This window comes from Pseudoclavibacter sp. RFBI5, assembly GCF_002931395.1.
In the GTDB taxonomy this organism is placed as follows: domain Bacteria; phylum Actinomycetota; class Actinomycetes; order Actinomycetales; family Microbacteriaceae; genus Pseudoclavibacter.
This window is the reverse complement of record NZ_PSYA01000002.1, coordinates 111629-222340: the sequence shown is the minus strand read 5'-3', so window position 1 is coordinate 222340 and position 110712 is coordinate 111629. Positions and strand designations below refer to the sequence as shown.

The window sequence follows — 110712 nt, the reverse complement described above, 5'->3', positions numbered from 1 at the left end:
CGCAGATGCGCGAACTTGATCCTGCCGTTGTCGACGAGCGGGATGACGGTCTCCGCCCCGTTCGCGGCCGCCTGCTCGAGCTTCGCCTCGATGTCGTCGACCTCCACGTAGAACACCGCCCAGCTGCCGCCGCCGACCGTGTTGGAATCCCAGAGCCCGCCTCCGTTGCCTGCGCCGTCGACCATCCCGTAGCCGCCGGGCTCGAGCGAGCCGAACGTCCACCCGAAGGTGTCCCCGTAGAAGGCCTTCGCGGCCTCCGGGTCGGTGGTGCCGATCTCGAAGTAGTTCACGTTGTCCGGCATGGTTGCTGTCCTCTCATTCGGATGCACCGCAGCGATTCTGGCTGCGACGCCGGCCTGTTCGGCCGTTGGATCCGATCGTGGGGCCTCACACAGTGTGAGAGTCAAGCCGCGATGGGGACGTTGACCTCGGTGACCCAGTTGTCCGGGTTCGGCTCGCGGCCTGGGCCGTGCACGTAGACGTTGAAGATCGGGCCGACGCGGGTGCGACCCTGCTGGGCGACCCAGCTGCCCGCCGTCGCCGTGGCCTCGTTGATGGTCTCGAAGCCGCCGCGGTGGGTGACCGTCGCGACGCGCTGCTCGGGGAGTTCCTCGACCTCGTACCCCTCCGGCACGGATGTACCGCGGTACTCGCGCCAGATCGCCATCTCGACGTCAGCGTCTCGATACTCGTCGTCGAAGTAGGTGGCACCACCGACGTCGCCGAAGGCAGCGGGGTCTCGCGAGGTGAGCTCGGCCACCGGCCCACGGAAGTCGACCCAGAGCGGACCCTCTGAGGGGTAGTCGGCGACCGTGCGGCGCAGGTACAGCACGCGCAGCGCCGGGAAGGTGCGCTCGGTGACGTCCAGAAGGGTCGAGCGCGCCGCGAGCCCATCGAGGAGCGTCGCGGCGAGCGCCTGCTGATCGGCGACCCGCTGCGCCTCGGCCTTGAGCTCGTCGAGGTGCAGCTGCAGGCGCGGTCGGAGCACGTCAGGGGCCGCGAAGAGCGGCAGGAGCTCTGCGATGGCGGGGATTCCGCACCCGGCGTCGCGCAGCATCCGCACGCGCCCCGCATCCCGCAGCTGGGCTGCGGCGTAGCGTCGGTACCCGCTGAACTCGTCGACCTCGGCGGGCGCGAGCACGCCCCGTTCGGCGTAATGCCGCAGCATGCGCACGCTCAGACCCGAGTATCGCGAGAACTCGCCGATGCTCATCAGGCTTCCGGGATGCTCACCGTTCATGCGCCAAGTCTGGCACCGGGTCGCGTGTGCCGGCGATCACTGACCAACATCAGTGCGATTTCCGGCCTTCGACCCGCTTCCGGCACCGGATGCAGGGATTCTGCACTGATGTTGGACACGGCCCGCGGCGACGGCAGCTGCGACGGCAGCTGCAGCTGCGGCCCCAGCGGCAGACGCAGCGCCAGTGGCAACCGACCCGCTACTTCCTGGCTGCCTGCTGCGCTCGCGCGGCCTCGCGCCTGCGGTCACGCTCGGCATCTGCCGCAGCCGCAGCCTCGGGCGTGGGGGCGGTGCCACCGAGCACGCGGGGCTGCCACCACTTGCCCGCGCCGTCTTCCGGGTAGTTCGACTGCAGCTCGCTGAGGAGCGCCTCCATGACCGTCTTGAGCTTGGCCGTGGTGTCGGCGGGGTCGTCGTCCGGTGCGACATGGATGGGGGCCCCGAAAGAGAAGTGCACGGGGATGTTGAGGCGCTCTCGCAGCGTGATCTTGCGGTTCTTGGTGAGGAGGCGGTGCCCGCCCCAGACGGCGACGGGGATGATGGGCACGCCGGCCTGCGCGGCGAGGCGTGCGGCTCCGGTCTTGAAGTCGCGAATCGTGAACGACGCGCTGACGCCGGCCTCGGGGAAGACGCCGACGAGCTCGCCGTCACGCAGGGCGGTCGCGGCGGCGGCGAACGCGTCCGCACCGGCCTTCATGTTCACCGGGATGTGCCGCATGCTGAGCATGAGTCGGCCGACGACGGGCTTCTCGAACACGCTCTGCTTGGCCATGAAGCGGATGCGCCGCCGGTTGTGCATCCAGGTCGCGCACTCGACGAGGGCGAACTCGAGGTAGCCGAAGTGGGTCATCGCGATCACGGCGCCGCCGGTGTCGGGAAGGTGCTGCGCGCCGCGGACCGTCTGGCGAACGCGGAGCGCGCCGAAGACAGTGCGGCCGACCCCGATCGCAAATGAGTAGACGGGTTCGCGAGTCATGTGGCTCCCTGGTCCAAGTGTGAGGTGCCACCTTATTCGGGGCACCTGGGACGACTCCGGGGCGCACGCGGACGTGGGCGGGGCCTGCGCATCCGTGCTCTTGCCAGGTGCTCTCCACAGATGCGATACTTGCCACACTGCACGTTCGTACCTTCTTTAGTGCAACTTTGTGCATTTATCCGCTAGGAGCAACTGACAATGGCTGTCCCCATCCCTGTACGGAGCCCGTTTCTGATCGTCAACCCGAAGGCGTACCTGACGGGCAGCGAGCTCATGAAGCTGGCACACCTCACCGACGAACTCGCTGGAGCGTTCGACATCGACGTCGTGTTCACCGCGCAGCACATCGACCTCCGGTCGGTCGTCGCCGAGACGACGAACCTCTGCGTCACCGCCCAGCACGTCGACCCGATCGTGCCTGGCCGCGGCATGGGGCACATCCTCGCCGAGGGCCTCGCCGAAGCCGGGGTCAAGGCCGTCGTGCTCAACCACGCCGAGCACCCCCTCACCTTGGCCGACCTCGACGCGACGATGCGCCGTTGCGAAGAGGTCGGTCTTGCAACCATCGTCTGCGCCGACTCGGACCTGCAGTGCCGCGCGGTTGCCGACCTCGACCCCTCCGGCATGATCTGCGAGCCGACCGCCAACATCGGCACGGGGCAGATGGACGCGGGCGACTACATCGAGCGCACGACCCAGATCGTGAAGAACGTCGACCCGGCGATCCTCGTCGTGCAGGCAGCAGGCGTGAGCCGCGGCGCCGACATCACGCGCGTCCTGCAGCAGGGCGCCGACTGCTCCGGCGGCACGAGCGGCATCATCAAGCACCCCGACTGGCGCGAGATCCTCACCGAGATGTTCCAGGCGCTCGCCGACCACCGCGACGCGCAGGCGAGCGCCGCCCCCGCCAACTGACCCGCTCCCCCACAGGGCCACCAGAGAGAAGACCAACACATGCTCATCGGACTCGACGAAGCGCTCCGCTACGCACAGAAGAACAACATCGCCATCGCGGCGGTCAACACCCCCTACTTCGAGGGGCTGCTCGGCACGATCTCCGCTGCCGAGAAGGCCGGCGTTCCCGTCATCCTGCAGCACGCGCAGGTGCACGAGAGCACCCTGTCGATCGACGACATCGGGCCGGCGATGCTCGCCCTCGCGACGCGCAGCGAAGCGCCGTTCGTGCTGCACGTCGACCACGGCGAGGACATCGAGTACATCGCTCGCGGCCTCGACATCGGCTTCAACTCCGTCATGATCGACGGCTCGACGCTGCCGTACGAGGAGAACGTCGCCCGTACGACCGAGGTCGTGAAGCTCGCGAAGGAACGCGGCGTGGGGGTCGAAGGCGAGCTCGGCGTGATGACGGGCAATGAGAACGGCGACCCGAGCCAGGGCATCGCCGACGAAACCCTGTACACGGAGCCAGCGCAGGCGAAGGAGTTCGTCGAGCGCACCGGCGTGACCGCGCTCGCTGCCTCCTTCGGCACGGTGCATGGCATGTACCACCAGGAGCCGAAGCTCAACTACGAGCTCATCGAGCAGCTGCGGGATGCGACGGGCGTGCCCATCGTCATGCACGGCGGCTCCGGGCTCAGCCTCGACGAGTACCACCGTTCCATCACGCGCGGCGTCCGCAAGATCAACTACTACACGTACGCGGCGAAGGCGGCACTGGATGCGGCGCTCCGGGCCGCGGAGCAGCCCAACACCATCCTGTTCCCGAAGGTCGCGAAGGCGGTCTCCGCGCAGGTCGAGGCCGACGTGGCCGAGTTCATCCAGGCCCTGCGCCCGGGCGCCTGAGCCGAGCCAGCCACACCAACCGACATCTGCGCGCGCGCCGAAGCACGCGCATCCACGACTCCGAAGGAACACCGATGACCGTCTACCAGACCACCCTCCAGCTGCAGTCGCACGGCGGCACGCCCAGCTACATCGACGTCACGGCGGAGGTGAAGGAGGCGATCGCGGCGAGCGGCATCACGGCGGGCACGGTCACGGTCATCTCTCCTCACACGACGTGCGCCGTGTTCTTCGAGGAGTTCGTGCACGACCGCCTCGAGGACGGCACCGAGTTCCTGCAGGCCGACCTCGACGACGTGCTGAACCGCGTCGCCCCGAACCAGACGGCCGTGCCGCCCGAGGGCGAGTACCGCTACCCGGGCCCGGAGCACTACGCCGACGTCGAGTCGTGGCCGGACGCCGAGGTGTACCTGCCCGGCGGCGACAAGACGGCGCTGCTGAACGCGGAGGCGCACATCAAGTCGACGATCATCGGCTCGAGCGAGGTGTTCGCGGTCATCGACGGCAAGCTCGGCGTCGGCGTCACCGGGTACATCTACTTCGTCGACTTCGACCGCACGCGCGCCCGTTCGCGCAAGTGCCAGGTCGTCGTCATGGGCGAGTAGGCGCGCGCTCCCCCTCCGAGCATCCGCCTCCGCTGACGCCGCCAACGACGTCGGCGCACCGACGCCGCCGTTCGATCGCACCCTGACTCCCCGTCAGCGGCACGATCGACCGGCGGCGTTCTGCGTCTCTGAGCCGTGGCGACGGTTTGGACGTGGCCGCGGTTTGGGACGTGGCTGCGGATGCGGAGGCATCATCGCGTGTCGATCCAAGAGTCCCCTGCCCTGGCAGCTGCGCTCCGCACAGCCCGCGCCTCCCGGCGAACCCTTGAGCGCGGCAAGAGTCAGCCAGAGGCATGGAGATCCGCCGCGGAACCTGACTCTTCTGGCCCGGGCAGCGCCCTACACGAGCTCCACGAGAGCGCGCGCGAGGTCCTCGTCGAGGATCACGCCGTCGAGCGCCCCCGTGCGGAGCGCGCCGGCGACCCCAGGGGCCTTCTCGGCGCCAGCGGCGAAGCCCACCACTTCCGGGATCTTCGCCAGCTGGCCGAGGGTGATGCCGATGACCCGCTCGGAGACCGGTGCGCCAAGGGCGCGCCCGTGGGCGTCGAAGAAGCGACCGCAGATATCGCCGACGGGCTGCTGCGCGTCCAGCTCGGCGCGTTCGGCATCGCTGAGCCGCATCGCGGAGACGATGTGCCTCGACGCGTGGAGCCCATACGAACCGATGCCCACGAACGCGAGCTGCACATCCGTCGCCCGCTTGATGGCCATGGAGATCGACGATTCCCCGGTAAGCGCAGCCCAGGTCTGGGGCGACTCGACGACGGCGGGCGACTCGAACCGGAACGCCATCGCCCCCGACTTCTGCGAGAGACGCTCCAGGGCCGTGTTCCCGGCCGGCCCCGAGTCGAACGGCATGCCGCCGACGAGCGGGCACAGCGTCAGCGCGCGCCCCGTGGACTCGACGTGGATCTGCTCGACGAACGCGTCGATCGACTTGCCCCAGCTCAGGCCGACCGAACCGACCGAGGGCACACGCTCCGCGAAGTAGTCGGCGGCCGCTCCGGCCACGATGTCGAGGGGGTTCCTGCCCGGCAGCGCCGAGACGACGACGGCGGCACCGACAGCGAACGCATCCGTGATCTGCCGTTCGAGCTCGTCGACACGACCGACGACGTGAGGGTCGTGGATGCGGATCTCGACGATCCCCTGCTCGCGTGCCGCCGACAGGATGCGTGAGACGCTCGCCCGCGAGACGCCGAGTGCTGTCGCGACGTCGCTCTGGGAGAGGCCGTCGAGGTAGTAGAGGCGCGCTGCTCGGACGAGGGTCTCGGCGTTGCGGGGTGCTGGCATCCCGAGCCTTCCTTCCTGTGGGTGGTGCAGAGCGACGCGCAGGCTGTGCTGGGCAGGAGGCGCAGCGCTGCTCACTCCTGCGTGGCCCTGCGGTGCGGGACGTCTTTCCCAGATGGCGACGGCTCCCTCACCGCGCTCACGCGCCGTTCGGGAGCCGCCCCGACGCCGCACGCTTGGCGCGGCATCGGTGATCCGGTTCACATGATCCTATCGACCGCCGATCAGGCGCCCGGTTCAGCCGGGCGCCCGAAGGGGGTCGGACGGGTCAGGCGCCGATGACACCAGCCGCGACCAGCGAGTCCTGCAGGCGGCGCATCGCGATGAGCGGACGCGTCTCGTCGAGCTCGACGTCGTCGTAGGAGACGATCTCACCCGCCTTGATGTCGCGCTTCAGGATGCCGCCGGAGATGAGCCCGATCGGGATCGAGTTGTCGGCGCGTGCCTCGTCCGCATCGACGGCCCAGCCGTGCACGTGGTGCCCACCCATGCCCTCGAGCTTCGTGCCGGCGGCGAGGTCGAACTTCGCCTTCGAGGCGACCTCGGTGCGCCACGTGGTGGTCTGGAAGTCGGCGCGACGCTCGAGCACGGCCTCGCTGATCGAGAGGATCGCCTCGACCGAGGCGAGGTGGTACGGGCGGTAGAGGGCGTAGTACGGACCCTTGCCGAGCTTCAGGTAGTCGAGCTCGTGCGTGACGACATCGTCTTCCGACTTCACGACGACGAACACGCCTGGCGCGACGTCGCCCTCGACCGTGTACTCGACGGCCGGGGTCGAAGTGAGGACTCCGCCGTCCTCGACGGGGATGAGCGTGGTCGCGAGCGTCGCGATGTCGGCGGCCGGGCCGTGCATGCCCGGCTTGTTGACGGGGAACCCGGTCGCGTTCGAGAGGGAGGCCATCTCGATCTGCGTCTTCGTTCCGTCGGTGAACTCGCACAGGATGCGCGGGTTCATGTTCTTGGCCTTCGCCTCCTCCATGACATCCTCCGGCACGTCCGTCGGGCGGTTGGGGTTGTTCTTGCCCTTGCCGGCCGCGACGACGGTGAGGCCGAGGTCGGTGGCGTGCTCGACGAGCTTGAGCGCCTCGACGGGCTCGTCACCGCGGCAGATCGTGTAGATCTGCTGTCCGGCGTTGGCGATGCTGGCCAGGAAGAGCCCCACCGTCACGTCGGCCTCGACGGTCATGAGAGCGACGTCCTTCTTTCCGAGGAGCGACGCGTAGGCGACCTGCGCTGCGATCTCGGTGACACCGGAGACCTCCAGCACGACGTCGACGGGGAGCTTTGGGATGAGGAGGCCGTCGTTGATGACCACCGGGCGGCGAGCCTCGATGTGCTCGGCGACCACGGCGAGGTCAGTCTCGACCTGGACGTCGCTGCGGCCGGCGCGAGTGTATGCATCCACACCGCGCTCGACGGCGATGTCGGCGACGACGGCGACCTCCATGCCCTTGGCTCGCTCGATCTGGGCGATGAGGCCTGAGCCCATCTGACCGGCCCCCACGACGCCGACGCGGATGGGTCGGCCGAGTTCTGCTTCACGCTGGATGAGGCGCTGGGTGTAGTTCATGTGCGTTCCTTGCTGAGTTCGTGGGGTGGGGTGCTGATCAGGGGCTAGTTGCTGACGCGGGAGAGGCCGGTGAACTGCTTCGGGGCCGCGCCCTTGACAGCGTTGGGCTGCGCACGCTTCGTCTTGCCCTTGACCGGTGGCAGCGTGACCTGGGCGCGCACCGTGTGCGGCAGCATGCTGATCGCCTGGCGGACGGCGGTTCCGAGGTGCTTGTGGCGGGCCTCCGCGCGGTCGTAGACCGTCGTGAGCGGGCCCTCGAGGTCGGGTGCGGGCTTCAGGCGTCCGAAGACGCTGAACCCGAGGAGCGCACGCGCCTCGACGACCTCGAGCGTGGTCGGGTCGACGAGCAGCACGGCGATCGCGCCGCGGAAGGCGCCCTTGCCTCGACCGCTGACGAGGTTGAGGTTCTTGCCGGCGTTCGCCTTCGCGATCTCGTTGACCTGGCTCATGTAGGCGCGCATCTGCACGACCGTCATGAACATGCTCAGGACAAGCGCGAGGACCAGAACGGCGGGGAATCTCCAGTCCATGATCTACACCTCGTTCCGGCGCACGCTGATGAGTGCGCCCTCGGCGGGAGTCGTGAGGGTGCCGGATGCCTGGATGGCGCCCGGGAGGAGCGCGGTGTCCTCCGCGTTCAGGTAGAGCACCACGTGACCCAGTTCCTGCAGGTTCGGGTTGGCGAGATCCCCGACCGCGGTGACCGTGACGGCCTCGTCGCCGATCACGAACTCGTCGCCGGCCTGCACGGGGACGAACTCACCCGAGTGGCCCTTGTGCACGAGGCTGACCTCGGCGAGCGCATCCGGAACGGGTTCGCCGAAGAGGATGTAGACGCCGCCCTCGAACATGTCGTTCGCGTCGGGTCCGATGCGTGCGATTTCTGACTGCCAGATGGTCGTGGACACGTGGTGGTCCTTTCTTGAGGCGAGAGGTTGAAGCGAAGTTCAGGGGTGGATGCGCGGGCGGGCCGGTGCGGCCCGCCCGGCGTCCACTAGATGAGGAGGAAGGAGGCGAAGTAGGCGAGCACAACCGCGAGGGGCGACGTGATCTGCCTGGAGAACAGCACGGCTGGGACACCGACCGCGACCGTCTCCGGCTCAGCCTCACCGAGGGAGAGACCGACGGGGATGAAGTCACAGCCGACCTGGCCGTTCACCGCGAAGAGCGTCGGCAGTGCGTACTGCACCGGCAGCGCGCCTGCCGCGATCTGCGTTCCCATGAGCACGCCGACGACCTGGGCGATCGCGGCACCTGGGCCGAGGATCGGCGACAGGAACGGGAGCCCCGTGATGACGCCGAGCAGGATCAGGCCGATCGGGTTCGAGGCCAGCGGCGACACCGCGTTGGCGATGAAGTCCGAAGCGCCCGTGTACGTGACGACTCCGATGAGGAGCGAGACGTACGCCATGAACGGCAGGATCGTGTTGAGGGTCAGCTTGATCGCCTGGCGGCCCGAGGAGAGCAGCGTGTTGATGAAGTAGCCGATGGCGTTTCCGAACTTCACGACGAAGCCCGTGAATCCGCTTCCCTGCGCTGCGACCCTGGCGCGTGCATCCGCCTTGGCCTTCGCCGCGACCTCTTCCGGGCTCAGGCTGGGCGCCTCGGCTGCGGCCGGGGCACCAGCTGCTGCCGTTGCCGCCGCGTCGAGCGCGACGACGTCGCGAGGGGCGACGTCGGAGACGAAGATGTCCTCGGTGATGAACTGGGCGAGCGGGCCGCCCGGTTCGCCGGGGTACACATCCACCGTCGGGATGCGCTTCTTCGGGTACACGCCGATGCGCGCCGTGCCACCGCAGTTGATGACCGCGCAGAGCACGTTCGCGTCCGGCACGTTGTTCTTGAAGCCGTCGACGGCCTCAGCGCCCGTGAGCTCTGCGATCTTCTGGGCGACCGGGTGGATGCCACCACCCGTGACCGACAGGACGATGTTCTTCTCGGCGTTGGGGACGAGCGTCAGCCCGTCGCCCCATCCGCCGCGACCGCGGTTGACCTTGACGCCCTTGTAGTCCGCGGTGCTCGCGCCGCCGTCGGCCGAGTTGGCGTTCGTGTTCTCAGCGTCTGTGCTCACAGGACACCACCTTCGCTCTTGGAGCCCTGGAGGTGGCCCTCTGCATACATCTCGTCGAAACGAGCGAACGTCGCCTCGTGTCCGCCGCGCTTGATGAGGATCTTCGTGATCCACTGCGTCGTTATGCCGCGGATGAAGATGACGACGATGCCGACCATGAAGTACAGGGCCGCGAGGGTCGCGTACTTGTCCGGTGCGATGGAGAGGACACCGGCGGAGATGCCCGTCCAGACGAACAGCTCACCCGCGTTGGCGTGAGGCAGGAACGCCGTGACCGGGTGCACGAACGACACTGCGGAGTCGTAGAAGGCCGGCTTGTAGCGCTCGGGGAGGAAGCGGCCGAACGTGTAGGCCATGGGGTTCGTCAGCATGATGACCGCGATGATCGGCATGACCGTGTAGCGCGTGATCGCGTACTTGCCCGCCCAGCGGACGGCGCGCGTGACGCGCTCCTCGCCGATCCACGTGGTGACGGCGTACATTGCCGTGAGCAGCACGAGAAGCAGGGGGAGGATGCCCGTGATGAGGCCCATGAGGCTCTCGGCGGAGGCGTTGAAGAGGCCGATGAAGTTCTCGGCGATCCAGGTGATTACTTCCATGCCGGCTGCCCTCCCGACGTGGTCGTCGAGCTGTGCTCGACTGTGCTGGCCGCGGGGGCGGCGAGCGGCGACGTAAACCGCATGTTCTGACTCCTTTGTCGGGGTGTGCACGAAGTTGCAAATAGATATGATCGTTTGTGCACCTGCCGAAAGTGTAGGCATGCGGGACCCCGTGCGCAAGTGCGGGTTTTCACCCATCCGAAACGGCTTCGGTTCGACTGGCAGGTTCTGTCAGAACCTGTCACCCCTCAGCCGCCAGACGTAGCGTTTTCAGCATGAGCACCACGAACCTCACCCTGAACAACGGCGTCGAACTGCCCAGCATCGGCTTCGGCGTCTACCAGTCCGCACCAGAGGAGACCGCAGCCGCCGTCGCCGAAGCCCTGCGCGTCGGCTACCGCCACATCGACACCGCCGCCGCCTACGGCAACGAGCGGGAAGTCGGCCAGGCGATCGCCGCATCCGGAGTACCCCGCGACGAGATCTTCGTCGAGACCAAGGTCTGGATCAGCGACTACGGCTTCGACGAGACCCTCCACGCCTTCGACAAGTCGGCCCGCAAGCTCGGCCTCGAGCAGCTGGACCTGCTCATCCTCCACCAGCCGCTCCCCACAGACTGGGAGAAGACGATCGGCGCCTACCGTGCCCTCGAACGGCTCTCCGCCGACGGCAAGGTGCGCGCCATCGGCGTCAGCAACTTCATGCCAGACCACCTCGACCGGCTGCTCGACGCGACCGACATCGTGCCGGCCCTCAACCAGATCGAGCTGCACCCCTACTTCCAGCAGAAGGACGTGCAGGAAGCGGATGCGCGCAACGGCATCCTCGACCAGGCCTGGTCACCCATCGGCGGCATCACGTTCTACCGCGAGGGCGACGGCGGAAGCACGCTGGAAGACGCGACGATCCGCGCCATCGCGGACGCCCACGGCAAGAGCCCTGCGCAGGTCATGCTGCGCTGGCACGTGCAGGAGGGCCGCTCGGTGATCCCCAAGTCGGTCAAGCCGCATCGCATCGCCGAGAACTTCGACATCTTCGGCTTCGAGCTCACGCCCGACGAGGTCGCCCAGATCGACGCCCTCGACAAGGGCGTGCGCCGCGGGCCCGAGCCCGAGTCGCTGACGCTGGAGGCCTACGGCATGCCCATCCCCGAGGCCTGATCCGCGCGGCCGCCCGCGGCCTGACCGGTGCGGCCTGATCCGCGCGGCCTGATCCGTGCGGCCTGATCCGTGCGGCCGCGCGCCTCTCAGCGCTGACCCCACCTCGCGGCGGTTCTCCCCCTCGCGGGTGTCCAACTTCCGGGACGAGAACGCCCGCGCAGGCCCAAACCGCGCGCCTGAGCCGATCTGGTCCCGGAAGTTGGCCAGCCACCCGTCGTCAGCCGAGTCGGGGCCGGGCAGGCTCCCGGGCCGACGCCGACGCCGACGCCCGGGCCGAGGCCCAGGCTGGCTTGGCTCCGCCCCTGTCCAACTTCAGTGCAGAATCAGCTCCGACGGAAGCTCTACTCGCGTTCCCGCCGGAATCTGCACTGAAGTTGGACAGCGGCGCGTCTGCATCCGCCAGCAGGTACTCGCGGGGCCTCCCTCGCTCGAGCCCGCGGGCGTAGCTTGGACACATGAACGATGTGCGCGAGCAGGTGAAGGAGTTCCTCAGCTCCCGCCGGGCGAAGATCACCCCCGAGCAGGCTGGGCTGCCGGCCTACGGAGGGAACCGCCGCGTCGCGGGACTGCGGCGCGAAGAGGTCGCGATGCTCGCCGGCGTCTCCGTTGACTACTACGTGCGGCTCGAGCGCGGCAACCTGTCGGGCGCATCGGAGAGCGTGCTCGATGCCATCGCGTCGACGCTGCAGCTCGACGAGGCCGAGCGCGAGCACCTGTTCAACCTCGCGCGGGCGAGCGCTCCGCCCAGGCGAGTGTCGAGGAAGCGGGGCGGCGGCGAGCTGCGCGCCTCGGTCCGGCAGATGCTCGACGCGTTCTCCGAGGCTCCCGCGTGGGTGCGCAACGACCGACACGACGTCCTCGCGGCCAACCGCCTCGGCCGGGCGCTCTACTCCCCCGTCTTCGACGACCCTCGCCGGCCCGTCAACACGACGAGGTACATCTACCTGAATCCGGCGGCCCGCGACTTCTGGCCGGACTTCGACCGCATCGCCGCCGACGCGGCATCCATGCTGCGGATGGAAGCGGGCCGGAACCCCCACGACCCTCAGCTGCACCAGCTCATCGGAGAGCTGTCGACGCAGAGCGAGCTGTTCCGCGAGATGTGGGCGGCGAAGGACGTGAAGTTCCACCGCAGCGGTGTGAAGCGCCTGAACCACCCGGTCGTCGGCTTGCTCGAGCTGAACTTCGAGTCCCTGCCGCTGCCGAGCGAGCCCGGTCTCACGATGAACGTCTACACGGCCGCCGAGGGTAGCCCCAGCGCCGACGGCTTGCGGATGCTCGCATCCTGGGCGGCGACGGAGTTCCCCGTCGAAGCGCAGGCAGCCTTCCAGCAGCAGTAGGCGCGAGCCGGCTGCCGGCTGCCTGTTGCCTGTTGCCGCCCTGCTGCACGCCCCTCGTACGCACGCGAAATTGAGCCAGACGCATCCGCCCACAAGGGTTCTGGATGCGTCTGGCTCACACTTCAAAGGCGTGAGGCGTGCAGGGTCAGCTGGTGGCCGAGCGGCGCGTGAGGCCCTGCCAGCCGTCTCGCGTGTGCCCGCTCACCACCCGCTCTGCGGGTATTCCTCCGGCGTGAGCAGCTCACCCCAGACCGTCTCGGGCTCGTCGGAGTCAGCGCCTGGAGCTTCCCAGAGCGCGAGGTGGCACATGAAGTTGTCGGCGGATGCGCCGTGCCAGTGCCACTCGCCGGCCGGGGTGTGGACGGTGTCGCCCGGGCGCAGCTCGATGAGCTCCTCACCACGCGACTGCACGTAGCCGTACCCCTCGGTGACATGCAGGGTCTGACCGACCGCGTGGCGGTGCCAGGCGGTGTGCGCGCCCGGGGTGAAGCGCACCAGGTTGAGGCGGGTGCGCGACGGCTCAGTACCCGCGTAGTAGGCGTTGAAGTAGACGTCACCGGTGAACCACTCGGCTGGACCTTTGCTGGTCGCGCTCTTCGGCTGGAGTTCTGTGCTCATGAGGGTGTTCCTCTCGACAATCGATCACGCATTTTCGGTTCGCGCGCGGCCGCGCACGCGGTGAGCGTGCGCGGTGAGCGTGCGCGGCCGCGGGCGCCTACATCTGGACGAGCACCTTGAGGGCTTCGCGCGCATCCATGGCGGCGTAGCCGGCCGGCACCTCGTCGATGCCGATCGTGCGGTCGAAGACGCGGCCGGGGTTGATGTCGCCGTTCAGGACCTGCTGGATGGCCGGTTCCATGTAGGCACGGACAGGGGCGGGCCCACCGGTGAGGGTGACGTTCTTGCCGAAGAGCGAGCCGAAGCCGATGGGCGCATCCTCGTACTGGGGCACGCCGACCCGGGAGATGACGCCGCCGGGGCGCACGATGCCGTAGGCCTGCTCGTAGGCGGGCATGTGGCCGACTGCTTCGAGGACGACGTGGCTGCCTTCGCCGTTCGTGAGGTCCATGACCTGCGCGATGCCGTCGTCACCGCGCTCGGCGACGACGTCGGTTGCGCCGAACTCGATGCCGAGGTCGGTGCGCGAGGTGTGCCGACCCATGAGGATGATGCGCTCGGCGCCGAGCTGCCTGGCGGCGAGCACAGCCGAGAGCCCGACGGCGCCGTCACCGATCACCGTGACGATCTTGCCCGCCTCGACGCGGCCCATGTGGGCTGCGTGGTAGCCGGTCAGATACACGTCGGACAGCGTCAGCAGGCTGGCGGTGAGCTCAGCGCTCTCCCCACGGCCGAGCGCTGCGGCGTCGACGCCGGGCACGACGACCAGGCTGCCGTCGGCCTGTGGGATGCGGGCGAACTCCGCCTGCAGGCCGCCGACCTCGCGGCTGCCGTAGAAGCCGCCGTGGAGGCACGACGTCTGCACACCCTCGCGGCAGAACACGCACGTGTTGTCCTGGAACGCGAACGGCGCGATGACGAAGTCGCCGACCTTCAGGGTCGTGACGGCGGCGCCGAGCTCCTCGACGATGCCGATGAGCTCGTGTCCCATCGGGGACCCCTCTTCGCTCGCCTGCATCGAGTGATACGGATGCAGGTCCGAGCCGCAGATGCACGCCTGCGTGACGCGCACGATCGCGTCCGTGGGCTGCTGGATGGTCGGGTCGGCGACGCTCTCGACTCGGACGTCGCCTGCCGCGTACATGAATGTGGCCTTCATGGGTGCCTCTCGTTGCGCTTCCGGGAACGGCAGCGCGCCCGCCGCCCTCGTCGAGAGCACCGGCCGCCGCCGTTCCTCCATTGGATCGCTATCAGCCTGCGCCCGGGAGGGGCAGGTGTGCCAGGTACTGGCATGCCCTGCCACGGCGCGCGGCGGGCCTGCGGCGTGCAGCGCGGCCAACTTGCGTGACGAAAACGGCGCACCGGGGGCCCGAAGGGCACATTCCGGGCCCATCCATCCCGCGAGTTGGACAGGGGATTCCGACGGCGGGGCAGGGACTCGAGGACGGGACAGGGGCCCCTGGACGGGAGAGGGGATTCCTGGGGCTGGACAGCAGGGCAGCCCCTCTCGGCGGCGGCCAACTTGCGTGACGAGAACCGCTGCCGGGCCCCCTGAGAGCGCATCCCCGGCCGCCTCATCACGAAAGTTGGCCAGGTGGGGCAAACGGGCGGCGCGGGCGCGCGCCAACACAGGCGAACGGCTGATGCCGGCGCGCAGGGCGAGGGCCTCCGCCCAGCGAGACCGGGCGACCGAATGCGCGAAGGAAGAGGGGTGCACCGCCGCTCCGCGAAGGCTGAGGGGCGTGCCCTGCCGCTACGCGTCGGCGGTGAGCCCCTCGTGGATGCGGCGGAGGTCTTCGATGAGGGAGCCGATGAGCACCCAGCTGCCGCCCTTTGGCGCCGAGACGACCAGCGGGGCGGTGAGGGCGGGCGGTTCGAGGATGAACCCGCGGGGCTCTCCGGGCTCGCTCGGGATGAGGATGCGCGTGTCGTGGGCTGCCCGTCGGAGCTGCTCGGCGATCGCGATGGCCTGCGGCTCGTCCGCGAGGGTCGGCTCCCAGTGCTCTGCGACAGCGCGGGTCATGCCGGTGAGCTGTGTGACGATCGGGCGGAAGCGGTCGAGGAGCTGGCGGCACTCGACGAGCTCCTCGTGGTGGCTCGACTTGCGCGGGTTGAAGGCGAGGGACTCCAGGCCGTCGGCGATGGAGTTCTCTGCGGCGCCCGCCATGGGGCGCAGCAGGCGCGCTTTGAGGAGCATCTCGGTGAGGCTCGCGGCGGTCTGCGGCTGCTCGATGGCGTCGGCGAGTCGCTCCAGCGACGCGGCGATCTCGTTGCCGAGCATCGCGGTGTCGCGCTGCGCAGGCCCGACGAGCACTGGCGGCAGGATGATGGCGTTGACGAGCAGCCCGAAGGCCGCGCCGATGAGGGTCTCGAGGATGCGATCGAGCGCGTACTCGGGCGTGGATGCGCCGAGCGCGAGCACGAGCATGGCGCTGATGGCGACCTGGTTGCTGGTCGTTGCGGTCATGCGCAGCAGCCAGGCGACGATCATGGCGACGACGATCGCGAGGAGGATCACCCACGACTGGGGGCCGAGCACGAGCGAGATGGCGCTCGCGACGGCGACGCCGATGACGACGCCGGCGCTTCGCTCGAGCGCCTTCGCGAACGACTGGTTGACGCTCGGCTGCACGACGAGCAGCGCGGCGACGGCGGCGAACACCGGCAGCGGGCCAGGGATGAGCCACCCTGCGAGCAGCCAGGCACCCACGGCCGCGATGGCGGTCTTCGCGACCTGCAGTGCGGGCACGCGCTTGCTCGCCTGAATCCGGTCGAGGCCGGTGAGACGGGAGAGGGAGCGCACTGACTCAGCGTAGGCCGCGGGCCGGGGACGAAGCTCAGCGAGGGCCAGGAGCCTCGGTCAGGACGTGGTCGCCGTGAAGATGACGAGGGCCAGGACGACGAGCAGCAGGATGACGAAGATGAAGACGCCGCCGGCGATGAGCAGGGCGAGGGCGACCGGGTGCGCCTGCCACCACGGCACGAGGCGAGGGTCCCGCTGGCGCAGCTGCGGCGGCGTGACGAGCTCGGGGACGGACATCCACGGCACGCCCCGGCTCGCGAGGTCCTGCATGATCGCCGTGAGCTGCTGCGTGCTCCACATCTGTCCGACGAGGATCAGCAGGCGGCGGTCGTGGCCCGTCACGATGAGGTGATGGGTGGGAGGTCCGGAGAAGCCGCCGAATGACATCCGGTCGACGGTGACGACGCTGGTGGCCTCGGCTGCCGCGAACCGGCGGGTGCGGAACATCCACCTGTGCTCGATCCAGCCGTCGCCGAAGCGGATGTAGGTCTCGCGCATCGACTTGCGCGCGAGCCAGATGGAGAGCGGCACGGAGCCCCCGAGGAGGACGACGATCAGTGCGCCGTAGCCGAAGCCGAGCCAGAAATCCTGCAGCGAGAAGATGACGGTGAGGATCAGCAGGAGCGGGGCGAGCATCCCGAGGCTGATCCAGGACTGCCGCATGTTCAGCGCGACGGCACGGCGCTGGGTTTCCGGGGAGAGGCGTAGCTCGTGCATTCGAAGAGCCTAGAGCGTGTGCCCGTATGGTGGGCGGATGCCGAGACGCTCGCCGACTGCACCGCACGGGGTGGATGCGACGGGTTCCGCCGTCGCTGGCCCGAACGGCCCGGTGGCGGTCCGGTCCTACGCGCCCGCCGCGAGCGCTGCCCGGCTCTCGAGTTCGCCAGTGATCTGGCTGCACGGCGGCGGCTTCTACTCGGGCGGCCTCGACCAGCCGGAGACGCACGAGGTCGCGCTCGCGCTCGCGCGCGCGGGGTTCGAGGTGACGACCGTCGACTACCGGCTCGTGACGCTCGGCGGGCGCGACCGGGCCCAACGCGAGGCGTCCGGGTCCGCGCAGCGGCCGGAGCGGTCTGGACGCGCACCACAGTCGGGACGCTCAGCTCGGTGGGAACGCGACCGTCGCCCCGACGTGCGGTTCCCGGTGCCGCTCGACGACGTGCTCGCGGTCGTCGAGGCGGTCGCCTCCCGGTCGGGTCGTGATGTGGTGCTCGGCGGGGCGAGTGCCGGTGCCTGCCTCGCTGCGGCGGCGGCGTACCGGCTCGCCCGAGCTGAGCGCTCTCCCGTGCGGGGCCTGTTCCTGACCTACGGGACGTTCCACGCGCAGCTGCCGACCCGGTCCTCCGAGCTGCTGAGCCGACTGCGCGGAAGCCGCCGCTACGTCCACACTCCCTGGCTCATCGGAGCCATGAACCTCAACTACGCGGGGAGCGAGGACGTGCTCTCACGTCCGGACGCGTTCCCCGGCGGACACGACCTGACGGGCCTCCCGCCCTCGCTGGTGGTGGACGCGGACCGCGACGCGATGCGCGCATCCGGTTCGTCGTTCGCGCGCGAACTCGCCGCAGCCAGCGTCGACACCGAGTACCGCGTGATTCCCGGAAGTGCGCATGCCTTCCTCAATCGGCCGCGCGACCCGGCCTTCACTCGCGGCATCGACCTGATCAGCGAGTGGATGCGGCGCCTCGACTGAGCGGACCCGCGCGGACCCGCGCGGACGACGCGTTCCGCGCAGCGCGGCGCTGTTCAGCGTCGCGGTGCCCGGGGCGGGTGTGCGTCTCGCGGAACTCCGACGCGCGTGACGAACAGCGGCACGTCGCGGCGGGAGAGGCCGAGCCGGTAGCGTAGCTCGCCCTGCGCGAGCGAGGAGTCAATCACCTCTGAGGCGGGCGCGAACGCCGCCCCGCGCGCGGTCGCACGCAGCCAGAGGCGCATGAGCGCCTGGCCGGCCTCGAGCACTCGCGCGGGTGGCAGCCCGAGCGGGGAGTTGAGCACCCGCGTGATCTCTGCCCCGGAGCCGAGGTCGAGCAGCTTGGTGTCGGCGACGAGCACGAAGGCCGTCGCCTCGGCTGGGGCGTCTTCGTCGGCGGCCGACACTGGCACCTCGAGCAGCACCCGACGCCACAGCTCGCCGAGCGGTGCGGCGACGCCGACTGCCGCGTCTCGGAGGCGCCGCTTCCTGGTGAACGCGGAAGCGAACCGGGTGGCGAACGCGGGGATGCCGAGCGCCTTGTCGTTCAGCCCGTCGACCGTGTAGCGCGGATGCGAGGGGTGGAGCCGCAGCCAGTGCGCGAGCTCGCGCGCCACAGCCGGCTCTCGCAGGGTGTCGGCCGTGCCGAGGGACGAGAAGTGCCGCAGATCGTCGGCGTCGACGGGAACGAGCCGCAGCCACTCGGGGAGCGAGCCGGAGAGCTCGAGCACCAGACCACGCGCGGGCTCGAGCCCGCTGCGCACGGTCTGGCGTGCGGCGAGCATCCGTCGCTCGGAGTCGGGGTCGAACGCGGACTCGGCGTGCTGTTTCGTGTCGCCGCCGGGCGAAGACACGGTGTCGTGGTGCAGCTGGATGCGGAGCACCGGTTCGTCGCTTCTGGCCTGCACGATCGCTTCCGGGTCGGCAAGCGCGGGGAGGAGCTCGACGTCGAAGGCCACGCCGTGCGATGCCGCGCTGACGCTGAAGGCCTCGAGCCACGCGCCGAGGCCGAGCAGCGTGTCGCGTCCGGTCGGGTCTGCGGCTGGGAGCGTTCGTCTTCGCGAGACCCTCAGCTCCACGGCCACCCCGTCGCCGATCATGCGCGGCGACCACGGCTGGGTGTTGTGCGCTGACGGTGCCGACGCTGCGTCGGCGATGATCTGATTCAGCGTGTGGATGCCGGTCATGGCTGCTCCCCCTGGTTCGTCGCCTGCTGCTGCCCCGCGATCGCTGTGTCTGTGCCCTGACTGCCCCGATTGCCCACGGGCCGCCGGTAGAACACCGTGCCGTGCAGCTCCGATCCGCCCATCCTGCTGAGCTGCCTCGCCGAGGCGGGGTTGTCGAGGCCGATGTAGGTCGAGCGCAGTGCCGTGTAACCGCCCTCGATGAGTGCCTCGCCGACGGTGCGCCCCAGCAGCGTGCTGATCCCGCGACCGCGAGCGTCGGGCGCCGTGCCCTGGATGGTGAGCACCGCTTCCCGCGGCTCGCGCCGTTGGCGCCAGATCTCGAGCAGCTGCCTCGCCCCGATGCGACCGGAGGAACGCTGCACGATGCGAGTCACGTCGGGCACGCAGAGCAGGAAGCCGAGTGGCGCACGCGTCTTCGCGTCGAGCGCGAACACCCAGATGGCGGGGTCGATGATGGCGACGAGCCCGCTGGTCGCCTCGCGCATCTGCGCCGGTGAGATCTGCGTGTAGTAGGGCAGCTCGGCGAAGGCGGCGTTGACGAGCTCCCGCTGGCGAGCGACATCACGTGCGAACCGAAACCGCGACGCCCGTTCGATGACGATGCCGGCGGCCTCGAGTTCGGCCTCGGTCGGCGCCGTGAAGGCGTCGCTCTCGATCTGTCCAAGGCGACCCTGCTCGAGTCGGGCGATCCATGTCGCCGACTCGTTCCACGTCGTGAAGCCCAGCCCCTCGTAGGCGCCTGGCACCCAATCCGGGTTCCAGGCCCCCTCGACGAATCCCCGCTCGCCGAAGCCCGAGGTGACGACGCCGCCCACTTGGTTGGGGAGCAGGGTGACGGGTCCGAGGAGCTCGTGCCGACCTGCCTTCGCGGCACGTTCCTCGATGGCTCCGACGATCGCTCCGAGCGCCTCCGCGTCGGCCGCGGCGACGGCGCCGAACAGCTGCAGGCTCGATCCGAGCTTCGCGTCGAGGGCGCTGCTCGTGTGCGTGACGGCGCGGGCGACCGGTGCTTCGTCGCGGTAGGCGAGCAGCAGCTCCACCTTCGACTCGTGCGCGTGCTTGTCCTTCCACCACGAGCGGAGTGTCGACTCGAGCACCAGCACCTCACGGCTCGGGTCTGAGACGCGCCCCGGCAGCTCGACGAACTCCAGGAACTCGAGCTCAGAGCTGACGCGTCGCACCTCGAGCGCAGGCCGCGACGCGTCACCCGCTTCCGTCTCTCGACGCGTTGCGCCTTCCTCGAGACCCGCCAGCTCCTCCTCGCTCGCGAAGAGTCGGATGAACCCGGCGTCGGCGTTCTTGGTGTCCTTCACGATCCACTGCATGAGGTGCCGGTGCTCGGGCATCCTCGCGAAGCGGATGAGGGCGTCGCGCGTCGAGAAGTTCGCCAGCGTGCCGAGCGTCCACGGCGCCTCCCAGTAGATGCCGTGCCAGCAGTAGTCGGGCATGCGCCGCATCTTGCCGGTCATCCGACCCCAGATTCGACTCGTCACTGCCCAGGCGAGCGGGGTCGTGTAGCGGGTCGCACCCACGAACATCGATGCGGTGTCGAAGATCGTGTGCGACGGCGGCGGGATGGGCGTCGCGAGCCGCTTCGGCTTGCGCGTGGGCTCGGCGACGAGCGGTGGCGTGCGCCCTTCGGCCCGTTCCTTGGCGACGGGGGCGAAGTGGGGGTTGTGCGCCATCTCGCCGGGTGGCGGCTCGGGGTCTGCCCGCCAGATGCCGTTCGAGTAGCCGCGGGTCTCGGCGAGCAGGAGCTTCGTGCGCCCGTCGTGTCGAGCGGCGACCTGGCGGGCGCGCTCGACGCTCGCGAAGAGCAGCAGCTCCGCCGAGACACGGCGGTCGCGGAGGCGCCGCCGCCAGATCACGCCCTCCCGCTCGGCGCTGCGCCCCTCGACGATGACAAGGGCCTCCGCCCTTCCCTGGATGGGCGCCTTCGAGAAGTCGGTGGTGTACACGGCCTACTCGGCGTTCTTCACGACGTAGACGTTCTTGATCTTCGCGTTGCCCCCGGTGAACGGCCCCGTGCCGAAGGAGTGCACCTCGATGCGGAGGTCACCCGTCGTCGGGTCCTCGTCGAGCGACTGGGCGAAGTCGCGTGAGACGGAGGCGAGGTGGTCGACGATGCCCGCCCTCGTCGTCTCGCTGAGCGTCGCGAGCTCCTCGCTCGAGAGCGCCGCGCCCTCGCGCAGCTGGAGATGCACGACGGGCCGCTGCTCGTGGCCATCGAGCTCGAGCAGCCCGAGCTTGAACGACTCGATGTCGCCAGCGTGCGGGTTGTCGCGGTAGAGCCCGTTCTCGATGTCGATCGGGTAGAGGTTCGCGCCCATGTACGAGATGGTCGAGTCCTTCCTGCCGAAGAGCAGGAGGAACGGCAGCTTCATCCGCTGGACCGCGAATGCGCGGTGGAACGCCCTGGACAACGCCGGGTCGAGCTCGGCGATCTTCTCCCGCACCTCGGGGAATGAGAGGATCTTCGCCTCGTCGCCGATGTTGTAGCGCAGCTTCGGGCTGAGCACGGCAGACGAGTTGAGGGTCACGACGAGCTCGTTGCTCGCGTTCGTCTCGAGGTAGGTCTCGAGCGGGTTGTACTGGAAGACCATCGGAATGCGAGACTCGTCGTCACCGAGGAGCGCCCGCCTCAGTCGCTCATCGGCGAACATCGCCCGGCGCAGCCACACGCACGCGTCGGACTCGCCCGCCATGCCGATCGTGAGGTCGGATGCCCCGTACCCCGAGTACACGCGGCCGAAGCGCTCCTCCAGGTAGTCACGCAGCCCCTCGGTCATCGCCTCGCCGCCGACGAACCCGTTGAGTCGATGCTTCGACCAGTCGAACCACTCCTCGCCGTCGAGCCGGTCGCGCAGGTGCTTCAGGAACGGCGGGTAGGCGCTCACCAGGTACTGGTACTTCGGGCCGAAGTGACGGATGGTGTCGACGATCTTGTCGATGTCCGGGCCGGTGTTCTTGACCATCGAGATCTTCGACAGCGCGTGGCCCGTGTTGGTGCCGGTCGCCCAGGCCCCCATCGAGAAGGCGTTGATGCCGAAGAGCTTCTTCGTGCCGAACAGCAGAGTGATGTAGCCGGCGACGTTGTTGTGGATCGTCTTCAGCTCGTGCCGCCCGCGGATCCAGTTGAAGGGAGAACCGCTCGACCCGCTCGACTCATCGACCACGGTGCCGACCGTGTCGATCTCCCCGCCCCAGCAGCGCTCATCTTCCGTGTAGCGCTTGACGTAGTCGTCCTTGCTCGTCTCGGGGTAGCTCGAGAGCTGCCACCACCGGAACGTGAAGTCGTTCTCGTGCAGCCACCGCTGGTACGCGGGCACGTCGAGGTTGGCGCGCTGGCAGATCATCCAGGCGTTGAACTTCGCGAAGTCGCCCATGGCCGGCACGTAGTGGCGGGCGGTCCACCGCCAGACGGCGGGGTGCAGGTGGTAGAGGTCGTAGGTCTTCGTGAGCGCACCGGAACCGAGGCGCAGCAGCGTCTGCCGCAGCTTGGATGCACGCTGCAAGCCGGCTGGCCCTGGGCTCGCCGCTCTGCCTGTCCCCGACTCCCGAACACCGATCTGCTGCGTCACGTCGCTCCCCCGCCTCTCGCCACCGCCGAAGTGTGGGCATAGCTAAGCACGAGCCACGGACATTCAGCCTGAGACGCCAGAAATAATACATTCCATGGAATATAGTTCTCTGGAATGTGGTTGCATGCCTGTATGACCGATTCGAAGACCCCGTCCTCCGACTTTCTGCGGGCACTCGTGAGCACGCAGATCCGGCTCTGGAATGACGCGGACGCCGCTCTGCGCCCCATCGGAATCCCGCTCTCGCATCTCTACGCCCTCAACGCGATTGCCGAGGCCGGCACCGTGCGGGCGAGCGACCTCGCCGCGACGATCGGCATCACGGTGGGCGCCGCGAGCAAGCTCATCGACCGACTCGAGCGCGACGGGCACTGCAGCAGGCGCGCGAACCCTGATGACCGCCGCTCGGCCCTCGTCGAGCTGACGGCCAGCGGCTCGCGGGCGCAGGTCCAGGGGTCTTCCGCCCTCGAGGCGTACCTGACGTCCCGCCTCGACCTCACGGGCACTCGCGCCGAACGAGATGAGCTCTCGGCCCGGCTGCACTCGCTGACCACCGCGCCCACAGACGCTGCAGAAGGATCGGCAAGCGAGTGAGCGAGCGCATGCGTGCGGTTGTGCTGCGCGAGTTCGGCGGCCCGGAGAAGCTGCAGCTCGAAACCATCAAGAGGCCGAAGGCGCACCCTGGCGAGGTGCTCATCCGCGTGCAGGCGTTCGGCCTCAACCGCTCCGAGTACCACTTCCGCTCAGGCGTCGCCGAGGCCGGCGAGCTCCCCCGCGTGCCGGGAATCGAGGCGACCGGCATCGTCGTGGATGCGCCAGGCAGCGACTTCAGACCAGGCCAGCAGGTCGCGACCATGATGGGCGGCATGGGCCGGTCGTTCGACGGCGGCTACGCGGAGTGCGTGACGGTCCCGGCAGCACAGGTAATCCCTTTCCGCAGCAATCTCGACTGGTCGATGCTCGGCGCGCTCCCCGAGATGCTGCAGACCGCCTGGGGGTCCCTGTCGACCGGCCTCCAGGCGAAAGAGGGCGACAGCATCCTCATCCGCGGCGGAACATCGTCGGTCGGGCTCGCGATCGCAGCGCTCGCCGTCATGCGCGGGATACGCGTCTTCTCGACGACCCGTAACCCCGACCGCTTCCATCACCTGCGCGACCTCGGCATCGAGCATCCGCTGCTCGAGAACGGTGCGGTCGCAGCTCAGATCCGCGAGATCGCTCCGGACGGGGTCGATGGGGCAGTCGAGCTCGTCGGCGCGACGACGCTGCGCGACACGCTTCGAGCCGTGCGCACGGGAGGGACAGCCTGTTTCACCGGCATGCTCGCGGACGACTGGATCATCCCCGAGTTCTACCCCATCGCATGGCTGCCCAACGGGGTTCGCCTCACTGCCTATTCTGGGGAGGCGAACGACCTGCCCCCGCACGTGCTGCAGGACTTCATCGATGCGGTCGAACGGGGCGACGCACGCGTCCCCATCGGCCACGTGTACCGGATGGACGAGATCGCCCAGGCGCACACCGACATGGAGTCTGGTCGCTACGTTGGCAAGCTCGTGGCAGTGCCGTGGACTGGCTCAGAGCTCTGATCCGCGGGCTGACCCGCGCGGCGTCCGGGCTGCACGCGGCGCACGGCTGGATGCTCCCTCCGTTGCCTGACGCCACCTCGGGCGACCACCCCACAGCTCCATAGGCGACTCGTAGCATCGCCATAGCCCCCTCCTGGGCAGGCGACTCATGCTGACGTTCATCCCCGATGAAGAGCAGGAGCACCGCCATGATCAAGATTCCCGAACCCGACCTCACGCCTGACGGACCCGCCTACGAGGGCAGGCTCCTCGACCGAGCGGACGAGGAGGTCGTCGACCAGGGCGTCGCCTTCGACATCGGCACGCTCCTGTCGCGGCGCGGACTGCTCAGCATCTTCGGAGTGGGCGTCGGAACGGTCGCCCTCGCCGCGTGCACCCCTGCCGGGTCGGGTGCTGCGGGCACCGCCGCGGCGACGGCAGCTGCCACGGCTAGCCCTACCTCGAGCGCTTCGGCAGCGGCCGGCGCCCTCCCAGCGAGCGAGATCCCCGACGAGACAGCCGGCCCCTATCCGGGCGACGGCTCGAACGGCGCGGATGTGCTCGAACAGTCCGGGGTCGTGCGCAGCGACATCCGCACGAGCATCGGCAGCAGCACCGCAGCTGCCGGCGTGCCCATGACGCTCACGCTCACGATCCTCGACATGGCGAACGGCGACCGGCCGTTCGAGAACGTCGCCGTCTACGTCTGGCACTGCGACGCCACAGGTGGCTACTCCATGTACTCCGAGGGCATCGAGAACGAGACCTTCCTCCGCGGGGTCCAGGTCGCCGACAGCTCCGGCAGCGTCACCTTCACGTCGATCTTCCCTGCCTGCTACACGGGCCGCTGGCCGCACATCCACTTCGAGGTGTACCCGACGGTCGACGACATCACCGAGTCCACCAACGCGATCTCGACCTCGCAGGTCGCGCTGCCCGAGTACGCCTCGGACGCGGTCTACGCGCTCGCGGGCTATGAGGGCTCCGCCTCGAACCTTGCCCAGGTCAGCCTCGACTCCGACAATGTGTTCGGCGACGACGGCGGAGCCCTGCAGCTCGCAACCGTCACGGGCGATGCGACGAGCGGCTACAACGTCGCCCTCACCGTGCGCGTCGACACCACGACCGCCCCGACCGCAGGCGCGGCCCCCTCCGGTGGTGGCGGTGCCGGAGGGCCAGGCGGCTCCGGCGGACCCGGGAGCTGATCGACCACCGACCACCGACAACCGAAGGATCCCGACATGCTCGCGAATCTCACCGGCTGGCACGGCCTCGCCGTGCTCGCCATCATCGTGCTCATCTTCGGCGCGTCCAAGCTGCCCGCCCTCGCGAAGAGCGTCGGACAGTCGATGCGCATCCTCAAGACGGAGGTGCGAGCCCTGGACACCGAGGCGACCGAGGCACCCCCGGTGACCGCTCCGGAGGTCAGCACCGACGGTCACCTCAAGGGAGGAACGCCGAGCCAGCCGCGAGGAGCGGTCCCGGATCAGCGCTTCCCGGATACCACCAGCCGCTCCACGGCGAGCTTCAAGTAGGGGGCGGTCGCGCTGCCGTCGGCAGCCGCCACCTCCTGCGGCGTGCCCTGCGCGACGACCTCGCCGCCCTCGTCCCCCGCACCCGGCCCCATGTCGATCACCCAGTCCGCGCCGGCGACGACGCGCATGTCGTGCTCGACGAGGATGACGGTGTTCCCCAGATCGACGAGGTCGTGGAGATGCCCGAGGAGGCGATCGGAATCAGCGGGGTGCAGCCCTGAGGTCGGCTCGTCGAGCAGATAGAGGGTGTCGCCCTGCTGAGCCCGACGCAGCTCGGCAGCGAGCTTCACGCGCTGCGCCTCGCCGCCCGAGAGCTCCGGCGCGGGCTGGCCGAGCGACACGTAGCCGAGCCCGACATCGGTGAGCGCATCCAGATGCTGGAGCACCTCCGCCCGACCGGCGAACTTCTCCCGCGCCTCGGTGACGCTCATCGCGAGCACGTCCGCGATCGACGACCCCTCGTACTCGATCTCCAGCGTCTCCGCGTTGTAGCGCTTCCCGCCACAGGTCGAGCACGGTGCCTGCACCGTTGGCAGGAAGAGCAGCTCGACCTCCATCGTCCCCTCGCCCTTGCACGTCGGGCAACGGCCGCTGGGGAGGTTGAACGAGAATCGGCTCGCCGAGTACCGCCTGCGCTTCGCCTCATCCGTCGCGGCGAACAGCGAGCGGATGCGGTCGAACAGCCCCGTGTAGGTCGCGACGTTCGAGCGTGACGTGCGCCCGATCGGCGCCTGGCTGACCTGCACGATGCGCGTGAGCCGCTCGGCCGGGCCGATGGCTCGACCGCGCGTGGTCTCCGCCGCGACGGCGACCATGGGGTCTGCCCCGTCCGGCTCCTCATCGGCGACGGCCTCGCCCAGCTCACTCGCAAGACTCGCGCGGAGCAAGTCGGGCAGCGCCTGGTTCACCAGCGTCGTCTTCCCCGAGCCCGAGACCCCCGTGACCGCGGTCAGGCAGCCGAGCGGGAACGCCACGGACAGTCCGCGGATGTTGTTGCGCACCACACCCTCGAGCGCCACCTGCTGCTCCCTGGGCCGAGCCTCACGCAGCTTCGGCTTGGGCGAGTCCTCGCAGTCGAACAGGTAGCGCCGCGTCACCGATTCCTCGGCGGACCGCACCCCCTCGAGAGCGCCCGAGTAGACGATGCGGCCGCCGGAAGCTCCTGCCCCCGGGCCGATGTCGACGATCCAGTCCGCCTCGCGGATCACGTCGAGCGAATGCTCGACGTAGAAGACCGTGTTGCCCCGATCGCGGAGCCCGCGCAGGATCCGGAGGAGCGCCTCCGTGTCGGCAGGATGCAGACCCGCCGACGGCTCATCGAGCACGAACACGACACCGAAGAGCCCCGCGAGCAGCTGGTTGGCGAGCCGAAGCCGCTGCAGCTCACCGCCGGAGAGCGTCCCCGTCTGCCGGTCGAGCGAGAGGTAGCCCAGACCGAGGTCCGAGAGCGGCGCGAGTCGCGCGCACAGCTCACCAGCCAGCCGTCGCGCGGCGAGGTCCTGCTCCGGGGCAAGCGCCTCCCCCTCCCGCACCCAGCCGGGCTCGAGCACACGCTCCATCAGCACGGCCAGCTCGCGCAGCGGCATCGCCGCGAGCTGCGTGATGTCGAGCCCCTCGAACGTCACGGCAAGAGCATCCGGCTTCAACCGCGTGCCCCGACACGACGGGCACTGCACGCTCTCCATGAACGCGGCCGCCTTCTCGCGCATCCGCTCGCTCTTCGAATTGGCGAAGGTATCGAGCACGTACCGCTTCACGCCGACGAACGTGCTCATGTACGAGGGCTCGTCGCCCGCCGCCACCGCGGCGCGAACCTGCGCGGGCGACCTGCCCGTGAACACCGGCACCTGCGGCTTCTCCGTCGTGTTCAGCAGCCACGACCGGCGCTCGCTGGGAACCTCGCGCCACGGGATGTCGATGTCGTAGCCGAGCGAGACGAGACTGTCCCGGAGCTGCTTGCCGTGCCACGCCGTCGGCCACGCGGCGATCGCCCCGTCGCGGATGCTCAGCGACGCATCCGGGATCATGAGCGACTCGGGCACCTCGTAGACACGGCCGAGCCCATGGCAGTTCGGGCAGGCACCCTGCACGGTGTTCGCCGAGAAGTCCTCCGCGAGCAGCATCGGCGCACCCTCCGGATACACGCCGACCCTCGAGAACAGCATGCGCACGACATTCGCGATCGTCGACGTGCTCCCGACCGTCGAACGAGCGCTCCCGCCTCCGCGTTGCTGCGGGAGCGCGACCGCAGGCGGCAGGCCCTCGACTGAATCCACGTCGGGCGGCGAGACCTGGTTCATGAGGCGGCGTGCGTAGGGTGCGACCGACTCGAAGTACCGCCGCTGCGCCTCGGCGTACAGCGTCCCGAACGCGAGCGAGCTCTTCCCCGAGCCCGAGACCCCCGTGAACGCGACGAGGGCATCCCGCGGGATATCGACATCGACGTCCCGCAGATTGTGCTCGCGGGCGCCTCGGACCACCACCCGGTCCGGCGCTGCAACTGATGTGTGTCCTTCGACGAAACCCATCGGAACAGCATGACTCGCGCTCTCGACCCGAAACTGAACGCTTCAGGTAACGCAAGGTTACGCAGAGCTACGACACGACCACACCGGGTAGAAATGTCTCGTTGTCCGAACATATGACAGCTCCAAGCTGGACAAAGGAGTTCCCATGACCGACCAGACCACCACCACGCCCCGCACCATCGGCGTCGGCCTCATCAGCGTCGGCTGGATGGGTCGCCTCCACTCGCGCGCCTACCGAGCCGTCCCCGACCACTTCCCCGAGCTTGGCATCAAGACGCGGCTCGTCGTCGCCGCCGACCCCGTGCCGGAAGCCCGCTCACAGGCAGAAGAACGACTCGGCTTCGAGCGCACCGTCGCCGACTACCACGAAGTGCTCGCCGACCCGGAGGTCGACGTCGTCTCGATCTGCTCCCCCAACTTCCTGCACGCCGAGATGGCCATCGCGGCAGCCGAAGCCGGGAAGCCGTTCTGGATCGAGAAGCCCATGGGACGCTATGCGTCCGACTCGCGGCGCATCGCATCCGCAGTGGATGCCGCCGGCATCGTCACGGCTGTCGGGTTCAACTACCGCAACGCACCCGCGATCGCCCACATGAAGCAGCTCATCGAGGAGGGCGCCATCGGCCGCGTCACGAACGTGCGCGGCGCGCTCCTCGCCGACTACTCGTCCGACGCCCTCGCACCGCTCACGTGGCGCTTCGAGCGCGAGCGCGCCGGATCCGGCGTGCTCGGCGACCTGCTCTCGCACGGCCTCGACCTCGCCCAGCACGTCGTCGGCCGCATCGGCAGCGTCTCCGCGACCGCCGAGACCTTCATCACCGAGCGCCCAGCCCCGGGCACGGGCATCGTCGACCGCTCCGCCCCCGGAACCGGCGAGCTGAAGCCCGTGGAGAACGAGGATTACGCCGCCCTGCTCATGCGCTTCGACAACGGCGCGATCGGCATCATGGACTCCAGCCGCATCATGCGCGGCCCCCGCGCCGAGTACGCCCTCGAGGTGTACGGCACGAAGGGCTCGCTGCGGTGGGACTTCCAGCGCCTCAACGAGCTCGAGGTCTGCCTCGACTCGTCGAACCCGTACGGCTACACGACCGTCTACATGTCCCCCGGCCACGGCGAGTTCCACCGCTTCCAGCCGGGCGGCGGAACCGGCATGGGCTTCGACGACCTCAAGACCATCGAGGCGGCGCGGTTCCTGGAGAGCGTCGTCACGGGCAGGCAGGTCGCTCCGTCGGTCGCCGACGGGCTCGTCGCCGCGCAGATCGTCGAGGCCGCGGAGGCGTCCATCGAGGACGGCCGCTGGCACGACGTGCCCGCCCGCGCGTAGCCACCGGCACGGCTTGCGCAACGCGCGGCACAGCGCCCGCCGCGCAACGAGTTTCGGGATGGGTTCCACGCCTCCGGATGACTTACAACCCACCCGCATGCGCGAAAGCCATCCCGAAACTCAGCGCCGCATCCCGGCCGGACGCCCTGCGGAACGCCCACCGCACGACGAGCTTCGGGATGGGGTTCCACGCCCCCGGATGACTTACAACCCACCCGCATGCGCGAAAGCCATCCCGAAACTCAGCGCCGAGGCCGCGCAGGCGTCCATCGAAGACGGCCGCTGGCACGACATGCCCGACGCGCGCGTAGCCGCCGGCGGCGCCCGGCAGAACGCGCGGCACGACGCCCGCCGCGCAACGAGTTTCGGGATGGGTTTCACGCCTCGGGATGGGTTGCAACCCATCCCGAGGCGTGAAAGCCATCCCGAAACTCAAGATGCGCGCCAGGCGCCGGCGCCAGAACGCCGCGCCGGCGGGAGAGCCGCCGCGCCGGCGGGAGAGCTGCCGCGGCGCCGCTCTAGAACGTGGCGGCGTCGATCACGAAGCGGTAGCGCACGTCCGACTTGAGGACGCGCTCGTAGGCCTCGTTGATCTGCGCGGCGTCGATGAGCTCGATCTCCGGCGCGATGTCGTGCTCGGCGCAGAAGTCGAGCATCTCCTGCGTCTCGCGGATGCTCCCGATCGTCGATCCTGCGAAGGAGCGGCGGTTGTTGAAGAGCGTGAACGCGCGCACGGGGATCGGCTCGGCCGGCGCACCGACGTAGACCATGGTGCCGTCGAGCGTCAGCAGGTTGAGGTACTGGTCGATCTCGAGGTTCGCGCTCACCGTGTTGATGATGAGGTCGAACGTGTTCCGCAGCTCTGAGAACGTGGCCTTGTCGCTCGTCGCGTAGTAGTGCTTCGCTCCGAAGCGCAGTCCGTCTTCCTGCTTGCTGAGGGTCTGCGAGAGCACGGTGACTTCGGCGCCCATGGCGACGGCGATCTTCACGGCCATGTGGCCGAGGCCGCCCATGCCGACGACGGCGACCTTCTTGCCGGGTCCTGCATTCCAGTGGGCAAGCGGCGAGTACGTCGTGACACCGGCGCAGAGCAGCGGGGCGGCCTTCTCGTACGGGATGCTCTCCGGCACGCTGAGCACGAAGTCGGCATCGACGACGACGTTCGTCGCGTATCCGCCCTGCGTGATGCTGCCGTCGCGGTCCTTGCCGCCGTACGTCATGACGTTGCCGTTGGTGCAGTACTGCTCGGAGCCGGCCTTGCAGTTGTCGCACTCGCGGCACGAGTTGACCATGCAGCCAACGCCGACGCGGTCGCCGACCTTGTGCTTGGTGACGTCGGAGCCGACCTCGGCGACGGTGCCCACGATCTCGTGGCCGGGGGCGAGCGGGTAGGGGACCTGGCCCCACTCGCCGCGCACCGTGTGGATGTCGGAGTGGCAGATGCCGGAGTAGGCGATGTCGATGAGCACGTCGTTCGCTCCGACGTCGCGGCGCTCGATGGTGATGGACTCGAGCGGTTCGGTTGCTGAGGGGGCGGCGTAGGCCTTCGCGGTCGTCATTCGTGCTCCTTCGGGATGTGCGTGGAGGTCGTTCGCTCGCCTGCTCCGGTTCTCGGAGCACGGCGGGACCGAGGAGACTCTATGCCTCGCCCCCGACCGTCACTCTCCGCGAGCGTTCAGGTCGCCGCGCTTGAGCGCGACGTTGGGATGCGTCGGCCGCGCCGTCGCGTCCGGCTGAGCTGGCGCATCTGGACCCTTCGCGGCGGCGCCGGTCACCGCATCCACGACCTCGTCGACCGAGACGATGCGCAGCATTCCTGTCTCGAGGCCGACGGCGACCTCGTCGGGGATGACGTACATGGCGCGTGTCTCAGGGCCGGCGGTCGCGGTTCCTCGGAACTGTCGCTTCGACATGACCCTCGCCTCGCGCGGCGCGCCACGACGACGACGCCGGAACTGCCGGGCGAGGAACCGCCCCAGGGTGACGCCGCCGGCGATGCCGATGCCGATGGAGCCCGCCTGCACGAGTCGCAGCACGCCGTCGTCCGAGGAGGAGCTCGACGTGATGTCGAGCATCCCCTGGTAGATGGCCAATCCTGGGAGCAGGGGCACGGTGCCGCAGACGGTGGTGATGGTGGCGGGGATGTGCAGCTTGCGTGAGAGGCCTTCGCCGAGGACGCCGATGATGAGGGCGGGCACGGCGGTCGCGACGAGCGGCTCTGTTCCGGCTGTCACGAGGATGTCGTAGCCGAGGTACGCGATTCCGCCGAACACCATGGCGACCAGGGCGGTGCGCACGGTCGCGTAGGACGCGAGCGCCCACGCCGCGGCTGCGATGGCGGCGCCGACCACCTGCACGGCCGACGGCCACGGCTGCACGGATCGCTCGACGAGGCGCAGGTCGATGCCGAGGCCCCGCGCGACGTCGAGCACGATGGCGATGCCGACGATCAGGCCGAGCGTGAGCAGCACCACTTCGAGCAGCCGCCCCATCGCCGTGATGGGGAAGCCGTTGATAGCGTCGTCCGCTGCACCCACGAACGACATCCCGGCGAGCAGCACGACAAGCCCGGATGCGACGACAAGCGCCGGCGGGAGCGCGGCGAAGTCGACGGGCAGCACCGGACGCAACGCGAGCAGGCCAACGGCCACCCCCGTCGCGATAGCGGCGCCAGCGATCTGCAGGAAGAAGGCGGGAAGCCCCCAACGGCCAAGCGCTTGGAGGACGAGGTCGACGATCACGGTCGTCGCCGCCGAGAGCAGGCAGACGAGCGGTCCGCCGCCGAGTAGGAAGCCGACGCCGCCGGCCATGAGCGCGAGCCACACGGTGACCATCGACCGGCGGAAGCGCTGCGGGGCGACGAGGATCTCGTCGAGGCGCTGGTGGAACGACTCGAGCTGCTGCAGGGCCTCTTCCAGCTTCGCCGGGTCGTCGATCGTCTCAGCGACGTCGATGTCGTTGGGGTCGGCCGCGATCTCGCGCGACAGCTCCATGACCCGGGTGAGGCGGTCGTAGTCGGGGAGGCGGCTGTTGACGACGCGCAGCAGGCTGATGCCCGCGCCGTCGTTCGCCCCGTCGTGCACGACGAGGATCGACGTGAAGGTGAGGTCGATCTGGCAGTCGACGCCGAACGCCTTCGTGGTGCGGCGGATCGCGTCCGTCACGTCCGTCGCGGAGGCACCGAGCGCGAGCATCGTCTCGCCTACCCGCACGGCCAGCTCGAGCACCTCGCGGATGCTGCGTTCGGCGAGCAGGGCACGCTGCGCGCGGCGCCCGATGGTCGTCGACGGGGTTTTCCCGCCGACCTTCCTGGCCAGGTTGTCGAAGAAGTTCTTACCGCGCACGGCCGGAGTCTAATTGCGCGGGAGGGGCCGCGTCAGCGTCCGGAGACGATGTGCACGAGGCCTCTCAGCGCCGCTCCGAGCGGCTCGACTTCGTCGGCGGTGTTGTGCGCGTGGAAGGACAGCCGCAAGTTACCGGCGCGGTTGGCGGCCATCACGTCGAGGCGCTCGAGCGTGTCCTTGATCTGCAGGGCTGCGCCCTCGACGGGGGCGAGCGCGAGGATCGCGGAGCGCGCATCCGGGAGTCCCGCCGCCGACGCGAATGCGGCGCTCACCTCGAGCGCGTGGGCTTGCAGTTCCGGCGCCCCCACTCCGAGGAGGAACTCGAGCGAGGCCTCGGTGCCGACCCATGCCTGCCAGGCGGGCGAGACGTCGAAGCGTCGCGCATCCGCTGCGAGCCGGAGCGGCAGCCCGTAGATGCTCGACCACGGGTCCTCACCTGCGTACCAGTTCGCGGCGAGCGGGCGGATGCTGTCGTGCAGTTCCGGATCGAGCGTCAGGAAGGCGGTGCCTCGCGGGCACAGCAGCCACTTGTAGGCGGCACACACGGTCGCGTCGAAGCGGCTCGCGTCGACGTCGTTCCACCCGGCGGACTGCGTGAGGTCGATGAGGGTGCGCGCCCCGTGCTTCTTCGCCGCAGCTTCGATGGCGTCGAGGTCGGCGAGGGTGCCCGTCGAGGACTGCACCGCCGAGACGACGACCCAGGCCGTGTCCGAGCCGATCTCCTCGGCGAGAGTGTGCACGGGCACCTCGCGCAGCCTCAGGCCACGGTCGGCGTGGGCCGCGAACGGGAAGCTGACGCTCGTGAAGTCGTTCTCCGCGAAGAGCACCTCGGCGCCGTCCGGGACCGAGGCTGCGATGAGTCCGACGAGGGGCGAGACCTGGTTGCCGATCGCCACCCAGGCGGCGGGCACGTGTACGAGCTCCGCGTAGAGCTGCCGCGATCGAGTGACCGTGGCGTCGTAGTCGTTCGCCTGTCGGCGCCCCGCGCTCCAGCCTGTGATCTCCCGCGTGAGCGCATCCGTTGTCGCCTTCGGCGGCAGGCCCATCGACGCGGTGTTCAAGTAGAGGGGCTCCGCCGTGAAGGAGGCTGCGTGGATCCAGGACATGAGGCCAGGCTAGCGACCGGTGGTGGGGCGATCATCTCCGAGCGCGAGGCCACGTCGAACTGCATGGCGGTGGGCGTCTCCGTCGTCGACGAGTTCGGTCTTCCGCTCGAGGTGGCCGCGGCCCCCATCACCGTGGAGCTCATCGACGAGGTGCGACAGCTCCACATCCTGTCGTGACCGACCAGTTCCCCAGCCTGAGTCTGCCGTTCCGCGGTCGCGCGATCACGTCTTCCCGACGGCCGCACCGCTCGGTACCCTTCGAGCATGACCGAGACGACAGCGCTGCGCCGTTCGAAGACGCCCCTCTGCGCGGCGGTCCTCGCCCTCGCCGTCGCAGGGCTCGTGGGATGCGCGCCCGCCGATCCGCAGACCGGAGACCGGTCCCCGGGTGACGAGCCGTACCTCGTCGAGTTCGAACCAGAACCCGCCCGGTCTGCCACGCCCACGGAGGGCGAGCTGTTGAGCTCGCCGGATCGTGTCAACGGGGCGGCGGTCCTCAGCGAGGACGGCACCCGCTTCACGGTGATCCGCACAGACAGTCCGGATGACTCCTGCAGCGAAGCCCCCATCCGCCTGATGGTCGTCGACCCGACGACCATCCTCGTGACCTACCGCTTCCTCGGCGAACCTGGCCAATTGTGCAGCGCCGTGGGGACGACCCGCGTCGACGAGTTCGAGGTCCCGCCTGGAATCGAACCGCGCGGCGTCGAGGTGCGCACCGCGAACGAGGCGACGCTACCCGCGCCACTCGCGTTCGATGCGGCACCGGCCACGGACGGCGGTGGGGGTGCGAACGTCGAGTTCCCGAGCCTGAACGCGTTCGAGCTGCTGAGCTCGGCGATTTCTACGCCCGAGGAATCGGCCACGGTCGTCAGCACCGACCCCTACGGCCCAGTGCCTGCCGTCATCTCGCACCCGGACGGCTCGTTCTCCGTTGTCCGCACGGACTCCGCCGATCCGTGCGGCCGGATGCCAGCAGAGCTCGTCGCACTGAGCGCCTCCGAGGTCGCCGTGCACTACCGCTTCCTCGGCGAACCCGGTCAGGACTGCGGCCTCGAGCAGATCGATCGCACCGACACCTTCTCTGCCCCGGCGGGCGTCACCGGTGCGGTCGCCGTCTCGATCGCCTTCGAGTACCCGAAGTACCGCCCCATCGTCATCGAGCAGCTCCCGACGTGAGACGGGAGAAGGCAGCTGCGTGATTCCAGGACAGGCGCCTCGACTCCTCATCGCGAGTTGAACTCGCCCTCCCGCAGCCCACCCGGCAGCGCCGTGTCGCACAGCCGGAGCCTTCCCCGGGACCGCCCCGCTCTGTAGCCTTCGAGCATGACCGAGACGACAGCGCTGCGCCGTTCGAAGACGCCCCTCGCCGCGGCTCTTGCCGCGCTGGCTCTCGCGACGCTCGTCGGATGCGCGCCCACGGACCCGCGAGTCGGGAACCCGAGCGAGACGCCCGGGGCTGACGGAGGCGTCTACGTCGAGGAGTTCGATCTCGCGGTGGCCAGAGCTGCGACCCAGGAGGAAGAAGAGCTGCTCCGCCAGGAGGACAACTTCCGGGTCGAAGCCGCCGTGCTGAGCGAGGACCGGGAGACGTTCCGCGTCGTTCGCAGCGACAACGGGGTTGACACCTGCAGTGAGGCGCCGTCGCGGCTCATGGTGCTCGACAGCACGACGATCCTCATCACGTACGCCTACCTGGGCGATCCTGAACAGGCCTGCACACTGACCGGGATGACGAGGGTCGACGAGTTCCAGGTCCCGCCCGGGATCGACCCGGAGGGTGTCGAGGTGCGCATGACGAGTGAGTACGTGCAGACCGACGACCCGACCGTGGAGATCCCGTCCGGGGCGACGACGGAGGCGGTCGCCCCAGCTTTCACCACGCTGGACGGCGCTGTGGCACCCGTCGCGACAGCCGAGCAGTCGGCCCTCATCCCCGGAACGGACATCACGCGGCGTCGGCCCGTGGTCGTCGCCAATGACGACGGGACCTTCACAGTCATCCGCCCAGACGGCGCTGAGCCGTGCAGCCACGTGCCGAGCGAACTCATCACATTGAGCGCATCCGAGGTCTCGATCAATTACCGGTACCTCGCGAAAGACGGTGACGGTGCCAGCTGCAGCGTCGAATCGATCGACCGCGCCGACGTGTTCGGCATCCCTGCGGGCGTCGCCGGGAATGTCTCCGTCTCGATCACGCACGAGAGTTCCCCGCTCGGCCCCATCATCATCGAGCCAGCAACGACGTGAGATCGTGAGCACATGAAACTCGCCGAAGCGCTCCTGGAGCGCGCTGATCTGCAGAAGCGCGTCGAGTCGTTGCAGGCTCGCATCGTCGCGAACGCCTCCTATCAGGAGGGTGAGCAGCCGACCGAAGACGCGAGTGAGCTGCTCGAGGAGTGCGCGACTCGCCTCCTGCAGCTGGAGCGTCTCGTGACGTCGATCAACATCACCAACGCGACCGCGCCCACGGAAGATGGGCGCACCATCACGGCGCTGCTCGCGGCGCGGGAGACGCTGCGCACGCAGCACAGCATCCTGGTGCGGGCAGCGGATGCGGCGGCCGGGTCGTGGGGGCAGCGGCAGATGCGCAGCGAGCTGCGGCAGATGTCCGCCCTGCCGGTGCGCGACGTGCGTGCCAAGGCCGACGGGGTCGCGCAGGCGCTCCGCGAATTGGACGTCGTCATCCAGCGCACGAACTGGGAGGTGGAGCTCCTCGAGGCGTAGCCGTCGACGGAGCGAACACGGGGAAGACTGTCGCGGTGAGTCGGTAGGCGAACGGCGCGAGCACACACCGAGGGCTGGCGGTTTCCAGTCCACCTGTCGACGCGGTGGGCAGCGTCTCGGCTTCGGCCGTCACACCTCAGCCCAGCATCCCTCACCGGGAACCGCGCACGTAGGACACCTCATCACCATGTGCTGGCCGGACGCCGAGGGCGGGATCGGGGACCTCACCGCACCGAGAACGACGGGCAGCGCCTTCTGCGTGCCCGCGGGGTTCGGTGGCGCCTCGTTCGCGTTACACCTGCTCGCTCGGCAACACCGATACGGCGAACCACTGCCCGTAGCCGTCCTGCGCGAAGGTGAGCGTCGATCCGCGGTCGATGGTCGCCTCGTTGTGGGTTCCGCACATCGACACGTGCTGCGTGTCGTAGGAAACGCCGGGGCGCACCTTGCCGTCGATGACGGGCAGCAGTGCAACCGGGCCGTCGGTCGTCAGGCCCGGCAGGTCGCGGTCGCCGACGCGGAACAGCTCGCGGTCGATGCCGGAGCTCGCAGCGAGCGCATCGACATCGCTGTACGGGCAGCCGAGCACAAACGCGCTCGCGTCCTCGGGGAGCAGCTCATCGATCTCCATCGTCGCCGAGAGCTCGTTGACCTTGAGGTGATCGACCAGGCGCACCGGATCGGGCGTCGCGCAGGCCGACAGCGAGGTCACGGAGAGCACACTGAGGGCGACGAAGGTCACTGCTCGACGGGGGTGCACAGGAGTGACCCTACTTGTTGGACCGGGTCTATCGCGTCATCCGAAGTGGTGAACTTCGTCATCCGAGAGATGGATGTGACGCATCCGTGGCCGTGCATGCGGACTTCCGGCCTTCCGCGCCTGCGGGCCTGCGGGCGGAACCAGCCCCCGCGGCACCTCTCCCGAACCTAGGAGCGATCTGCGGAGCGCACGCCGACCGCGTGAGAGATGGGTGTGGGAAAGCAGTCGCGCGGCTCGAGGAGCTCCGCCCGGTGCGTGCCACAGCTCGCACAGGCGCTGTAGATGATCGTGCCGAGCGACGTCGCGTGTCGGGATGCGGTGACCCATCCGTGCTCGACGCACGTCGGCCCGGCGTCGGCGACTGCTGGAACGGGCGCGTGCGCGGCGGCGGGGAGCGCGATAGGGTGCGTGGCGAAGTCATCTGCTGGCGTGAGTTTCTTCATGCCATCGAGCCTGGTGTAATAGCCTTATGCATCTCAACCCTTACGGTGAGTACGCCGTCATCCTGGCCGCTTCGCTGGCCAACGACTGGCCAGCGGACCGCCCCGCGCTCCTCGCTCGCACCCGCGAGCACGGGATGACCATGCCATTTCCGCCGGAGGCCGAGGACCACGCGCGCACCCGAGCCGTGATCGACGAGTGGCTCCGCGTCGTGGATGCCCCGAGTGACGAACAGCGCGCCGAGGTCCTCAACACCCTCATGGCCTCGGCGACGGCATATCCGCGCCTCACCAACCACGACAACGAAGGCTGGCACCTCCACTACCGCGACTGGAACATGTCACTGCCGGACATCTTGCTCGCCGTCATCACCGTCGGCACCGCCCTGCACCTCACGACGCGAGGCATGCACCGCCTCGGCCGGTGCGCGGCCGGCCTCGACGAGGGCGACGAGTGCCGCAACGTGGTCGTCGACGTCACCCGCAACGGGCGCCAGCGCTACTGCTCGTTGCGTTGCGCGAACCGGGCCGCCGTTCGCCGACACCGGGCTCGCGCGACGAGGTGAGCGCATCCGCACCCAGCACGCTCCTCGCCGAGGGCGCCTGCGAGGTGCCCGGGATGCGCGTGATGGGTTCCCGCGACCGTGATGGGAAGAAACCCATGACCAGTCACCGAAACCCATCACGCCCAGCATCGAAACCCATCAGGGATGCAGAAACCCCGCAAGCTCACCCGGCGCGAGTCGCACGCACGCGACGCCGACCACCCGGAGCTTTGCCAGGCAGGGCCGCGCCAGGCAGGGGCCGCGCCTGCTAGGACCGCGTCGCCTCGAGGCCGCGCTCGAGGTCGGCGAGGATGTCCTCGATCCCCTCGATGCCGATCGACAGGCGGATGAGTCCTGGCGTCACACCGGCCTCGTCGCGCTGCTCCTGCGAGGAGCGCTTGAAGATCGTCGACTCCATGTGCAGCGCGAGCGATCGCACGTCGCCGATGTGCGTCATGTGACTGACCAGGTCGAGGGCCTCCACGAACTTGCGCGCCGCATCCGGGCCGCCGGGAAGGTCGAACGAGACGACGGAACCAGCACCGTCCGGCAGGTACTTCTGGGCCAGGGCGTGGTACTCGTTCGACGGCAGTCCCGAGTAGTCGACCGAGGCGACCTCGGGTCGGGCCTCGAGCCATTCGGCGACGCGCTGCGCGTTCGCGACATGGCGCTCCATGCGCAGCGACAGCGTCTCGATGCCGTGCAGCAACAGGAACGTACTGGTCGGCGGCACCGTGGGTCCGTAGTCGAGGACCGTGACCGACTTCACGTAGCTCATGAACGTGTCGGCGCCGTACCGCTCGATGAAGGAAGGGGCCCCCTCGAACGACCCCTTCGTGAAGTGCGGGAACCGCTCGGAGTTGGCGGCCCAGTCGAACTTCCCAGCATCGACGATGACACCGCCGATGACCGAGCCATGACCCGAGAGCCACTTCGAGGTGGAATGGATGACGATGTCGGCGCCCCACTCGATGGGGCGACAGAGGTAGGGGGTCGCGACCGTGTTGTCGACGATGAGCGGCACCCCGGCCTTGGCGGCTACGCGCCCGAGCAGCTCGAGGTCGACGACGTCGTTCTTCGGGTTGGGGATCGACTCCGTGTACACGGCCCGAGTCTCGGGGCGGATGCGCGCGAGCCACTCCTCCTCGCTCGCATCCGCGCGGAGGAACTCGAAGTTCAGGCCCTGCCGGGTGAGGCTGCCGTCGAACAGCTGCCGGGTGCCCCCGTAGAGGCTCGCCGTCGAGAGGATGTGGTCACCGGAGGCGGCCAGCGAGAACAGGGTCATGGCGATGGCCGCCTGCCCGCTCGACACGACGAGCCCGTTCCGCCCGCCTTCCAGGTTCGCGATGCGCTTCCCCGCGACGACGTTCGTCGGGTTGTCGCCGCGCGAATAGGCGCGCCCGACGCTCTCGCCGGAGAATCGGGCCTCGGCCTCGTCGTAGGACGGGAAGACGTACCCGGCGCTCTGGTAGATCGGGGTCACGCGTGCGCCGACGTCGCTGTCGACGACCGCGCCGGCGTGGATCTGCCTGGTCGCAAAGGTCTGTTCGTTTCGCTCTTCAATGGCCACAGGGTCAACGTACGGAACTCGCGTCAGCTTGTGGAGCCGCGGCGAAACCTTTGGAAATACGCGAGGGGCCTCGAGCGTTTGCGTGGTTACGTTTCCCACATGCCCTCGCCGACAAGCAGCACCGAGACCACGAGGCGCTTCGACGCCGTCACCCGCGCGGAGCTGGCCCGCCCCGACAGCCGAAAGTGGAGCCTCAACGAGGGCACCATCGGCGCGTGGGTCGCGGAGATGGACTTCGGGACGGCGTCGAACGTGCGGCAGGCGATCCTCGGAGCAGTCGAGAAGGACGAGCTCGGCTATCTCGCCCCGCCCACCTGGGCGCGCACGGCGACGGCCGCGTCCGCGTTCTTCGAGCGACGCTACGGCTGGGCGGTGGAGCCCGAGCGCATCCACCACATCGCCGATGTCATGGGCGCCTTCGACGTGTTCGTGCGTCACTTCACGGCTCCGGGCTCTCCGATCATCGTGCCGACGCCCGCGTACATGCCGTTCCTCGTGACCGACGCGTTGCAGGGGCGCGAGACGATCGAGGTGGCGGGAGTGATCGAAGACGAGCGCTGGACGCTCGACTTCGAGGGCATCGAGCGTGCCTTCGCGAACGGGCCGGCCAACGTGGTGCTCGTCAACCCGCACAACCCGACGGGCGCCGTCTACACGAGGGACGAGCTCCTCCGCCTCGCCGACATCGTCGAGCGCGGCGGAGGCCGCGTCTTCGCGGACGAGATCTGGGCGCCGCTCACCCTTGATGGGCCGCAGCACATCCCGTACGCGTCCGTCTCGGCCGAAGCGGCCCGCCACTCGGTGACCTCGACGGCGGCCTCGAAGGCGTGGAACGTCGCTGGCCTGAAGTCCGCGCAGATCATCTTCACGAACGACGCCGATCTCGAGCACTACCGCACGTTCGGCTTCGGAGTCGTGTGGGGCTCGTCGATCCTGGGTGCGTTCGCCGCCGAGGCCGCGTACAGCGACAGCGACGGCTGGCTCGACGAGGTGAACGCGGCGCTCGTCGAGAACCGCGACCTCCTCTTCCGGCTGGTTGCCGAGCTCCTGCCCGGCGTGCGTGCCATCGTGCCCGAATCGACCTACGTGGCCTGGCTCGACGTGTCAGCCCTCGGCATCGATGGCTCACCCGCGAAGTTCTTCCTCGACAACGCCGGCGTCACCCTGACCGCAGGTGCGTCCTGCGGTGCCGATTTCGAGCAGTACGTGCGCATCGTGTTCGCCACCCCGAAGCCGGTGATCGAGGAGATCATCCAGCGCATGGCCGACGCTCTCGCGGCCCGCTAGGGCACCGCACCCTCCCAACGGAGCGGCAGGCGGGCGGGCCTAGGCCCGCTCGCCGAGACCTGATCGCCTAGTTCTGCTCGGCGATGCGCTCGTGGTGGCGGATCACCTCGGCGATGACGAAGTTGATGAACGTCTCCGCGAACTCGGGGTCGAGGTGCGCCTCCTCCGCGAGCTGGCGGAGGCGGAGGATCTGGCGTCGCTCACGGTCGGGGTCTGCGGGCGGAAGGCCGTGCTCCGCCTTCAGCTCACCGACGAGGGTCGTGAACTTGAAGCGCTCGGCGAGCATGTGCACCAGCGCGGCATCGATGTTGTCGATGCTGCCGCGGATCGAGGTGAGCCGGCGCAGCGCTGCATCGTCCGACGTGTGCTGGACCTGCGCGTCGCGAGCGGATGCGGGGGCCTCGACGCCATCGACGTGCTCGTTCCTGACTGCGGGGGCTTCGCTCGATGAGGACATGCCAGGAGCCTAGCGCTGGCTCCGTGTCGCGAGAAATACGCGCCAGGCGCGGCACGGGACCGATACTCCCCGCAACCGTCCCAGGATTGGAGATTGTCAACAATAGACAGCAGGGCTAGCCTGGACGCATGTCGAACCCCACCGAGCCTGCCGACGGCCACCGCCACGACGGCGATCAGCCGGCGCACGACCACGACGGCGGCGAGGCCTTCAGCCCGACGCATCCGTGCGTCGAACGCTCCTCCGAGCTCCACGAGGACCACGGGCACAGCCACGGGCTCGGCGACCACACGACGGCCACGGGCAAGCACCGCAAGAAGCTCATCATCGTCCTCGCCATCACGGCGAGCGTCTTCCTCGTGCAGATCGTCGGAGCCTTCGCCTCGAACTCGCTCTCCCTGCTCGCCGACGCCGGCCACATGCTCACGGATGCGGCCGGCGTCACCGTCGCGCTCCTCGCCAGCTACGTGGCGACGCTCCCCGCATCCTCCCGCCGCACCTTCGGCTTCCAGCGAGCGGAGGTGCTGGCGGCACTCATCAACGGACTCATCCTCGGCGTCATCGCCGTCACGATCTTCATCGAGGCGATCCGCCGATTCGGGCAGGAGGTGGAGGTCGAGTCCGGCATCATGCTCGCCGCGGCGGTCATCGGAGCCGTCGCGAACCTCGTCTCGCTCCTCGTGCTGCGATCGGGCCAGAAGGAGAGCCTCAACGTGCGCGGCGCGTACCTTGAGGTCCTCGGCGATCTGCTTGGCTCCGTGGCCGTCATCATCGCGGCCATCGTCATCTGGGTGACGGGGTGGATGGTCGCCGACCAGATCGCGTCGATCCTCATCGCCGTCCTCATCTTCCCAAGGGCCATCAGCCTGCTCCGCGAGGTCGTGGACGTGCTCATGGAAGCCACCCCGAAGAACGTCGACCTCGACGCCACTCGCAGGCACCTGCGGTCCGTGCCCGGGGTCGTGGATGTGCACGACGTGCATGCGTGGACCATCACCTCCGGCGTGCCCATGTTCTCCGCCCACGTCGTCGTCGCCCCGGAGACGCTCGACGAGCGGGGCCTCGACGCGGTGCTGTGCGAGCTCGATGCGTGCCTCAAGGAGCATTTCGAGACGAGCCACAGCACCTTCCAGGTCGAGCCCGCCACCCATGTCGACCACGCGGCCCACTCGGGCCAGCTCCACAGCTGAGGACGCACCCCATGAGCGCAGCAGCCACGCTTGGTCTCCAGAGCCAGCAGACCTCGGCGATCATCGCCGACCATCTCCGCGAGCAGGTCATCGACGGCTCGTTCGCACCAGGTGCACAGCTGAACGAAGCGCGCATCGCCGCTGACTACGAGGTCTCGCGCGGGCCGGTTCGTGAGGCGCTGCAGCGGCTCGTCCAGGAGGGCCTGCTCGAGAGCCGCCGCAATCGTGGCGTCTTCGTCCGAGAACTCACCGACGAGGACGCCGCGGAGATCTTCGCGGCCAGGGAAGCACTCGAGTGCGCGGCCGCCGCCGTCATCGCGGCCAAGCCCCCCGCCGAGCGGGCGAGCATCGCCTCGACCCTGTCCGCCGTCGTGGCGGAGCTGCACGAAGCCGCCCATGCCGGCGACGAGATCCGGGCACTCCGCCTCGACCACGCCTTCCACCGGAGATTCGTCGAGAGTGCAGGCAACTCGCGCCTCTCCCGGGCGTACTCGACCATCGCGACCGAGTCGCTCATCTGCACCTCGCACGCAATCGGCGCGCACCCCGCGCTCGGCGACTTCAGCACCCATCACGAGGAACTCGTCCGCCTCACCGAGAAGGGCGACATCGAGGGCATCCACGAGGCCGTGCACCGGCACCTCACACCGCGCACCGCCTGAACGGGCACCGCGACCGGCGCGCGAGCTCGAGGCACAACGACGAAGAGCGCATGCCCCTGAGGGCATGCGCTCTTCGCACGTTCAGCGTTCCGGGCCGCCGAATGGGAACCCGGAAGGCGGGACTCCTAGCCGCCGAGGCCGTCCAGCACAGCTGCCGTTCCGGAGAGGCCGAGGCGTGAGGCGCCGGCTTCGACCATGGCAAGCGCATCCGCCGTCGAGCGGATACCGCCGGACGCCTTCACGCCGAGCCGTTCGCCGACCGTGGCACGCATGAGCGCCACGGCATGGGTGGATGCTCCGCCAGCGGCCGAGAAGCCCGTCGACGTCTTCACGTAGTCGGCCCCCGCGGCTTCGGAAGCCTGGCAGGCGGCGACGATCTCGTCGTCCGTCAGCGCGGCAGACTCGATGATGACCTTGAGGAGTGCGGAAGGGGCGGCCTCGCGGACCGCGGCGACGTCCGCCTGCACGAGGTCGGCCCGGCCAGCCTTCAGCATGCCGATGTCGATGACCATGTCGAGCTCGTCGGCGCCGTCGGCGACGGCCCGCGCCGCCTCTGCAGCCTTGATCGCGGAGTGGTGCTTCCCGGAGGGGAAGCCGACCACGGTCGCGATCTTCACCTCGCCCGGGTCTCCCTGCACGGGGAGCATGTTGGGCGAGACGCAGATGGAGAACGCCTTCAGGGCCTTGGCCTCCTCGAGGAGGGCAGCCACCTGCCCAGGGGTCGCGTCGGTCTTCAGCAGCGTGTGGTCAACGATGCCCGCGAGCTCGGCTCGCGTGACCCGGTCATCCGGATGCGACTGTTCGTTCACCTCCGCCATCAGCTGACGACGTTGATCTGCACGTCGACGTTGCCGCGGGTGGCGTGCGAGTAGGGGCAGATATCTTCGTGCGCGATGCGAGCGACCTCTTGGGTCTCCTCGCTCGACAGGTTCGGCGCGTAGACGTCGTGGACCACCGAGAGCTCGAAGCCAGTGGGCTCGCGCTTGCCGATTCCCACCGAGGTGGAGACGGCGGCGTCCTTCGTGTCCTTGCCGAGCTGCTTTCCTGCCGCGTGGAATGCGCCGAGGAAGCAGGCCGAGTATCCAGCGGCGAAGAGCTCTTCAGGGTTGGTGCCCTCTCCGCTGCCACCCATCTCCTTCGGGGGACGCGTGTCGAGATCGATGCGGTCGTCTTCCGAACGCACGTGGCCGTCGCGGCCACCACCGGAAGCGTGGGCAATTGCGGTGTACACAGGAGTCGTCATGGGTCCATGGAACCACGTCTGCTGACGGACACGCTGAGCCGAGCTCCGCGTTCTCCTTCAGCGGGCTGATCTTCCGTCGACGAAACCCGCCTCGCCCACCAGCGCCTGCCCGGCCTCGACACGTGCACGCAGCCGCTCGCGGACGGTCGACCACTCTGGCTCGATGACGGAGAAGCGGACCGTGTCTCGCCAGGTGCCGTCCGCACGGAGCTGATGACGCCGCAGCACCCCCTCCCGGGCAGCGCCGAGCTTGGCGAGCGCCGCCTGCGAGCGTTCGTTGCGGTTGTCGACGCTGAACTCGACCCTCCCGAAGCCCACCCGGAAGAGGTGGTCGAGGAGCACCAGCTTCGTGGCCGGGTTCACGACGGTCCCCCACACCGCTGGCGCGTAGGCGGTCCACCCGATCTCCGCCGACTCCCTGGCCAGGTCGACGCGACCGATCGAGGTCGTGCCGACAGCCCGCCCGTGCTGCGGTCCGCCGTTGACTCTGACGACGTAGGTGCATCCGTGTCGGGGCCCAGGCGTGTAGTTCTCCACCCAGTCGCCCCAGTCTCGACGGTCGGGCATCCCAGCGGGACCCCCACCCCATCCGGAGGCGAACACCTCTGGCACGCAGAGGACATCGCCCAGCTCCGCCCAGCCTGCCGCGCTCGCCGGATGCAGCGAGACGTGCCGGCCTTCGAGTACCTGCGAGGGTTCGAGATGCATACCCTCATGAAACACGATCCGAGCGCGCCGATCGACACCGACGCGTCCAGCGCCGGGAGGCGCGCTGCGGGTTCGGGCACAGCGGCACGGAATGCCGATTCCGCTTTCGCAGCCTGGACCGGCCCGACGCAGACCCCGCGAATCGCCAGATCAGGCATGGATTCGCGAGCACACCGACCAAAAGACATGTGGACGATCCGAATGGACTAAACGGTTCATTAGCGACACCAGACGCGTGCGTCGGCCCGCCACCACCGTGTTAGCTTCCTTCATGTGGTGAGCGAAACGGCACCGCCCGGGCAACCCCACGAAAGTGAAGCAGCCTTCGGCGGCACAGCCACCACATCCGTGAGATCTCGAGCTGCGGCTCGAGGCGGCGAACGGAACAGAGAGCAACCAAATACTCCCCTCGCCGGCGCGTAACGCCGGGTTCGAGAAACTGCAGCCCGCATCAACACGGGGTGGGCGTCATCGGGGGACGACGCCCGACTGCACTCCTCACCTGGCGACCGCGGCAGGGGACGATGGGCACCAACCTCGGGGGAGGTTGGTGCCCATCACTGCATGCGCGGGCGGTGACGGGCGCCTGAGGTCAGGAGGCTCGATACCTGCCCGGCCGATGATTGAGCATGATGATGAGACTCAGCACGCCGGCACCGAACGCCGAGATGAGCACCTGCGACGGGTCGAGGACGGTGAAGGAGGCAAGCACCACCAGCAAGTCGAGCGCGAGCAGCACGTAGCCGGCCCGCACGCCGAACTTCTCCTGCGCCACGAGTGCGACGACGGTGAATCCGCCGAGACTCGAGTTGTGTCGGAACAGGATGAGCAGCCCGACGCCGCACAGGACGTTGCCGAGCACCGCCGCGTAGACGGGAGGCAGCTCGAGAGGCCCAACCCCCGCGACGGATGCATGCAGCGAGGTCAGCACGGAGACGAGCGCGATCGAGACGAGGCTCCTCACGACGAACCGCCAGCCCTTGCCTCGAGCGGCCAGCGCGAAGAACGGCAGGTTCACGACGACGAAGATGACCCCGAATGGAACGGGCAGCACGTACCCGAGCAGCAGCGCCAGGCCGGCGGTCCCTCCGGTGACGAGGCCGCCCGACTTGAGGAGGAAGAGCCCGAACGAGATGACCAGAACTCCGACGGCGAGGCCGGCGATGTCGTCGAGAGCGCGGTGGCGTGGAGGCGCGACGAGTTCAGGCATGCGCCGAGCATGTCGCCCGGGGGTAGTCTGCGCAAGACAAGCTGCGCAGACTGAGCAGTTTGCACGCTCTCCGCACCTGAGGAGGAGATTTGCCCAATCATCGCGGCTTCGACGCCCTTGACGCCCGCATCATCCGGACGCTCGACCGACTCCCCGGCGCGTCCGTGCTCGCCCTCTCGAGAGAGCTCGGCGTCGCCCGGAACACTGTGCACGCTCGCCTGTCGCGGCTCGCCGACGAGGGGATGCTCTCGCCGGAGAGCACCCGCCTCAATGCCGCCGCCCTCGGCTATCCGCTGACCGCCTTCGTTGCGCTCTCCCTCAGCCAGAACGCCGCCGACGAGGCCTACGAGCGACTCGGCGAGATGGCCCAGGTCGTGGAGGTGCACTCGACGACCGGCGATGCCGACCTGCTGGCGCGTGTCGTCGCCAAGGACACCAGCGACCTGCATCGAGTGACGCGCGCAATGCTCGAGCTGCCCGGCGTCACCCGGACGAGCACCACCGTCTCGCTCTCCGAGGTCGTGCCGTACCGGCTGGCACTCATCCTCGACGACCTCGCAGAGGGCTGATCCGCGCCGGCTCGTCCTGCTTCGTGGGCTCGTCCTGCTTCGGGGCTAGTCCTGCTTCGTGGAGAACGCCGAGTCGAACGCCGCCTCCGACGGACGATACGTGGACAGCTTGCGCACGAACCCCAACGCCTCAGGAGCACCCACGAGACGGTCCATACCCGCGTCCTCCCACTCCACCGACAACGGCCCCTCGTAGCCGATCGCGTTCAGCATGCGGAAGCAGTCCTCCCACGGCACGTCCCCGTGCCCGGTCGAGATGAAGTCCCACCCACGCCGCGGATCCGCCCACGGCAGGTGCGAGGACAACCGCCCATTGCGGCCGTTGCTGAGGCGCTTCTTCGTGTCCTTGCAGTGCACGTGATAGATGCGGTCCTGGAAGTCCCACAAGAACCCCACCGGGTCGATGTCCTGCCACACCATGTGCGACGGATCCCAGTTCAACCCGAACGACTCCCGATGCCCGATCGCCTCCAACGCACGCTTCGTGGTCCAGTAGTCATACGCGATCTCGGACGGATGCACCTCGTGCGCGAACCGGACCCCGACCTCCTCGAACACATCCAGGATCGGGTTCCACCGGTCGGCGAAGTCCTGGTAGCCGGCATCCACCATCGCCTCCGTGGCAGGAGGGAACATCGCCACGTACTTCCAAATCGACGAGCCCGTGAAGCCGGTCACCGTCTTCACGCCCAGCGCCGCTGCGAGGCGGGCGGTGTTCTTCAGTTCCTCCGCGGCACGCTGCCGCACCCCTTCCGGCTCCCCGTCCCCCCACACGCGGTCGGACACGATGTCGCGGTGGCGCTGATCGATCGGGTCGTCGCACACCACCTGCCCCTTGAGATGGTTCGAGATCGTCCACACCTTGAGGCCATTGCGCTCGAGCACCTCCAGCTTGGAGGCCACGTACTCGGCGTCATCCCACCGCCACGGGTCGAGATGATCACCCCAGCAGGCGATCTCGAGGCCGTCGTAGCCCCACTCCCCCGCCAGGCGAGCAACCTCCTCGAACGGCAGATCGGCCCACTGACCGGTGAACAACGTGACAGGACGAGACATGTACTAGCTCCTCTGGAGTTCTGGTTCGACTGAGGTGTGCGGGGCATCGCTCGGAACGGGAATCGAGACCCACGAGCTGCCGCGTGCCGAGCTCTCCTCGACGGCGGCGAGCACCCGCTGAACGGCGAGGCCGTCGGCGAACGAGGGCGCCGGAGCGCGGTGAGCCGCGATGTCCTCGACCAGCTCGACCGCCTGGTGCGTGAAGGCGTGCTCGTAGCCGAGCCCGTGGCCGGCCGGCCACCACGCCTTGATGAATGGATGGTGCTCTGGCTCGGTCACGATGATGCGCGTGTACCCGGCCGTGGTGGGATCGCCGCTCGCGTCGAAGTACTCGAGCACGTTCATGTCCTCGAAGTCGAAGGCGATCGATCCCGTCGTTCCGTTGATCTCGAGCCTGATCGCGTTCTTCCGGCCGTACGCGAAGCGCGTCGCCTCGAAGACGGCGATGGCGCCGCCCTGCAGGCGACCGAAGAAGACTGCGGCGTCGTCGACCGTGACGGGACCGCGCTCGGTGCCGCCGGTTCCGGAGAGCCCCGCGAAGTCCTCGGCGACGGGTCGCTCCTTCACGAATGTCTCCACGAGACCCGAGACTCCGCTCAGCTGCTGGCCGGTGATGAAGTGGGTGAGGTCGACGATGTGCGCCCCGATGTCGCCGAGCGCACCCGAGCCGGCCTTCTCCTTGTCGAGACGCCAGGAGAGCGGCGCGTTCTCGTCAGCGAGCCAGTCCTGCAGGTATTGGGCTCGCACCTGACGGATGTCGCCGATGCGACCCTCCGCGACGAGCTGCTGCGCAAGGCGGATCGCCGGCACTCGCCGATACGTGAAGCCGACCATGGCGCGCACGCCGTGGGCCTCGGCGGCGATCGCCACAGCGTTCATCCGCTCGGCCTCCTCGACCGTGTTGGCGAGCGGCTTCTCGCAGAGCACGTGCTTGCCCGCCTCGAGCGCCGCGATGGCGATCTCGGCGTGCGTGTCGCCCGGCGAGCAGATGTCGATGAGCTGCACGTCGTCGCGAGTCAGCAGCTCCCGCCAATCGGAGGTGCTCGACGCCCAGCCGAGCTTGTCAGCGGCCTGCGCCGCCTTCGCGGCGTTCCGGCCAGCCACGACGCGCATCTTGGGCGCGAGCGGCAGGTCGAAGAAGCGGGGAGCGTTCCGCCACGCCTGCGAGTGCGCGGCCCCCATGAAGGCGTAGCCGACCATGCCGATGCCCAGGTCCGGCTGTGCGTCTTGACTCATTGTTCACTCTTTCGTTCAGGAGGCCAACGCGGGGCGGAGTCAGAGAGGAGGAGAGCCCCGCCCCGCGCGGACAGTGTGAGCAGCTGGTTACGACTCGAACGCCGCGTCGATGTAGTCGCCGACGTTCTCGCTCGTCACGACGGGAGCGTAGAGCTGCACCAGACGCGGGACGCTCTGCGACGTGAGGTCGCCGAGCGAGCGGTCGTGCGCGATGAGGCGGGCCAGCTTGATGCCGTCGGCCGCCTGCGTCGACGGGTAGACGACGGTCGCCTTGACGACGCTGTCGCCCTCCTGGATCTCGCGCATCACGTTCGCCGAGCCCGCACCGCCGACGAGGAAGAACTCGTCGCGGTTGGCGTTCTCGATGGCAGAGAGGACACCGACACCCTGGTCGTCGTCGTGGTTCCACATCGCGTCGATCTGCGGAGCGGCCTGCAGGAGGTTCGTGGCCGCCTGCTCACCGCCCTGCACCGTGAAGTCGGCAGCGACACGGTTCGAGACCTCGAGACCGCAGTCACCGAGCGCATCCGCGAAGCCCTGGCTGCGCTCCTGGGTGAGCGGCAGGGAGTCGATGCCGGCGATCTCGGCGACCACGGCGTCTGGCTTGTCCGCGAGCTGCTCGCACATGTACGTGCCGGCGCTGACGCCCATGCCGTAGTTGTCGCCGAGCACCGTCGTGCGGGCGGCGAAGGGGCTCGTGAACTCGCGGTCGACGTTGATGACCGGGATGCCCGCCTCCATGGCCTTGGTCGCGACCTCGGTGAGGGCGGCGCCGTCGAAGGGCAGCAGCACGATGGCGTCGACGCCGTCGTTGATGAAGCCCTCGATCTGGCTGATCTGGAGGTTCACGTCATTCGTGCCCTCTGCGACGCGAAGCTCGACGTCCTCGTACTTCGCGGCCTCCGCCTCGGCGGCGGACGTGATTGCGCCCATCCAGCCGTGGTCGGCCGCCGGGGCCGAGAAGCCGATGACCAGCGGCTCGCCGGCCGCGTCGTTGTCGGACGCCGTGGCGTTGCCGCCTGCTGGCGCCTCGCCCTCCGCCGCCGGCGGGGTGTTCGAGAGGCAGCCGGTGAGCAGCAGCAGCGCCGAAGCGGCCGTTGCGCCTGCTGCGAGGATCCGGCGCTTTCGGGAAGCTGTCTTCCTGAAGGAACTCGTGGACATGGGGATCTCCTTTGATGCTGCCATGGTGATGGGGTTTGGGTCTGGTGAGGTTCGGTGGGTCTGGAGAGGATGGGTCTGGAGAGGATCGGGCTGGAGGGCCTGGCTCGCGCCCCGTCCCGCGGCTAGGACGTCTTGGCCCGCGACGAGAAGCGCTGCTGCAGGAGGACGGCGATCACGATGATCGCGCCCTTCGCGATGGCCTGCACGGAGCTGTCGAGGTTCGCCTGGATGAAGATGTTCGTGAGGGTGGCGAAGATGAGGACGCCGAGGACGGTGCCGACGATCGTGCCGCGACCGCCGACGAGCAGGGTGCCGCCGACGACGACCGCCGCGATCGCATCCAGCTCGTAGAGCATGCCGTTGGTGGACGAGCCCGCCGTCGTGCGGGCGAGCATCATGATGGACGCGATGCCGGCGGTCAGACCGACCAGCGCGTAGAGGTACATCGTGTGGCGCTTCACCTTGATGCCGGCGAGGCGCGCGGCCTCCGGGTTGCCGCCGACGGCGACCGTACGGCGCCCGAAGGTGGTGCGGTTCAGGAGGAACCAGCCGCCGATCGCGACGAGCACGAAGATCCACACGATGACCGGGATGCCGAGGAGGTCGCCGCGGAAGGTCTCGAGGAACGAGTCGACGTTGACGATCTGCGTGCGACGACCGGCGATGAGCTCCGCGAACCCACGGGCGGCGACCATCATGGCGAGCGTCGCGATGAACGCCACCACCTTGCCGTAGGCGATGAGGACACCGTTGACGACACCGGCGCCGAGCCCGACGAGCAGCGATGTGAGCACGATGACCCACCATCCCCAGGCTTCCGCGTAGGCCTGCGTGGAGAGCGTCGTCGCCCAGACCGAGGCGAGCCCGAGCACGGAGCCGACGGACAGGTCGATGCCGCCCGCCGTGATGACGAACGTCATGCCGATCGAGAGGACGCCGATGATGGACGCCTGGCTCAGCACCACCATGAGGTTGTCGACGCTCGCGAAGCGCTCACCCGCCGAGACCGTGCCCGCGATGCAGAGCACGACGAGCGCAAGGATGAGGCCGAAGTTGCGGGCAGAGCTGCCACGGAAGAAGCCGCCGCGCTTGGCGTTGTCGCTGGCGACCTCGTGCTCCACGCGGGAGCTCTCGTCGGCGGCGGGGGCGATGATCGTGCCGTCCTGGGATGGCGAGCCGCCGTTCGGGGCGGAGGACTGGGGAGTCTGAGTGCTCATGCTGCGCTGCTTTCCATAACCATGTCGAGTACGGCGTGCTCATCGAGAGCGGATGCTGGGCCTTGGTGGACGACTCGCCCCTCGGAGACGACGAGCACCCGGTCGGCGAGGCCGAGGACCTCCGGGATCTCGCTGGAGACGACGACAACCGCAGCGCCTTCGTCGGCGAGCTTGCGGATGAGCGCGTAGATCTCGGCCCGCGCGCCGACGTCGACGCCTCGGGTCGGCTCGTCGAGCAGCAGCACGCGGCAGCCGTGCACGAGCCAGCGGGCGAGCATCGCCTTCTGCTGGTTGCCGCCCGAGAGCGTGCGGATGTCGCGGTCGACGCCAGCCGGCCGCAGGTCGAGGTACTCCGCCTGCTCCTGCGCAGCGCGGCGCTCGTCGCCTTCCTTCAGCCAGGAGAACGAGGCGAAGCGCTGGAACGTGGAGAGCGTGATGTTCCGGTAGACGGGCTCGTCGAGCAGGAGCCCCTGGCTCTTGCGCTCTTCCGGCGCGAGGCCGATGCCCGCGTTCACGGCGGCCGTGACCGAACCGCGCGCGAGCGTCTTGCCCTCGACCGTGACCGTGCCGCCCGTCGCCTTGCGCGCACCGTAGATGGTCTCCATGATCTCGCTCCGGCCGGCACCGACGAGCCCCGCGAATCCGACGATCTCGCCGGCTGAGACGGTGAAGGAGACGTCGGAGAACGTGTCCGCGAGCGCAAGGTCCTGCACGTCGAGCAGCACGGGGGCATCCGATGGGAGCTCAGGGGATTCGGGGAACAGGTACTCGACCTTGCGGCCGGTCATGAGGGTGATGAGCTCCGAGGTCGGAGTCTCGCTGACCGGCAGGTTCTGGGCGACCGTGCGGCCGTCCTTGAGCACCGTGATGCGATCGCCGATCGTGCGGATCTCCTCGAGCCGGTGCGAGATGTAGATGATCGCGACGCCCGCCTTCGTGAGCTCCTCGACCACGCGGAAGAGGTTCGCGACCTCCTCGGAGTCGAGCACCGCGGAGGGCTCGTCCATGACGATGATGCGGGCCTCGTGCGAGAGCGCCCGTGCCATCGACACGATCTGCTTGCCAGCGGCGGAGAGCTCGCCGACCTCGGTCGTCGGTGAGATCTCGGAGTGCCCGAGCCGCGCCAGGATCTCCTTCGTCCGCTGTTTCGCCTCGGCACGCCTGGAGACGCCCGCGGTGTCGAGTTCGTGCCCGAGGTACACGTTCTCCGCGACGGTCAGGCCGTCGACGACGTCGAGCTCCTGGTACATGGTGGCGATGCCGAGCCCGAGGGCAGCGACTGGGTTGGGGATGGTGATGGGCTCGCCGCCCAGGAGCAGCTGGCCCTCGGTGGGCTGGTGTGCGCCTGCGAGCACCTTGATGAGCGTCGACTTGCCAGCGCCGTTCTGGCCGAGCAGGCAGTGGACTTCGCCGGGGAGGACGTCGAGGTCGACGCCGTCGAGCGCCCGAGCACCTGGGAACTGCTTGACGATGCCGCGCATCTGCAGGAGGGGGGAGGGACCCGATGTGGGGTCTTCGTTGACCATGTGTCGAAAGCTACCGTCACTTTTGTCGACGGTCAAGCAAAAGTGTCTTGCCTGTTGCACAATTGAGATACGCCGCCACACAGAAGCGCTGCAGTCACCGAAGACGGTCAGGGCGGTAACGTGGCGAAGTCGGCTCTCGCCGACCACCGATCCGAGAGAGAAGACGCGCATGGTCATCGAGCAGCTGCCGAAGCCGGCGTCGCGCCAGCCTGGCCCCGGAGAGCTCTTCCAGCTGCTCCGCGACGGCGCCCCCCGCACGCGCGCTGAGCTCGCATCCGTCACCGGCCAGGCTCGCTCCACGGTCGCGACCCGCATCGACATGCTCATGGCGGCGGGCCTCATCGTGACCGTCGGCGAGGCCCACTCGACGGGCGGCAGGCCCCCCGCCGTCTTCGCCTTCTCCCCCGAGAGCAGAGTTGTCCTCGCCGTCGACCTCGGCGCGACCCACGCGAGAATGGCCCTCACCGACCTCGCCTCGAACATCATCGCCGACTCGGAGGACAAGCTGCCCATCGACCTCGGGCCGGACGCGGTGCTGGCCTGGGTGTGCACGAAGGGCGACGAGATGCTCGCCGCGTCGAACCGCGGGCGCCGGGAGCTCGTGAGTGTCGGCGTCGGCCTCCCCGGGCCCGTCGAGTTCAGCTCCGGCCGCCCCATCAACCCGCCAATCATGCCCGGCTGGGACGACGCAGACGTCGCCGGCAGGCTCGGCGCCCACTTCGACGCTCCTGTGCTGGTCGACAACGACGTCAACATCATGGCCCTCGGCGAGCACCGGAGCGAGTGGCCCGAGGTCTCCGACCTGCTCTTCGTCAAGGTCGCGACCGGCATCGGCTCCGGCATCATCGCGGACGGCTCGCTGCGACGCGGCGCCAGGGGCGCCGCAGGCGACATCGGGCACATCGCCGTGCCTGGCGCCGAGAGCATCCCCTGCAGGTGCGGCAACCTCGGCTGCCTCGAAGCCGTCGCCGGGAGCGACGCCATCGCCAGAAGGCTCCGCGAAGGGGGCATCGAGGTGGCGGGCAGCGGGCAGATCGTGGCGCTCGTGCGCTCTGGAGACCTCAGCGCAGCCCGCGCCCTCCGTCAGGCCGGCCGCGACGTCGGCACCGTGCTCGCCGCCTGCGTCAGCATGCTCAACCCGTCGATGATCGTCATCGGCGGGAGCATCGCGGAGGCCGGCGAGCAGCTCATGGCCGGCATCCGCGAAGTCGTCTACTCGCGCTCACTTCCGCTCGCGACGCAGCACCTTCGGGTCGTGGCGTCGCGAGCCCGAGGCGACGCCGCGATCCTCGGCGCCAGCGCCCTCGCCATCGACCACGTGCTCTCGGCCGACGCCATCGACGCCGCCCTCGCCTAGCCGCTCCCACCGGCGTGCCCAGGCGACGCCATCGAGCGACACAGATCGTCGACTCTCGGACAGACGGACGCGGTGCAGCAGCCAGCAGCGCACCGCGGACTACGCTGGACCGGTGCCAGAATCGCCGCGGGAGAGTCCTTTCCTGGAGCAGACAGCACCGCATCTCTCCCGAGCGGTGAGCCAGAACAGCAAGGGGAGTGCATGAACGACCGGCAGCCAAGGGCAGCGCACGCAATCGCCTGCGATCCGAGCACACCGTTGCAGGTCCTCGTCGATCTCGCCGCCCAGCGCTGGGACCTCCATGCGCTCATCGCCGCGAACCCAGCCGCTTCCCCTGAGCTCATCCGCTGGATCCGAGGCGTCAACCCGACGCTGTCGACCGGACGAGCGCCAGGTCGCCAATTAGCGGCGTCACCAGCCGGTCCAGCATTCGCACCGGCGGCGGCGCCTCACGTGCCTCGCCGAAGCCGCGGAGTCGGCGGCTGGCTCGCCGGGTGCGGATGCCTGGCCGTCGTGGCCATCGTGGCCGTCGTCGTCTTCGCCGGTTTCGGCGCGCTGCTCTTTTCCGGGGGTGATGAGACGGGCGGCTCCTCCAGCGTGGCGACACCCGACGCCGCCCCCACGGCAGACTCCGAGATCGACACCCAGCGCGCGCTCTATGCGGACGAACGCGCGAAGATCGACGAGCTGTCCCTCGAGTTCGAAGAGTCTCCCGTCGCCTGGCTGGTCGCTGAATTCGAGTGGTTGTTCCGGCAGGACGAGAAGATGGCTGATCCGAACCTGCTCGAGTACACCGCGCAGACGATCGCAGCGCAGGCGAAGACCTTCCGAGAGGGACTCGAGGTCAGCGTCGCTGAGGCTCAAGCCCGGCGCGTGAACACCAGCGGCTTGGTCACGGAGAGCATCGTGGACACGGCAGGCAAAGGGTTTATCGACGTGCAGTGGGATGCGGCAACCGCGTGCACGGCCGACGATCGGGAGGACTGGCGCACGACAGGGTGCATCACGAAGGAGGACTCGCTCACCGTGCACCTGCTCCCGGAGAGCGAGCTCGGCGAGTGGTCGAGCAAGTTCACCGTCGTGCACGAGCTGGCCCACGTCTACCAGCGTGCCGACAACGCCAGCGTCTTCGACTATCGCGGCGAGTACAACGACCTGCTCGCGCAGGGCCTGTTCCAGGGCAGTGCCGAAGCCATGGCCGACTGCTACGCCTTGACCTACTACGGTGAGTGGTCGCTCACGAACGGCGACACGACCATCGGCTACGGCTACGTGTGCGACGAGAACGAGCGTTCAGCGATTCGAACCTGGGCGTCGAACCTGAACGCGCCCATGCAGTAGCGCGCCTAGGGAACCAGCCGATCGCATGCCCAGGAGTCGACTCCTCGTGTATGGCGGCAGCGGATGTGCTCAGCGCCGGAGAGGTCGACCGCGTCGATCGCATCGACCGTGACGCGGACCCACGCGAAGCGCTCGAACGCAGCCTCATCGCCCGTCCCCCGAGCGTCGGAGGCCCCATCGGCCAGCCGAGTCCCGGGCACCTCCGGCTTGTCGTAGAGCCGCTTCGACCCCGACCCGAGCCCCTCCCAGACCTCACGCCGGACCGCACTGTCGGTGACGATCTCCGCGCGGCCGTCCAGGCGCAGCTGCACGTCGAGCTCCGGATCGTAGAACGTGAGGGCCGCTCGAGCGTTCTCTGCCAACTCGCCGACCTTCGCCGTCCGACTGTCCGTCGCGAACGCCACGATGCCGCGCCGCTCATCCACGGCTCGCAGGATCACGGCCCGGACGCGGGGCTCTCCGCCCGACGCCACGGTGCCGAGGTAGCCGAGCGTGAACGGCGTGCGCCCTGTCGTGGCTGCGACGAGCGACGCCCACACCTCACTGATGTCGCCAACATCGATACTGCGCTCGACGCTCACGGCAGGATCGAATCGACGTAGCCGCCGTCGACGCGCAGGGCGCCTCCGGTCGTCGCCGAGGCCAGCGGCGATGCCAGGTAGGTGACCAGGTGCGCGATCTCCTCCGGCTCGATGAGACGCTCGATGAGCGACTGCGGCCGGTGCCGTCGCATGAACTCCCGCTGCGCGTCGTCCCAGGCGAGGTCGTCGCCCACGAGCTCGGCCATGAACGCCTCGACCCCGCCGGTGTGCGTCGGCCCCGCGATGACGGCGTTGACGGTCACCCCGGTGCCCTTGACCGCCTTCGCGTAGCCGCGCGAGACCGCGAGCAGCGCCGTCTTGGTCATGCCGTAGTGGATCATCTCCTCGGGAATCACGACGGCTGAGTCGCTCGCGATGGAGATCACCCGCCCCCAGCCGCGCGACGTCATGCCCGGAAGGTACTCGCGCATGAGACGCGCGGCCGACAGCACGTTCACCTCGAAGTAGCGCAGCCACTCCTCGTCGCTGATCTCGAGAGCGGGCGTGCTGCCGTAGATGCCGAGGTTGTTGACGAGGATGTCGAGGTCAGGGAACGCAGAGCGGACGACGGCCGCGCCCTCCGCCGTAGCGAGGTCGGCGGGCACCCCCTCGATCGTCGCGTCTGGCACGTGCCCGCGCAGCTCGGCGACAGCCGACTCCACGCTGGCGGCTCCGCGCCCGTTCACGATGACGTGCGCGCCAGCGGCGGCGAGATCCGCGGCGATCGCAAGGCCGATGCCCTGCGTGGAACCCGTGACGAGGGCCGTGCGGCCCGAGAGATCGATGTGCATGCGCCGATCCTGGCACCACCGCCTGACCGGTCCGTGCAGATCTCGCCGTCCGGTCAGGCCAGGTCGTCGAGGGCGTCGCGGGCGACTCGCAGCGCGTCGTTCTGGCGGGCGCGGATGCGGGTCCGGAGCTCCGAGAGCACGGCGACGGCGTCGCGGTGCTCTGCACCCGCCTCTCCGCGCTCTTCCTCCTGCGCGGACTGACCGAGCTGCTCGCTCAGCACGCCGAGCTCCTCGTCGAGCATCGACGAGTCCTGCAGCTCGCCGAAGGCCTGCGCGAGGCGCTTCCACTCCTTGCGCTGCTTCTTCGCCGTCGCGTCCGGCAGCTCGTCGATGGCCTCGTAGCCGTAGCGGACCGACTTCGCGGCCTTGCGCACGTCGTGCCAGCGTTCGAGCTTCTTCGGCTTCTTGCGGGCGCGTTCCGTCCGCTTCTCGACCGTGGCGATGGCGGTGCGGGTCAGGCGCCGCATGGTGCCGAGGGCACGCCGATCGGCGAGCCCTGCGAACGGGGGCGCGGTTACGAAGGAGACGAGGCTGTCGTGCAGCGCGTCCCAGCGCTCCCCATCGAGTTCCGTCCGGAAGGATGCGAGGGCGGCTGCGTGCCGGTCGCCGATGAGCGCCTCGATCCGCGCTCTGGCGACGTCGACGGCCCCCGCGCCCGCCTCGAGGTGTCCCGCCGAGTCGAGTTCGCCGAGCACGAGCTCGCGGAGGACCTCCGCATCACGGGGTGCCCCGAGCACGCCCCCAGCCCACTTGAGCTCCCCGGCGAGGGACTCGACCGCATCCGCCTCGAACAGGGCGCCGAAGACCTTGAGGAGGCTCCGCAGCCTGCGCAGGGCGACCCTCGCCTGGTGCACCGCGTCCGGAGCATCGATGCGGGCCGCGGCCTCCTGCTCCTGGAACTCGCCGAACCGCGACGCGATGGCGAAGACGACCGCGTCGCCGGCCGTCCCCTGCCCCGTCGGCGCCTGCGCGGGCTGGACCCCGTCGAGGCTGCGAACGAGCTTGGAACGGTGGATGGACGGGGTGAGGCCGGCATCGAAGAGCACCGCCTCGATCTCGTCGAAGACCCGGGTCGATGCGCCGTCCGCCAGCTCGACCTCGAACTCCCGCCACTCGAGCGTGCGCTCCTCGCCGATGCGGACGACCCTGGCGTGCACGACGTCGTCGCAGATGAGCGCAGCGAGCGCGTCGTCGTCATCCCGCGCCCCGCCGGCCGACCACGCGCCGCCGCCACGCACCTCAGTGGTCGTGCGCGTCGTCGTGAGCTCCACGAGCGGAAGCACGGGGCGCTCGCCGATGATGTCCGCGAACTCGGCGCGCAGCTCCGGCGGGATCCGCCGCGGGGCGCCCACGGGCGCGTGGACCTCGATGCGCTCGTCGCCGCTGCGCGGACGCTTGAGGTGCCACCCCTCGTCGTCGCCACCCGTGCGGCGACGCAGCACGCAGCGGGCGTCGAGGATCGCCAGCTCGGGAGTGTCGACATACTCGGCGACGAGGGTCTCCGTGACCGGCTCCCCTGCTCGGAGCCCCGCGCCGAGCTTCGAGAGCTCGGGCTCCCCCGCCCCCTCGGGAATGTCGTACTTCCGCTCGATCTCGCGCTGCTCGGAGGTCGTCCGAACCTGATCGTTCTTCGACTCGATGCTCATTCGGAAAGGCTAGCTCCCGGAGCCCAACGCGGCCCTCATGAGCGGGAGCTGCATCGGCAGGCGAGCAACGGAGACGACAAACGCGACGACCGACGAGGCGGTGCGCTTCCGCCACGCCCGGCGGCCCAGGTCGACGCTCATCTGGGCGTTGGCGGGCCAGACCGCGAGCAGCACGGCCGCGCTCGCGAGCCCCGCGATCGACCGTGTCGACGGGCGCACGAGCCCCGCCGCGCACGCCAGCTCGGCGACGCCGGACGCGACCACCAGCTCGCGGCTGTGCCCCCGCAGCGGTTTGGGGATGATCGGTTCGAAGACGGCGGGCTTCACGAGGTGGATGACGCCGGAGACGGCGAAGGGAAGGACGACGATCCACGGGATGGCCCCGCCGTGTCCGCGGGAGCGGCGTTCGAGTGTTCTGGACGACATGGAAGCATCTTGCCCGGCGCTCCCGAACGTCACCCAGTCGCCACCCTCCGGGGTCCGCTAGCCCTCTTGGACTTCCTCGGCGAGGAAGGCGAGGGCTGCGGCACGGAAGTCACGCGAGCCTGGAGCGTTGAAATGGTGGCGGTCCGGGATCTCGAAGAAGCGGGCCTTGGGCGTCGCCGCGGAGAGTGCCTTGGACCCCTCGATGATCCCGTCGCGGGACCCGGTCGCGAAGAGCACCGGCTGCTGCGGCACACGGCCGAGGTCGGGGTCGGCCTTGCCGGACGCGCGCATCCCCTCGGCGATCGCGAGCAGCGCCCGCAGGTCGTTGCCTCCGACGCGCTCCGTGAGGGCGAGGTAGTTCTGCGTCACCGGGTCCTGCACCGGGGTGCCGTGGTCGATGAGCTCGCGCACCTGATCGATATCGAGGCGCCCGAGCGGCACGCCATCCGGGACTCCCCCGAGCACGACCCGCGGGATGCGGTCGGCGAAGTCCTGTGCGACCTCCCAGCCGACGCGCGCGCCGAGCGAGTAGCCGACGTACAGCGCGGTGTCGACGAGGTACGCGTCGAGCACGGCCTCGACGTCGGAGGCCAGCGTGCGGATGTCGTAGTCGCGCCCCTCGTAGGGCTTGTCGCTCTGCCCGTGCCCGCGCTGGTCGAGGCCGAGCACGCGGTAGCCGGCGCGCAGCAGGTCGCGCACCCAGCCCGTCGCCACCCAGTTGTCCTTCGTGCTCGACGCGAAGCCGTGCACGACGATCACCGTCGGCGCGTCCACATCTCCCCACGTGTACGTGGCGATGCGGTGACCGTCGCCGACCATCACGAACTGGGGGTCTGGGAGGACGGTCAGGGCTGCGGGGGCGCTATTCACGTCGTCGATTGTCTCAGGCGTTGAGCGCTTGCCCGCACACGGGCGCTGACGGCGATGCCCGCGGTCAGTCGATGAGGTCGTGGATCTGAATGATCTCGTCGCGCTTCGGGCCGACGCCGATCGCGGAGATGCGGGCACCGGAGAGGCGCTCGAGTGCCTGCACGTAGAGCTGCGCGTTCTCGGGCAGCTCCTCGAAGGTGCGGCATCCGGAGAGGTCCTCGGTCCAGCCGTCGAAGTACTCGTAGATGGGCTTCGCGTGGTGGATGTCCGACTGCGAGACGGGCATCTCGTCGAAGCGGACGCCGTCGACGTCGTAGGCGACGCAGACGGGGATGCGCTCGATGCCGCTGAGCACGTCGAGCTTCGTCATGACGAAGTCGGTGACCCCGTTGATCCGTGCCGTGTAGCGGGCGACGGGAACGTCGTACCAGCCGGTGCGGCGCGGGCGTCCGGTCGTGGTGCCGAACTCGCCGCCTCTCGTGCGGAGCAGCTCACCCCACTCGTCGAACAGCTCGGTCGGGAAGGGGCCGGCGCCGACCCGCGTGATGTAGGCCTTGACGATGCCGATGATGCGGTTGATCTGGGTCGGGCCGACACCGGCGCCCGTGGATGCGCCTCCCGCGGTCGAGGACGAGGACGTCACGTACGGGTAGGTGCCGTGGTCGACGTCGAGCATGGTCGCCTGGCCGCCCTCGAAGACGACGTTGCGGCCCGCGTTGAGGGCGTCGTAGAGCTCGAGCGAGGTGTCGCCGACCATGGGACGGAGGCGCTCGGCGTGGAGGAGGAGCGCGTCGACGATCTCGTTGACCGTGATCGCGCGACGGTTGTAGACCTTCACGAGGAGGTGGTTCTTGCCGAAGAGCGCTGCTTCGACCTTCTGGCGGAGGATGTTCTCGTCGAAGAGGTCCTGCACGCGGATGCCGATGCGGTTGATCTTGTCGGCGTAGGCGGGGCCGATGCCGCGCCCCGTGGTGCCGATCTGGCGCTTGCCGAGGAACCGCTCGGTGACCTTGTCGAGCGTGGTGTGGTACCCGGTGATGAGATGCGCGTTCGCGGAGACGCGCAGCTTGGAGGTGTCGACACCGCGCGCCTCGAGGTGGTCGATCTCGTGGAAGAGCACGTCGAGGTCGATGACGACACCGTTGCCGATGACGGGGGTCACGCCTGGGGTGAGGATTCCGGAGGGCAGCAGGTGCAGCGCGTACTTCTCGTTGCCGATCACGACCGTGTGGCCGGCGTTGTTGCCGCCGTTGAACTTCACGACGTAGTCGATGCGGTCGCCGAGGAGGTCGGTTGCCTTGCCCTTGCCTTCGTCGCCCCACTGGCCGCCGATGATTGCTACGCCTGGCATGTGTCGCCCCTGTTCTGTCGGATCGGCGCAGCTCGCGCCTGTCGTGTGCGTGGCGTGAGCCGCGCGGTCGGCGGACCGACTCGGCGGCCCTGCCTTGTTTCCTGCTTGTCTGCTTGCGCGGGTGCGCCGCTAGCTCGCCGCGTGCATCCGCTCGATCTCGGTGATCGCCTGCGGGTCTGCGTCGTGGAGCAGGCTGGCGAGGCGCTCGGGCTCGCCCTCCTCGCCGATCTCGGCTGCGCTTCGTCGGAGAGCGTAGAACGCGCGCAGGACTCCCTTGTTGGGGTCGTGCGACCACGGCACGGGGCCCTGGCCTCGCCACCCGGCCTTGCGAAGGGCGTCGAGCCCCCGGTGGTAGCCGACGCGTGCGTAGGCGTACGCGCCGATCGTGTTGCCGTCGGCGTGCGCGGCGTCTGCGAGGGTCGCCCACGCCAGCGATGAGGCCGGGTGCTTCTCGACGATGGCTGCAAGCGCGGCCTGGTCGTGGGGCAGGTTGGACAGGTCGTCGACGACCTCTGGCTCAGCCGCAAGGCGCGTCTCGGGGATGCCGAGGAGATTCGTTCCGGTCACGGGAGCCGATTCTATCCTGTGCTCGTTTCGGGGCGCGCTCGAGAAGTGAAGCTGTGGAGAAGCGCGACTCAGAAGACCGGGTCAGCGCGCTGGGAAGATCGCGCACGTGCTGGTCGCCGTAGCGAGGAGCACGTCGGCGGAGTCCCTGAGCTCGGCTTCGACGAACGCCGCCCTCGCCCCTGACTTCACGACGCGACCGCGCACCCGGACGGGGCCCGTCTCCACGGTCATGGGGCGCAGGAAGCTGACCTTGATCTCGAGGGATGTGTAGGCCTGCCCCGGGCGGAGCGTCGTGTGGACTGCCGTGCCGCACGCCGAGTCGAGGAGCGTCGCCGCGAATCCGCCGTGCACGGTTCCGATGGGGTTGTAGTGCGACCGGTCGGGAACACCCTCGAAGATCACCTCGCCCTCGGCGAAGCTCACGACGGTCATGCCGAAGTGCTGCGCGATCGGAGCGATCTCTGCACCGTTCGCGAGGTGAGCCCTCAGCTGCTCGAGGCCGGTCATCGAAGTCGGGTCGGTCATGTCGCTCCTTTGCGCCATGGCATCCGGAGATGGATGCGCACCGAAGAGCCTCGCACCCATCGGCTGGCACTTCGAGAGCCTTGTGGCGACCATCCAAGTGGCCGCTCGCGCTACCAGGGGAGGAAGGCGAAGAACGAGACCGCGATTCCGATCGAGATGGTGGCACCCACGAAGCAGAGCGCAAGAAGCTCCCCGGGCATGATGGTGCGCTGGTAGACGTCCCAGTAGCGCTCTTCTGCCCGTCGTCGAGCGGCGGCTACTGCACTGCGGTTGAGCCTGCGTCGTTGTTTGAGCACATAGGTAGCTTATTTAACTAAACAAAGCCGAAGACGGGGGTTGACTCTCGAGGAGGCACCCACTAGTGCTGCGGAGCGCCCTGCGGCTCGGCCGCCTCGACCGAGCCGACCATGCCGGAGAGGAACTTCGCCACCCCGTCGAGCTCCTCGGTCGTGAGCGAGTCGACGACCGCGATCATGCGCTGGTGCATGAGGCCGAGCGTCTCCCGCACCTCACGGTCGGACTCCGCGGTCGACGCGATGATCGAGGCCCGCCGATCGGTGGGGTGCGGCCGCCGCTCGACGTGACCGCTCTTCACGAGGCGATCAACGAGGCCCGTGACGGAGGCGGAGGAGATCTTGAGCCGCTCCCCCAGGTCCTTCTGCACGACGACCTTGCCCTGGCGCTGCTGCTGGAGCAGGAAGCGAAGCGCGAGCAGGTCGTTCTCGTTCATCCGCATCGACGAGCGCGTCCGCGCTCGCATCTTCGCCTCCGCTTCGCGGTAGTCGCGCAGCAGGTTGAGCACGTCGACCGAGGTCGCATGCTCTCCGCCGGTCGGGTACCAGTACCCGGACGAGCGCTCAGCGGGCGTGTGCGCCATGGTCCTCCTCGTGGTGGCGCCGTCGACGCCATGAAACTAGTTCAACAAACTAGCAAAAATGGGTGCGCCCCGGTGCGGAAACCACAGACAGAGCCCCCGCTGGCAGGTTTTGCCCGAGATTTCCGCTCGTGACGCCCGCGGAAGTTCCGCGACCGCGGAGAGCACGCGGATGTTGGTGGCTGGTGAGACTGTTCCTGAACGGAAACGAAATGGGGCTGAACGTGACCACACTCACCGCCGACGACCGCTGGGGCATCCAGCAGACCCTCGCGCTCTACGGGCACTTCGTCGACAACGGCGAATGGACCCTGCTCGACTCGGTCCTCGCTCCGGATGCGCGCATCGAGAGCCCTGCTGGCGAGTTCACTGGCGCATCAGGAGCGAGAGCCTTCGAGCAGCAGCTCGCGGCCTCGCTCGGCGGGCACCTGCCCTCCCACCACACCATCAACACGGTCATCCGGGCTGGCGAGGCCGCCGGGTCGGCCGTCGCCTGGAGTCGCTACGTGCTCGTCACCTACGAGGCATCCGCCGCAGGCGGCGACTACCTCGACACCCTCGAGGAACGCGACGGCACGTGGGTCATCACGAGCCGCCGCATCACGGAGCGAAACCGCGAGCGCCCGAGCGGACAGTACTCGGCCGAGGGCGCGGAGTCCTTCGCGAGCTTCGAGTCGTCGCGATGACAGCGCAGAGCCCGAGCGCCGTGGCAGCGCAAGTGCCTGCCGCCGACGCCGCCGAGGTCCTCGACGTGCTCGCCCGCTACGGGCAGGTCATCGACAACCGCGACTGGGATCACCTGCGCAAGGTATTTACGGAGGACTTCTCCTTCGGCACGGGCCCGAACGCGGTGCGCGGTGACGAGGCGCTCGCCCGGGTCATCAACACCGTGCAGCCCTACCACCCGCACTACACCACCGACACCGTCCTCCATCGGGTCGACGCCGACACCATCACGTCCTGGTCGAAGTTCCTCCTCGTGCGAACGGACGGCACGACGGCGAGCGGCGACTACATCGACACCATCGTCCGCACGGCAGACGGCTGGCGCATCAGGGTGCGCGACGTGAGCCGCGGCTCACGCCCGCCGAGCGACCCGGGCGGCGCTTCGACTCGCACCTTCTCGTCGGAGCGCTGGCTGTCAGTGGTCAGCTGAGAAAGTCGCGGGACACGGAGCGCGGCGCCAATATCAGTCGATGCAGGGGCCCTCATGATCGAAGTGGGTGCCACGGAGCTGGCATGAGGCCGCTTCTTGATCACTGCGGTCTACGCCCGCCTTTCCGGCGAAGTCCATGACGATAAAGTTCGACTGCGCCCCGTCTGCAAGCCCATCTGCCAACTCGGCGGCCTCGTCACGCGTCGCGAAGCGGTAGTAGTCAGCCTGATCCGTCGACCAGGCCTCAAGACAGTCGATCTCTTCGCCGCAGGCCGACTCCGTGATCTCCACGGGGTTGCTGGCGTAGTCGGGGCCCGTGTACTCCGCGTCGACCACCGCTTCCCTGATCGTGAGTCCGTATTGTGGGATGAAGATTGAGCATCCGCTCGTCGAGAGCAACGCGGCTGCGCAGAGGCCGGAGATCAGACCCGCGCGAAGTGCGCGCGTTTTCATCGCTGGTCCGCCTGATGCACGGGGCCAGAGCCGTTCGCCTCCCCCGCGGAACCGACACCTGGCTCGGGCGGGGCGCCAGGCACACCAGGCGGGTAGACCGCGTCCGAGGCCGGAACGTACGCCGTCCAGCCGGAGTCAGCCTCTGCACCCAGAGCCCGGTAGGTGACGGACCCCGTGCGGTCGCCTTCCGCTGTGGAGATGATCTCCATTCCGCCCTCAGCGACTTCGTCACCGCTCGGCTCCGTGCCGTCGCCGAGGAGGCGCCTCGTGAGCGCGGACTGCGCCGACATCAGTTCGTCGAGCTCGAACAGCAGGATCTCGTCGTCCGGCTCGACGCCATGCCGTGCCGCCGCGAGCACCGCACGGCGGATGAGCTCCTTGGCGAACGACCCGGTGGTCTGCTCGGCACGACCCGACGCCTCCAGGAGCGCTTCGTCGCTGAACGGCAGGCCCGCGGCGTACTTCTCGAGCAGACGGTAGCGCTCCGGCCCGCCTGGCAGCGCGATCTCCACGGCCAGGTCGACGCGACCGGGACGCGAGACGAGCGCCCGCTCGAGCACCTGCACCCGGTTGGTGGTCATGATGAAGGCGACGTCGGCATCGCCGTCGAGGCCATCAAGCGCGTCGAGCACCTCGAAGAGCAACGGCTGCGGGGACGCGTGGCGTTCCATGGCAACGAGGTCGATGTCCTCGAGCACCACGATCGACGGCTGCAGGGTGCGGGCCAGTTCGGCGGCCGCGCTGATGTGCTGGATGCTCGACCCGGTCAGCAGCACGGCCGTCACCCCCTCCGTGCGGCTCAGGAGATGCCTGACGGTGAGCGTCTTCCCGGTCCCAGGCGGGCCGTAGAGCAGCACGCCCCGCTTCAGATGCTGGCCTGCGGCAAGCAGGACCTCACGCTGCCGCCCGATCTCGATCACGTGCGACACCACTGATTCAAGGACGCCGTACGGCAGGATCACGTCGGTCTCGGCGACGGCCGGTCGCTCCAGGAACGACGCACCAGCGTCCATCCGGTAGTCGCTGTTCTCGAACGCGAGCACCTTGCCGCGCAGCACGCTGCGCTCGATCATGAGGGCGCGAACCTCGCCGAGGAGATCGGAGACGAGCGAGGGGTCTGCGGCGGTGAGCACCTCGAGCTGCCCCTGCGGTCGGCCCATGTCGGGGCGGGATGCGCGCTGCATGACCACAACTCGGGCGCCACGGTAGGTGAAGAGTCGTGCACCGAAGCTCACGACCTGTCGTGTCGACCTGGGACCTGTCGCCTTCTCGGCGAACTCGGCGGGCCCCGACCTGAACGGCATGTGCGGGCTCGAGATGAGCTCCGCGAGGCCGGCGTGCGCGTGGGCGGAGCCACCGGCGACACCGACGAGCCTCGCTTCGCCGCGGGCGGCGATCTCCTCAAGCGCGATATCCGCGTCGACGATCCGGTAGCTCGCGAACTCCTCGACGACAACCGGGAGCGCTTCGGCGTCGGCGCCGAGGAAATCGCTCAGCTCGCCGCCGAAGGGCGTGCGCACGACTTGGACCTCGGCCGGCGTCTCGTTGACGCGTTCGAGGAACCGCTTGAACGCACGGAAGAACTGGACATCGTCGTGTGACTGCTCGCTCATGCCATCCCCTGCCTGCGGGCGAATCCCGCCGCTCCAGAGCCTAGAGCCGCATCGCCGGAGAGGCACCCTGTAAATAAACGATATTCAGTTAAATCGGCCCGAACCCTGGGTTTCCAAGGCCCCATCTCCTAGGCTTCACCCAATCGCGCGATGCTGCGCGCACGCATCCAATGTCTGGAGTGAGTTTGAGCACCTACGTAGTCGTGAACCCAGCCACCGGCGAGCAGGGACAGGAATTCCCGCTCGTCACATCCGAGGGCATCGAGACCGCCCTGCAGAGCCTCGACGGCGCCTACCGGACCTGGTCGAAGCCGAGCACCGTCGCAGAGCGCGCCGCCCTCATGAGCCGGGCAGCCGAGCTGCACCGCGAGCGCCGCGAGGCCCTCGCCGAGATCATCACGAAGGAGATGGGCAAGCCCATCGAGCAGTCCTACGGGGAGGTCGACTTCAGCGCCGACATCCTGCAGTACTACGCCGACAACGCGGAGAACTTCCTGAAGGACGCCCCGATCGAGCTGCTCGGAGGCGAAGGCACCGCCCTCATCCGCCGTTCCGCCCTCGGTCCCCTCCTCGGCATCATGCCCTGGAACTTCCCGTTCTACCAGGTCGCTCGCTTCGCCGGCCCGAACCTCGTGCTCGGCAACCCGATCCTGCTGAAGCACGCCGGCCAGTGCCCCGAGTCGGCGACAGCGCTCCAGCAGATCTTCGCCGACGCCGGGTTCCCCGAGGGTGCCTACGTCAACATCTTCGCCACCAACGAGCAGATCGCCGACATCATCGCCGACGACCGCATCCACGGCGTCTCACTGACCGGCTCGGAGCGCGCGGGCGCCGCGGTCGCCGAGATCGCCGGCCGCAACCTCAAGAAGGTCGTCCTCGAGCTCGGCGGCTCCGACCCGTTCATCCTGCTCAGCACCGACAGCGTCGACGAGGCCGTCGAAGCCGCGGTCGCCGCGCGCCTCGATAACTCCGGGCAGGCCTGCAACGGCGCGAAGCGCATGATCGTCATCGACTCGCTCTACGACGAGTTCGCGGAGAAGTTCACGGCCGCGATGACCTCGGTCGCTCCCGTCGACCCGACGAAGGACAACTCGGAGCTCGGCCCGCTCTCGTCGGCCCCGGCCACGAAGAACCTCGCCGAGCAGGTCGAGCGGGCTGTCGCTCAGGGCGCGCAGCTCCTCGCGGGCGGTGGCCACGACGGCAACTTCTTCGAGTCGACCGTGCTCGCCGGCGTCACCCCCGACAACGACGCCTACACGGAAGAGTTCTTCGGCCCCGTCGCCGCCCTCTACAAGGTCGGCAGCGAAGAGGAGGCCATCGATCTCGCGAACGCCACGCCCTTCGGTCTGGGCTCGTACCTCTTCACGACCGACCAGGAGCAGGCGCAGCGCGTCGCCGACGCCATCGAAGCCGGCATGGTCTACATCAACGGCGTCGGGCTCGACAGCCCCGAGCTGCCCTTCGGCGGAGTGAAGCGCTCCGGCTTCGGCCGCGAGCTCGGTTCGCTCGGCATCGAGGAGTTCGTGAACAAGAAGCTCATCCGCCAGGTCAAGTAGACGGCCAGCGCGCAGAGGACAAGCGCGGCACCGCCTCTCCGGAGGCGGTGCCGCGCTTGCTGCATGTGCAGGGCGCGACCGCACCCTCCAGCGGCGATGTCGGAGGTACCCCCTAGCGTGTGAGCATGCTTGAACTCCTCGCCATCGAGAACTACCGGTCCATCAAGAGCGTCACGCTCGGGCTCGAGCGCTTGAACGTCATCACGGGGGCGAACGGCAGCGGCAAGTCCAACCTCTACCGAGCGCTGCGCCTGCTGCACGACATCATCCGCGAGGGGGCCCTCTCGTCGCTCGCGATGGAGGGCGGTCTCCGGGCGGTCATCCACGCCGGCAAGCGGTCCCGCGGTGAGCCCGTCACCCTCAAGCTCGGCCTGCGCACCTCCGGGGTGTCCTTCGCGACCGACCTCGGTATGCCCTCGCCGGAGCAGGTCCAGAACTTCGCGATCGACCTCGGCATCCCGATCATCTCCGATTTCCCCTTCGACCCGGTGGTCAAGAGCGAGCTCGTCTGGGCGAGCGAGCTGCTGCGCCCCTCGACGACGCTCGTCGAACGCCGCGCGAACTCGGTGCGCGTGAGAGACGCCGACTTCAAGCTCGTGCAGGCCGAGTGGAGCGTGCGCGAGGCCGAGTCGATGCTCGCGACACTCGCCGACCCCTCAACAGCACCCGAGCTGTACGCGCTGCGCGAGTCGGCGCGCGGTTGGCGCTTCCTCGACTACCTCCGCACCGACGCGGCGGCTCCCGCTCGGCTGCCGAGCCCCGCCACGTTCACCCCGGTGCTCCCCGACGACGGCTCGCGGCTCCCAGCCGCGCTCGCGACGGTGCAGCGAATCGGCCAGGCGGGGGCCTTCCACGACGCCATCGATGCTGCTTTCCCGGGGTCACGGGTCAGCGTCGAGGAAGACGAGTCTGGCATGGCGAAGATCGTCATGTCGCAGCCGGGCCTTGCGAGGCCACTGGATGCGCGGGAGCTGTCCGACGGCACGCTGCGGATGATCCTCCTCGCGACGGCGCTCCTCTCGCCGCGCATGCCAGAGCTGCTGGTCCTGAACGAGCCGGAGGCGAGCCTCCACCCCAGCCTCCTGCCAACGCTTGCGGGCCTCATCCGGCGAGCCTCGGAGCAGACGCAGGTGATCGTCGTCACCCACTCGCAGCCCCTCGTCGATGGCTGGCGCGACGACGCGAACGTCGTCGAGCTCGAGAAGGAGGCGGGGGCGACGAGCATCCGCGGCAAACTGCAGTTCGACGGACCGCTCTGGGTCTGGCCGAAGCGCTGAGTCACCGAAGCCGCGCCTACTTCGCTTCTCCGTAGCTGTCCACGACGTGCGCGACGACGGGGAACGTGACCTGGCTGCCGGCGAACAGGAAGCGCCCTGCCTCTGCGGCGGCCGCGATGACCTCCGCGGCGGCGCGCTCCGCGTGCTCGGCTGGCGCGTGCACGACCACCTCGTCGTGCAGGAAGTAGGCGAGGTGCGCCGTGCGCTCGAGCGGCGCATCCGCGACCGAGCCGGTGCCCCGCGGGTCGCCCGTTCCCGAGCCGAGGGCGGCGAGGCGCTGCCGGATACCTGCCATCCACGTGAGCGCCCATTCGGCTGCCGTGCCCTGCACGATGAAGTTCCGTGTGAAGCGGCCGAAGTCGCGAGGCGAGAACTCAGCGGGCGGCCACGGAGACGTGCGACCGAGCCAGGTCTGCACCTGCTGCCCCCGCTCACCGGAACGCGCAGCCGAGGCGACAAGCCCCATGGCGTGCGGGAACGCCCGCTCGAGACCCGGCAGGAGGACGGCGCTCTGGCCCGTCGTCGCGCCGTACATGGCCCCGAGCATCGCGACCTTGGCGCTGTCTCGGTCCGGCACGACGCCGCGGTCGACGAATGCCGCGTACATGTCGCGCTGCGCGCCCGCCCGCGCCATGGCCTCATCCCCCGACATAGCCGCGAGGATCCTCGGTTCGAGCTGGGCCGCGTCCGCGACGACGAGCTTCCAGCCGGTGTCGGCGACCACGGCGCTGCGGATCTCCTTCGGGAGCTGCATCGCTCCGCCGCCGCTCGTCGCCCAGCGCCCGGTCACTACGCCGCCCGGCACATAGTCGGGGCGGAACCGCCCACCGTGGATCCACTCCTCGCGCCACGTCCAGCCGTTCGCCGTGAAGAGCCGGTGCAGACGCTTGTAGTGCAGCAGCGCATCGACGACCGGATGCGATTTGCCGACGAGTTCCCACTTGCTGGTGCTGGACACATCGAGCCCCGCCCGGCGCAGTGCAGCGAGGAGGTCTTTTGGCGAATCGACGTTGAGCGTCGCCTCCCCGAGCGCAGCTCGAACAGCTGAGGCCGCCGCCTCGAGCTTCGCCGGTCGGCCACCCGTGCCCCTCGCGCCGAGCGCCTCGACGAGCACTCCCTCGTGGCGTTCGACGCTGAACGGCATGCCCGCCGCCCGGAGCTCGGCCGCGACAAGGGCACCAGCGCTCTCGACGCCGACGAGGAACGCGAGGGCGCCCTTCCGATCCGCTTCCTGATCCGACGCCTCCAGCCCGGCGAGCTGGGCGTCGAAGAGCCGCCGCGTCGCCTCGGGTGTTCCCGGGTTCTCGGCGTCGAGATCGAAGAGGCCCTCGCCGGGGTGCGAGCCCCCACGGGCATCCGCCACGTCGAATCGAGCGTCGAGGTAGCCGGCCGTGATGAGGATGCGCCCGGCAAGGCGCAGATCGTGGCAGCGCCCCACCCGCACGCCGTGGGCGAGAAGTCGCGGCACGATGTCCTGGCTGTTCCACACCCACCGGATGGGGTCGGACGGCGGCGCAGACCGCTCACGTTCGGACACGAGCTGCGCGAGGGCGATCGCGTCGGGAACGGTGACGGGCGCCGACGCCTCGTCGCCATCGGCGGGACCTCGCCGGTCTTCGAGCGCGAAGCCGCGCGCGAGCGACGTGACGAGGATGTGCATCCGTTCATTGTGGGGCAGGGCACCGACAATCCAGGACGCCGATACCCGGGTCGCCCCGGGTCTGCGCGATTCCACAACATCCGCGGGCACGCTGGTCGCATGGAAACGAAACCGGTGTCCCCCGCCGGAGCGTCGACCGACAGCCTCGAGAACGTCACGCGCAGCGTCGCGCGGGATGGCACGAGCCACGTGGTGACGCTCGAGCGCGACTTCGCGAATCCACCAGAGAACATCTGGGGCCTGTGCACGACCCCGGAGGGTCTGGCCCGCTGGTTCGAGCCCGCCGAAGGCGAGCTCCGGCAGGGCGGCAGGTACCGGCTGACCGACAGCGGCACCTCCGGAACCATCGAGCGCTGCGAGGCGAACGCCCTGATGCATCTGACGTGGGAGTACGACGGCGACGTGAGCCGCGTCAGCCTCGCCCTCGAGCGCGCGGGGCAAGGGACGCGCCTCACGCTTCGACACGTCGTGGCGGACAACGAGCACTGGGCCCAGTACGGGCCAGCTGCCACCGGCATCGGCTGGGACGGAGCTCTCCTCGCCCTGGCCATCGCCCTCGCCGACGAGGACGCGGACGTCCACGCGACCATGTCGGCCTTCAACGACTCCGACGGCGGCAGGCGATTCGTCGCCTCCGCGGCTGACCGCTGGTGCATCGCGCATCTGAGCGCGGGCGCCGACCCCGACGACGCCCACGAATCGGCGACGCGCACCGCGGCCTTCTACACGGGCGACGAATAGCCGGTGCGGGAAGGCAGGCACGGCCGACGAGACGCCTCCGACCCGCCGGGAACACCTGACGCCTCTCGGCGGTTGCATCCAGGGTGACTGTTCCTCTCTCAATCCTCGACCTCGCTCCCATCGCCCCTGGCCAGACCGTCAGGGAGAGCTTCCAGGCGAGCGTCGAGCTCGCCCAGGCTGCCGAGCGCTCCGGCTACCGTCGTGTCTGGTACGCCGAGCACCACAACATGCCGACGATCGCGTCGAGCGCGACGAGCGTGCTCATCGGGCACATCGCCTCTCAGACCTCCACGATCCGGCTGGGCGCGGGTGGCGTCATGCTCCCGAACCACTCCCCGCTGGTCATCGCGGAGCAGTTCGGCACCCTCGCGACGCTCTACCCGGACCGCATCGACCTGGGCCTCGGGCGCGCGCCAGGGAGCGACCAGGCGACGTTCCGAGCGCTGCGGCGTTCCCCGGCCTCCGCCAATGAGTTCCCGCAGGATGTTCTGGAGCTGCAGGCGTTCCTGCGCGGCCAGTCGACCATCCCCGGCGTGCAGGCGGTGCCGGGCGGTGGCACCGAGGTGCCCCTCTACATCCTCGGCTCGAGCCTCTTCGGAGCGCAGCTCGCCGCACAGCTCGGCCTGCCATACGCGTTCGCGTCGCACTTCGCCCCGGACCAGCTGTTCCAGGCCGTCGCCCTGTACCGCGAGCAGTTCCAGCCCTCCGAGCAGCTCGCGGCGCCCCACCTCATCGTGGGGGTCAACGTCGTCGCGGCCCTCGATTCGGCGGATGCGCAGGAGCAGTTCACCCGCTCCCGGCGCTCCAGACTTCGCAGCATCCTGCTGCGCGGGCCGAACTCCGATTTCAGCGATGAGCAGATGGACCAGATCATCGCGAGCCCGCAGGGGCAGCAGATCGCGAACATGATGCGGTACACGGCGGTGGGAACCGGGCAGGAGGTGCGCGACTACCTCACCGAGTTCGCGGAGGCGACCGGCGCCGACGAGCTCATCATCGGGCACGGCTCGCTGGAGAGCGCCGATCGGGTCCGTTCGCTGGAGATCACGGCAGAGGCGATGCGCACCCGGGAGCTCAGCGGTTCCGTGTGAGCCGCGGCGGTCTCGCCGGCATTCGCCGGGGAGCTATCGTCGGGGGATGGACCTCATCGGGCACGCCTTCACGACCACCGACTGGGCGGCAGTAGCGCCGACGCAGCACTCCGGCGAGACCGGCGGCGCCACCTGGCGGACGCAGCAGATCGGTGACACGCGCATCCGTCAGGTCGAGTACTCGCCGGGCTATCTCGCCGATCACTGGTGCTCCCGCGGGCACGTGCTCCTCGTGCTCGAGGGGAGCCTCGAGACCGAGCTCGACGACGGCCGCCGCGTCACGCTGGAGGCGGGCCAGAGCTACCAGGTCGGCACCGGCATGGAAGCGCACCGCTCCAGCACGGCGACCGGCGCCAAGCTCTTCGTCATCGACTGATCGTCGGCCCGAGGGGCGGCTACGGGGCGCGCCGCGCTCCACCCGTGCCGCCGGTCCCGTCATCGTCGGTGTCCGCCGACGGCGTCCCGTCGGCGGTCGAGGCGGCGGCTGACGCGTCCGGGAGCTTCCCGAACGCGAACACGTTGGCGAGCTTGCCGACCGCGCCGAGCAGGTCGCCCTTCTCGCCAGCCGTCTCGGCACCGGATTTCTCTTCACGCCCGCTCCGCTCGCCCGGGCCCCCAACGGGGTCACCGGCGGCCGAGCTTCCGAGGCGCGCGTCGCGGCGTCGCTTGTCTTCCATGGGGGCTCCCGCCTGTTCGCTTGCGGAGTTCTCGCGTCTCAGGCAAGCACGCGATCCTCCGCGAACCTGGGGAGCGGGGTTCAGGGGCGCAGCCGGGATCTTCAGTCGGGCCGCTTGGCTTCGATGAGGTGTCGAGTGGAGTGCGCGACGAACGCCCCCTCGCGCTGGATGAGCTCGTGCAGCTCTCGCAGGCGGGTCCGATAGGCGTCGACGCTGAAGCCGGGAACCCACCAGATGACCTTCCGCAGCAGGTAGACGACTGCCCCAACATCTCTGATCTCGATGCGGAGCCGCTCCTCGCGGAGGTCGACGATGTCGAGTCCGGCCGCGACCGCAGCCCTCGCCTCATCGTCCGCGCGCCGCTCGAGACGCGCCTGCGGCTGAGGGCCGAGGAAGTACTCGATGAGCTCGAAGACGCTGGCGGGGCCGACGTGCTGCGCGAGGTAGGTGCCGCCGGGGCGCAGCACGCGTGCGATCTCCACCCACCAAACCGTCGCCGGGTGGCGGCTCGTCACGAGATCGAAGGCGCAGCTTGCGAACGGCAGCGGCGGCTCGTCGGGGTCGGCGACGACGGCAACGCCCCTCGGATGCAGCAGCCGAGTCGCCTTCGCGACGTTCGGCGTAAAGGACTCCGTCGCGACAGCCAACGGCGGCATGACGGGCGACAGCGCCAGGACCTCGCCCCCGCCCGTCTGAATGTCGAGGGACGCCTGCGCACGCCCCATCCGCTCGCCGAGGAGGCGCGCGTAGCCCCAGCTGGGCCGTTCCTCGCTGGCCCGCCCATCGAGCCAGGAGAAGTCCCAGCCATCGACGCTGGCGGCCTCGGCCTCGGCGATGAGTTCCTCGAATGCGCTGTCCATCACCCCATCATGTCGAACCTCGCGGACGCCTCTCGGGAACGCGCGTGTCACGATGGGGCATGCCCGTCGTCGAGTCCCGCTGCATCGTCCACGTCGATCCTGCGACGGCGTTCGCCGTATCCCAGACCACCGGCGAGGTGCGGATGCGCTGGGACCCGTTCATCCGTCGTCAGCACTTCCTCGACGGGGCGACGCTCCCCGCGAAGGGGGTGCGCACCGCCACCGTGCAGCGGCTCGGCTTCCGGATGATCAGCGAGTACGTCTCCTACGCCCCGCCGACGAATGTTGGCATGAAGATGACGAAGGGCTCCTGGTTCTTCGAGCGCCTCGGCGGGGGCTGGCGGTTCACACCCGCCCCGGACGCCGAGGGCGACGGTGAGGCCCGCACACTCGCGGTATGGCGCTACAACTTCGCCTGCAAGCCGAAGTGGCTCGCCCCGGTCGCGGAGCGCATCGGGAAGTTCGTGCTGCAGCGCGACATCGACCGCCGCATCCGCGGATTCGCACGCGGATGCGAAGACCCCGTCGTGCTCGCCGCGGTCGCCGCCGCGGCTTAGGAACGCCCAGCAGCCGCACCCATATACACATCCCTACCGCTGCCGGTACGCTTGTGTACATGCCAGAAGAGAGCGTTGCCGAGTTTGCCAAACGTGAGGGGGTGTCCCCTCGCCGCGTGCGCGCACTCATCGAGCAAGGCACCATCCCGGCCCGCCAGGTGGGTAGGCAGTGGCTCATCGATCAGTCCTCCGCACACCGCCCCGCAGCCTCTCGCCCGCTGGCCAACCGGATGCGCGCGAACCTCCTCGCGATCCTCTCCGGAGATGCCCCTGAGGGGCTCTCGACATCCGAACGCGCACGACTCCGCCGCTACCGCAACGAACTCATGCACAGCCCCGATCCGGACCGCATCCTTGGCGCTTGGATCCGCGAAGAGGCACCCCTGAAGCTCCAGGTGGCTGCCCGTGACCTCGCCGACCTCGCCGCCGACGAGCGCATCGTCAAGTCCGGGTTCAGCGATCCGCGCGCCGAGATCGCCGCCGCGGGCCAGCTCGAAGCCCGGGTCGCCAAGGATGATGCCGCCGCGATCCGCCGCGAGTACCTGCTCCGGCCATCCGAGAGGCCCAATGTTCTCTTGCACCTCACCGACGAGAAACCGCCGTCACCCCTGCCTCTCGGGCTGCTCCTCGTAGACCTCGCACACCATGACGGTGTCCGCGAGCGATCCCGCGTCGCCGAACTCCTCCGAAAGGTCGACGATTGACCATCACCGCCCCAGCCATGACTCCCGCCCAGGCCGAGGCGTGGCACGCGCTCTTCGAGGTCTACAAGGCGCACCCAAAGGGCTGGGCGCCCGTCGGCGGGCAGATGGTCCACTCGCTCTGCTGGGAGCGCGAGGCGGACCCGCCTCGGCCCACGCAAGACGCGGACGCCGTCCTCGATATCCGGGCACATCCAACCATGCTCTTCGACTTCACCAAGACTCTTACCGACCTTGGCTACAAGTCCGCAGGCGAGTCGCCGTCGATCCTCGAAGGCATGAAAGGTGTGCAGCATCGCTGGGTGAAGGGTGAGGCGCAGATCGATGTCCTCATTCCGCGATTCTTGGGGGAGCACGCCGACAATCGAACCGGCGTCACGGGCGGCCGCACCATCGCCGCACCTGGTGGCCAAGGCGCTTTGGATCGCTCCGAGGTGATCGAGGTCGCCGTCGCGGGCGTCACCGGGACCGTGATTCGACCCACGCTTCAGGGAGCCATCATCGCGAAGGCGTCCGCAATGCTGATCGGCGAGGGCGCCAAGGCAGAGCGACACCTCAACGACCTGTCGATCCTCGCCTCACTCGTCACCCGAGGCGACCGAGTCGGGGAAAAAGTCACCAGGACCGAGGCTGCCAGGGTCCGGGCTGCGTTCGCAATGATCCTCGCCCGCCCACATCTCCATCTCAGCGTCGGCGTGGACGCGGAGACGATCAAGATCGTCCTGGATCAATTCGTTTTGGAGTGAGAGCGGGATGCCGGTGGGTTGGGGATGGGAGAAATTGTGCCTGACCTAGGCGGTACTTTGCTGCGGCCTCAGAAGAACGTGCGGTGAATGCACGGTGACGGGAGCCGGAAGCCGAGAAGGCCCCGGCCGGTGCGGTTGGCACCTGCCGAGGCCTGCTCAGTTCAGTTCAGTTCAGTCGCAGCCGCGCGGGCTCAGACCTCGTGCGAGTTGCGTCGACGCAGGCTGGCGATCAGCAGCGCGCCGCCGGCGATGAGCACGGCGAGCCCTCCGATGAGCCAGGGACCCGCATCCTGAGCACCGGTGGTCGCCAGGTCAGGCGAGCCGGTAGCTCCGGGCTTCACGGGAACGGCTGCGGGGGCCGTCGTCGTCGGGGTGACCGACGCTGTCGTCGTCGGGGTGACTGACGCTGTCGGCGTCACGGTCACGGTCGGCGTCGCCGTCGCCGTCTCCGTCGGCGTCACGGTCGTGGTCGGCGTGGTCGTCTCCGTCGGCGTCGTCGTCTCGGTCGGCGTCGTCGTCTCCGTCGGCGTGACCGTCTCGGTCGGCGTCGTCGTCTCCGTCGGCGTGACCGTCACGGTCGGCGTCGTCGTCTCCGTCGGCGTGACCGTCACGGTCGGCGTCGTCGTCTCCGTCGGCGTCGTCGTCTCCGTCGGCGTCGTCGTCTCCGTGGGCGTCGTCGTCTCCGTCGGCGTCGTCGTCTCCGTCGGCGTCGTCGTCTCGGTCGGCGTCGTCGTCTCCGTCGGCGTCGTCGTCTCCGTCGGCGTGACCGTCACGGTCGGCGTCGTCGTCTCCGTCGGCGTCGTCGTCTCCGTCGGCGTCGTCGTCTCCGTCGGCGTGACAGTGACGCATTCACTGGTCGTGAAGGTGTTCGTGTCGAGGGTGACCGAGCCGTTCCTGGCGAGCGCACGTCCGTCGACGGTCGATCCCTCGTTCACGGTGATCGAGGTGAGGGCGAGGATCGAGCCGACGAAGGTCGTGTCGGTGTCCAGCGTGGCGGAGCTGCCGATCTGCCAGAACACGTTGCACGCCTGTGCGCCGTTGAGGAGCGCGACGGTGCTGTCGGGTGCGGTGGTCAGCGCGGAGCCGATCTGGAAGATGAAGACCGCGTCGGGATCGCCTTCCGCGTCGAGGGAGAGCGTCCCGGTGATGCCCGCGGTGCTCGAAGCCTCGTACACGCCGGCCGTGAGCGTCTGTCCGCCGAGGTCGGCGCTGATGGGCGCGTCGGCGGCCTGACCTTCGAGCGCGTTGTACGCGGTGGTCACATCCGCCTGGGCCTGCAGGGAGTTGGCGTCCGTGGCGTGCACGTCGCCGAGCACGATGCCGGGCGGGAACCCGCTGATCGCCGTCCCGGGGTTCACTCCGAGGTCGCCATCGAGCACGCTTGGGCCGGTGTTCGTCACCGACTGCCCGCCGAGCACCGAGTAACTGGCGGCGGTGCCGAGGTCGGGCGCCGTGCCGATGGCCTGGGCCGACTGGGAGCCGAGCAGGACTGGGAAGAGGCCCGCGACGGCGACCGTCGAACCCGCAAGGAGGAGGAGCTGCTTGCGTCGAAATCTGAGGGGAGGAGTGGTGCGAACGGATGTGCTTCCCATGGGGACCTTCCTGGTGCCGCGGATGCGGGCGCGCGCGAGAATGCGAGCCCGGCTGAGACTAGATGAACTCCGGGAAACTTATTGGGGGTTGCACTCTGCTCGGCAAAAGCGCACTGTTGGTAGCCATTCCAGGTCAGAGGCTGCGAGCGGCGGCGGCGAAGACCGCCGACGCGGTCCTGCCGAGGGCCTCCGTATGCAGCTGCCATTGCTGCCAGAACAGGGGCACCGAGATCGACGCGCCGGGGTCGATCTCGACGAGCGAGGCATCGTCGCCTCCCTGGAGGTCCGGCACCAGGCCCCAGCCGAAGCCGAGGCGAATGGCCCGCACGAAGTCCGCGGAGGACGGCACGAAATGGCAGGGCGGGCCCGCCGGGTCGACGCCGACCCCGCGCAGGTAGCGCTCCTGGAGCCTGTCTGCTCGGTCGAAGACCACAACGGGCGCGTGCGCGAGCACCCCTCCCGAGTTCCGAGCGCCCCCCGTGAACCAGCGTTCCACGAAGTCCGGCGATGCCATCGGCGTGTAGCGCATCTCTCCGAGCAGCGCGGAGGTGCACCCCTGCACGGGGACCGGGTCGGCGGTGATCGCGGCGGTCACGGCGCCCCGGCTGAGGAGGTCCGTGGTGTGCGCCTCGTCGGCTCGGTGCAGGTCGAAGGCGATCTCTCCGGCCAACGGCGCGAGGGCGGGGAGCAGCCAAGTCGCCAGTGAGTCCGCGTTGACGGCGATCGGCAGCCGCTCGAGCGAGGGCGGCGCCTGGGCTGCTCCAGGAGTGGCGCCGGAGGCTCCGCCCACTCGCCCGAGGACGTTCGACGCCTCCCTGCCGAGCGCATCCACCTGCCGTGCGAGGCGGAGGAGGACCTCGCCCGATTCGGTCGGCACGACCGGCTTACTGCGTTGAAGCAGCACGCGCCCGGTCTCGCTCTCCAGGGACTTGATGCGCTGGCTGATCGCCGAGGGCGTGACGCGCAGCTCCCGGGCGGCCGCCTCGAACGTGCCCGTCTCGACGGCGGATCGAAGCGCTGCGAGGCGCTGAGGGTCGAACGCGTTCGGGGAATCAGGCATGAAGCAATGCTAATGATTCACAAGAAACATGAGCTGGACCATCACCACGGGCACGAATACGGTCACACCATGACCCCGGATCTGCTCCCCCTGCTCGCTGGCTTCGGCTTCGGCCTGTCGCTCATCGTCGCGATCGGCGCGCAGAACGCGTTCGTGCTGCGCCAGGGACTGCTCCGCACACATGCCCTCGCCGTGGTCGCCGTGTGCGCCCTCTCCGACGCGATCCTCATCCTGCTCGGCATCGGGGGTGCCGGCATCGTCTTCACGGCGCTCCCCTGGCTGACGACCGTGGTCCGCATCGGGGGCGCCGCGTTCCTCCTCGGCTACGCCGTGCTCGCGGCCCGCCGCGCCCTCAGGCCGAAGGCACTGGATGCGGACGAACCACGCGCCTCGGCCGCCCTGCTCCCGACGCTGCTCACGGCACTCGCGCTCACCTGGCTGAACCCGCACGTCTACCTGGACACGGTGGTCCTGCTCGGGTCCGTCGCGAACACCCACGGCGATGCGCGCTGGCTCTTCGGCGCGGGGGCGGCGCTCGGCAGCATCGTCTGGTTCACGGCTCTCGGCTATGGAGCCAGACTCCTGCAGCCGGTCTTCGCGCGCGCCGCCGCGTGGCGCATCCTCGACGCCATCATCGCCGTGGTGATGGCTGGCATCGCGGCCTCCTTGCTACTCGGGCTCTGAACCAGGCAAACCGCCGCGTCACGTCCCGCAAACTCCCCAGCCGCGAGCGCTATCGTCGGCCCAGTCAAGGAAGATCCCGACCGGAAGGCCAACGATGAGCGACCAGAAGATTTCCCACGACGCCGACGGCGAAGAGAAGCCGAACGGCCTCGGCGAAGACGGGACGATTCCCGATTCCGACGATGGAGTCGCCGTCGGCTACGACCCGGACGCCTCCACCTTCGAGCCCGAAGAGGACTGACACCGGCCACCCAGCCGGTTGATGCTGTGGCCCGCGACGCTCCGGCGACGCGGGCCATCTGCGTCGAGACTCACGGGCTCCACGCATCCGGACCCCCGCGGCTTCCCAGGACGAGCCCACAGGCTCGCGGGATGAGCCACCAGATGCACGATCACGAAGACAGCCTCTCCACGGACGAGCAGCTCGAGAAGGACACCGCCTACTCCCCCGGAAGCGAGACCGAGACGCAGGCGAAGCAGGAGACCGGCACCGCACGGGTCGACGAGGTCGACGGGCGCCTCGACGGCGACATCGACACCGACAAGGTGAACGTGCGGCCTGGCACGGGCGGGCCAGACGACGTCGGCGATATCGACGCGGAAGGCATTGAATTCCCCAGCGCGGAGGAGGCGAGCCGAGCGGCCCCCTCGGACAGCTAGCCCTTCTCGGCCAGCGAGGCCGAGGCGGGGCCGTCCGACCTCAACACCAGCCGGTAGCCCATGCCGGCCTCCGTGAGGAGGTGGCGAGGCTCGGACGGCACCGGCTCGAGCTTCTTGCGCAGCTGCGACATGTACAGCCGGAGATATCCAGTGTCGGTGACATGCTCGGAGCCCCAGATGCTCGTGAGCAGCATCTGCCTCGTCACGAGCCTCCCCGCGTTGCGCACGAGCAGCTCGAGCACCTGCCACTCCGTCGGGGTGAGGCGCACGTGCGCCGCCTCTGCCCCTCCCGTGCGCACGACGCTCTTCGCGGCGAGGTCGACGGACACGTCGCCGAAGGCGACGACAGGTTCCGCCTCGCCCTGCGGCACCCGACGAGACAGGGCACGGATGCGCGCGAGCAGCTCGTCGACGGAGAACGGTTTCGTGACGTAGTCGTCGGCGCCGGCATCGAGCGCATCCACCTTGTCGCCAGCCCCGCTGCGTCCGGACACGACGAGGATCGGCGCGTCCGACCAGCCGCGGATGGCTTGGATCACTTCGATCCCGTCGAGCTCGGGCATCCCGAGGTCGAGGAGGTACAGGTCCGGGCGGCGCTCGGCCGCGATCGAGACGGCCTCCGTTCCGTTGCGGGCGACGAGCACCTCGTACCCCTTGGCGGTGAGGGTGATGCGCAGTGCGCGCAGCAGCTGCGGGTCGTCGTCGGCGATCAGGATCTTCATGCGCGGTCTCCCTGGATCTGCTCGGGCGGGTTCCCGGTGACCGGCAGCGTCACGACCATCGTGAGCCCTCCTCCCGGGGTGTCCTCCGGCACCAGTGTGCCGTGCATTCCCTCCACGAATCCCTTCGAGATGGCGAGGCCCAGCCCGAGGCCCGTCGAGTTGTCGGTGTCGCCGAGGCGCTGGAAGGGCACGAACACGTCGTCGCGGCGTTCGGCGGGGATTCCGGGCCCCCGGTCGATGATCCTGATCTGCACGCTCCCGCCGAACTCGCTCGTCGCGAGCCGCACGCGGCGGTTCGGTGGCGAGTGCCGGACCGCGTTGGCGAGGAGGTTCACGAGCACCCGCTGCAGGAGGGCCGGGTCGGCGGCGACGGATGCGGCGCTCGAGTCGAGCGCGAGCTCCACGTCGTCCGGGCCGAGCTGCAGCTCGTCGAGCGCGGGCACGATCACGTCGGCGGGGTCGGTCGGCATGATCGACACGGCGAGTCCCCCGGACTGCAGTCGACTCACGTCGAGGAGGTCGGTGACGAGAGCGGCGAGCGTTCCGAGGCTCTCGTCCGCGGTCTCGAGGAGCTCGTCGCGGTCGGCTGCCGCGAGTTCCTCACCCGCCGAACGCAGGCCGCTGACGGCCGCCGTCGCCGAGGCGAGGGGCCGCCTCAGGTCGTGGCTGAGGGCGGACAGGAGCGCCCGTCTGACCTTGTCGGAGGCGGCGAGCGGGGCCACCTCGTCTGCCGCGACCCGCAGGTCGCTGTGCTCCAGAGCCGCACCGAGCTGGGCGACGATGACCGTCAGGAGGCGACGCTCAGAGGCATCGAGCTCGCGCCCGTGGAGCTCGAGTCGCGCGCCAGCCCCGTCTGACGTCCCCGCGCTCACCGGGATGACCGCGTGGCGGTTCCCGCGCACCGGCTCTCCGCAGCTCGCGAGCACAAGCGGGTCAGCCCCGCTGGCGTCGCCCCGAGCATCCATGAGTCGTACACCCGCGAGCCCAAACGCCTCCCGTGTCCGCTCGACCAGCGCCTGCAGGGCGCTCTGCCCGCGCAGCACGCTGCCTGCAACCGTCTGCAGCAGCTGCGACTCCGCGGCGGCCCTCCTCGCCTCGCGCGCCCTCCTGGCCGCCCGGTCGACGACGAGGCTCACGAGCGCCGCGATGACCACGTAGAGGACGATCGCGACGAGGTGGCTCGGCTCGGTGATGAGGACGGTGCCGAATGGAGCGACGAAGAAGAAGTCGAGCGTGACCCCCGAGAGCACGGCGGCGAAGAGCGCGGGCCACAGCCCGCCGATGAGGGCGACCGTGACGACGAGGAGCTGGTAGCTGAGCGCGTGCGTCGTGAACGAGTCGACGCTGCCGAGCGACGCCAGGAGCCAGGTCAGCAGTGGTCCAGCGACCAGGGCGAGCGCCAAGCCCGCGATGCGGCGACGCATCGTGAGCGCACCGCCGAGCCGCGGCAGCCGCACCCCGCCGCCGGCTCGCGCGTGGTTCACGATGTGCACGTCGATGCTGCCCGCCTCGCGGGTCACCGCGCTCCCGACGCTCGGCCCCGTGAGCAGCGCAGCCAGACGATTCCGGCGGCTCACGCCGATGACCAGCTGGGTCGCGTTGACCGAGCGCGCGAACTCGATGAGTGCCGCCGGGACATCCTCGCCGACGACCTGGTGGTACGTTCCGCCGAGCTCTTCGACGAGCGCCCGCTGGCGCGCGAGGTGCGCTGGGTCTCCGGCGCGAAGACCGTCCTGGCTCGTGACATGCAGCGCAAGCAGCTCCCCGCTGCCCGACCTCGCGGCGATGCGGGCGCCGCGGCGCAGCAGCGTCTCGCCCTCCGCGCCACCGGTGATCGTCACGACGACTCGCTCGCGCGCCTCCCACGTGGTGTCGATGCCCTGCTCGGCGCGGTAGCTCTGCAGGGACTGGTCGACCTCATCGGCGAGCCACAGCAGCGCCAGTTCCCGCAGCGCCGTGAGGTTGCCGAGGCGGAAGTAGTTGGAGAGCGCGGCGTCGACACGCTCCGCCGGGTAGACGAGGCCAGCCGCGAGCCGATCGCGCAGCGCCTGGGGCGAGAGGTCCACCACCTGCACCTGGTCGGCGCGACGCAGCACCTGGTCGGGGATCGTCTCCCGCTGCGGTGCGCCCGTGATCTGCTCGACCACGTCGCCCAGCGACTCGACGTGCTGGATGTTCACCGTCGAGAGCACGTCGATGCCGGCCTCGAGGAGCTCCTCGACGTCCTCCCAGCGCTTGGCGTTGCGCGAGCCGGGGGCGTTCGTGTGGGCGAGCTCGTCGACGAGGGCGATCTCGGGGCTGCGCTCGAGCACGGCGTCCACGTCCATCTCCGAGAGCGTCACGCCGCGGTGGAGGGACTCCGCACGCTGCAGCACCTCGAGCCCGTCTGCTGCGGCAGCCGTCGCGGCCCGGCCGTGGGTCTCGACCACCGCGACGACGACATCCTGTCCGGCTTCGCGCATCCGCCTGCCCTCGTGCAGCATCGCGAATGTCTTGCCAACGCCAGGGGCGGCGCCGAGCAGCACCCGCAGCCGTCCGCGCTTCGCCATGACTCAGCGCTCCTTCGTATCCATGGTCGTGGCCTGCAGCTCGACCAGGGCCTGGTTGAGTTCGAGCACGTTGACGCTCGCCTCCCCGAGGAAGCCGAGGAAGGGGCTGGTCGTATGCGCTGCGACCAGAGTACGGACGTCCGCCTCCGCGAGCCCGCGAGCCTCGGCGACGCGTGCCACCTGCAGGGCGGCGTACTCGGGGCTGATGTGCGGATCGAGGCCGGATGCGGACGCCGTGACGGCGTCCGCGGGCACCTCCGCGAGCGAGACGCCGTTGAGCTCCGCGACTTCGCGGCGCCGCTCGTCGATGGCTGCGACGAGCTCCGGGTTCTCGGGCCCCAGGTTCGAGCCGGAGGAGGCGCCCGAGTCGTAGCCGTCGCCCGCGGCCGATGGGCGCGACTGGAAGAACTCGGGAAGCGGGTTGCCCTCGGCGTCGGTGAAGGACTGCCCGATGAGGCTGGACCCGATGCTCGTGCCGTCGTCGTGCAGCTGGGAGCCGTTCGCCTGGGCTCCGAACGCGAGCTGCCCGATGCCCGTGATGACCAGGGTGTAGCCGACGCCGAGCACGAGCGTGAAGAGGAGCATCGCCCGCACGGCGACCCAGGTGGTACGCGCCGTGGCGCGAGTTGAGGAGTTCAAGGTGGAGTCCTGTCAGATCAGTCGGGGCGGTGGTCGCGGGGTCAGAAGCCGGGGATGAGGCGCACGACGAGGTCGATGAGCCAGATCCCGACGAACGGTGCGACGATGCCGCCAGCCCCGTACACGAGCAGGTTCCGGCCGAGCGTGCTCGCGGCGTTCGCTGGCCGGTACTTCACGCCCCGGAGCGCGAGCGGCACGAGCGCCACGATCACGATGGCGTTGAAGACGATGGCGGAGAGCACGGCCGAAGCAGGCGAGTGGAGACCCATGATGTTGAGGACCCCGAGACCGGGGTACACGCCCATGAACATGGCCGGGATGATCGCGAAGTACTTGGCGATGTCGTTCGAGATGGAGAACGTGGTGAGCGCGCCGCGCGTGATGAGCAGCTGCTTGCCGATGCGCACCACGTCGATGAGCTTCGTCGGGTCGGAGTCGAGGTCGACCATGTTGCCAGCCTCCTTCGCCGCCGACGTGCCCGTGTTCATCGCGACGCCCACATCGGCCTGCGCGAGCGCCGGCGCATCGTTCGTGCCGTCCCCCGTCATCGCGACGAGGTTGCCGCCGTCCTGCTCGCGGCGGATGTAGGCGAGCTTCTGCTCCGGTGTCGCCTCGGCCAGGAAGTCGTCGACTCCGGCCTCCTTGGCGATGGCGGCCGCCGTGAGCGGGTTGTCGCCCGTCACCATGACGGTGCGGATGCCCATCGACCGCAGCTCCGCGAAGCGCTCGCTGAGGCCCTCCTTGACGATGTCCTTGAGGTGGACGACGCCGAGCACGCGCCCGGCGGCCGCGCCGGTGCCGGGCGCCTCCATCACGGCGACGACGAGCGGGGTGCCTCCGCTCTGCGAGATGCGGTTCGTGGCGTCCTGGAGCTCCTCGAGCCGTGAGGCCTCGAGTGGCGCGCCCTCGTCGGCGAGCCAGGCGGTCACCGCGGACCCGGCACCCTTGCGGATGCGCGCGCCGTCGGGCAGGTCAAGTCCCGACATGCGGGTCTGGGCCGTGAACGCGACGACCTCGCCCTGCGCCGCACCCGGTTGGGCGGCGAAATCGACGCCCTCCTGGCGGGCGAGCTCGACGATGGAGACCCCCTCGGGGGTCGGGTCGGCGAGCGAGGACAGGGCAGCGGCGCGGACCAGTTCCTGCTCGCCCGTGGCGGGCATCCGCACGAACTCGGACGCGCGCCGGTTGCCATAGGTGATGGTGCCGGTCTTGTCGAGCAGCAGCGTCGTCACGTCGCCGGCGGCCTCGACGGCCCGCCCGGACATCGCGAGCACGTTGCGCTGCACGAGCCGGTCCATGCCCGCGATGCCGATCGCCGACAGCAGCGCTCCGATGGTGGTCGGGATCAGGCACACGAGCAGGGCGATGAGGACCGTGATGCTGACGGGCTTCGCCGCGTACGAGGCGATCGGGTTGAGCGTCAGCGCGACGACCACGAACACGATCGAGAGTGACGCGAGGAGGATGGAGAGCGCGATCTCGTTGGGCGTCTTCTGCCGGGAGGCTCCCTCGACGAGGGCGATCATCCGGTCGACGAACGTCTCGCCCGGCTTCGAGGTGATGCGAACCACGATGCGGTCGGAGAGCACGCGGGTGCCCCCGGTCACGGCGCTGCGGTCGCCACCGGACTCGCGGATGACGGGTGCTGACTCGCCCGTGATGGCCGACTCGTCCACCGAGGCGATCCCCCAGATGATGTCGCCGTCGCCCGGGATCAGCTCGCCCGCGGAGACGACGACGACGTCGCCGAGGGTGAGGTCGGCCGAGGAGACCTCGACGGTGCTCCCGCGCTCCGCCCCCGGGTCGCCTGCGGGGTCGTAGCCGCCCACCCGGTGAGCCGCGGTGCTGGTCCTGGTCTGCCGGAGGGTCTCGGCCTGCGCCTTGCCTCGCCCCTCGGCCACCGACTCCGCGAGGTTCGCGAAGAGCACCGTCAGCCACAGCCAGACGGCGATGGCGATGGTGAACGAGGCGGGGATCTGCGTGCCGCCGGAGTCAGCCGGACCGCCCAGGAAGGGCTCGGCGATCGCGAGCGCCGTCGTGAACGCCGCTCCGACCCACACGATGAACATGACCGGGTTGCGCCATTGCGCGCGCGGGTCGAGCTTGCGGAACGCGCCGGGCAGCGACGCCATGATTGGGATGCTCTGCATGGTCAGGAGAGTCCTTCTGCGAGGGGGCCCAGCGCGAGCACTGGGAAGTAGGTGAGGGCCGTGATGAGGACGCTCACGCCAGTGAGCAGCCCGATGAACTGCGGGCGGTGCGTCGGCAGGGTGCCGACGGTGGCCGGCACCTTGTCCTGCGCGGCGAGCGAGCCGGCGAGCGCCAGCACGAACACGATGGGCACGAAGCGGCCGAGCAGCATGACGATGCCGAGGGCCGTGTTGAGCCATGGCGTGTTCGCCGTCAGGCCGGCGAACGCCGATCCGTTGTTGTTGGCGGCGGAGGTGAAGGCGTAGAGCACCTCGGAGAGGCCGTGCACGCCCGGGTTCCAGATGGACGTCGACTGCACGTCCTCGCGGATGCCCGGGATGGCGAAGCTCAGGGCGACTCCCGTGAGCACGAGGACGGGCGTGACCAGGATGTAGAGGCTCGCGAGCTTGATCTCCCGCGGGCCGATCCGCTTGCCGAGGTACTCCGGGGTGCGCCCGATGAGGAGGCCGGCGATGAACACCGCGATGATCGCCAGCACGAGCATGGCGTACAGGCCGGAGCCGACGCCGCCTGGGGCGATCTCGCCGAGCATCATGTTCAGCATCGGGAGGAGGCCGCCGAAGGCCGTGTAGGAGTCGTGCATGGAGTTGACGGCCCCGGTCGACGTGCCAGTGCTCGTGGTGGCGAAGAGCGTCGATCCGATGATGCCGAAGCGCTGCTCCTTGCCCTCCATCGCTCCCCCTGCGGCCCCGGGCGCGGCGCCGATGCCCGCGCTTTCGACGGCGGTGAGCACGGCGAACGACACGGTGAAAAGCGTGGCCATGACGGCGAGCACGGCGATTCCCTGGCGGCGGTCGCCGACCATCCGCCCGAACGTCCGAGGCAGCGAGAACGGGATCGCGAGCATGAGGACGATCTGCAGCAGGTTCGTCACAGCGCTCGGGTTCTCGAACGGATGCGCCGAGTTCGCGTTGAAGAAGCCGCCGCCGTTCGTGCCGACGAGCTTGATCGCCTCCTGGGACGCGACGGGGCCGCCCGGGATGGACTGCGTCGCCCCGGCGAGCGTCGCGACGTCGGTGAACCCGTTGAAGTTCTGGATGACGCCGCCTGCGAGCAACGCGAGCGCGGCGATCGTCGACATGGGCAGCAGGACTCGGACGGTGCCCCGCACGAGGTCGACCCAGAAGTTGCCGAGCGTTCCGCTGCGCGTGGCGGCGAGACCGCGCACGAGGGCGATCGCGACGGCCAGGCCGACCGCGGCGGAGACGAAGTTCTGCACGGTGAGCGCCGACAGCTGGACGGTGTAGCCGAGCGTGAGCTCCGGCGAGTACGACTGCCAGTTCGTGTTCGTGACGAACGAGACTGCCGTGTTGAAGGAGAGGGGCTCGGACGGCGCCGGCAGCCCAAGCGAGTAGGGCAGCCACTGCTGGGTGCGCTGCAGCAGGTAGACGAGGAGCACACCGACCGCGGAGAAGATGAGCACTCCGCGGAGGTACGACTGCCAGGTCTGCGGGGAGGCGGGGTCGACGCCCACGAGCCGGTACGCGGCCCGCTCGAGACGCCAGTCCTTTTCTGAGGTGTAGACCCAGGCGAGGTAGTCGCCGAGGGGGCGGTGGAGTGCCGCGAGGATGAGCGCGAGCGTCAGGAACGCGAGGGATGCCATGAACACAGGAGATCCATCCATCAGAAGCGCTCCGGTTTCAGGAGTGCCACGACGAGATAGACGATGGCGGCGATGCCGAGAGCGACCGCGACGATGTCGAAGACGATCACAGCTTCTCCATCGCCTTGCCGAGCAGGCCGATGGTGGCGAAGAGGGCGAGCACGCCCGCGACGAAGACAACGTCAAGCACTTGGGCTCCGTTCGGAGGTCAGCGGCCGAGCCGAGGCGGCTGGGCTGCACGCCGTGAGGCGCAGTGCTCGATACAACTCCTCTCAGAGCGCCAGGAGGGTCGTCCTAACGGAACCCATACGAGGTGGATGCCCTTCCTTACAGAACGCCGATGCCGCCTCGCAGCTTGCACCGCCATGATGAGGGTCGGCACCCGACGCGGTGCCGAGGAGGCAGGGCTTCGACCGATGAACGTACTGGTGATGGGCGCGACGGGATACATCGGCAGCCGAGTGATACCGGTCCTGCTCGACGCGGGCATGGAGGTCACGGCCGGCGCCCGCAAGCCGGGCGACCTCGACGCGTTCTGGTGGGCCGAGCGGGTGCGCCGGGTCGAGCTCGACGTGCTCGATGAAGCTTCCGTCGCGGCAGCGGTGACGGCCGACGTCGACGTCGACGCCATCCTCTACCTCGTGCACGGCATGGCGAGCGACGACTTCCGCGAGGCGGATCTCGAGGCGGCGCGGCTCGTGCGCGCGGCCGCCGACCGCTCTGGGGTGCGACGCATCGTGTACGTCTCCGGCATCATCCCGCCCGTTGCGGAGGAGGAGCTCTCGGAGCACCTCACTTCGCGCCTCGAGGTCGAGCGCGAGCTCCACGAGGCGGACGCGGTGGTCGTCACCCTGCGAGCCGCCATGGTCCTCGGCGCGAGCTCCACGAGCTTCGAGCTCATGTCGCAGCTCGCCGCGCGGCTGCCCGTGACCGTGGTGCCTGCGTGGATGCAGAGCGACGTCGAGCCCATCGCGGTGGTCGACCTCGCCAGGGCCGTGAGCGGCGCGCTGACCGCCGACGTCTCGACGCGCGCCTACTCCGTCGGCGGCGGCGAGCGACTCCCCTACCCGAGACTCATCGACCGCTACGCCGACACCGTCGAGAAGCGCCGACCGCAGGTCATCCTGCCTGGACTGCCGGAGCCCCTGGTCGCGAGGCTCGCCACCCTGATCACCGACGTGCCGTCCTCGACCGTGACGTCGCTCATGGAGAGCCTGCGCGAGGACATGGTCGCCGACGACGACACGTGGATCGCCGAGCTCCTCCCGGAGGACGCCGAGCGCCCGCTGTCCATCGACGAGGCGCTTCGTCGCTCCGTCGCGCAGCCCGACCCCACCGTGCCCGCGTCGCAGCGAGACCCGATGGGGCGGCTCCCCGGCGACCCGTCCTGGGCCGCGGCTGCCGCTACCGTCTGAGCAGCTTCCAGGTCGACGGCAGGAGCGCGCTGACGGCCGCGATCTTGATGGCGTCGCCGATGAGGAAGGGCACGACCCCGAGCGCGAGGGCGGTGCCGAGGTCGACGCCGAGCGAGACCGCGAGCCACGGCACGCCGGCCGCGTAGACGAGGAGCGTGCCGAGCACCGTGGCGCCCACTGTGGACGCGACGTGGCGGTCGGCGCGGCGACGGGCGAGCGCACCGACGGCGACCGCGGCCAGCACGTAGCCGATGATGTAGCCGAACGACGGGAACAGCACACCGGAGGCCCCGTCGGCGAAGATGGGCGCGCCGAGAGCTCCGAGCGCGAGGTACAGGCCGGCGCTCGCCGCGGCCCGAGCTGGCCCGAGGGATGCGCCGGTCAGCAGCACGGCGAAGGTCGCGAGCGAGACGGGCACGGGCGTGAACGGCAGCGGGATGACGATGAAGCCGGCCGCGATGAGGAACAGCGTGCCGCCGAGCACGAGCGCGACGTTGAGGAGCTGAACTCCGGTGCGTGAACCGGCCCCGGCCACGAGATCGGCGAGAACGCGGGGCACGGCGCCATTGGCGGGACGCCTGGCGGCGTCGATCGATTCGGTGCTCATAGGGAGTTGGACCTTTCTCTCGAATCTCCTGAACGGTGTTCAGTGAACAGTGTTCAGTAGATTAGCGCCATGACACCCCGTGGTCCAGCCGAAGGCGCCTCGCGTGACGCCGCACGCACCCCTGCGAGCAGCCACGAGAAGCTCAGCCGCACCGAGATCGTCACCACAGCGCTCGAGGTGCTGGACGAGCACGGCCTGCCGAACCTCTCGATGCGGCGCATCAGCGACTACCTCGAGGTGCAGCCGAGCGCGCTCTACTGGCACTTCCCCAACAAGCAGTCGCTGCTGGCGGCCGTGAGCGACCGCATCCTGCGCCCCCTCACCGCCGAGACCTGGCTCCTCCCGGGTGCAGGGACCGAGCCCGGAACACAGCAGACCCGCACCCTCGCGCTGCAGCTTCACACCGCGCTCCGCTCCCGCAGGGACGGCGCCGAGCTCGTCTCGAGCTCGTTCGCCCTCGGCCTGCTGACCGTCGACCTGGTGCGGATGACCTCCGGCGCGGCCCGCAGCGACTTCGCCCTCGATGGCTGGGGCGGTCGCACGTGCGCCGAGGCGGTCGTGCACTACACGATCGGGCAGGCCTTCCACGAACAGCAGCAGACTCACGCCGCGGAGGTCGGCGCCCTCCAGGCCCACGCCCAGGACCCACTCGAGCCGCAGGACCCCACCGAGCGCTTCACGGCTGGCCTCGACCTGATCCTCGCCGGAGCCGCGGCGCTCGCGAAGGACGAGACGAGCACCGCCCCCTAGGCGAAGTCGACGTGCTGCAGCACCCACGTGTGCATCGCGACGGCCGCCGCCGCTGACGCGTTGATCGAGCGAGTCGAGCCGAACTGCGAGACCTCCAGCACAGCATCCGACACCTCGACGGCCTCCGCCGACACCCCTGGGCCCTCCTGCCCGAACAGCAGCACGCACCGCTCCGGCAGCTCGTAGGTCTCGATGGGCACGCAGCCGGGCACGTTGTCGATGGCGAGCACGGGCATGCCCTCGCTTCTCGCCCAGGCGATGAACGCCTCGACCGTCTCGTGGTGCACGACGTGCTGGTACCGATCGGTGACCATGGCACCCCGCTTGTTCCAGCGGCGCTTGCCGACGATATGCACCGTGTCGGCCGCGAACGCGTTCGCGCTGCGCACGATCGAGCCGATGTTCATGTCGTGCTGCCAGTTCTCGATCGCGACGTGGAACGCGTGACGCTTCGTGTCGAGGTCGGCGACGATCGCTTCCATCGACCAGTACCGATAGCGGTCGATCACGTTCCTGCGGTCGCCGTGCTCGAGAAGCTCCGCATCGAACCAGGGCCCCTCTGGCCAGTCCTCGCGACCGCCGGGCCAGGGGCCGACCCCGTGCGGGGCGTCGTCTTCGCTGCCGAACTGCTGCTGTTCACTCACCGCCACAGCCTAGGCGCGCCGGGCCGCGAGCGTGGCGTACACTCCACTTAGAGTCGAACTGACCTTAAGTATCCGCCGCCACGGCGACACCACCAGCAGAGCAGAGAGCAGCGGATGACCGCCACCAACGCGACCCTCGCCGTCTCCACGGTGATCTTCGCGCTGCGCCCATCCCCGCCCTCGTCGCACCGGGCGCCAGCGCCCACGATCTGGGTGCCGCTCGTGCGCCGTCAGCGCCAGCCGTTCATCGACCTCCTCGCCCTCCCAGGCGGACCGCTCGGCGACGAAGACCTCGGCGCCGCCGCCTCGCGCACCCTCTTCGAGACGATGCGCCTCGCGCCCAAGTACCTCGAGCAGCTCTACGCCTTCGGCGACGCCGACCGCGTCTTCGGCAACGACCCCCGCGTCGTCTCGGTCGTCTACTGGGCGCTCGTGGGCGGCGAGGAGGCCAGCTCCGCCCGCCTCGGAGACAACGTGCGCTGGCACCCCGTCGACGACCTGCCACCCCTCGCCTTCGACCACCGGCGCATCATCGACTACGCCCTCTGGCGGCTCAGGAACAAGGTCGAGTACAGCTCGATCGCGCACAGCTTCCTCGGCGACTCCTTCACCCTCGCCCAGCTGCGGGAGGTCTACGAGGCAGTGCTCGGCAGGCCGCTCGACGCCGCCAACTTCCGCCGCGACATGCTCGCCTCGAAGTCCCTCACCGAGACCGGAGAGACCCTCGCCGGCACCCGACACCGACCCCCGAAGCTCTACCGGTACCTCCCCCAGAAAGACGCAAGCCATGACCACGACCGCCTCAGTGCACACCACGATCACGCGCATCCAGAACGGCAAGCAGGCGGGCGAGAGCTGCTCGCCGGAGCTCGTGAAGTCCCCGTGGGTGTTCGACCTGCAAGTGCCGTCCTACGGGCCTGGGGCGTCGATGGCCGACCGGCTTCCGCCCGCGGCGCCCAGGCAGGAGCTCCTGCCGGAGGAGTACCGGACCGCGAGTGACGAGGAGATCCACGACCGCATCCTCGCCGCCAAGGCCACGCTCGGCGACCGAGTCGTGACCCTCGGCCACTTCTACCAGCGAGACGAGGTCGTGCAGTACGCCGACTTCATCGGCGACTCCTTCCAGCTCGCGAACGCCGCCAAGGCCAAGCCGGAGGCAGAAGCCATCGTGTTCTGCGGCGTGCACTTCATGGCGGAGACCGCCGACATCGTGTCGGCACCGGAGCAGGCCGTCATCCTCCCGAACCTCGCGGCCGGATGCTCCATGGCAGACATGGCCGACAGCGACTCGGTCGAAGAATGCTGGGAGCAGCTCACCGAGCTCTACGGCACGGAGCCGGACGCCAGCGGCCGCGTGCCCGTCATCCCCGTCACCTACATGAACTCCTCCGCCGAGCTCAAGGCGTTCTGCGGCCGCAACGGCGGCATCGTCTGCACCTCTTCCAACGCCGAGACGGTGCTGACGTGGGCCTTCGAGCGCGGCCAGCGGGTGCTCTTCTTCCCCGACCAGCACCTCGGCCGCAACACCGCGAAGGCCATGGGCGTGCCCACCACGGAGATGCCGCTCTGGAATTCGCGCCGCCCCCTCGGCGGGCAGACCCCGGAGTCGCTCGACGCCGCCAAGGTGATCCTCTGGAACGGCTTCTGCTCCGTCCACAAGCGCTTCACCGTCGCGCAGATCGAGAAGGCCCGCGCCGAGTACCCCGACGTGCGCGTCATCGTGCACCCCGAGTGCCCCATGGCGATCGTCGACGCCGCCGACGAGTACGGCTCCACCGACTACATCACCAAGGCCATCGCGGCCGCCCCAGCCGGGTCGGTGTTCGCGATCGGCACCGAGATCAACCTCGTGCAGCGCCTCGCCGCCGAGTACCCCCAGCACACCATCTTCTGCCTCGACCCCGTGGTGTGCCCCTGCTCGACGATGTACCGCATCCACCCCAGCTACATCGCCTGGGTGCTCGAGGGGCTCGTCGCGGGCGAGGTGCGCAACCAGATCAGCGTGCCCGCCCACATCGCCGAGCCCGCCAGGGTCGCCGTCGAGCGGATGCTCGCGGCAAGGCCGGACACCACGATGGCGTCCTGACATGGCCCGGGAGGCCGGGCCCCTGCGGGTCCTCATCATCGGGAGCGGCATCGCCGGCCTGACCGCCGCCCTCTCCGCCTGCGCAGAAGGCCACGACGTGAGCGTCGTCACGAAAACGACAATTGACGACACCGCCACGTCCCACGCCCAGGGCGGCATCGCGGCGGTGCTCGGCACTCGCACCGGCATCGGCATCGGCATCGGCGACGCCGACGACAGCGTCGAGTCGCACGTCCGCGACACCGTCGCGGCCGGTGCCGGCCTCGGCGACCGGCGCGCCATCGAGGAGCTCTGCCGTTCCGCGGAGGCGCGCATCCTCGAGCTGATCGCGCTCGGCACCCGCTTCGACCGGGAACCCGCCGGCGCGCTCAGCCGGGGCCTGGAGGCCGCGCATTCGCACGCCCGCATCCTGCACGCGTTCGGGGATGCCACGGGGCGCGAGATCCAGCGCGCGCTCAGCGCAGCAGTCCGATCGGCGGCCGCGAAGGGCGAGCTCCGGCTGCTCGAGCACACGTTCCTCGCCGACGTCGCGGTGCGCTGCGAGCGTGCCGTCGGCGCGTGGCTGCTCAGCCCCGAGGCGCCGACGCCCCGGTTCCACTCCGCCGACGCCGTCGTCCTCGCGACGGGCGGCACCGGCCAGCTCTTCGCCCACACGAGCAACCCCGCCGTCGCGACCGGCGACGGCATCGCCGCCGCAGCCAGGGCCGGCGCGCAGCTCGCCGACCTGGAGTTCGTGCAGTTCCACCCGACAGTGCTCGCCGGCTCCGGCGGCGCGCTCATCTCGGAAGCCGTGCGCGGGGAGGGAGCCGTGCTGCTGAACGAAGCGGGCGAGCGGTTCCTCCTCGGCGTGCATCCCGACGCGGAGCTCGCCCCACGCGACGTCGTGGCGCGGGGCATCGCCGACGAGATGGCGAGGCAGGTCGGCCGCCCTGTCCGCCTCGATGCGAGGCACCTCGGGCGGGAGTTCCTCGAGCGCCGGTTCCCCAGCATCACCGCGCACATCGACGAGAGCGGGCTCGACTGGTCGCGCGAGACCGTGCCCGTGACGCCGGCCGCCCACTACCTCATGGGCGGGGTCGTGACCGACCTCTCCGGGCGCACGAGCATCCGCGGATTGTTCGCCGCCGGGGAGACCGCCCGCACCGGCGTGCACGGCGCCAACCGGCTCGCGTCGAACTCGCTCCTCGAGGGTGCCGTGTTCGGGCGTCGCGTCGCGGAGGCGATCCACCACGACGCCGCAGCGCGATCCCTCGCCGCCGCTGACCAACTTCCGGGACCAGATGGGGCCAGGCAAGCGGATGGCTGCGCGGATGCCGGTCTCATCCCGCAAGTTGGTCAGACGGCGGCGGCGGCAACCGCGGGGGTGGCGGGGGCGCAGGCGACGCCAGCCTTCTCGCGCGGGGCGCTGCAGGGGCTCATGTGGGCGCAGGCGGGGCTGCACCGCAGCGGTCCGGCGCTCGAAGACGCCAAGCTCACGCTCGACGCGTGGGTCGAAGCACGGCCAACAGAGGGGGCTTCCTCCTCCGTCTCCGACCGCGAGGACACGAACCTGCTCCTCCTCGCCCGCCTCACGGTGGCCGCAGCTCTTGCCCGCACCGAGTCGGTGGGCGCGCACTTCCGATCCGACGAGCATCCGGCGGCGGGGGCGGCAGTGGCCGCATCCCCGCCCGCGTCGCCGCGCGCGCTCCCCCGCTCGCTCCCCCTCCGACAGAAGGCGATGGCGCACTGATGCTGACTCCTGCCCACATCGCGACCGCCGTGAGCGCGGCGCTCGCCGAAGACGCCCCGTGGGGTGACATCACGGTTCATGCGCTCATTCCCGTCGAGGCGACCGCGAGCGCGACGCTCGTCGCCCGCGAGGCGGGGGTGCTCTCGGGCATCGACGTGTTCGCGGCGGCGTTCCGGCTGACGGATGCCGAGGTCCTCGTCGATCTGCACGCCGAGGATGGCGAGGCGTTCGCGGCCGGGGATGTGCTGGCGACGGTGACGGGCCCCGCCGGGTCGGTGCTGACGGCCGAGCGGGTCGCGTTGAACTTCACGCAGCGGATGAGCGGCATCGCGAGCCTCACTCGGAGCTACGTCGAGGCCGTCGCCCACACCTCGGCTCGCATCACGGACACCCGCAAGACGACGCCAGGGCTCAGGGCCTTCGAGCGGCACGCCGTCGCGAGCGGGGGCGGCCGGAACCACCGCTTCTCGCTGTCCGATGCGGTCATGGCGAAGGACAACCACCTGGCGGTGCTGCTCCAGCAGTCCGGTCTCGGGGTCACGGATGCGCTCCTCGCGGCGCGAGCGAGGCTGGGCCACACGACGCACGTCGAGGTGGAGGTCGATCGGCTCGACCAGATCCCGGCGGTGCTCGACGCGGGCGTGGACACGATCATGCTCGACAACTTCTCGCTTGCCGAGCTGCGCGAGGGTGTCGCCCTCATCGCTGGTCGGGCGGTCGTGGAGGCGAGCGGCGGGGTGAGCCTCGAGACGGTCGCGGCGATCGCGGAGACCGGTGTCGACGTCATCTCCGTCGGCGCACTCACCCACAGCGCGCGGGCCATCGACCTGGGTCTCGATATGTCGCTCGAGGTCGGGCCCGTGTCAGACACCGATGACTGAGGCGGGTGCCTGACGTGCTGCACCTCGACGCCGCGGCGACCTCGCCGGTTCGCGAGGAGGCGCTCGCCGCCGCCTGGCCGTTCCTGACGGCGTCGTTCGGCAACCCGTCAAGCACGCATGGGCTCGGCGAGGAGGCGGCTGCAGCGCTGGCGGACGCTAGGAAGAGCGTCGCGGCCGTGCTCGGCTGCCGCGCCACCGAGGTCGTCTTCACCTCGGGCGGCACCGAGGCGAACAATCTGGCGGTCAAGGGCCTCGCGCTCGGCGACCCGCGCGGACGGCACGTCGTGACGAGCCGCCTCGAGCACGAATCGGTGCTCGCCTCCGTCGACGCACTGGTACGGCTCCACGGCTTCGAGGTGTCGTTCGTCGACGTGGATGCCCGGGGCACGGTCAGCGCGGAGTCGCTCGCCGATGCCCTCCGCGACGATACGACGCTCGTCTCGGTCTCGACGGCGAACAACGAGGTCGGCACGGTGCAGGACATCACCGCTCTCACTGTCGTGGCCCACGCGCGCGGTGTGCCGTTCCACACGGACGCCATCCAGGCGGCGGGCTCCCTCGACATCTCGATGTCGTCGAGCGGCGTGGATGCGATCAGCGTGTCCGGCCACAAGCTCGGGGCCCCGAAGGGGGTCGGGGTCCTCGCGGTGCGGTCGAGGCTGCCGCTCGAGCCGCTCATCCACGGTGGCGGCCAGGAGCGTGGGCGGCGCTCGGGCACGGAGAACGTGGCCTTCGCGGTGGCGTTCGCGGTCGCGCTGCGACTCGCCGACGAGGAGCGGCGCGCGGGTCAGCTCGACGCCGTCAGCGCCAGGGACGCCTTCATCACCGCGGTGCTGGGGTCGATCCCGGGCGCGCGGCTCACGGGCCACGCATCCGCTCGCCTCCCCCGGCACGCGTCGCTCGTCATCCCCGGCATCAACGGCGAGACGGTGCTGCTCGAGCTCGAGCAGCACGGCGTGCTCGCCTCGGCTGGCGCGGCCTGCGCCGCTGGCCACGACGAGCCGTCGCACGTGCTGCTCGCCCTCGGCATCGCGGAGGACGACGCGCGGACGGCCCTGCGGTTCACGTGGGGAGCGTCCACGACCGCGGAGGAGCTCGGTGGGGTGGCGGACGCCCTCCTCGAGGCGGTCGCGCGCGTCTCGAGGGGCTAGCGCCTGCGCTTCGGGGCGCCCGAGAGGAGCCTCGAGCCGTCCTTCGTGAGCTTCCGGTACTCGACCCCCTCTGGGCCGAGACGCCTCCGCATGGTGCGCAGCGCATCCACCGACGCGTCGACCGTCACGACCCTGCGCCCGCACTCGCGCGCCACCGCCGCCGTCGTGCCGGAGCCGCCGAAGAAGTCCGCCACCCAGTCGCCCTCACGGCTGGATGCGCGGATCATGCGCCGCAGCAGCCCCGCCGGCTTCTGCGTCGCGTAGCCGGTGCGCTCCTTCCCGGTCGGGGAGACGATCGTGTGCCACCAGACGTCCGTCGGCAGCTTGCCCCGCTCCCGCTTCGCCTCGGTGACCAGGCCGGGTGCCATGTACGGCTCACGGTCGACCTCGGCGGCATCGAAGTGGTACTTCTTCGGGTCCTTCACGTAGACGAGGATCGTGTCGTGCTTCGCCGGCCACCGCTTCGACGTGCGCGCCCCGTAGTCGTACGCCCAGATGATCTCGTTGAGGAACTTGTCGCGCCCCACGAGCGCGTCGAGGACCACCTTCGCGTAGTGCGATTCCCGGTAGTCGAGGTGCAGGTACAGGGTGCCCGTCTCGTCGAGCAGCCGCCAGGCCTCCACGAGGCGGGGCTCGAGGAAGCCCCAGTAGTCGGCGAACTCGTCGTTGAACGCCGAGAGCTCCCCGAGGGTGTGCTCGTAGCTGCGACCTTGGAACCCCGTGCGGGTGAGCGGCGTGGATGCTGGGGCCGCGGCCTCCGATTCGGCGGGCGCGGCGTCGTGCGCGAGCGCCTCCCCGAGCTCGGCGGCTTCGACGGACTCCTCCACTGGCGACTGCCGTTTCACCTTCACCGACTGCCGCTTCTGCTGCTTGCCGGTGTTGAAGGGCGGATCGAGGTAGATCACCTGGAAGGCACCGTCTGGGAGGCGACTCATGGCGTCGAGGTTGTCGCCGTGCACGACGAGGTCGGGTCCTGCGGCGTTCCACAACGAGGTCACCCGTCGAGATTAACGCGCCGAGCGAGCCGGAACGTGCACACTCGGCCGTATCCGGGCGCAGGCTAGGGTTCTGCCATGACGGTGAACTTCGACGACGGTCGCACCATGAAGCAGCGGATGCTCGCCGGCGAGCTGTACCACGCGGACGACCCGGAGCTGCTGGCGGGGGCGGAGCGCGCGGTTCGGCTGCAGGCCGAGTACAACGCGGCGTTCCCCGTCGACACGGAGCGCGCATCCGGGATCCTCGCCGAGCTCCTCGGCAGTCTGGGCGCGAACGTCACCGTGAAGGCGCCCCTGTACGTCGACTACGGCTCCAACATCACGATCGGCGACGGCACCTTCGTCAACGTAGGTCTCGTGGCGCTCGACGTCACTCCCATCACGATCGGTGCGAGCTGCCAGATCGGGCCGAACGTGCAGCTGCTGACGCCGACGCATCCGCTCGACCCCGAGCCCCGTCGCGCCGGCTACGAGGCGGGCGCGCCCATCACGCTCGGCGACAACGTGTGGCTTGGCGGCGGCGTCATCGTCTGCCCCGGCGTCACGATCGGCGAGAACACGGTCGTGGGCGCTGGTGCCGTCGTCACGAAGGACCTGCCCGCGAATGTCGTCGCCGTGGGCAACCCGGCACGCGTCATCCGATCCCTCGACTGACCGGACCTCACGGAGACGGAGCATCCATCATGGCTTCACGCAGCTACGCACGCGGCACCACGGAGTTCGACCGTGGGCTGACGTTCTTCGACGCGGTCTACGCGGTCGCCATCACCCTGCTTGTCGTCGACATCGTGCCGCCAACGGCAGACCATTGGGCGAGCTGGGATGCGCTCGCCGGCTCCGGCGTGCTCGACCAGCTCCTCGCCTTCGCGATCAGCTTCTTCGTCATCGCGAACTTCTGGAAGGTCAACCACCGCCTCATGGGCGAGGTGTCGGCGCTCGACGGCCCGCTGCTCAACACCAACATCGTGGCGATGTTCTTCATCGTGCTGCTGCCGTTCAGCACCGCGTCGATGAGCGAGGCGACCCTCGACGCGCAGCCCCTGCCGGTCGTGCTCTACGCCGTCAACATCATCTGCGCGTCGCTCGCGCAGCACGTCATCTGGGTCGTGGCCGTGCACCGCGGGCTCACGGAGCCGTCGCGGGCGGCGCGCCGCCGGTCGGCGTTCACGTTCGTCGTGCCGGCCGTGTTCGCCCTGTCGATCCAGGTCGCGTTGCTCCTCGGCCCGGACCCTGCGCGCTACACCTGGCTGCTGCTGCTCCTCACGGGCCCCGTCTCGTCGGCCATCCAGAAGCGGATGGCCGCGCGCGACGGCGAGGAGCCGGAGGACGCCTAGCCGTTGCTCGCCGTGAGGTTGTAGACGTCAAGGCGTGTTCAGTAGCGCGATGAGGGCGTTGATCGCTGGTTCGAATTGAGGGCGCGAGGGTGTAGCGAATCCGGTGACGAGCGCTCGGGGTTGCGGATGGCTTCGGGTGTAGCGGGAAAGCGTGTGCACTGCGACAGCGTCTGAGGAGAGGCCGTCATGGTCGCTCGCCAAGGTCACCTGATCCTCACTCACCGGGATCAGGGCGTGGAGTCCGGCCGGGATACCGGGGACGTCGTACCCCGCACTGTGGAGCGCGCGTTGAAGATAGGCGCGGCGTCGAGCGTATTCGCGGCGCTGGCGGCGGATGTGGCGTTCGTAGTCCTCGCTGCGGATCAGGTACGCGAGAGCGAGCTGGTTGAGTACCGGGGCGCCGCCAGTGAGGGCCTCGGAGACCTCAGTGACGGGCTGTACGAGATCGTGCGGAAGGACGAGCCAGCCGAGCCGAAGCCCGGGATCGAGGGTCTTGCTGGCGCTACCCGCGTAGACGACGTGTTCGGGCACGGATCGTTGCAGTGCCGCGATCGGGCGACGATCGAAGCGGAATTCGCCGTCGTAGTCGTCCTCGATGATGTAGCTGTCGTTTGTTGTGGCCCAATCAGCGACGAGTTGACGTCGGGTGGGGGCGAGCGCGCCGCCGAGCGGGAACTGATGCGCCGGGGTCAGCAGGACTGCGTTGGTCTCATTGCGTAGCTGACTGACATCCGCACCGTCGTTGTCTACGGGAAGATCGTTCACGGTGAGCCCGGCCGTGCGCCAGGGCCGGTCGATCCCGGGCAGCGATGGGTCTTCGATCTCGATCGTTGTCGCGCCCTGAGATGCGAGTGCGGCGGCAAGAAGCGTGCAGGCGGTGCGGAAACCAGCACAGATCACGATCGCCTCGGCAGTGGTCTCTACCCCGCGGGCTCGACTGAGATAGGCCGCGAGCTCGCTGCGCAACTCCAAGACGCCCGCTCCATCCGTTTCGAAGGCCCCCGCGGATGACGCGGCGCGCCGGGTGGCAGCGAGCCATCGTGCGGTCGGGAAGGAGCCACGCTCAGGCTGCCCTGGTCGCAGATCAAACCCAGACCGCATCCCGGGGGCAGTCTTCTCCGTGCGGTGTGCCGGGGAGGTGTTGCGAGCGACGAAAATCCCGGCCCGCGGCCGGGCTTCCAGGACGCCTTCGGCGACGAGGTCGTCGATCGCGGCCACGACGGTGTTGCGGGCGATGCCGAACTCCACAGCGAGTTCGCGCGTCGCAGGCAACCTGGCCCCTTGAGCGAGGGCACCTCGTGCGATCGCATTGCGGATGGTGTGCTCGACCGCACGCGCTTTCGGCAATGACCTGTCCAGACGGAAGAGATCATCCATTGGACCAAGATACTGCTCGTCATCTGGAACTTTCAGATGGTCCAGGGCTGGTTTAGCCTCGTGAGCGTTCCTGACGAGAGGGGTTCCTGTTGCGCATCTTCATTGCTGGTGGTTCCGGCGTGCTCGGGCGTGCACTCATTCCGCTGCTCAACGCGGCCGGGCATGAGGTGGCAGCCACAACCCGCTCCGAGGTCAGGGCGGCCCTCTTGAGCCGGCTCGGCGCGGCCCCGATCGTCGTTGATGCGCTCGACAGAGACGCCGTGTTGCAGGCGGTGGGCCAGGCAAGACCAGAGGTGATCGTGCATCTCCTGACGGATCTCGGCACGGGAAGCTCTGCAAGCAACGCGCGCTTGCGCATCGTGGGCACCCGCAATCTCGTCGACGCAGCCCGGCAGGCTGGTACGTCTCGGATGATCGCAGAGAGCATCTCCTGGGTCTACTCCTCTGGAGCCGAACTCGCCGGAGAGGCCGAGCCGCTCGATCCCGACCCCGCCGAACCCAGGCGTACGACGATCTCCGCGGTGAGGGCGCTCGAGTCTGCGGTCAGCGAGATCCCGGAGCATGTTGTGTTGCGGTTTGGTCAGCTCTATGGACCAGACACCTGGTACTCCCGCGACGGACGCTACGGACAGGACGCACGAGCCGGTCGCTTGCAGACCACCGAGACAGTGGCGTCCTTCATCCACACCGCCGATGCTGCCCACGCGGCCCTCCTCGCGCTGGGGTGGCCGAGCGGGATCTGGAACATCGTCGACGACGAGCCCGCGGCCGGGTACGAGTGGGCACCACTCTTCGCGGCCGCAGTCGGCGCACCCGAGCCGAACACCCCGGACTCCGGCAATATCGGTCGCCCCGTCTCGAACGCGCGCGCCCATGACACCGGTCTCGTTCTGCAGCACCCAAGCTGGCGCGAAGGTTTCAGCACTCTGTGAGGCCAGCATTCCGGCCCGGAACCTGGCGACAGGCCGTCATCACCTACACGGGAGTCCTGCCCGTCAGCCTGGTCCTCAACTTCGTCCGCCCCACTCACTGGCCACTGGCCACGACTGGTATTCGTCGTCTCCAACGCCGCCGTCCTCGTCGCAGCACTGAACTGGGCGTTATTGCCGGCGCCGCGTCAACAACGTCCTGGTCTCAGACGTCTAGCCCTTTGGCACGTACGCGTTCGTGAACGCGTCGCCGTCCAGCGGCTTCTCGAGCAGGTCCTGATCGCTCATGAACGTCGCCATCGTGGCCCACACGTCGGCGTCGTTCGTGAAGAGCGGCTGCCCCTCCTGCGCGGACAGGAACGGGATGGTCGCCTCGAGCGTCGCGAGCGCGTCGCTCTTCGCCTCGTCCGTGTAGAGGGTCGGGATGTACTCGGCGGCGATGTCGATCGACTCCTCCGGGTTGTCGATCACGTCCTGCGTGGCCAGTGCGAGGGCCTCGAGCACGGGGGTGATCGACGCGTCGTCGCCCTCGATGATCGAGTCGGCGACCCCCAGGGACGGGCCGACGAGGGTCGGCGCATCCGCCGGCGCGATCTCGATCGTGCGAACCGGGAAGCCCGCCTTCTCGAACTGCACGGCGTCGTTGTTGATGTAGCCCATGACCCCATCGACCGCGCCCGTCGTGAGCGCCGCCTGCTGCGTGTAGCCGATGTACTCGATCTTCACGTCGTCCGCCGTCAGCCCGTTGCTCTGCAGCAGCGACAGCAGCGCGAAGTACGTCTGCCCGTAGGGGCCGGGCGTGCCGATGGTCTTGCCGCGCGCATCCTCGGCCGTCGTGATGTCGGAGTCCTCCGGCACGATGAGCGTCGCCGGGTACGTGTTGTAGAGCGTCGCCACCGAGGTGACGGGGATGTCGGCCGCCCGCGCCTGCGTGATCTCATCGCCGCCCGCGTACACGAAGTCCTCCGTGCCGTTCGCGAGCGCACCGAACAGGTCCTCGCCCTCGCCGTGGTGCCGCAGCTCCACGTTGACGCCCTTGTCGTCGAAGTAGCCCTTCGCCTCGGCCACGTAGAACGGCACGAACTGGATGTTCGGGGTGTAGGTGAGGCCGATGGTCACGTCGCCCGCGGCCGCGGCGGGTGCCTCCGCGCCGTTGCCGTCTGCCGAGGGGGAGCATCCGGCGAGCACGGCCACGGCTGCCACGGCGCCGGCCGCGATGACGGAGCGCACGGCCCGCGAGCGGAAGCCCGCGGTGGTTGGACGAGTGTTCATGGGCGTCTCCAGATCGAGAGAGGGCGGGTGTGAGGTCAGGCGGGGAGCGGTTCGTCGGCGAGCACGCGGGCGCGCCGCCTCGACTTGGGTTCGTCGTCGTTCCAGGTCACGGCGTTCTGGAACAGCCGCATGAGGATGTACAGGGCGACGGCGAGGAGCACGAGCATGAGCAGCGTGGAGAAGATACCGGGGATGTCGTTGGCGTCGCGGTTGAGGGTGAGGAGCATGCCGAGCCCCCGCCCACCCATCGTGAACTCGCCGACGACGGCACCCGTGATGGACAGCGTCACACCGGCGCGGATGCCGGCGAGCACGCTCGGCAGGGCGAGCGGCCCCTCGACCCACCACAGCAGCTGGTACCAGTTGGCGCCGTCGATGCGCCCCGCCTCGATGACGTCCTGCGGGAGCTGCCGCACGCCGAGCACGGTCGTGACGATCATCGGGAAGAACGACATGATCGCGCAGAGCACGACCGTCGGGGCGAGGCCGTAGCCGATCCACAGCACGAGCAGGGGTGCGAGGGCGATGGCCGGGACGGCCTGCGACGCGGCCACGTACGGGGTGATCGCGACATCGACCCACGGGAGGCGCGCGATGAGGTAGCCGAGCGGCACGGCCACGAGGATCGCGAGGAGACTGCCGAGCAGGGCCGCCGAGAGCGTCACCCACGCGTGGCCCAGCATCGGGCCCTTCGTCACGTCGAGCCAGAAGCGCTCGGCGAGCTGGCCGGGAGCAGGGAGGAACTGCGGCGAGATGAGCCCCGCCGCCGTGACGAGCCACCACACGGCGAGCACACCGATCGCCACCGTGATCGGTGCGAGGAAGCGTGCTGACGTCGTGTTCATCTACCCGGCTTTCGTGGAAAGCTCCGGGGATGACGAGGCGCGTGGAGGTCGCCGAACTGGTCGGCGGATTCCACGAGCTGACGGTACGCCGAGGCGTGCCGTCACGTGCGCCTCCCTTCCGGACTTTCACCGTCGGTTCCGGAATTTCACCAGATCAGCCACTCCCTTGCGGGAGCAGGTCGCGGACTATAACCGCCGGCTCGGAATTACACCGACCCCGGAGCACGTGGACTCTGTCGCCAGAATACGACACGCCCCCGTGATGCGCGACATCGTGACGCTCCGCGACGAGCGAACAGCTCCAGGGAATGCCTGGACAGCAGCGTCGTCGCCCTTGCCACCGTTCTCTCGGGATGGTCTGCACGCACGCGGATGGCTTGCAACACATCCCGAGGCGCGAAAGCCATCTCGAGACACGGCTATCCGGCGGCGGCCTGCGCCTCCGCGGTCTTCTTCGCGCTGCGGAGCTCGCTGGAGATCGCGGCTGCTGCGATGGGCTTCGCGAGGCCGAGGCGCTCGGCGATGCCGCCGGCGTCGAACTCCGCATCCACCGTCACGCGGGTGCTGGCCGGGGTGATCGCCTCGGTGCGCACCTCGGCGGCGAAGGACGCACGGCCCTCGACCGATTCCCAGCGAAGGCGCTTGCCCGGCTCGTTGACGACGACCTTCGCGTCGATCGAGCGTCGCTGCCCGACGAGCTCGACGTCCCACCTGATGAGATCAGGGCCGAGCACCTCGACGTGCTTCACGATGCTGAGGACGCTCGGGAGCGACTCCGGCTCGGCGTAGAGGTTGAAGAGCACGTCGACGGGCACATCGATGTCGATGGATTCACTCACGAAGGTCATGCGATGAGCGTAGCCGTCGCACGCTACCGGTTCGCCGCGAGCGAGCCGGTCGTGGACGCCCCCGGCGTGGAGGCGAAGCAGCGGTAGCCGCGCAGCCCCGCGTCCCAGTCCGCCTGGTTCAGGGGGTAGCTGGCCTCGATGACGAGCCCGGGCACGGCCGCGGCCGCGGCGGTGTCGAGGACGTCGCTCGCCTGGCACGTGATCTGGGCGCGGTCCCTGAGCGCTTCCTCGCCCGGATACTCGGCGTCTGCGGACAGCGTCGTCGCCTCGACGTCGGCGAGCAGCTGCCCCGAGTGCTCGGCGTCGCAGTCGACGACATCGAACCTGGGCTCCCAGGGCGAGACGTAGTCGCGGATGCACTGGCCCGGCTCGAGCAGCGACGCGTCGGCGCCCGCGAGCGGCACCTCGGTGAGCGCGGGCCCGGCCGTCTCCTCTGGCGGGACCTGACCGTCGCCGAACGGCTGGAGCCAGACTCCGAGCGCGGCCCCACCGAGGAGGAGGACCCCGATCAGCGCTGCGAGGACGCCGCGGTTGCGGCGCTTCGCGGCGCGCTCCACCTGCTGCTCGCGTGCTTGAGGCTGCTCGCGCGCCTCAGGCGTGGGGGTCGCTGCCATGGGGAGTGCCTAGGCGAGGCCCAGGTCTTCGAGGCCGATCGCGGCGCGATACGGGTAGCCCGCGGCTTCGATGACGCCCTGCGCTTCCGTGGCGCGGTCGACGATGACGGCGACGCCGACGACCTTCGCGCCGACCTTCTCGAGGGCTTCGATGGCCTTGAGCGGCGAGCCGCCCGTGGTGGACGTGTCCTCGAGCACGACGACCCGCTTACCTTCCAGGTCCGGCCCTTCCACCTGGCGGCCGCGGCCGTGGTCCTTCGGCTCCTTGCGCACGACGAACGCGTCGACGATCTTGCCCTGCGCGAGCCCCTGGTGCATGACGGCGCTCGCGAGCGGGTCTGCACCCATCGTGAGGCCGCCGACTGCATCCACCGGCGCGCCCGTGAGGGTCTCGAACTCCACGATGACCTCGAGCAGCACGCGTCCGATGAGCGGCGAGGCGCGGTGGTCGAGGCTCAGCTTGCGGAGGTCGATGTAGTACGTCGCCTTCTTCCCGCTCGTGAGGGTGAAGTCGCCGTGGAACACGGCTTCGTCGCGGATGAGTTCGATGAGGGCGTCGCGGTCTGTCGTCACGGTCCTCAAGCCTAATCGCCCGAGGGGCCGGTCAGCGCGCTGAGAGCGAGTCCGCTGCGATGGCGTCGGCGATCGTGGCCCGCGGATGCGCGCGACGCCACTCCCGCAGGGCGGCGCCCGTCGGCAGCCCGTGTTCGTCGCGGCTCGCGGTCATGCCGCCGCCACCGGAGGACGCGGGCCGATGGTCGCCTGCCCCGGACGACGTGGTCGGGTCGAGTTCGCTGGTCTTCGTCACGGTGTTCGTCTTCATCACGCCTCCTCCGGCCAGCGCCTAGCTGGCCTTCGTTGTCTCGGGATGCTTCCGGTCCTGCGCGTCGAGCTGCCGCCAGCCCATCAATCCCCTCGGCCCGCTGTCAAGCGCCCTGGGCCGTCGATGGCCTGGACTCGCCCATCTCCGCGACTCCCAGTGAACTCTGCGGATCCTGCGACGGCGGCGATCCCAGCGCCTCCAAGGCCGCCGAGCGCGCGCACGCTGTGAGATCGCCGAGACGCCGAGACCCGGCCACCGAAACGACGGTGGCCGGGTCCCGGCGTCCAGCGGAGTTGTCACGCTCCTCGCGGAATCAGCGGCTGAGGAACTCCAGCACGACCCGGTTCCACTCGTCGACGTGACTCACGTTGACGCCGTGGGGCGCATCCGCCACGACGTACAGCTCGGAGCCGGCGACGGCCTCGTTCGTGCGAGCTCCGGACCCCTCGAAGGGCACGGTCGCGTCGCTGTCACCGTGGATGACGAGCGTCGGCACCTTCACGGCCTGCAGGTCGTCGCGGAAGTCGGTGCTCGCGAACGCCGCCATGGCCTGCAGGGCGGCGGGCTTGAACGCCTGCTTGGTCAGCTCGATGGCCGCCTGGCGCTCCTGCTCGGAGACGACGAGCTTGTCGTCGACCGAGTAGAACGTGGTGATGAAGCCGTCGTAGAACGACTCCTGGTTGGCGGTGAGCGCGGCCGTCATCTTGGCGGCCTCTGCAGCTTCGAGGGGGCCGTCCGGGTTGCCGGCGGTCTTCAGCAGGTACGGCGGGACAGCGGATGCGAAGACGACGCTGTGCACGCGCTCGTCGCCGAACTTCGCGAGGTAGCGGGCCACTTCGCCGCCGCCCATGGAGAAGCCGACGAGGGTGACCTCGCGCAGGTCGAGGGCTTCGAGCACCGACTGCAGGTCGTCGGCGAAGCTGTCGTAGCTGTACCCCGTGAGGGGCTTGTCGCTGCGGCCGAAGCCGCGGCGGTCGTAGGTCACGACGCGGTGGCCGGCGGCCTCGAAGGCCGGCACCTGGTGGTTCCAGGCTTCACCCGAGAGCGGCCAACCGTGGATGAGGACAACGGGGCGACCGGTTCCGCCCGTGTCGTCGACGTGGAGCTTCGTTTCCGCGAGCAGGCCGTGGTGTGCGGTGATCTCAGTCATTGCGGTGCCTTCCCGCGCCGCGACTTGCGACGCATCGGGAATCATTCGGAGCCGGGCTTCGCATCGGATCGGTGGCTCGGAGGTTCGGAGGCAACGCTCAGACGTCGATCGTGAAGGCGAGGAGCTGGAACGGCGGCCGCCCGTCGCCGGGGTCGACGGTGCGCACGCGCGACTCGAGGATGGAGAAGCCGAGCCGCTCGTAGAGGCGGTGCGCTCGCACCATCTGCGGTCCGCTGTTCATGACCACGCGCCGCAGCCCGCGCTGTCGCGCGAGCTCGATGACGAGCCTGGTGAGGATCGCGCCGACCCCGCGCCCGCGAGCGCCTGGGTCGACGGCGAGCAGCCGGAAGTCGAGCTCCTCGTCGCTCTCGGGCAGCGTCGTGAGGTGCTCCCCCGGTTTCGGCGTCACGACGGATCCGAGCAGCTCCCCGTCCCCCGCATCCACGGCGACCCACACCTGGTTGGCTTCGGCGCGCTCGGCGACGGAGACGATGTCGTCGCGGTAGTGGCCCGAGATCGTGTACTCGAGTTCGTAGGCGCGCAGCGAGAGGGCTGAGACGGCGTCGATCTCGTTCGGCCGCACGAGCCGCACCACGACGCCGGGGTCGAGCTGCAACGGCAGCCGGTAGTCGATGTGCGGGACGCGGGACGCATCGGCGACCGCCTCCGTGTCGCTCGCGTCGTCAGCCCCGTTGGTGCGCCGATACCCCAGGCCCTCGTAGAGCGCCTGCGCCGCGAGGTTCTTGCCGCCCGTGTCGAGCACGAGCGCGGATGCGCCCCACCCGAGCGCCGTCTCGCTCGCCGCCTGCATGAGGCGCTTCGCGACGCCGAGCCGCTGCGCGGTCGGTGAGACGGCGAGGAGGCGCACCTCCGCTTCCTCCCCCGTGGCGAGGCGCGATGGGCCCGTGCCGGCGCGCGCGATGCTGAGCGTGCCCACGACCTCGGCGCCGTCGCGGCCGCCGGAACCGTCGCGTTCGGCGACGAGCACAGCACCGGCTGCGGCTCGTCCCTCGACGTCGCGCACGAAGCGTCGGCGCTCCTCGCCGACCTGCAGGTTCCCGTATGGCCCAGCGGCGAACGCCGCCTCGCTGACGCGGATGACCTCGGGCCAGTCGGCGGGCGCCGCCTCGCGGACGCGGATCCCAGCGGGCGCTGGCGGCACGGGTGCGGCCGACGCCGCCTGCGTCGGCACGGGTGCGGTCTGCGTCATGCGGCGGATGCCCCGACCAGCTCGTCGCTCCAGAGCGTCGTGGGGAACTCCTCGCGGAGCGCTGGGATGACGGCAGTGGCGAAGTACTCGAGCTGGTCGAGCTGCTGCTCGTGCGGGAGCGTGGTGGGGAGGCTGATCGACTGCAGGTCGTGGTCGAAGGCGCCGTGGAAGCGGCCGATCTTGTCGATCACCTGCTGCGGGCTGCCGACGAGCGCCGGCCCCTCGGCGATGGCGTGGTCGATGTCTCGGAACACGGAGTTGTTGCCTGGCACGTTGGTGGCGGCGACGAGGGCCTCGTAGACGGGCCCGTACTGCTCCTTCGCCTCCTGGGAGGTCTCGGCGATGAAGAGCGAGCCCGCGCCCGCGCCGACGAACGCGGTGCGGGGGTCATGGCCGTGGCGCTCGAACTCGTCCCGGTAGTGGCGCACGAGCACCTCGTAGTTGCGCAGAGGCTGGATGGCGTTCGCCGAGAAGAGCGGGTCGCCCCACTTCGCCGCGAGGGCTGCTGAGGCGAGCGTCGTGGCCGAGCCGTGCCACACGCGGGGCGGTCCGGCATACGGCCGCGGCAGGGTCGTGACCTTCGTGAGGGGGCGCGTGAACTCGCTGCCTGGCCAGTCGAGCTCGGTCTCCCGCCACAGCTGCCGGAGCAACGCGTACTTCTCGGCGAGCAGCTCCCACTGGTCGTCGATCTCGAGACCGAACAGCGGGAACTGGGCGACCTCGTTTCCTTTGCCGATGGTGATCTCGAGGCGGCCACGCGAGAGCTGGTCGATCGTCGCAAAGTCCTCGGCGACTCGAACGGGGTCGAGGATCGACAGCACGGTCACGCCCGTCTGGAGGCGGATCGTCGACGTCTGCGCCGCGATGGCCCCGAGGAGCACGCTCGGCGAGGACGACAGGAAGCGGCCAGCGTGGCGCTCCCCCACCGAGAAGGCGTCGAAGCCGAGCTCCTCAGCGCGCAGCGCGAACTCGAGGGTCTCGTGGAGCCGCTCGGACGGCGTCAGCTGCTCGCCCGTGACCGGGTTGGCGACGTACGGGACGATGTCGAGGACCTGGAACTTCACGCTGAGGCGCCCTCTGCGTGCTCGCCGGCCTTCGCGAGCGGCGTCTTCTCCCCGGCCTCGATGCCGACGGGGAGTCGGTTCTCGGCGGGAGGCAGCGGGCAGGTCGCGAAGACCGTGTACGCGCAGGGCAGGTTCACGGCGCGGTTGAAGTCGACCGTGACGCGGCCATCCGCATCCGGCGCCGAGACCGACAGGGCACGGTTCGCGGCGTACGTCGTGAGGCCGCTCGTCGCATCCGTGAACAGGACGAGCAGCGATCCAGCCTCGTGCCCATTGAACGCGGTGAGCGAGAACTGCTCGCCGCGAAGCTCGAAGGTGACCCTGCCCGGCGAGGAGTAGACGT

At 69.4% G+C, this 110712-nt stretch carries 114 protein-coding genes, 1 pseudogene and 1 riboswitch (2 of these 116 only partly in view); of the genes and pseudogenes, 45 read left to right on the top strand and 70 right to left on the bottom strand.

Annotated elements, in window-relative coordinates:
* The 3 genes from C5E06_RS01700 to C5E06_RS01690 form a co-directional block, all read right to left on the bottom strand.
* A protein-coding gene (locus C5E06_RS01700; protein WP_104305796.1) for a VOC family protein crosses the window boundary here: on the bottom strand, positions 1 to 302 show its 5' portion. The gene continues 52 nt to the left of window position 1, outside the view; only the first 302 of its 354 coding nucleotides appear in the window; it begins with the start codon at positions 300 to 302; its stop codon lies beyond the left edge, outside the window.
* Between the two features lie 101 nt (positions 303 to 403).
* On the bottom strand, positions 404 to 1240 hold the full coding sequence (locus C5E06_RS01695; RefSeq protein ID WP_104305795.1) for a GyrI-like domain-containing protein: 837 nt from the start codon (positions 1238 to 1240) through the stop codon (positions 404 to 406).
* A gap of 199 nt (positions 1241 to 1439) precedes the next feature.
* The gene (locus C5E06_RS01690; protein WP_104305794.1) at positions 1440 to 2216 is read right to left on the bottom strand and encodes a 1-acyl-sn-glycerol-3-phosphate acyltransferase; all 777 of its coding nucleotides are present in this window, start codon (positions 2214 to 2216) and stop codon (positions 1440 to 1442) included.
* A gap of 198 nt (positions 2217 to 2414) precedes the next feature.
* On the opposite strand from C5E06_RS01690, the gene C5E06_RS01685 reads away from it, so the two are divergent.
* The 3 genes from C5E06_RS01685 (at position 2415) to C5E06_RS01675 (ending at position 4624) form a co-directional block, all read left to right on the top strand.
* Positions 2415 to 3131, top strand: coding sequence for a triose-phosphate isomerase (locus C5E06_RS01685; RefSeq protein ID WP_104240126.1), 717 nt, complete (start codon positions 2415 to 2417; stop codon positions 3129 to 3131).
* A 39-nt stretch (positions 3132 to 3170) separates the two neighbouring features.
* A complete protein-coding gene (locus tag C5E06_RS01680) occupies positions 3171 to 4019 on the top strand; it encodes a class II fructose-bisphosphate aldolase (RefSeq protein WP_104240125.1) in 849 nt (282 codons plus the stop codon).
* Positions 4020 to 4093: 74 nt separating this feature from the next.
* Positions 4094 to 4624, top strand: a complete 531-nt coding sequence (locus C5E06_RS01675) for a YjbQ family protein (protein ID WP_104298079.1) — start codon at positions 4094 to 4096, stop codon at positions 4622 to 4624.
* Positions 4625 to 4963: 339 nt separating this feature from the next.
* On the opposite strand, the gene C5E06_RS01670 is transcribed toward C5E06_RS01675, so the two are convergent.
* The 6 genes from C5E06_RS01670 to C5E06_RS01645 form a co-directional block, all read right to left on the bottom strand.
* The gene (locus C5E06_RS01670; RefSeq protein ID WP_104305793.1) at positions 4964 to 5917 is read right to left on the bottom strand and encodes a sugar-binding transcriptional regulator; all 954 of its coding nucleotides are present in this window, start codon (positions 5915 to 5917) and stop codon (positions 4964 to 4966) included.
* A 265-nt stretch (positions 5918 to 6182) separates the two neighbouring features.
* Complete coding sequence (locus tag C5E06_RS01665; RefSeq protein WP_104240122.1) at positions 6183 to 7484, bottom strand: NAD(P)H-dependent oxidoreductase; 1302 nt, start codon at positions 7482 to 7484, stop codon at positions 6183 to 6185.
* A 44-nt stretch (positions 7485 to 7528) separates the two neighbouring features.
* Complete coding sequence (locus C5E06_RS01660) at positions 7529 to 8014, bottom strand: transcriptional regulator GutM (protein ID WP_104305792.1); 486 nt, start codon at positions 8012 to 8014, stop codon at positions 7529 to 7531.
* A 3-nt stretch (positions 8015 to 8017) separates the two neighbouring features.
* Positions 8018 to 8392, bottom strand: coding sequence for a PTS glucitol/sorbitol transporter subunit IIA (locus tag C5E06_RS01655; protein WP_104240120.1), 375 nt, complete (start codon positions 8390 to 8392; stop codon positions 8018 to 8020).
* Positions 8393 to 8478: 86 nt separating this feature from the next.
* The gene (locus C5E06_RS01650; RefSeq protein WP_104240119.1) at positions 8479 to 9555 is read right to left on the bottom strand and encodes a PTS glucitol/sorbitol transporter subunit IIB; all 1077 of its coding nucleotides are present in this window, start codon (positions 9553 to 9555) and stop codon (positions 8479 to 8481) included.
* Complete coding sequence (locus C5E06_RS01645) at positions 9552 to 10154, bottom strand: PTS glucitol/sorbitol transporter subunit IIC (RefSeq protein WP_104240118.1); 603 nt, start codon at positions 10152 to 10154, stop codon at positions 9552 to 9554. Before C5E06_RS01645 ends, C5E06_RS01650 begins: the two co-directional genes overlap by 4 nt.
* A gap of 275 nt (positions 10155 to 10429) precedes the next feature.
* On the opposite strand from C5E06_RS01645, the gene C5E06_RS01640 reads away from it, so the two are divergent.
* Positions 10430 to 11314 (top strand): aldo/keto reductase, encoded by an 885-nt coding sequence (locus C5E06_RS01640; protein WP_104305791.1) that lies wholly within the window; start codon positions 10430 to 10432, stop codon positions 11312 to 11314.
* Between the two features lie 455 nt (positions 11315 to 11769).
* Positions 11770 to 12654 (top strand): helix-turn-helix transcriptional regulator, encoded by an 885-nt coding sequence (locus C5E06_RS01635; RefSeq protein ID WP_104240116.1) that lies wholly within the window; start codon positions 11770 to 11772, stop codon positions 12652 to 12654.
* Between the two features lie 201 nt (positions 12655 to 12855).
* Here C5E06_RS01635 and C5E06_RS01630 read toward each other — a convergent pair whose 3' ends face one another.
* From C5E06_RS01630 to C5E06_RS01615, 4 genes are all read right to left on the bottom strand, one after another.
* Entirely contained in the window at positions 12856 to 13272 is a 417-nt protein-coding gene (locus tag C5E06_RS01630) for a cupin domain-containing protein (protein WP_104240115.1), read from the bottom strand.
* Positions 13273 to 13369: 97 nt separating this feature from the next.
* Complete coding sequence (locus tag C5E06_RS01625; protein WP_181062854.1) at positions 13370 to 14431, bottom strand: zinc-binding dehydrogenase; 1062 nt, start codon at positions 14429 to 14431, stop codon at positions 13370 to 13372.
* Positions 14432 to 15025: 594 nt separating this feature from the next.
* Positions 15026 to 16075, bottom strand: coding sequence for an aromatic acid exporter family protein (locus C5E06_RS01620; RefSeq protein WP_181057683.1), 1050 nt, complete (start codon positions 16073 to 16075; stop codon positions 15026 to 15028).
* Between the two features lie 57 nt (positions 16076 to 16132).
* A complete protein-coding gene (locus C5E06_RS01615; protein WP_104240114.1) occupies positions 16133 to 16792 on the bottom strand; it encodes a hypothetical protein in 660 nt (219 codons plus the stop codon).
* A 37-nt stretch (positions 16793 to 16829) separates the two neighbouring features.
* Between C5E06_RS01615 and C5E06_RS01610 the strand changes: the two genes are divergently transcribed.
* A complete protein-coding gene (locus tag C5E06_RS01610; protein ID WP_104305790.1) occupies positions 16830 to 17768 on the top strand; it encodes an alpha/beta hydrolase fold domain-containing protein in 939 nt (312 codons plus the stop codon).
* 53 nt (positions 17769 to 17821) lie between these two features.
* On the opposite strand, the gene C5E06_RS01605 is transcribed toward C5E06_RS01610, so the two are convergent.
* The 3 genes from C5E06_RS01605 to C5E06_RS01595 are packed head-to-tail and all read right to left on the bottom strand — an operon-like array spanning position 17822 to position 22533.
* Positions 17822 to 18952, bottom strand: coding sequence for a hypothetical protein (locus tag C5E06_RS01605; protein WP_104305789.1), 1131 nt, complete (start codon positions 18950 to 18952; stop codon positions 17822 to 17824).
* Positions 18949 to 20910: a hypothetical protein gene (locus tag C5E06_RS19115; RefSeq protein ID WP_181062853.1), complete on the bottom strand. Its 1962-nt coding sequence runs from the start codon at positions 20908 to 20910 to the stop codon at positions 18949 to 18951. The genes C5E06_RS01605 and C5E06_RS19115 overlap by 4 nt, the downstream gene beginning before the upstream one ends.
* Before the next feature lie 3 nt (positions 20911 to 20913).
* Positions 20914 to 22533, bottom strand: coding sequence for a phenylacetate--CoA ligase family protein (locus C5E06_RS01595; RefSeq protein WP_258063002.1), 1620 nt, complete (start codon positions 22531 to 22533; stop codon positions 20914 to 20916).
* Positions 22534 to 22665: 132 nt separating this feature from the next.
* On the opposite strand from C5E06_RS01595, the gene C5E06_RS01590 reads away from it, so the two are divergent.
* The 4 genes from C5E06_RS01590 (at position 22666) to C5E06_RS01575 (ending at position 25636) form a co-directional block, all read left to right on the top strand.
* Positions 22666 to 23127: a MarR family winged helix-turn-helix transcriptional regulator gene (locus C5E06_RS01590; RefSeq protein WP_104240110.1), complete on the top strand. Its 462-nt coding sequence runs from the start codon at positions 22666 to 22668 to the stop codon at positions 23125 to 23127.
* Positions 23124 to 24122: an alcohol dehydrogenase catalytic domain-containing protein gene (locus C5E06_RS01585; protein WP_104305788.1), complete on the top strand. Its 999-nt coding sequence runs from the start codon at positions 23124 to 23126 to the stop codon at positions 24120 to 24122. Before C5E06_RS01590 ends, C5E06_RS01585 begins: the two co-directional genes overlap by 4 nt.
* A gap of 188 nt (positions 24123 to 24310) precedes the next feature.
* Complete coding sequence (locus C5E06_RS01580; RefSeq protein WP_104305787.1) at positions 24311 to 25306, top strand: intradiol ring-cleavage dioxygenase; 996 nt, start codon at positions 24311 to 24313, stop codon at positions 25304 to 25306.
* A 36-nt stretch (positions 25307 to 25342) separates the two neighbouring features.
* On the top strand, positions 25343 to 25636 hold the full coding sequence (locus C5E06_RS01575; RefSeq protein ID WP_104305786.1) for a twin-arginine translocase TatA/TatE family subunit: 294 nt from the start codon (positions 25343 to 25345) through the stop codon (positions 25634 to 25636).
* On the opposite strand, the gene C5E06_RS01570 is transcribed toward C5E06_RS01575, so the two are convergent.
* On the bottom strand, positions 25588 to 28164 hold the full coding sequence (locus C5E06_RS01570) for an excinuclease ABC subunit UvrA (RefSeq protein WP_181062852.1): 2577 nt from the start codon (positions 28162 to 28164) through the stop codon (positions 25588 to 25590). The genes C5E06_RS01575 and C5E06_RS01570 overlap by 49 nt on opposite strands.
* A gap of 145 nt (positions 28165 to 28309) precedes the next feature.
* On the opposite strand from C5E06_RS01570, the gene C5E06_RS01565 reads away from it, so the two are divergent.
* Entirely contained in the window at positions 28310 to 29491 is a 1182-nt protein-coding gene (locus tag C5E06_RS01565) for a Gfo/Idh/MocA family protein (protein ID WP_104305784.1), read from the top strand.
* A gap of 518 nt (positions 29492 to 30009) precedes the next feature.
* Here the strand turns inward: C5E06_RS01565 and C5E06_RS01560 are convergent.
* The 3 genes from C5E06_RS01560 to C5E06_RS01550 all read right to left on the bottom strand — a co-directional run bounded on the left by C5E06_RS01560 (position 30010) and on the right by C5E06_RS01550 (position 33941).
* Positions 30010 to 31050, bottom strand: a complete 1041-nt coding sequence (locus C5E06_RS01560; protein WP_104305783.1) for an NAD(P)-dependent alcohol dehydrogenase — start codon at positions 31048 to 31050, stop codon at positions 30010 to 30012.
* A gap of 99 nt (positions 31051 to 31149) precedes the next feature.
* Positions 31150 to 32835: a threonine/serine exporter ThrE family protein gene (locus tag C5E06_RS01555; protein ID WP_104305782.1), complete on the bottom strand. Its 1686-nt coding sequence runs from the start codon at positions 32833 to 32835 to the stop codon at positions 31150 to 31152.
* Between the two features lie 32 nt (positions 32836 to 32867).
* Positions 32868 to 33941: an aminotransferase class V-fold PLP-dependent enzyme gene (locus C5E06_RS01550; protein ID WP_104305781.1), complete on the bottom strand. Its 1074-nt coding sequence runs from the start codon at positions 33939 to 33941 to the stop codon at positions 32868 to 32870.
* Between C5E06_RS01550 and C5E06_RS18900 the strand changes: the two genes are divergently transcribed.
* From C5E06_RS18900 to C5E06_RS01535, 4 genes are all read left to right on the top strand, one after another.
* Positions 33927 to 34118, top strand: coding sequence for a hypothetical protein (locus tag C5E06_RS18900; protein ID WP_146081271.1), 192 nt, complete (start codon positions 33927 to 33929; stop codon positions 34116 to 34118). The genes C5E06_RS01550 and C5E06_RS18900 overlap by 15 nt on opposite strands.
* Positions 34119 to 34205: 87 nt before the next feature.
* Positions 34206 to 35120 carry a hypothetical protein gene (locus C5E06_RS01545; RefSeq protein WP_104305780.1) on the top strand — a complete coding sequence of 305 codons (915 nt, stop codon included), beginning with the start codon at positions 34206 to 34208 and terminating at the stop codon, positions 35118 to 35120.
* A gap of 147 nt (positions 35121 to 35267) precedes the next feature.
* On the top strand, positions 35268 to 36191 hold the full coding sequence (locus tag C5E06_RS01540; protein WP_104305779.1) for a hypothetical protein: 924 nt from the start codon (positions 35268 to 35270) through the stop codon (positions 36189 to 36191).
* 12 nt (positions 36192 to 36203) lie between these two features.
* On the top strand, positions 36204 to 36668 hold the full coding sequence (locus C5E06_RS01535) for a DIP1984 family protein (RefSeq protein ID WP_104240099.1): 465 nt from the start codon (positions 36204 to 36206) through the stop codon (positions 36666 to 36668).
* A 292-nt stretch (positions 36669 to 36960) separates the two neighbouring features.
* Here the strand turns inward: C5E06_RS01535 and C5E06_RS01530 are convergent, their stop codons facing one another.
* Together C5E06_RS01530 and C5E06_RS01525 are read right to left on the bottom strand one after the other, a co-directional pair.
* Entirely contained in the window at positions 36961 to 37410 is a 450-nt protein-coding gene (locus tag C5E06_RS01530; protein ID WP_104305778.1) for a hypothetical protein, read from the bottom strand.
* 185 nt (positions 37411 to 37595) lie between these two features.
* Positions 37596 to 37871 (bottom strand): hypothetical protein, encoded by a 276-nt coding sequence (locus C5E06_RS01525; RefSeq protein WP_104305777.1) that lies wholly within the window; start codon positions 37869 to 37871, stop codon positions 37596 to 37598.
* 26 nt (positions 37872 to 37897) lie between these two features.
* Here C5E06_RS01525 and C5E06_RS01520 point away from each other — a divergent pair, with 26 nt between their 5' ends.
* Positions 37898 to 38434 (top strand): CGNR zinc finger domain-containing protein, encoded by a 537-nt coding sequence (locus C5E06_RS01520; RefSeq protein WP_104305776.1) that lies wholly within the window; start codon positions 37898 to 37900, stop codon positions 38432 to 38434.
* Positions 38435 to 38681: 247 nt separating this feature from the next.
* On the opposite strand, the gene C5E06_RS01515 is transcribed toward C5E06_RS01520, so the two are convergent.
* Positions 38682 to 39983 (bottom strand): O-acetylhomoserine aminocarboxypropyltransferase/cysteine synthase family protein, encoded by a 1302-nt coding sequence (locus C5E06_RS01515; RefSeq protein WP_258064863.1) that lies wholly within the window; start codon positions 39981 to 39983, stop codon positions 38682 to 38684.
* Positions 39984 to 40082: 99 nt separating this feature from the next.
* Between C5E06_RS01515 and C5E06_RS01510 the strand changes: the two genes are divergently transcribed.
* Complete coding sequence (locus tag C5E06_RS01510) at positions 40083 to 41270, top strand: MalY/PatB family protein (RefSeq protein WP_104298062.1); 1188 nt, start codon at positions 40083 to 40085, stop codon at positions 41268 to 41270.
* Between the two features lie 67 nt (positions 41271 to 41337).
* Here C5E06_RS01510 and C5E06_RS01505 read toward each other — a convergent pair whose 3' ends face one another.
* The gene (locus tag C5E06_RS01505; protein WP_104240094.1) at positions 41338 to 41727 is read right to left on the bottom strand and encodes a chorismate mutase; all 390 of its coding nucleotides are present in this window, start codon (positions 41725 to 41727) and stop codon (positions 41338 to 41340) included.
* Between the two features lie 128 nt (positions 41728 to 41855).
* On the opposite strand from C5E06_RS01505, the gene C5E06_RS01500 reads away from it, so the two are divergent.
* Together C5E06_RS01500 and C5E06_RS01495 are read left to right on the top strand one after the other, a co-directional pair.
* The gene (locus C5E06_RS01500; protein ID WP_104240093.1) at positions 41856 to 42917 is read left to right on the top strand and encodes a cation diffusion facilitator family transporter; all 1062 of its coding nucleotides are present in this window, start codon (positions 41856 to 41858) and stop codon (positions 42915 to 42917) included.
* Between the two features lie 11 nt (positions 42918 to 42928).
* The gene (locus tag C5E06_RS01495) at positions 42929 to 43579 is read left to right on the top strand and encodes a GntR family transcriptional regulator (protein ID WP_104305775.1); all 651 of its coding nucleotides are present in this window, start codon (positions 42929 to 42931) and stop codon (positions 43577 to 43579) included.
* Positions 43580 to 43704: 125 nt separating this feature from the next.
* Here the strand turns inward: C5E06_RS01495 and deoC are convergent, their stop codons facing one another.
* The 4 genes from deoC to C5E06_RS01475 form a co-directional block, all read right to left on the bottom strand.
* On the bottom strand, positions 43705 to 44397 hold the full coding sequence (gene deoC / locus C5E06_RS01490) for a deoxyribose-phosphate aldolase (protein ID WP_104305774.1): 693 nt from the start codon (positions 44395 to 44397) through the stop codon (positions 43705 to 43707).
* Positions 44397 to 44822, bottom strand: coding sequence for an organic hydroperoxide resistance protein (locus tag C5E06_RS01485; RefSeq protein ID WP_104298057.1), 426 nt, complete (start codon positions 44820 to 44822; stop codon positions 44397 to 44399). The genes deoC and C5E06_RS01485 overlap by 1 nt, the downstream gene beginning before the upstream one ends.
* 57 nt (positions 44823 to 44879) lie before the next feature.
* Positions 44880 to 45530: a GNAT family N-acetyltransferase gene (locus tag C5E06_RS01480; protein WP_104305773.1), complete on the bottom strand. Its 651-nt coding sequence runs from the start codon at positions 45528 to 45530 to the stop codon at positions 44880 to 44882.
* A 592-nt stretch (positions 45531 to 46122) separates the two neighbouring features.
* The gene (locus C5E06_RS01475; RefSeq protein ID WP_104305772.1) at positions 46123 to 46740 is read right to left on the bottom strand and encodes a YitT family protein; all 618 of its coding nucleotides are present in this window, start codon (positions 46738 to 46740) and stop codon (positions 46123 to 46125) included.
* Between the two features lie 89 nt (positions 46741 to 46829).
* On the opposite strand from C5E06_RS01475, the gene C5E06_RS01470 reads away from it, so the two are divergent.
* Positions 46830 to 47309 (top strand): Lrp/AsnC family transcriptional regulator, encoded by a 480-nt coding sequence (locus C5E06_RS01470; protein ID WP_104305771.1) that lies wholly within the window; start codon positions 46830 to 46832, stop codon positions 47307 to 47309.
* 45 nt (positions 47310 to 47354) lie between these two features.
* Here C5E06_RS01470 and C5E06_RS01465 read toward each other — a convergent pair whose 3' ends face one another.
* The 5 genes from C5E06_RS01465 to C5E06_RS01445 form a co-directional block, all read right to left on the bottom strand.
* Entirely contained in the window at positions 47355 to 48365 is a 1011-nt protein-coding gene (locus C5E06_RS01465; RefSeq protein WP_104305770.1) for a sugar phosphate isomerase/epimerase, read from the bottom strand.
* Between the two features lie 3 nt (positions 48366 to 48368).
* Positions 48369 to 49601 carry a Gfo/Idh/MocA family protein gene (locus C5E06_RS01460; RefSeq protein ID WP_104305769.1) on the bottom strand — a complete coding sequence of 411 codons (1233 nt, stop codon included), beginning with the start codon at positions 49599 to 49601 and terminating at the stop codon, positions 48369 to 48371.
* Positions 49602 to 49688: 87 nt separating this feature from the next.
* On the bottom strand, positions 49689 to 50762 hold the full coding sequence (locus tag C5E06_RS01455; RefSeq protein ID WP_104240084.1) for a substrate-binding domain-containing protein: 1074 nt from the start codon (positions 50760 to 50762) through the stop codon (positions 49689 to 49691).
* 122 nt (positions 50763 to 50884) lie between these two features.
* Positions 50885 to 51979, bottom strand: coding sequence for an ABC transporter permease (locus tag C5E06_RS01450; protein ID WP_104305768.1), 1095 nt, complete (start codon positions 51977 to 51979; stop codon positions 50885 to 50887).
* The gene (locus C5E06_RS01445) at positions 51976 to 53505 is read right to left on the bottom strand and encodes a sugar ABC transporter ATP-binding protein (RefSeq protein ID WP_104305767.1); all 1530 of its coding nucleotides are present in this window, start codon (positions 53503 to 53505) and stop codon (positions 51976 to 51978) included. The genes C5E06_RS01450 and C5E06_RS01445 overlap by 4 nt, the downstream gene beginning before the upstream one ends.
* Positions 53506 to 53674: 169 nt before the next feature.
* On the opposite strand from C5E06_RS01445, the gene C5E06_RS01440 reads away from it, so the two are divergent.
* Positions 53675 to 54862 carry an ROK family transcriptional regulator gene (locus C5E06_RS01440; protein ID WP_104305766.1) on the top strand — a complete coding sequence of 396 codons (1188 nt, stop codon included), beginning with the start codon at positions 53675 to 53677 and terminating at the stop codon, positions 54860 to 54862.
* A 201-nt stretch (positions 54863 to 55063) separates the two neighbouring features.
* Positions 55064 to 56203, top strand: coding sequence for a hypothetical protein (locus tag C5E06_RS01435; RefSeq protein WP_146081270.1), 1140 nt, complete (start codon positions 55064 to 55066; stop codon positions 56201 to 56203).
* 5 nt (positions 56204 to 56208) lie between these two features.
* On the opposite strand, the gene C5E06_RS01430 is transcribed toward C5E06_RS01435, so the two are convergent.
* From C5E06_RS01430 to C5E06_RS01390, 10 genes are all read right to left on the bottom strand, one after another.
* On the bottom strand, positions 56209 to 56784 hold the full coding sequence (locus C5E06_RS01430) for a pyridoxamine 5'-phosphate oxidase family protein (protein ID WP_181062851.1): 576 nt from the start codon (positions 56782 to 56784) through the stop codon (positions 56209 to 56211).
* A complete protein-coding gene (locus C5E06_RS01425) occupies positions 56781 to 57575 on the bottom strand; it encodes an SDR family NAD(P)-dependent oxidoreductase (protein ID WP_104305764.1) in 795 nt (264 codons plus the stop codon). Before C5E06_RS01425 ends, C5E06_RS01430 begins: the two co-directional genes overlap by 4 nt.
* 53 nt (positions 57576 to 57628) lie before the next feature.
* Positions 57629 to 59221 carry a CYTH and CHAD domain-containing protein gene (locus C5E06_RS01420; protein ID WP_104305763.1) on the bottom strand — a complete coding sequence of 531 codons (1593 nt, stop codon included), beginning with the start codon at positions 59219 to 59221 and terminating at the stop codon, positions 57629 to 57631.
* A 9-nt stretch (positions 59222 to 59230) separates the two neighbouring features.
* Entirely contained in the window at positions 59231 to 59647 is a 417-nt protein-coding gene (locus C5E06_RS01415) for a DoxX family protein (protein ID WP_104240076.1), read from the bottom strand.
* 57 nt (positions 59648 to 59704) lie between these two features.
* The gene (locus tag C5E06_RS01410; protein WP_104240232.1) at positions 59705 to 60466 is read right to left on the bottom strand and encodes an alpha/beta fold hydrolase; all 762 of its coding nucleotides are present in this window, start codon (positions 60464 to 60466) and stop codon (positions 59705 to 59707) included.
* A 115-nt stretch (positions 60467 to 60581) separates the two neighbouring features.
* Complete coding sequence (locus tag C5E06_RS01405; protein ID WP_104305762.1) at positions 60582 to 61868, bottom strand: adenylosuccinate synthase; 1287 nt, start codon at positions 61866 to 61868, stop codon at positions 60582 to 60584.
* 129 nt (positions 61869 to 61997) lie between these two features.
* A complete protein-coding gene (locus tag C5E06_RS01400) occupies positions 61998 to 62435 on the bottom strand; it encodes a DUF3151 domain-containing protein (protein WP_104240074.1) in 438 nt (145 codons plus the stop codon).
* A gap of 81 nt (positions 62436 to 62516) precedes the next feature.
* Positions 62517 to 62960: a PaaI family thioesterase gene (locus C5E06_RS01395; protein WP_104240073.1), complete on the bottom strand. Its 444-nt coding sequence runs from the start codon at positions 62958 to 62960 to the stop codon at positions 62517 to 62519.
* 110 nt (positions 62961 to 63070) lie between these two features.
* A complete protein-coding gene (locus C5E06_RS18895; protein ID WP_146080459.1) occupies positions 63071 to 63256 on the bottom strand; it encodes a hypothetical protein in 186 nt (61 codons plus the stop codon).
* Positions 63257 to 63318: 62 nt separating this feature from the next.
* On the bottom strand, positions 63319 to 63837 hold the full coding sequence (locus C5E06_RS01390) for a MarR family winged helix-turn-helix transcriptional regulator (RefSeq protein ID WP_104240072.1): 519 nt from the start codon (positions 63835 to 63837) through the stop codon (positions 63319 to 63321).
* Between the two features lie 221 nt (positions 63838 to 64058).
* Between C5E06_RS01390 and C5E06_RS01385 the strand changes: the two genes are divergently transcribed.
* Together C5E06_RS01385 and C5E06_RS01380 are read left to right on the top strand one after the other, a co-directional pair.
* A complete protein-coding gene (locus C5E06_RS01385; RefSeq protein WP_181059569.1) occupies positions 64059 to 64520 on the top strand; it encodes a nuclear transport factor 2 family protein in 462 nt (153 codons plus the stop codon).
* A complete protein-coding gene (locus tag C5E06_RS01380; protein ID WP_104305761.1) occupies positions 64517 to 64990 on the top strand; it encodes a nuclear transport factor 2 family protein in 474 nt (157 codons plus the stop codon). The genes C5E06_RS01385 and C5E06_RS01380 overlap by 4 nt, the downstream gene beginning before the upstream one ends.
* A 33-nt stretch (positions 64991 to 65023) precedes the next feature.
* Here the strand turns inward: C5E06_RS01380 and C5E06_RS01375 are convergent, their stop codons facing one another.
* Entirely contained in the window at positions 65024 to 65443 is a 420-nt protein-coding gene (locus C5E06_RS01375) for a hypothetical protein (RefSeq protein WP_104305760.1), read from the bottom strand.
* Positions 65440 to 67056 (bottom strand): ATP-binding protein, encoded by a 1617-nt coding sequence (locus tag C5E06_RS01370; protein ID WP_104305759.1) that lies wholly within the window; start codon positions 67054 to 67056, stop codon positions 65440 to 65442. The genes C5E06_RS01375 and C5E06_RS01370 overlap by 4 nt, the downstream gene beginning before the upstream one ends.
* A gap of 185 nt (positions 67057 to 67241) precedes the next feature.
* On the opposite strand from C5E06_RS01370, the gene C5E06_RS01365 reads away from it, so the two are divergent.
* Together C5E06_RS01365 and C5E06_RS01360 are read left to right on the top strand one after the other, a co-directional pair.
* Positions 67242 to 68612: an NAD-dependent succinate-semialdehyde dehydrogenase gene (locus tag C5E06_RS01365; RefSeq protein ID WP_181062850.1), complete on the top strand. Its 1371-nt coding sequence runs from the start codon at positions 67242 to 67244 to the stop codon at positions 68610 to 68612.
* 125 nt (positions 68613 to 68737) lie between these two features.
* On the top strand, positions 68738 to 69889 hold the full coding sequence (locus C5E06_RS01360) for an AAA family ATPase (RefSeq protein WP_104305757.1): 1152 nt from the start codon (positions 68738 to 68740) through the stop codon (positions 69887 to 69889).
* A gap of 16 nt (positions 69890 to 69905) precedes the next feature.
* On the opposite strand, the gene C5E06_RS01355 is transcribed toward C5E06_RS01360, so the two are convergent.
* The gene (locus C5E06_RS01355; protein WP_104305756.1) at positions 69906 to 71549 is read right to left on the bottom strand and encodes a bifunctional 3'-5' exonuclease/DNA polymerase; all 1644 of its coding nucleotides are present in this window, start codon (positions 71547 to 71549) and stop codon (positions 69906 to 69908) included.
* Positions 71550 to 71648: 99 nt separating this feature from the next.
* On the opposite strand from C5E06_RS01355, the gene C5E06_RS01350 reads away from it, so the two are divergent.
* From C5E06_RS01350 to C5E06_RS01340, 3 genes are all read left to right on the top strand, one after another.
* On the top strand, positions 71649 to 72290 hold the full coding sequence (locus C5E06_RS01350; RefSeq protein ID WP_104305755.1) for an SRPBCC domain-containing protein: 642 nt from the start codon (positions 71649 to 71651) through the stop codon (positions 72288 to 72290).
* Between the two features lie 83 nt (positions 72291 to 72373).
* Positions 72374 to 73381, top strand: a complete 1008-nt coding sequence (locus C5E06_RS01345) for an LLM class flavin-dependent oxidoreductase (RefSeq protein ID WP_104298036.1) — start codon at positions 72374 to 72376, stop codon at positions 73379 to 73381.
* Between the two features lie 46 nt (positions 73382 to 73427).
* Positions 73428 to 73757, top strand: coding sequence for a DHCW motif cupin fold protein (locus tag C5E06_RS01340; protein ID WP_104240062.1), 330 nt, complete (start codon positions 73428 to 73430; stop codon positions 73755 to 73757).
* A gap of 19 nt (positions 73758 to 73776) precedes the next feature.
* On the opposite strand, the gene C5E06_RS01335 is transcribed toward C5E06_RS01340, so the two are convergent.
* Both C5E06_RS01335 and C5E06_RS01330 read right to left on the bottom strand, forming a co-directional pair.
* Entirely contained in the window at positions 73777 to 74058 is a 282-nt protein-coding gene (locus tag C5E06_RS01335) for a hypothetical protein (protein WP_104305754.1), read from the bottom strand.
* Between the two features lie 101 nt (positions 74059 to 74159).
* Positions 74160 to 74918: a methyltransferase domain-containing protein gene (locus C5E06_RS01330; protein WP_104305753.1), complete on the bottom strand. Its 759-nt coding sequence runs from the start codon at positions 74916 to 74918 to the stop codon at positions 74160 to 74162.
* A 59-nt stretch (positions 74919 to 74977) separates the two neighbouring features.
* On the opposite strand from C5E06_RS01330, the gene C5E06_RS01325 reads away from it, so the two are divergent.
* From C5E06_RS01325 to C5E06_RS01315, 3 genes are read left to right on the top strand one after another with little or no spacing between them, the layout of a single operon-like run.
* Entirely contained in the window at positions 74978 to 75475 is a 498-nt protein-coding gene (locus C5E06_RS01325; RefSeq protein WP_104240060.1) for an SRPBCC family protein, read from the top strand.
* Positions 75430 to 76179: a helix-turn-helix domain-containing protein gene (locus C5E06_RS01320; RefSeq protein WP_146081269.1), complete on the top strand. Its 750-nt coding sequence runs from the start codon at positions 75430 to 75432 to the stop codon at positions 76177 to 76179. The genes C5E06_RS01325 and C5E06_RS01320 overlap by 46 nt, the downstream gene beginning before the upstream one ends.
* Positions 76176 to 76922 (top strand): hypothetical protein, encoded by a 747-nt coding sequence (locus C5E06_RS01315; protein WP_104305751.1) that lies wholly within the window; start codon positions 76176 to 76178, stop codon positions 76920 to 76922. The genes C5E06_RS01320 and C5E06_RS01315 overlap by 4 nt, the downstream gene beginning before the upstream one ends.
* Before the next feature lie 191 nt (positions 76923 to 77113).
* On the opposite strand, the gene C5E06_RS01310 is transcribed toward C5E06_RS01315, so the two are convergent.
* Both C5E06_RS01310 and C5E06_RS01305 read right to left on the bottom strand, forming a co-directional pair.
* The gene (locus C5E06_RS01310; RefSeq protein WP_104305750.1) at positions 77114 to 78514 is read right to left on the bottom strand and encodes an ice-binding family protein; all 1401 of its coding nucleotides are present in this window, start codon (positions 78512 to 78514) and stop codon (positions 77114 to 77116) included.
* A gap of 133 nt (positions 78515 to 78647) precedes the next feature.
* On the bottom strand, positions 78648 to 79574 hold the full coding sequence (locus C5E06_RS01305) for a LysR family transcriptional regulator ArgP (protein WP_104305749.1): 927 nt from the start codon (positions 79572 to 79574) through the stop codon (positions 78648 to 78650).
* Positions 79575 to 79643: 69 nt separating this feature from the next.
* Between C5E06_RS01305 and C5E06_RS01300 the strand changes: the two genes are divergently transcribed.
* From C5E06_RS01300 to C5E06_RS01295, 3 genes are all read left to right on the top strand, one after another.
* Positions 79644 to 80258 carry a LysE/ArgO family amino acid transporter gene (locus tag C5E06_RS01300; RefSeq protein ID WP_104305748.1) on the top strand — a complete coding sequence of 205 codons (615 nt, stop codon included), beginning with the start codon at positions 79644 to 79646 and terminating at the stop codon, positions 80256 to 80258.
* Between the two features lie 94 nt (positions 80259 to 80352).
* The gene (locus C5E06_RS19110; RefSeq protein ID WP_181057671.1) at positions 80353 to 80499 is read left to right on the top strand and encodes a hypothetical protein; all 147 of its coding nucleotides are present in this window, start codon (positions 80353 to 80355) and stop codon (positions 80497 to 80499) included.
* A gap of 131 nt (positions 80500 to 80630) precedes the next feature.
* Positions 80631 to 80918, top strand: coding sequence for a hypothetical protein (locus C5E06_RS01295; protein ID WP_104240052.1), 288 nt, complete (start codon positions 80631 to 80633; stop codon positions 80916 to 80918).
* Here the strand turns inward: C5E06_RS01295 and C5E06_RS01290 are convergent.
* Genes C5E06_RS01290 through kdpF form a run of 6 tightly spaced genes read right to left on the bottom strand, consistent with a single transcriptional unit; the run spans position 80915 to position 88752 of the window.
* Positions 80915 to 81640 (bottom strand): response regulator, encoded by a 726-nt coding sequence (locus C5E06_RS01290; RefSeq protein ID WP_104305747.1) that lies wholly within the window; start codon positions 81638 to 81640, stop codon positions 80915 to 80917. The two genes, C5E06_RS01295 and C5E06_RS01290, sit on opposite strands and share 4 nt — an antisense overlap.
* Positions 81637 to 84189, bottom strand: coding sequence for an ATP-binding protein (locus C5E06_RS01285; RefSeq protein WP_104305746.1), 2553 nt, complete (start codon positions 84187 to 84189; stop codon positions 81637 to 81639). Before C5E06_RS01285 ends, C5E06_RS01290 begins: the two co-directional genes overlap by 4 nt.
* A gap of 3 nt (positions 84190 to 84192) precedes the next feature.
* Positions 84193 to 84828: a potassium-transporting ATPase subunit KdpC gene (gene kdpC / locus C5E06_RS01280; RefSeq protein ID WP_104305745.1), complete on the bottom strand. Its 636-nt coding sequence runs from the start codon at positions 84826 to 84828 to the stop codon at positions 84193 to 84195.
* 41 nt (positions 84829 to 84869) lie between these two features.
* Positions 84870 to 86978, bottom strand: a complete 2109-nt coding sequence (gene kdpB, locus C5E06_RS01275; protein WP_104305744.1) for a potassium-transporting ATPase subunit KdpB — start codon at positions 86976 to 86978, stop codon at positions 84870 to 84872.
* A 2-nt stretch (positions 86979 to 86980) separates the two neighbouring features.
* Positions 86981 to 88642, bottom strand: coding sequence for a potassium-transporting ATPase subunit KdpA (gene kdpA / locus C5E06_RS01270; protein ID WP_181062848.1), 1662 nt, complete (start codon positions 88640 to 88642; stop codon positions 86981 to 86983).
* 20 nt (positions 88643 to 88662) lie between these two features.
* Positions 88663 to 88752 carry a K(+)-transporting ATPase subunit F gene (gene kdpF / locus C5E06_RS01265; protein ID WP_104240046.1) on the bottom strand — a complete coding sequence of 30 codons (90 nt, stop codon included), beginning with the start codon at positions 88750 to 88752 and terminating at the stop codon, positions 88663 to 88665.
* Between the two features lie 306 nt (positions 88753 to 89058).
* Here kdpF and C5E06_RS01260 point away from each other — a divergent pair, with 306 nt between their 5' ends.
* Positions 89059 to 90057, top strand: coding sequence for an NAD(P)H-binding protein (locus C5E06_RS01260; protein WP_104305742.1), 999 nt, complete (start codon positions 89059 to 89061; stop codon positions 90055 to 90057).
* On the opposite strand, the gene C5E06_RS01255 is transcribed toward C5E06_RS01260, so the two are convergent.
* Positions 90047 to 90664, bottom strand: coding sequence for a biotin transporter BioY (locus C5E06_RS01255; RefSeq protein ID WP_104240044.1), 618 nt, complete (start codon positions 90662 to 90664; stop codon positions 90047 to 90049). The two genes, C5E06_RS01260 and C5E06_RS01255, sit on opposite strands and share 11 nt — an antisense overlap.
* Before the next feature lie 69 nt (positions 90665 to 90733).
* Here C5E06_RS01255 and C5E06_RS01250 point away from each other — a divergent pair, with 69 nt between their 5' ends.
* The gene (locus tag C5E06_RS01250) at positions 90734 to 91414 is read left to right on the top strand and encodes a TetR/AcrR family transcriptional regulator (protein WP_104305741.1); all 681 of its coding nucleotides are present in this window, start codon (positions 90734 to 90736) and stop codon (positions 91412 to 91414) included.
* Here the strand turns inward: C5E06_RS01250 and C5E06_RS01245 are convergent.
* The gene (locus C5E06_RS01245; protein ID WP_104305836.1) at positions 91411 to 92058 is read right to left on the bottom strand and encodes a TrmH family RNA methyltransferase; all 648 of its coding nucleotides are present in this window, start codon (positions 92056 to 92058) and stop codon (positions 91411 to 91413) included. The two genes, C5E06_RS01250 and C5E06_RS01245, sit on opposite strands and share 4 nt — an antisense overlap.
* Before the next feature lie 114 nt (positions 92059 to 92172).
* On the opposite strand from C5E06_RS01245, the pseudogene C5E06_RS01240 reads away from it, so the two are divergent.
* From C5E06_RS01240 to C5E06_RS01220, 5 genes and pseudogenes are all read left to right on the top strand, one after another.
* Positions 92173 to 92823 (top strand): annotated as a pseudogene (locus C5E06_RS01240) (NUDIX domain-containing protein); the annotation flags it as partial.
* A gap of 22 nt (positions 92824 to 92845) precedes the next feature.
* Positions 92846 to 94144, top strand: a complete 1299-nt coding sequence (gene nadA / locus C5E06_RS01235) for a quinolinate synthase NadA (protein WP_104305740.1) — start codon at positions 92846 to 92848, stop codon at positions 94142 to 94144.
* 1 nt (position 94145) lies between these two features.
* Positions 94146 to 95873: an L-aspartate oxidase gene (locus tag C5E06_RS01230; RefSeq protein WP_104305739.1), complete on the top strand. Its 1728-nt coding sequence runs from the start codon at positions 94146 to 94148 to the stop codon at positions 95871 to 95873.
* Positions 95873 to 96754: a carboxylating nicotinate-nucleotide diphosphorylase gene (gene nadC / locus C5E06_RS01225; RefSeq protein ID WP_104305738.1), complete on the top strand. Its 882-nt coding sequence runs from the start codon at positions 95873 to 95875 to the stop codon at positions 96752 to 96754. The genes C5E06_RS01230 and nadC overlap by 1 nt, the downstream gene beginning before the upstream one ends.
* A gap of 14 nt (positions 96755 to 96768) precedes the next feature.
* Complete coding sequence (locus tag C5E06_RS01220) at positions 96769 to 97905, top strand: cysteine desulfurase family protein (RefSeq protein ID WP_104305835.1); 1137 nt, start codon at positions 96769 to 96771, stop codon at positions 97903 to 97905.
* On the opposite strand, the gene C5E06_RS01215 is transcribed toward C5E06_RS01220, so the two are convergent.
* A complete protein-coding gene (locus tag C5E06_RS01215; RefSeq protein ID WP_104240230.1) occupies positions 97902 to 98840 on the bottom strand; it encodes a site-specific DNA-methyltransferase in 939 nt (312 codons plus the stop codon). The two genes, C5E06_RS01220 and C5E06_RS01215, sit on opposite strands and share 4 nt — an antisense overlap.
* 138 nt (positions 98841 to 98978) lie before the next feature.
* On the opposite strand from C5E06_RS01215, the gene C5E06_RS01210 reads away from it, so the two are divergent.
* The gene (locus C5E06_RS01210; RefSeq protein ID WP_104305737.1) at positions 98979 to 99557 is read left to right on the top strand and encodes a sugar O-acetyltransferase; all 579 of its coding nucleotides are present in this window, start codon (positions 98979 to 98981) and stop codon (positions 99555 to 99557) included.
* A 29-nt stretch (positions 99558 to 99586) separates the two neighbouring features.
* On the top strand, positions 99587 to 100237 hold the full coding sequence (locus C5E06_RS01205) for a TMEM175 family protein (protein ID WP_104305736.1): 651 nt from the start codon (positions 99587 to 99589) through the stop codon (positions 100235 to 100237).
* 27 nt (positions 100238 to 100264) lie between these two features.
* On the opposite strand, the gene C5E06_RS01200 is transcribed toward C5E06_RS01205, so the two are convergent.
* Positions 100265 to 101614: a PLP-dependent aminotransferase family protein gene (locus C5E06_RS01200; RefSeq protein ID WP_104305735.1), complete on the bottom strand. Its 1350-nt coding sequence runs from the start codon at positions 101612 to 101614 to the stop codon at positions 100265 to 100267.
* 89 nt (positions 101615 to 101703) lie between these two features.
* Here C5E06_RS01200 and C5E06_RS01195 point away from each other — a divergent pair, with 89 nt between their 5' ends.
* Positions 101704 to 102546, top strand: coding sequence for an NAD(P)-dependent oxidoreductase (locus C5E06_RS01195; protein ID WP_104240036.1), 843 nt, complete (start codon positions 101704 to 101706; stop codon positions 102544 to 102546).
* 210 nt (positions 102547 to 102756) lie between these two features.
* Here the strand turns inward: C5E06_RS01195 and C5E06_RS01190 are convergent, their stop codons facing one another.
* From C5E06_RS01190 to C5E06_RS01145, 10 genes are all read right to left on the bottom strand, one after another.
* The gene (locus C5E06_RS01190) at positions 102757 to 103815 is read right to left on the bottom strand and encodes an ABC transporter substrate-binding protein (protein ID WP_104305734.1); all 1059 of its coding nucleotides are present in this window, start codon (positions 103813 to 103815) and stop codon (positions 102757 to 102759) included.
* Between the two features lie 35 nt (positions 103816 to 103850).
* The gene (locus tag C5E06_RS01185; protein ID WP_104240034.1) at positions 103851 to 104660 is read right to left on the bottom strand and encodes an ABC transporter permease; all 810 of its coding nucleotides are present in this window, start codon (positions 104658 to 104660) and stop codon (positions 103851 to 103853) included.
* Between the two features lie 102 nt (positions 104661 to 104762).
* Positions 104763 to 104889: riboswitch (FMN riboswitch) on the bottom strand.
* A gap of 190 nt (positions 104890 to 105079) precedes the next feature.
* Complete coding sequence (locus C5E06_RS01180; RefSeq protein WP_104305733.1) at positions 105080 to 105508, bottom strand: SRPBCC family protein; 429 nt, start codon at positions 105506 to 105508, stop codon at positions 105080 to 105082.
* Between the two features lie 23 nt (positions 105509 to 105531).
* Complete coding sequence (locus tag C5E06_RS01175; protein WP_104305732.1) at positions 105532 to 106122, bottom strand: septum formation family protein; 591 nt, start codon at positions 106120 to 106122, stop codon at positions 105532 to 105534.
* Positions 106123 to 106131: 9 nt separating this feature from the next.
* Positions 106132 to 106695: an orotate phosphoribosyltransferase gene (gene pyrE, locus C5E06_RS01170; protein WP_104305731.1), complete on the bottom strand. Its 564-nt coding sequence runs from the start codon at positions 106693 to 106695 to the stop codon at positions 106132 to 106134.
* A gap of 31 nt (positions 106696 to 106726) precedes the next feature.
* On the bottom strand, positions 106727 to 106945 hold the full coding sequence (locus C5E06_RS01165; protein WP_104305730.1) for a hypothetical protein: 219 nt from the start codon (positions 106943 to 106945) through the stop codon (positions 106727 to 106729).
* A 313-nt stretch (positions 106946 to 107258) separates the two neighbouring features.
* Complete coding sequence (locus tag C5E06_RS01160) at positions 107259 to 108095, bottom strand: alpha/beta fold hydrolase (protein ID WP_104305729.1); 837 nt, start codon at positions 108093 to 108095, stop codon at positions 107259 to 107261.
* Positions 108096 to 108192: 97 nt separating this feature from the next.
* Positions 108193 to 109305: a GNAT family N-acetyltransferase gene (locus C5E06_RS01155; RefSeq protein WP_104305728.1), complete on the bottom strand. Its 1113-nt coding sequence runs from the start codon at positions 109303 to 109305 to the stop codon at positions 108193 to 108195.
* On the bottom strand, positions 109302 to 110369 hold the full coding sequence (locus C5E06_RS01150) for an LLM class flavin-dependent oxidoreductase (protein WP_104240027.1): 1068 nt from the start codon (positions 110367 to 110369) through the stop codon (positions 109302 to 109304). The genes C5E06_RS01155 and C5E06_RS01150 overlap by 4 nt, the downstream gene beginning before the upstream one ends.
* Positions 110366 to 110712, bottom strand: partial view of a DUF1684 domain-containing protein gene (locus tag C5E06_RS01145; RefSeq protein WP_104305727.1) — the 3' end only. 520 nt of this gene lie beyond the right edge of the window; 347 of the gene's 867 nt are visible here — the last part of the coding sequence; its start codon lies off the right edge, out of view — the gene reads right to left on this strand; the stop codon is at positions 110366 to 110368. Before C5E06_RS01145 ends, C5E06_RS01150 begins: the two co-directional genes overlap by 4 nt.

Coding starts and splice junctions, on each gene's coding strand:
- C5E06_RS01695 (WP_104305795.1), bottom strand. CDS start 1,240: ATGAACGGTGAGCATCCCGGAAGCCTGATGAGCATCGGCGAGTTCTCG.
- C5E06_RS01690 (WP_104305794.1), bottom strand. CDS start 2,216: ATGACTCGCGAACCCGTCTACTCATTTGCGATCGGGGTCGGCCGCACT.
- C5E06_RS01685 (WP_104240126.1), top strand. CDS start 2,415: ATGGCTGTCCCCATCCCTGTACGGAGCCCGTTTCTGATCGTCAACCCG.
- C5E06_RS01680 (WP_104240125.1), top strand. CDS start 3,171: ATGCTCATCGGACTCGACGAAGCGCTCCGCTACGCACAGAAGAACAAC.
- C5E06_RS01675 (WP_104298079.1), top strand. CDS start 4,094: ATGACCGTCTACCAGACCACCCTCCAGCTGCAGTCGCACGGCGGCACG.
- C5E06_RS01670 (WP_104305793.1), bottom strand. CDS start 5,917: ATGCCAGCACCCCGCAACGCCGAGACCCTCGTCCGAGCAGCGCGCCTC.
- C5E06_RS01665 (WP_104240122.1), bottom strand. CDS start 7,484: ATGAACTACACCCAGCGCCTCATCCAGCGTGAAGCAGAACTCGGCCGA.
- C5E06_RS01660 (WP_104305792.1), bottom strand. CDS start 8,014: ATGGACTGGAGATTCCCCGCCGTTCTGGTCCTCGCGCTTGTCCTGAGC.
- C5E06_RS01645 (WP_104240118.1), bottom strand. CDS start 10,154: ATGGAAGTAATCACCTGGATCGCCGAGAACTTCATCGGCCTCTTCAAC.
- C5E06_RS01640 (WP_104305791.1), top strand. CDS start 10,430: ATGAGCACCACGAACCTCACCCTGAACAACGGCGTCGAACTGCCCAGC.
- C5E06_RS01635 (WP_104240116.1), top strand. CDS start 11,770: ATGAACGATGTGCGCGAGCAGGTGAAGGAGTTCCTCAGCTCCCGCCGG.
- C5E06_RS01630 (WP_104240115.1), bottom strand. CDS start 13,272: ATGAGCACAGAACTCCAGCCGAAGAGCGCGACCAGCAAAGGTCCAGCC.
- C5E06_RS01625 (WP_181062854.1), bottom strand. CDS start 14,431: ATGAAGGCCACATTCATGTACGCGGCAGGCGACGTCCGAGTCGAGAGC.
- C5E06_RS01615 (WP_104240114.1), bottom strand. CDS start 16,792: ATGCACGAGCTACGCCTCTCCCCGGAAACCCAGCGCCGTGCCGTCGCG.
- C5E06_RS01610 (WP_104305790.1), top strand. CDS start 16,830: ATGCCGAGACGCTCGCCGACTGCACCGCACGGGGTGGATGCGACGGGT.
- C5E06_RS01605 (WP_104305789.1), bottom strand. CDS start 18,952: ATGACCGGCATCCACACGCTGAATCAGATCATCGCCGACGCAGCGTCG.
- C5E06_RS01590 (WP_104240110.1), top strand. CDS start 22,666: ATGACCGATTCGAAGACCCCGTCCTCCGACTTTCTGCGGGCACTCGTG.
- C5E06_RS01580 (WP_104305787.1), top strand. CDS start 24,311: ATGATCAAGATTCCCGAACCCGACCTCACGCCTGACGGACCCGCCTAC.
- C5E06_RS01575 (WP_104305786.1), top strand. CDS start 25,343: ATGCTCGCGAATCTCACCGGCTGGCACGGCCTCGCCGTGCTCGCCATC.
- C5E06_RS01570 (WP_181062852.1), bottom strand. CDS start 28,164: ATGGGTTTCGTCGAAGGACACACATCAGTTGCAGCGCCGGACCGGGTG.
- C5E06_RS01565 (WP_104305784.1), top strand. CDS start 28,310: ATGACCGACCAGACCACCACCACGCCCCGCACCATCGGCGTCGGCCTC.
- C5E06_RS01560 (WP_104305783.1), bottom strand. CDS start 31,050: ATGACGACCGCGAAGGCCTACGCCGCCCCCTCAGCAACCGAACCGCTC.
- C5E06_RS01550 (WP_104305781.1), bottom strand. CDS start 33,941: ATGTCCTGGATCCACGCAGCCTCCTTCACGGCGGAGCCCCTCTACTTG.
- C5E06_RS01545 (WP_104305780.1), top strand. CDS start 34,206: ATGACCGAGACGACAGCGCTGCGCCGTTCGAAGACGCCCCTCTGCGCG.
- C5E06_RS01540 (WP_104305779.1), top strand. CDS start 35,268: ATGACCGAGACGACAGCGCTGCGCCGTTCGAAGACGCCCCTCGCCGCG.
- C5E06_RS01535 (WP_104240099.1), top strand. CDS start 36,204: ATGAAACTCGCCGAAGCGCTCCTGGAGCGCGCTGATCTGCAGAAGCGC.
- C5E06_RS01525 (WP_104305777.1), bottom strand. CDS start 37,871: ATGAAGAAACTCACGCCAGCAGATGACTTCGCCACGCACCCTATCGCG.
- C5E06_RS01520 (WP_104305776.1), top strand. CDS start 37,898: ATGCATCTCAACCCTTACGGTGAGTACGCCGTCATCCTGGCCGCTTCG.
- C5E06_RS01510 (WP_104298062.1), top strand. CDS start 40,083: ATGCCCTCGCCGACAAGCAGCACCGAGACCACGAGGCGCTTCGACGCC.
- C5E06_RS01505 (WP_104240094.1), bottom strand. CDS start 41,727: ATGTCCTCATCGAGCGAAGCCCCCGCAGTCAGGAACGAGCACGTCGAT.
- C5E06_RS01500 (WP_104240093.1), top strand. CDS start 41,856: ATGTCGAACCCCACCGAGCCTGCCGACGGCCACCGCCACGACGGCGAT.
- C5E06_RS01495 (WP_104305775.1), top strand. CDS start 42,929: ATGAGCGCAGCAGCCACGCTTGGTCTCCAGAGCCAGCAGACCTCGGCG.
- deoC (WP_104305774.1), bottom strand. CDS start 44,397: ATGGCGGAGGTGAACGAACAGTCGCATCCGGATGACCGGGTCACGCGA.
- C5E06_RS01485 (WP_104298057.1), bottom strand. CDS start 44,822: ATGACGACTCCTGTGTACACCGCAATTGCCCACGCTTCCGGTGGTGGC.
- C5E06_RS01480 (WP_104305773.1), bottom strand. CDS start 45,530: ATGCATCTCGAACCCTCGCAGGTACTCGAAGGCCGGCACGTCTCGCTG.
- C5E06_RS01475 (WP_104305772.1), bottom strand. CDS start 46,740: ATGCCTGAACTCGTCGCGCCTCCACGCCACCGCGCTCTCGACGACATC.
- C5E06_RS01465 (WP_104305770.1), bottom strand. CDS start 48,365: ATGTCTCGTCCTGTCACGTTGTTCACCGGTCAGTGGGCCGATCTGCCG.
- C5E06_RS01460 (WP_104305769.1), bottom strand. CDS start 49,601: ATGAGTCAAGACGCACAGCCGGACCTGGGCATCGGCATGGTCGGCTAC.
- C5E06_RS01455 (WP_104240084.1), bottom strand. CDS start 50,762: ATGTCCACGAGTTCCTTCAGGAAGACAGCTTCCCGAAAGCGCCGGATC.
- C5E06_RS01450 (WP_104305768.1), bottom strand. CDS start 51,979: ATGAGCACTCAGACTCCCCAGTCCTCCGCCCCGAACGGCGGCTCGCCA.
- C5E06_RS01445 (WP_104305767.1), bottom strand. CDS start 53,505: ATGGTCAACGAAGACCCCACATCGGGTCCCTCCCCCCTCCTGCAGATG.
- C5E06_RS01440 (WP_104305766.1), top strand. CDS start 53,675: ATGGTCATCGAGCAGCTGCCGAAGCCGGCGTCGCGCCAGCCTGGCCCC.
- C5E06_RS01435 (WP_146081270.1), top strand. CDS start 55,064: ATGAACGACCGGCAGCCAAGGGCAGCGCACGCAATCGCCTGCGATCCG.
- C5E06_RS01425 (WP_104305764.1), bottom strand. CDS start 57,575: ATGCACATCGATCTCTCGGGCCGCACGGCCCTCGTCACGGGTTCCACG.
- C5E06_RS01420 (WP_104305763.1), bottom strand. CDS start 59,221: ATGAGCATCGAGTCGAAGAACGATCAGGTTCGGACGACCTCCGAGCAG.
- C5E06_RS01415 (WP_104240076.1), bottom strand. CDS start 59,647: ATGTCGTCCAGAACACTCGAACGCCGCTCCCGCGGACACGGCGGGGCC.
- C5E06_RS01410 (WP_104240232.1), bottom strand. CDS start 60,466: ATGGTCGGCGACGGTCACCGCATCGCCACGTACACGTGGGGAGATGTG.
- C5E06_RS01405 (WP_104305762.1), bottom strand. CDS start 61,868: ATGCCAGGCGTAGCAATCATCGGCGGCCAGTGGGGCGACGAAGGCAAG.
- C5E06_RS01395 (WP_104240073.1), bottom strand. CDS start 62,960: ATGACCGACCCGACTTCGATGACCGGCCTCGAGCAGCTGAGGGCTCAC.
- C5E06_RS01390 (WP_104240072.1), bottom strand. CDS start 63,837: ATGGCGCACACGCCCGCTGAGCGCTCGTCCGGGTACTGGTACCCGACC.
- C5E06_RS01380 (WP_104305761.1), top strand. CDS start 64,517: ATGACAGCGCAGAGCCCGAGCGCCGTGGCAGCGCAAGTGCCTGCCGCC.
- C5E06_RS01375 (WP_104305760.1), bottom strand. CDS start 65,443: ATGAAAACGCGCGCACTTCGCGCGGGTCTGATCTCCGGCCTCTGCGCA.
- C5E06_RS01370 (WP_104305759.1), bottom strand. CDS start 67,056: ATGAGCGAGCAGTCACACGACGATGTCCAGTTCTTCCGTGCGTTCAAG.
- C5E06_RS01360 (WP_104305757.1), top strand. CDS start 68,738: ATGCTTGAACTCCTCGCCATCGAGAACTACCGGTCCATCAAGAGCGTC.
- C5E06_RS01355 (WP_104305756.1), bottom strand. CDS start 71,549: ATGCACATCCTCGTCACGTCGCTCGCGCGCGGCTTCGCGCTCGAAGAC.
- C5E06_RS01350 (WP_104305755.1), top strand. CDS start 71,649: ATGGAAACGAAACCGGTGTCCCCCGCCGGAGCGTCGACCGACAGCCTC.
- C5E06_RS01340 (WP_104240062.1), top strand. CDS start 73,428: ATGGACCTCATCGGGCACGCCTTCACGACCACCGACTGGGCGGCAGTA.
- C5E06_RS01335 (WP_104305754.1), bottom strand. CDS start 74,058: ATGGAAGACAAGCGACGCCGCGACGCGCGCCTCGGAAGCTCGGCCGCC.
- C5E06_RS01330 (WP_104305753.1), bottom strand. CDS start 74,918: ATGGACAGCGCATTCGAGGAACTCATCGCCGAGGCCGAGGCCGCCAGC.
- C5E06_RS01325 (WP_104240060.1), top strand. CDS start 74,978: ATGCCCGTCGTCGAGTCCCGCTGCATCGTCCACGTCGATCCTGCGACG.
- C5E06_RS01320 (WP_146081269.1), top strand. CDS start 75,430: ATGCGAAGACCCCGTCGTGCTCGCCGCGGTCGCCGCCGCGGCTTAGGA.
- C5E06_RS01310 (WP_104305750.1), bottom strand. CDS start 78,514: ATGGGAAGCACATCCGTTCGCACCACTCCTCCCCTCAGATTTCGACGC.
- C5E06_RS01305 (WP_104305749.1), bottom strand. CDS start 79,574: ATGCCTGATTCCCCGAACGCGTTCGACCCTCAGCGCCTCGCAGCGCTT.
- C5E06_RS01300 (WP_104305748.1), top strand. CDS start 79,644: ATGACCCCGGATCTGCTCCCCCTGCTCGCTGGCTTCGGCTTCGGCCTG.
- C5E06_RS19110 (WP_181057671.1), top strand. CDS start 80,353: ATGAGCGACCAGAAGATTTCCCACGACGCCGACGGCGAAGAGAAGCCG.
- C5E06_RS01295 (WP_104240052.1), top strand. CDS start 80,631: ATGAGCCACCAGATGCACGATCACGAAGACAGCCTCTCCACGGACGAG.
- C5E06_RS01290 (WP_104305747.1), bottom strand. CDS start 81,640: ATGAAGATCCTGATCGCCGACGACGACCCGCAGCTGCTGCGCGCACTG.
- C5E06_RS01285 (WP_104305746.1), bottom strand. CDS start 84,189: ATGGCGAAGCGCGGACGGCTGCGGGTGCTGCTCGGCGCCGCCCCTGGC.
- kdpB (WP_104305744.1), bottom strand. CDS start 86,978: ATGCAGAGCATCCCAATCATGGCGTCGCTGCCCGGCGCGTTCCGCAAG.
- kdpA (WP_181062848.1), bottom strand. CDS start 88,642: ATGGCATCCCTCGCGTTCCTGACGCTCGCGCTCATCCTCGCGGCACTC.
- C5E06_RS01260 (WP_104305742.1), top strand. CDS start 89,059: ATGAACGTACTGGTGATGGGCGCGACGGGATACATCGGCAGCCGAGTG.
- C5E06_RS01255 (WP_104240044.1), bottom strand. CDS start 90,664: ATGAGCACCGAATCGATCGACGCCGCCAGGCGTCCCGCCAATGGCGCC.
- C5E06_RS01250 (WP_104305741.1), top strand. CDS start 90,734: ATGACACCCCGTGGTCCAGCCGAAGGCGCCTCGCGTGACGCCGCACGC.
- nadA (WP_104305740.1), top strand. CDS start 92,846: ATGACCACGACCGCCTCAGTGCACACCACGATCACGCGCATCCAGAAC.
- C5E06_RS01230 (WP_104305739.1), top strand. CDS start 94,146: ATGGCCCGGGAGGCCGGGCCCCTGCGGGTCCTCATCATCGGGAGCGGC.
- nadC (WP_104305738.1), top strand. CDS start 95,873: ATGCTGACTCCTGCCCACATCGCGACCGCCGTGAGCGCGGCGCTCGCC.
- C5E06_RS01215 (WP_104240230.1), bottom strand. CDS start 98,840: ATGAGTCGCCTCCCAGACGGTGCCTTCCAGGTGATCTACCTCGATCCG.
- C5E06_RS01210 (WP_104305737.1), top strand. CDS start 98,979: ATGACGGTGAACTTCGACGACGGTCGCACCATGAAGCAGCGGATGCTC.
- C5E06_RS01205 (WP_104305736.1), top strand. CDS start 99,587: ATGGCTTCACGCAGCTACGCACGCGGCACCACGGAGTTCGACCGTGGG.
- C5E06_RS01200 (WP_104305735.1), bottom strand. CDS start 101,614: ATGGATGATCTCTTCCGTCTGGACAGGTCATTGCCGAAAGCGCGTGCG.
- C5E06_RS01190 (WP_104305734.1), bottom strand. CDS start 103,815: ATGAACACTCGTCCAACCACCGCGGGCTTCCGCTCGCGGGCCGTGCGC.
- C5E06_RS01185 (WP_104240034.1), bottom strand. CDS start 104,660: ATGAACACGACGTCAGCACGCTTCCTCGCACCGATCACGGTGGCGATC.
- C5E06_RS01180 (WP_104305733.1), bottom strand. CDS start 105,508: ATGACCTTCGTGAGTGAATCCATCGACATCGATGTGCCCGTCGACGTG.
- C5E06_RS01175 (WP_104305732.1), bottom strand. CDS start 106,122: ATGGCAGCGACCCCCACGCCTGAGGCGCGCGAGCAGCCTCAAGCACGC.
- C5E06_RS01165 (WP_104305730.1), bottom strand. CDS start 106,945: ATGAAGACGAACACCGTGACGAAGACCAGCGAACTCGACCCGACCACG.
- C5E06_RS01160 (WP_104305729.1), bottom strand. CDS start 108,095: ATGACTGAGATCACCGCACACCACGGCCTGCTCGCGGAAACGAAGCTC.
- C5E06_RS01155 (WP_104305728.1), bottom strand. CDS start 109,305: ATGACGCAGACCGCACCCGTGCCGACGCAGGCGGCGTCGGCCGCACCC.